At 73.4% G+C, this 106408-nt stretch carries 75 protein-coding genes and 2 pseudogenes; 29 read left to right on the top strand and 48 right to left on the bottom strand.

What is annotated here, in order from left to right; all coding sequences use genetic code 11:
* Positions 1–106: 106 nt before the first annotated feature.
* From SM793_RS13680 to SM793_RS13670, 3 genes are all read right to left on the bottom strand, one after another.
* The gene (locus SM793_RS13680) at positions 107–1321 is read right to left on the bottom strand and encodes an MFS transporter (RefSeq protein WP_320438428.1); all 1215 of its coding nucleotides are present in this window, start codon (positions 1319–1321) and stop codon (positions 107–109) included.
* Between the two features lie 150 nt (positions 1322–1471).
* On the bottom strand, positions 1472–2413 hold the full coding sequence (locus SM793_RS13675; RefSeq protein ID WP_320438427.1) for an EamA family transporter: 942 nt from the start codon (positions 2411–2413) through the stop codon (positions 1472–1474).
* An 82-nt stretch (positions 2414–2495) separates the two neighbouring features.
* Complete coding sequence (locus SM793_RS13670) at positions 2496–3137, bottom strand: disulfide bond formation protein DsbA (protein ID WP_320438426.1); 642 nt, start codon at positions 3135–3137, stop codon at positions 2496–2498.
* A 271-nt stretch (positions 3138–3408) separates the two neighbouring features.
* Between SM793_RS13670 and SM793_RS13665 the strand changes: the two genes are divergently transcribed.
* Positions 3409–4284, top strand: a complete 876-nt coding sequence (locus SM793_RS13665; protein ID WP_320438425.1) for a LysR family transcriptional regulator — start codon at positions 3409–3411, stop codon at positions 4282–4284.
* Positions 4285–4425: 141 nt separating this feature from the next.
* Here the strand turns inward: SM793_RS13665 and SM793_RS13660 are convergent, their stop codons facing one another.
* From SM793_RS13660 to SM793_RS13625, 8 genes are all read right to left on the bottom strand, one after another.
* Positions 4426–5142, bottom strand: a complete 717-nt coding sequence (locus tag SM793_RS13660) for a methyltransferase (protein WP_320438424.1) — start codon at positions 5140–5142, stop codon at positions 4426–4428.
* 64 nt (positions 5143–5206) lie between these two features.
* On the bottom strand, positions 5207–6169 hold the full coding sequence (locus tag SM793_RS13655) for a pseudouridine-5'-phosphate glycosidase (RefSeq protein WP_320438423.1): 963 nt from the start codon (positions 6167–6169) through the stop codon (positions 5207–5209).
* The gene (locus SM793_RS13650; protein WP_320438422.1) at positions 6169–10371 is read right to left on the bottom strand and encodes an amino acid adenylation domain-containing protein; all 4203 of its coding nucleotides are present in this window, start codon (positions 10369–10371) and stop codon (positions 6169–6171) included. The genes SM793_RS13655 and SM793_RS13650 overlap by 1 nt, the downstream gene beginning before the upstream one ends.
* 159 nt (positions 10372–10530) lie before the next feature.
* On the bottom strand, positions 10531–11208 hold the full coding sequence (locus SM793_RS13645) for an NAD(P)H-dependent oxidoreductase (protein ID WP_320438421.1): 678 nt from the start codon (positions 11206–11208) through the stop codon (positions 10531–10533).
* A 131-nt stretch (positions 11209–11339) separates the two neighbouring features.
* Positions 11340–12020 carry a uracil phosphoribosyltransferase gene (upp, locus tag SM793_RS13640; protein WP_320438420.1) on the bottom strand — a complete coding sequence of 227 codons (681 nt, stop codon included), beginning with the start codon at positions 12018–12020 and terminating at the stop codon, positions 11340–11342.
* Positions 12020–12721 (bottom strand): phosphoribosylanthranilate isomerase, encoded by a 702-nt coding sequence (locus SM793_RS13635; protein ID WP_320438419.1) that lies wholly within the window; start codon positions 12719–12721, stop codon positions 12020–12022. Before SM793_RS13635 ends, upp begins: the two co-directional genes overlap by 1 nt.
* 194 nt (positions 12722–12915) lie before the next feature.
* Complete coding sequence (locus SM793_RS13630; protein WP_320438418.1) at positions 12916–13608, bottom strand: type 1 glutamine amidotransferase domain-containing protein; 693 nt, start codon at positions 13606–13608, stop codon at positions 12916–12918.
* 95 nt (positions 13609–13703) lie between these two features.
* Positions 13704–14483, bottom strand: a complete 780-nt coding sequence (locus tag SM793_RS13625) for an alpha/beta hydrolase (RefSeq protein ID WP_320438417.1) — start codon at positions 14481–14483, stop codon at positions 13704–13706.
* Between the two features lie 590 nt (positions 14484–15073).
* On the opposite strand from SM793_RS13625, the gene SM793_RS13620 reads away from it, so the two are divergent.
* On the top strand, positions 15074–15940 hold the full coding sequence (locus SM793_RS13620) for a helix-turn-helix transcriptional regulator (protein ID WP_320438432.1): 867 nt from the start codon (positions 15074–15076) through the stop codon (positions 15938–15940).
* Here SM793_RS13620 and SM793_RS13615 read toward each other — a convergent pair.
* Complete coding sequence (locus tag SM793_RS13615) at positions 15885–16661, bottom strand: hypothetical protein (RefSeq protein WP_320438416.1); 777 nt, start codon at positions 16659–16661, stop codon at positions 15885–15887. The two genes, SM793_RS13620 and SM793_RS13615, sit on opposite strands and share 56 nt — an antisense overlap.
* Before the next feature lie 827 nt (positions 16662–17488).
* Positions 17489–18355, bottom strand: a complete 867-nt coding sequence (locus SM793_RS13610) for a helix-turn-helix transcriptional regulator (RefSeq protein ID WP_320438415.1) — start codon at positions 18353–18355, stop codon at positions 17489–17491.
* Positions 18356–18452: 97 nt separating this feature from the next.
* On the opposite strand from SM793_RS13610, the gene SM793_RS13605 reads away from it, so the two are divergent.
* Positions 18453–19244, top strand: coding sequence for an NAD(P)H-dependent oxidoreductase (locus tag SM793_RS13605; RefSeq protein ID WP_320438414.1), 792 nt, complete (start codon positions 18453–18455; stop codon positions 19242–19244).
* Between the two features lie 72 nt (positions 19245–19316).
* On the opposite strand, the gene SM793_RS13600 is transcribed toward SM793_RS13605, so the two are convergent.
* The gene (locus SM793_RS13600) at positions 19317–19748 is read right to left on the bottom strand and encodes a hypothetical protein (RefSeq protein ID WP_320438413.1); all 432 of its coding nucleotides are present in this window, start codon (positions 19746–19748) and stop codon (positions 19317–19319) included.
* A gap of 87 nt (positions 19749–19835) precedes the next feature.
* Entirely contained in the window at positions 19836–20864 is a 1029-nt protein-coding gene (locus SM793_RS13595) for a winged helix-turn-helix domain-containing protein (RefSeq protein ID WP_320438412.1), read from the bottom strand.
* 297 nt (positions 20865–21161) lie between these two features.
* Here SM793_RS13595 and SM793_RS13590 point away from each other — a divergent pair, with 297 nt between their 5' ends.
* The gene (locus SM793_RS13590) at positions 21162–21668 is read left to right on the top strand and encodes an RICIN domain-containing protein (RefSeq protein ID WP_320438411.1); all 507 of its coding nucleotides are present in this window, start codon (positions 21162–21164) and stop codon (positions 21666–21668) included.
* A 78-nt stretch (positions 21669–21746) separates the two neighbouring features.
* On the opposite strand, the gene SM793_RS13585 is transcribed toward SM793_RS13590, so the two are convergent.
* From SM793_RS13585 to SM793_RS13575, 3 genes are all read right to left on the bottom strand, one after another.
* Positions 21747–22496, bottom strand: a complete 750-nt coding sequence (locus tag SM793_RS13585) for a hypothetical protein (protein WP_320438410.1) — start codon at positions 22494–22496, stop codon at positions 21747–21749.
* A gap of 92 nt (positions 22497–22588) precedes the next feature.
* Positions 22589–23161, bottom strand: coding sequence for a PadR family transcriptional regulator (locus tag SM793_RS13580; RefSeq protein ID WP_320438409.1), 573 nt, complete (start codon positions 23159–23161; stop codon positions 22589–22591).
* A gap of 110 nt (positions 23162–23271) precedes the next feature.
* A complete protein-coding gene (locus SM793_RS13575) occupies positions 23272–25326 on the bottom strand; it encodes an NADPH-dependent 2,4-dienoyl-CoA reductase (protein WP_320438408.1) in 2055 nt (684 codons plus the stop codon).
* Between the two features lie 207 nt (positions 25327–25533).
* Here SM793_RS13575 and SM793_RS13570 point away from each other — a divergent pair, with 207 nt between their 5' ends.
* Positions 25534–26799, top strand: a complete 1266-nt coding sequence (locus tag SM793_RS13570; protein ID WP_320438407.1) for an FAD-dependent monooxygenase — start codon at positions 25534–25536, stop codon at positions 26797–26799.
* Positions 26800–26871: 72 nt separating this feature from the next.
* Here the strand turns inward: SM793_RS13570 and SM793_RS13565 are convergent, their stop codons facing one another.
* Positions 26872–27447: a TerD family protein gene (locus SM793_RS13565; protein WP_320438406.1), complete on the bottom strand. Its 576-nt coding sequence runs from the start codon at positions 27445–27447 to the stop codon at positions 26872–26874.
* A 54-nt stretch (positions 27448–27501) separates the two neighbouring features.
* Positions 27502–28449, bottom strand: coding sequence for a LysR family transcriptional regulator (locus SM793_RS13560; protein WP_320438405.1), 948 nt, complete (start codon positions 28447–28449; stop codon positions 27502–27504).
* A 71-nt stretch (positions 28450–28520) separates the two neighbouring features.
* On the opposite strand from SM793_RS13560, the gene SM793_RS13555 reads away from it, so the two are divergent.
* The gene (locus SM793_RS13555) at positions 28521–29261 is read left to right on the top strand and encodes an SDR family oxidoreductase (RefSeq protein ID WP_320438404.1); all 741 of its coding nucleotides are present in this window, start codon (positions 28521–28523) and stop codon (positions 29259–29261) included.
* Between the two features lie 563 nt (positions 29262–29824).
* Here the strand turns inward: SM793_RS13555 and SM793_RS13550 are convergent.
* Positions 29825–30253, bottom strand: coding sequence for a hypothetical protein (locus tag SM793_RS13550; protein WP_320438403.1), 429 nt, complete (start codon positions 30251–30253; stop codon positions 29825–29827).
* Positions 30254–30341: 88 nt separating this feature from the next.
* On the opposite strand from SM793_RS13550, the gene SM793_RS13545 reads away from it, so the two are divergent.
* A complete protein-coding gene (locus SM793_RS13545; RefSeq protein ID WP_320438402.1) occupies positions 30342–30635 on the top strand; it encodes a hypothetical protein in 294 nt (97 codons plus the stop codon).
* A gap of 10 nt (positions 30636–30645) precedes the next feature.
* On the opposite strand, the gene SM793_RS13540 is transcribed toward SM793_RS13545, so the two are convergent.
* Complete coding sequence (locus tag SM793_RS13540; RefSeq protein ID WP_320438401.1) at positions 30646–32220, bottom strand: glycerol-3-phosphate dehydrogenase/oxidase; 1575 nt, start codon at positions 32218–32220, stop codon at positions 30646–30648.
* Between the two features lie 63 nt (positions 32221–32283).
* Positions 32284–32904 (bottom strand): TetR/AcrR family transcriptional regulator, encoded by a 621-nt coding sequence (locus tag SM793_RS13535; RefSeq protein ID WP_320438400.1) that lies wholly within the window; start codon positions 32902–32904, stop codon positions 32284–32286.
* An 86-nt stretch (positions 32905–32990) separates the two neighbouring features.
* Between SM793_RS13535 and SM793_RS13530 the strand changes: the two genes are divergently transcribed.
* The 5 genes from SM793_RS13530 to SM793_RS13510 all read left to right on the top strand — a co-directional run bounded on the left by SM793_RS13530 (position 32991) and on the right by SM793_RS13510 (position 38648).
* The gene (locus tag SM793_RS13530; RefSeq protein ID WP_320438431.1) at positions 32991–34559 is read left to right on the top strand and encodes an FAD-binding oxidoreductase; all 1569 of its coding nucleotides are present in this window, start codon (positions 32991–32993) and stop codon (positions 34557–34559) included.
* Positions 34556–35485 (top strand): diacylglycerol kinase, encoded by a 930-nt coding sequence (locus SM793_RS13525; RefSeq protein ID WP_320438399.1) that lies wholly within the window; start codon positions 34556–34558, stop codon positions 35483–35485. The genes SM793_RS13530 and SM793_RS13525 overlap by 4 nt, the downstream gene beginning before the upstream one ends.
* Positions 35486–35574: 89 nt before the next feature.
* Complete coding sequence (locus SM793_RS13520) at positions 35575–36000, top strand: effector-associated constant component EACC1 (protein ID WP_320438398.1); 426 nt, start codon at positions 35575–35577, stop codon at positions 35998–36000.
* Between the two features lies 1 nt (position 36001).
* Complete coding sequence (locus tag SM793_RS13515; protein WP_320438397.1) at positions 36002–37318, top strand: caspase, EACC1-associated type; 1317 nt, start codon at positions 36002–36004, stop codon at positions 37316–37318.
* Entirely contained in the window at positions 37302–38648 is a 1347-nt protein-coding gene (locus tag SM793_RS13510; protein ID WP_320438396.1) for a Clp protease N-terminal domain-containing protein, read from the top strand. The genes SM793_RS13515 and SM793_RS13510 overlap by 17 nt, the downstream gene beginning before the upstream one ends.
* Positions 38649–38655: 7 nt before the next feature.
* Here SM793_RS13510 and SM793_RS13505 read toward each other — a convergent pair whose 3' ends face one another.
* Positions 38656–38985 carry a hypothetical protein gene (locus SM793_RS13505; RefSeq protein ID WP_320438395.1) on the bottom strand — a complete coding sequence of 110 codons (330 nt, stop codon included), beginning with the start codon at positions 38983–38985 and terminating at the stop codon, positions 38656–38658.
* Positions 38986–39221: 236 nt separating this feature from the next.
* On the opposite strand from SM793_RS13505, the gene SM793_RS13500 reads away from it, so the two are divergent.
* Positions 39222–40739: a competence protein CoiA family protein gene (locus tag SM793_RS13500; RefSeq protein ID WP_320438394.1), complete on the top strand. Its 1518-nt coding sequence runs from the start codon at positions 39222–39224 to the stop codon at positions 40737–40739.
* A 150-nt stretch (positions 40740–40889) separates the two neighbouring features.
* Here SM793_RS13500 and SM793_RS13495 read toward each other — a convergent pair whose 3' ends face one another.
* Positions 40890–42500: a hypothetical protein gene (locus SM793_RS13495; protein WP_320438393.1), complete on the bottom strand. Its 1611-nt coding sequence runs from the start codon at positions 42498–42500 to the stop codon at positions 40890–40892.
* A 419-nt stretch (positions 42501–42919) separates the two neighbouring features.
* Between SM793_RS13495 and SM793_RS13490 the strand changes: the two genes are divergently transcribed.
* On the top strand, positions 42920–43360 hold the full coding sequence (locus SM793_RS13490) for a hypothetical protein (RefSeq protein ID WP_320438392.1): 441 nt from the start codon (positions 42920–42922) through the stop codon (positions 43358–43360).
* On the opposite strand, the gene SM793_RS13485 is transcribed toward SM793_RS13490, so the two are convergent.
* The 8 genes from SM793_RS13485 to SM793_RS13450 form a co-directional block, all read right to left on the bottom strand.
* Complete coding sequence (locus tag SM793_RS13485; RefSeq protein ID WP_320438391.1) at positions 43339–44163, bottom strand: helix-turn-helix transcriptional regulator; 825 nt, start codon at positions 44161–44163, stop codon at positions 43339–43341. The genes SM793_RS13490 and SM793_RS13485 overlap by 22 nt on opposite strands.
* Positions 44164–44336: 173 nt before the next feature.
* On the bottom strand, positions 44337–45698 hold the full coding sequence (locus tag SM793_RS13480) for a DUF2252 domain-containing protein (protein WP_320438390.1): 1362 nt from the start codon (positions 45696–45698) through the stop codon (positions 44337–44339).
* 364 nt (positions 45699–46062) lie between these two features.
* Complete coding sequence (locus tag SM793_RS13475; RefSeq protein ID WP_320438389.1) at positions 46063–47691, bottom strand: multicopper oxidase family protein; 1629 nt, start codon at positions 47689–47691, stop codon at positions 46063–46065.
* Positions 47688–48326 carry a hypothetical protein gene (locus SM793_RS13470; protein WP_320438388.1) on the bottom strand — a complete coding sequence of 213 codons (639 nt, stop codon included), beginning with the start codon at positions 48324–48326 and terminating at the stop codon, positions 47688–47690. The genes SM793_RS13475 and SM793_RS13470 overlap by 4 nt, the downstream gene beginning before the upstream one ends.
* A 486-nt stretch (positions 48327–48812) precedes the next feature.
* A complete protein-coding gene (locus SM793_RS13465; protein WP_320438387.1) occupies positions 48813–51374 on the bottom strand; it encodes an FtsX-like permease family protein in 2562 nt (853 codons plus the stop codon).
* On the bottom strand, positions 51371–52231 hold the full coding sequence (locus tag SM793_RS13460) for an ABC transporter ATP-binding protein (protein WP_320438386.1): 861 nt from the start codon (positions 52229–52231) through the stop codon (positions 51371–51373). The genes SM793_RS13465 and SM793_RS13460 overlap by 4 nt, the downstream gene beginning before the upstream one ends.
* A 274-nt stretch (positions 52232–52505) precedes the next feature.
* Entirely contained in the window at positions 52506–53297 is a 792-nt protein-coding gene (locus SM793_RS13455; protein ID WP_320438385.1) for an aminotransferase class IV, read from the bottom strand.
* Positions 53298–53356: 59 nt separating this feature from the next.
* Positions 53357–54433, bottom strand: coding sequence for a GNAT family N-acetyltransferase (locus tag SM793_RS13450; protein ID WP_320438384.1), 1077 nt, complete (start codon positions 54431–54433; stop codon positions 53357–53359).
* A 463-nt stretch (positions 54434–54896) separates the two neighbouring features.
* On the opposite strand from SM793_RS13450, the gene SM793_RS13445 reads away from it, so the two are divergent.
* The 3 genes from SM793_RS13445 (at position 54897) to SM793_RS13435 (ending at position 58635) form a co-directional block, all read left to right on the top strand.
* Positions 54897–56168, top strand: a complete 1272-nt coding sequence (locus SM793_RS13445; RefSeq protein WP_320438383.1) for a glycosyltransferase 87 family protein — start codon at positions 54897–54899, stop codon at positions 56166–56168.
* Positions 56165–57394 (top strand): glycosyltransferase family 4 protein, encoded by a 1230-nt coding sequence (locus tag SM793_RS13440; RefSeq protein WP_320438382.1) that lies wholly within the window; start codon positions 56165–56167, stop codon positions 57392–57394. The genes SM793_RS13445 and SM793_RS13440 overlap by 4 nt, the downstream gene beginning before the upstream one ends.
* A 242-nt stretch (positions 57395–57636) precedes the next feature.
* Positions 57637–58635, top strand: a complete 999-nt coding sequence (locus tag SM793_RS13435) for a winged helix-turn-helix domain-containing protein (protein ID WP_320438381.1) — start codon at positions 57637–57639, stop codon at positions 58633–58635.
* Between the two features lie 41 nt (positions 58636–58676).
* Here the strand turns inward: SM793_RS13435 and SM793_RS13430 are convergent, their stop codons facing one another.
* The 3 genes from SM793_RS13430 to SM793_RS13420 are packed head-to-tail and all read right to left on the bottom strand — an operon-like array spanning position 58677 to position 61846.
* On the bottom strand, positions 58677–59342 hold the full coding sequence (locus SM793_RS13430; protein WP_320438380.1) for a response regulator transcription factor: 666 nt from the start codon (positions 59340–59342) through the stop codon (positions 58677–58679).
* Positions 59330–60841, bottom strand: coding sequence for a sensor histidine kinase (locus SM793_RS13425; RefSeq protein WP_320438379.1), 1512 nt, complete (start codon positions 60839–60841; stop codon positions 59330–59332). Before SM793_RS13425 ends, SM793_RS13430 begins: the two co-directional genes overlap by 13 nt.
* Positions 60842–60850: 9 nt before the next feature.
* Positions 60851–61846, bottom strand: a complete 996-nt coding sequence (locus SM793_RS13420; RefSeq protein ID WP_320438378.1) for a DMT family transporter — start codon at positions 61844–61846, stop codon at positions 60851–60853.
* A 120-nt stretch (positions 61847–61966) separates the two neighbouring features.
* Between SM793_RS13420 and SM793_RS13415 the strand changes: the two genes are divergently transcribed.
* Both SM793_RS13415 and SM793_RS13410 read left to right on the top strand, forming a co-directional pair.
* Positions 61967–62872, top strand: coding sequence for a LysR family transcriptional regulator (locus tag SM793_RS13415; RefSeq protein WP_320438377.1), 906 nt, complete (start codon positions 61967–61969; stop codon positions 62870–62872).
* Between the two features lie 106 nt (positions 62873–62978).
* A complete protein-coding gene (locus tag SM793_RS13410) occupies positions 62979–63380 on the top strand; it encodes an ML domain-containing protein (protein WP_320438376.1) in 402 nt (133 codons plus the stop codon).
* Between the two features lie 229 nt (positions 63381–63609).
* Here the strand turns inward: SM793_RS13410 and SM793_RS13405 are convergent, their stop codons facing one another.
* From SM793_RS13405 to SM793_RS13375, 7 genes and pseudogenes are all read right to left on the bottom strand, one after another.
* Positions 63610–66618: a hypothetical protein gene (locus SM793_RS13405; protein ID WP_320438375.1), complete on the bottom strand. Its 3009-nt coding sequence runs from the start codon at positions 66616–66618 to the stop codon at positions 63610–63612.
* Positions 66618–68537: an HSP90 family protein gene (locus SM793_RS13400; protein WP_320438374.1), complete on the bottom strand. Its 1920-nt coding sequence runs from the start codon at positions 68535–68537 to the stop codon at positions 66618–66620. The genes SM793_RS13405 and SM793_RS13400 overlap by 1 nt, the downstream gene beginning before the upstream one ends.
* Positions 68538–68689: 152 nt before the next feature.
* On the bottom strand, positions 68690–69706 hold the full coding sequence (locus SM793_RS13395; RefSeq protein ID WP_320438373.1) for a hypothetical protein: 1017 nt from the start codon (positions 69704–69706) through the stop codon (positions 68690–68692).
* Between the two features lie 222 nt (positions 69707–69928).
* Complete coding sequence (locus SM793_RS13390) at positions 69929–70810, bottom strand: geranyl diphosphate 2-C-methyltransferase (RefSeq protein ID WP_320438372.1); 882 nt, start codon at positions 70808–70810, stop codon at positions 69929–69931.
* 15 nt (positions 70811–70825) lie between these two features.
* A pseudogene (locus SM793_RS13385) lies at positions 70826–71983 on the bottom strand (family 2 encapsulin nanocompartment cargo protein terpene cyclase); the annotation flags it as partial.
* A 354-nt stretch (positions 71984–72337) separates the two neighbouring features.
* Positions 72338–73054 (bottom strand): flavodoxin family protein, encoded by a 717-nt coding sequence (locus SM793_RS13380; RefSeq protein WP_320438371.1) that lies wholly within the window; start codon positions 73052–73054, stop codon positions 72338–72340.
* 97 nt (positions 73055–73151) lie between these two features.
* Positions 73152–73904, bottom strand: coding sequence for a DUF5995 family protein (locus tag SM793_RS13375; RefSeq protein WP_320438370.1), 753 nt, complete (start codon positions 73902–73904; stop codon positions 73152–73154).
* 244 nt (positions 73905–74148) lie between these two features.
* On the opposite strand from SM793_RS13375, the gene SM793_RS13370 reads away from it, so the two are divergent.
* The 5 genes from SM793_RS13370 (at position 74149) to SM793_RS13350 (ending at position 86002) form a co-directional block, all read left to right on the top strand.
* Complete coding sequence (locus SM793_RS13370) at positions 74149–75345, top strand: serine/threonine-protein kinase (protein ID WP_320438369.1); 1197 nt, start codon at positions 74149–74151, stop codon at positions 75343–75345.
* A 316-nt stretch (positions 75346–75661) separates the two neighbouring features.
* On the top strand, positions 75662–78598 hold the full coding sequence (locus tag SM793_RS13365) for a DEAD/DEAH box helicase (RefSeq protein WP_320438430.1): 2937 nt from the start codon (positions 75662–75664) through the stop codon (positions 78596–78598).
* Entirely contained in the window at positions 78598–84051 is a 5454-nt protein-coding gene (locus SM793_RS13360) for a hypothetical protein (RefSeq protein ID WP_320438368.1), read from the top strand. Before SM793_RS13365 ends, SM793_RS13360 begins: the two co-directional genes overlap by 1 nt.
* Entirely contained in the window at positions 84048–85352 is a 1305-nt protein-coding gene (locus SM793_RS13355; protein WP_320438367.1) for an AAA family ATPase, read from the top strand. Before SM793_RS13360 ends, SM793_RS13355 begins: the two co-directional genes overlap by 4 nt.
* A gap of 53 nt (positions 85353–85405) precedes the next feature.
* Complete coding sequence (locus SM793_RS13350; RefSeq protein WP_320438366.1) at positions 85406–86002, top strand: hypothetical protein; 597 nt, start codon at positions 85406–85408, stop codon at positions 86000–86002.
* A gap of 60 nt (positions 86003–86062) precedes the next feature.
* Here the strand turns inward: SM793_RS13350 and SM793_RS13345 are convergent, their stop codons facing one another.
* On the bottom strand, positions 86063–86245 hold the full coding sequence (locus SM793_RS13345) for a DUF397 domain-containing protein (protein ID WP_320438365.1): 183 nt from the start codon (positions 86243–86245) through the stop codon (positions 86063–86065).
* A 27-nt stretch (positions 86246–86272) separates the two neighbouring features.
* Entirely contained in the window at positions 86273–86434 is a 162-nt protein-coding gene (locus tag SM793_RS13340; protein ID WP_320438364.1) for a Scr1 family TA system antitoxin-like transcriptional regulator, read from the bottom strand.
* Between the two features lie 312 nt (positions 86435–86746).
* On the opposite strand from SM793_RS13340, the gene SM793_RS13335 reads away from it, so the two are divergent.
* The 5 genes from SM793_RS13335 (at position 86747) to SM793_RS13315 (ending at position 100539) form a co-directional block, all read left to right on the top strand.
* Positions 86747–93484, top strand: coding sequence for a DEAD/DEAH box helicase (locus SM793_RS13335; protein ID WP_320438363.1), 6738 nt, complete (start codon positions 86747–86749; stop codon positions 93482–93484).
* Entirely contained in the window at positions 93481–95802 is a 2322-nt protein-coding gene (locus SM793_RS13330) for a UvrD-helicase domain-containing protein (RefSeq protein WP_320438362.1), read from the top strand. Before SM793_RS13335 ends, SM793_RS13330 begins: the two co-directional genes overlap by 4 nt.
* Positions 95803–95970: 168 nt before the next feature.
* On the top strand, positions 95971–97674 hold the full coding sequence (locus SM793_RS13325; RefSeq protein WP_320438361.1) for a hypothetical protein: 1704 nt from the start codon (positions 95971–95973) through the stop codon (positions 97672–97674).
* Positions 97675–97807: 133 nt separating this feature from the next.
* On the top strand, positions 97808–98470 hold the full coding sequence (locus tag SM793_RS13320; RefSeq protein WP_320438360.1) for a hypothetical protein: 663 nt from the start codon (positions 97808–97810) through the stop codon (positions 98468–98470).
* Entirely contained in the window at positions 98467–100539 is a 2073-nt protein-coding gene (locus SM793_RS13315; protein WP_320438359.1) for an Hsp70 family protein, read from the top strand. Before SM793_RS13320 ends, SM793_RS13315 begins: the two co-directional genes overlap by 4 nt.
* A 346-nt stretch (positions 100540–100885) precedes the next feature.
* On the opposite strand, the pseudogene SM793_RS13310 reads toward SM793_RS13315, so the two are convergent.
* The 3 genes and pseudogenes from SM793_RS13310 to SM793_RS13300 form a co-directional block, all read right to left on the bottom strand.
* Positions 100886–100999 (bottom strand): annotated as a pseudogene (locus SM793_RS13310) (flavodoxin family protein); the annotation flags it as partial.
* A gap of 42 nt (positions 101000–101041) precedes the next feature.
* A complete protein-coding gene (locus tag SM793_RS13305) occupies positions 101042–104101 on the bottom strand; it encodes an acyltransferase family protein (protein WP_413815949.1) in 3060 nt (1019 codons plus the stop codon).
* Positions 104102–104216: 115 nt separating this feature from the next.
* Positions 104217–105866: a cellulose synthase catalytic subunit gene (locus tag SM793_RS13300; RefSeq protein ID WP_320438429.1), complete on the bottom strand. Its 1650-nt coding sequence runs from the start codon at positions 105864–105866 to the stop codon at positions 104217–104219.
* Positions 105867–106408: the final 542 nt, after the last annotated feature.

Below are 106408 nucleotides of genomic sequence, written 5' to 3'. Positions count from 1 at the left end.
GCCCGGCGGTCGCGGGGGCCCCGCCCCCACCTCACCGGAGGGGTCGGTACGGACGTCGCGACGGGGGTGGCGCGGCGTCCGTACCGGGCTCCGGTGGTTCGAGGGGTCAGCTCGCCGCCGGGACCGCGCGGCGGCCGGTGGCGGCGCGCAGGAGTACGGCGAGGCCGACCAGGACGATGCCGAACCAGACGACGCTCTTGACGCCGGTGTGGTCGGCGAACAGGCCGCCGATCAGGGCGCCCAGGGCGATGCAGGTGTTGTAGGCCATGGTGTTGAGCGACATCGCGGCCTCGAAGGTCTCCGGCGCGGCGGCGAGCGTCATGTTGATCTGGCTGAGCTGGACGACGCCGAAGGCGAGGCCCCACAGCACCATGGCGACGATCACGCCGAAGTCGTTGGTGCCGATGGTCAGCAGCATCACCAGGGCGCCGATCAGCAGCAGGCCGCCCGCCACGAAGCTGCCGCGCAGGCTCTTGTTGACGCTCTGGCCGCCGATGAAGTTGCCGATCGCGCCGCCGACGCCGAAGACGATCAGGACGACGGTGATGAAGCCGACGCTCGCCTCGGTGCTCTTCTCCAGGTACGGGCGGACGAAGGTGTACGCCCCGAAGTGGCCGAGGACGAAGAACACCACCATGACCAGGACCACGCGCAGCGGCACGTTCTTGACCGGCAGTCCGAAGACCTCGCGGACGGAGACCGCGTTCGCCGACGGCAGCGAGGGGATGGTGACGGCGACGGCGAGCAGCACCAGCGCGCTGAGGCCGGCCCAGATCAGGAAGGTGGTGCGCCAGGAGCTGACGCTCTCCAGCAGGGTGCCGAGCGGGATGCCGACGACGGTGGCGATCGAGATGCCGGACATCACGACGGCGGCGGCCCGGTTGGCCTGCTTCTCCGGGACGATGCGCATCGCCATGCTGACGCCGATGGCCCAGAAGACGCCGCTGGCGAAGCCCATGAACATGCGGGTGACCAGGATCAGCGGGTAGTTGGGGGCGATCGAGGTGATCAGGTTGCCCACGGCCAGGACGCCTAGCAGGGTGGTCAGCAGCTTGCGCCGGTTGACCTGGCGGGTCCAGGCCACGATGAACGGCACGCCGAGGCCGGCCGCGACGCCCTGGGCCGTGACCATGAGACCGGCGGTGCCGACGGAGACGTCCAGGCTCTCGCTGAGCGGGGTGAGGAGGCCGATCGGCATCAGTTCGGTGGTGAGGAAGACGAAAAGGCTCGCGGTGATGGCGGCGACACCGAGCCAGCCGTCGGCCGCCGGACCGCTCTTCCGCAACGTCACCGCGGGTACTTCTTCTTCTTGCGTGGTCATGTCATATCTCCGGAAGTGGTCGGGCGGACGTGGTCGGGCGGACGTGGTCGGGCGGACGTGGTCGGGCGGACGTGGTCGGGCGCGGTGCCCGGCGCCGGGGCGGCGCCGGGACCGACGAGGTGGTGAGCGTGGTGCGGTGCGCCCGTGCCGCTATCCGCTGCGTTCCTCTTCGAGGGCGCGTGCGCCGGTGCCGGACGCGAGGGGCCCGGGAGGCGCGGCCCCGGGTTCCTTCCGGGGTGGACGGGACTGGCCGAGCACGACCGCCAGGAAGATCACGGCGATGCCGAGGAGCTGGAGCAGCGACAGCGTCTGGTCCTTGAAGAGGTAGCCCAGCAGCGTCGCCACGACCGGGCTGCCCAGTGCCAGGAAGGACACCGCCGTGGCCGGCAGCAGCCCGATCCCCCGGAACCAGACGATGTAACTCAGCACCGCGCCCAGGGAGATGAGGTAGGCGAAGCCGAGGACGTTGTCACCCGTCAGACCGTCCGGCATGTCCTCCAGCGACAGCCAGAACGGCAGCAGGACCAGGCCGCCGGCCGTCAGCTGCCACCCGGTGAAGGTCAGCAGGCTGACACCCTCGGGGCGGCCCCACCGCTTGGTGAGGGTGATGCCGGAGGCCATGCACAGGGCGCCGCCGACCGCGGCGAGGACGCCCACGGCGTCCAGCGACACCCTGCCCTTGAAGACGAGCAGGGCCACACCCCCGGCGCCCAGGGCGCAGGCCAGCGCGTGCACGCCTCTCACCCGTTCACCGAGGAACAGCGCCGCCAGGATCACCACGAACATCGGCTGGGCCGACATGATCACGGCGGCGATGCCGCCCGGCAGCCGGTAGGCCGCGACGAACAGCAGGAAGTTGAAGGCGCCGATGTTCAGCACCCCGAGCACCAGCGCGCGCAGCCACCAGGTGCCGACCGGCAGCTTCCGGCCCAGGGCCAGCAGGAACAGGCCGCCCGGCAGGGCCCGCATGGTGGTCGCCAGCAGCGGCCGGTCCGGGGGCAGCAGCTCGGTGGTGATCAGGTAGGTGCTGCCCCACACCGTCGGTGCCAGGCCGGTCAGGGCCACCGTGGACAGGTTCCGTCTGCTCGTCATGTCGATCTCGCCTCACATCCGGTGGGAAGCACCGTGGGATTACGTCCGGTCGGCCCGGCGGGGACGGCCCAGCGGGAACGGCTCAGTCGAAGATCGGGTCGCGGTCGCGGCCGCGCTTCAGCTCGAAGAAGCCGTCGGTGCTCGTCACCGCCAGCACGCCGTCCCAGAGCTTCCCGGCGGCCTCGCCGCGCGGGGCGGGGGTCAGCACCGGGCCGAAGAAGGCCAGCGGCTCGCCGTCCGGGCCGGGCACGTGGATCACGGGGGTGCCGACCTCGGAGCCGACCGGGTCCATGCCCTCGTGGTGCTGGATCCGCAGCTTCTCGTCCCAGGAGTCGTCGTCCGCCGCCGAGACCAGCTCGACCGGCAGCCCGGCCTCCTTGAGGGCGGCGGTGATCATGTCGTGGCCGAGCCCGGCCTTCTCGTGGTGGATCAGCCGGCCCATGGCGTTGTAGAGGGGGCGCAGCACCTCCGTGCCGTGCTGCTCCTGGGCGGCGATGCACACCCGCACGCAGGCCCAGCCGTCGATCATGCCCTGGCGGTACTTCTCCGGGACCTCGCGGCCCTCGTTGAGCACGGACAGGCTCATGATGTGGAACCGGGTCTCGACCGGCCGGACCTGCTCCACCTCCAGCATCCAGCGGGAGGTGATCCACGCCCAGGGGCAGCGGGGGTCGACCCAGATGTCGGCGGTGATCGTGTCGGGACTGGCCGGCGTGGCGCTCATGGCGGTCGCTCGTCCTTTCGGTCTGACGGGCGGCGGCACGGGCGCGCGCGGGCACGCCTCGGCGGGGTGCGCCCAGGTGCGGGTGAACGGGGAGAGGGCGACGGCGGCACGGCGTCCGGACAGGACGAACGGACCCCGGTCGGGGGCCCGCCCGGTGGAGTCGCCCCGGGGCGGCTCCGGCCGTGTGCGGTCGCCTCCAGTGTCGGGCCGCGCGCATCGATGAGTCCAACACATGCTTGTCACCCGATGCATCACGGATCACGATGGACGAATGGAGCTCCAGCAGATGCGCTACGTGATCGCGGTGGCCGAGACGAACAGCTTCACCCGCGCCGCCCAGCGCTGTCTGGTGGTGCAGTCCGCGCTCAGCCACCAGATCGCGCGACTGGAGAAGGAGCTCGGCGCGCGGCTGTTCGAACGCACCAGCCGCCGGGTGCGGCTGACCCCGGCCGGGGCGGCCTTCCTGCCCGCCGCCCGGCAGTGCCTGGACGCGGCGGAACGGGCGGCCACCGAGGTCGCCGCCGCCGTCGGGGAGGTGCGCGGACTCCTCAAGGTGGGGCTGATCCCCACCGTCGCGGCGGTGGACATCCCCGCCGTGCTCGGCGAGTTCCACCAGCGGCACCCGAAGGCCCGGATCAGCCTGAGCGTCGGGGCCAGCGACGAACTGGTCGAACAGGTCCGGCAGGGCGAGATCGAGGTGGCCTTCCTCGGCATCCCGGTCACCGCCCACCCCCGGGGGGTGATGGCCAGGGAGCTGGCCAGGGAGCGGCTGGTCGCCGTGGTCTCCCCGGACCACCCGCTGGCCGGTGAGAGCTCGGTGGACCTGCGGCGGCTGGCCTCGGAGGTGTTCGTCGACCTCCCGGCGAAGACCGCAGGGCGGGCCCAGTCCGATCTGGCGTTCGCCGCGGCCGGTCTCACCCGCGAGGTCGCCTTCGAGGTGACCAACGCCGACTACCTGGCCCGGCTGGTCGCCGCGGGCCTGGGGGTGGCGCTGCTGCCGCCCCGGTACGTCGCGGGCCTGACCGGCATGGTGACGATCGAGGTGACGGACGCGCCGTCCCGGGCCGAGTACGTGATCTGGGGGCGGGAGAGCCCGCGCCCGGCGGCGGCGGCCTTCCTGGAGCTGCTGGGGATCACCGAGGAGTGACGGCGGGGCGGTCGAGGCGTCGGGACCGGGGCCTCCCCCGAGGCGGGGAGGCCCCGGCGGGGCGGGGTCAGGACAGGCGGGTCAGGACAGCCGGGGTCAGGACAAGGCGGGTCAGGAGAGGCGGGGTCAGGACAGCCGGGGTCAGGACAGGCGGTGCACGGTGAAGTCGACCGCCACGTCCAGGACCGGCTGGGTGGTGGTGAAGACCTTCCTGTGGGTGAAGCCGCCGTCCGCCACCAGCTTCTCGAAGTACGCGACGTCGCCCATGGTGCTGAAGAACAGGACCATGCGCCCGTTCTCCGCCAGGTGGTCCCGGGCCTCGCGGAAGAAGCGGGTCAGCGCCCGGTAGCCGGCGTCGGTGCCCGCGACGTCCGCGTAGTCGGCGGCGGCGAACCACTGGAACGGCGGGTTGAAGACGATCAGGTCGAACCGGCCCTCGACCGCGGCGAAGACATCGCTCTCGCGCGCCTCCACCCGGTCGGCGACGTGGTTCAGCTCCGCGTTGACCCGCACGGCGGCCACGGCGTCCGGGTTGAGGTCAACCGCCAGGACGTCGGCGCCCTTCTTCGCGGCGATCAGGGCCAGCGAACCGCTGCCGGTGCCCATGTCGAGGACCCGGTCACCGGGCTTGACCTCGGCGAACACCGCGCCGCCCAGCATCGGGGAGACCGGGCAGGGGGTCATGACCGAGGCCGGTACCCGCAGGGTCAGGCCGAGGAAGGGAACGGTCTGCTCGCCCTCCTCGCCGCCCAGCTCGCCCAGGGCCCGGCGCAGTTCGGTGATCTCCTTCACCTGCGCCTCGGGGACCAGCGGGCGGTAGGACTCGGCCTCGGAGGTGGACTGCTGCTGAAGCGTCATGGTGTGGTGTCCGTCCATGTGTGTCGGGTCGGGTGGGGGGATGGAAAGGTGGGGGGACGCGGCGTCAGAGGTGTGCCCGGAGCCGGGCGTACGCGGCGGCCAGCCGGCCGCCGACCTCGGCGGTGCTGATCAGCACCGCCATGTTGGCCCGGGAGGAGCGGCCCTCGGTGGCCGCGTCCACCGCCCGCATCAGGTACTTGGTGATCGCCTGGCCCCGGATGCCGTCCCGGTCGGCGGCGGCCGTCGCCTCGACGATCGCGGCGTCCACCTCCTCGCTGTCGATCGCCTCCTCCGGCCGGACCGGCGTGGTGACCAGGAAGCCGCCCCGGTTGCCGAGCGCCCAGTGGTTCTCGACCGCCCGGGCGACCAGCTCGTCGTCGTCCAGCCGGAGCGGACTGCGGAAGCCGCTGGACGCGCAGTAGAAGGCCGGGAAGTCGTCCGAGCGGTAGGAGACCACCGGGACGCACTGGGTCTCCAGGTACTCCAGCGTCAGGCCGAGGTCCAGGATCTTCTTCGCCCCGGCGCACACCACCGCGACCTTGGACCGGGTGAACTGGATCAGGTCCGAGGAGACGTCCATGGTGGTGGCCGCGCCCCGGTGCACCCCGCCGATGCCGGCCGAGGAGAAGAACGGGATGCCCGCCAGCTCCGCCGCCACCAGGCAGGAGGCGACCGTCAGCGCGCCCGTCCGGCCCTGGGCCAGGACGACCGGCAGGTCCCGGCTGCTGACCTTGGGGATGCCCGGTGTGGAGGCGAACCGCTCGATGTCGGCGTCCGTCATGCCGACCACGATCCGGCCGCCCTCGACCGCGATCGTGGCAGGGACCGAGCCGCCCGCCCGGACGGCCTGCTCGACCTTGCGGGCGGTCGCCGCGTTGTCCGGGTAGGGCAGCCCGTGGGTGATGACGTTGGACTCCAGCGCCACCACCGGGCGGCCCTCGTGGAGCGCGTCCGCCACCTCCTCGGTCAGGACGAGCGGCACGGCCCGGTGGGCGAGGGCGGTGGTCGGCGTCACGGTGGCGCCCATCAGAGCGCGTCGGGGCGGTAGTCGGGCACCTTGCCGAGGATGTCCCGGCGGTTGACGATCTCCGGGATGTAGACCTGCTCGGTCCAGTTCTCCTCGGCGACCGACTCGACCGCGATCGACACCACGCCCTCGTCGCAGCCGAAGGCGTCGGTGACGGCCTTGGTCACCGCCGCCAGCAGCTCGGCCTGCCGGGTGTCGCTGAGTTCCATCGGGAAGTGCTTGATGTTGACGTGCGGCATCACGGTGTCCTTCCGGAGGTGCAGGCGGCGGTGGACGGCCGTCACCAGCTCGTCGACGTCCGGCGCCCGGAGCAGGGAGTAGTGGTCGGCCGTCAGCTCGACGACGGTCGGCGGGTCGGCGGAGTAGCCGCTGCTGCCGTCGAGGAACGAGTACTCGTCCCCCCGCGCCTTGAAGACGGTGATGGGGGCCGAGACCCGGCGCTCCCGCAGTTCGCGGAAGGTGTAGTTGAACTCGAAGGTCGTCCCCACGATCCGGACGATCCGGCGCACCAGGTCCGGGTCCAGGCCGGGGATGCCCTCGCCGACGAAGCGGGCGAAGCTCTCGTCGTCCCGGGCCACCTCGAGGCAGCGCTCCAGCAGCGGGCTGTCGATGGTGCCCGTGAAGACCGAGAGCAGGATCGCCACGAAGGCCCTACTGCTGTAGCTGGCGGTCCGGTCCTCGGGGCGGGTCCCGGTGGTGCGGACCTGGGGCGAGCCGGGGGCGATCAGGAACACGTGGTCGACCGGGTGGCCGGCCTGCTCCAGCTGGTACGCCGTCTCGAAGGCGACCCGGGCCCCGAAGGAGTAGCCCCACAGGGTGTACGGGCCCTCGGGCTGGACCTCCAGCAGCGCCCGGACGTCCTCGGCCGCCATCTCCCTGATCGTCGGGTACGGGACCTCGCCCGGGTTGACGCCGTGGGCCTGCACGCCGAGGAACGGCCTTTCGGTGCCCAGGCGTTCGGCCAGCAGCCGCAGGTTCATCGGGTAGCCGCCCAGGCCGGGCCAGCAGAAGACGGGGCGTGCGCCAGGTGAGCCGGTGCCGGTCGGCGCGGGTGAACCGGCGCCGGTCAGCGGCACCAGGCGCGAGGTGCGCTCCGCCGGGCCGCCGGAGAGCCGGCGGGCCAGGCCCTCGACGGTCGGCGAGGTGAACACCACCTCCAGCGGCAGCGCCGCCCCGAACGCCCGGTTGATCCGGTTGACCAGGGTGACGGCCAGCAGCGAGTTGCCGCCGCAGGCGAAGAAGTCGTCCTGCGCGGAGACGCTCTCCTGCTTCATCACCTCCTGCCACAGCACCGCCACCCGGCGCTCGGTCTCGTCCCTGGGCGCCACGAACGGCCGGTCGGCGGGGCCCGCGACGACCCGGTCCGAGACGGCCAGCGCCTTGAGGTCGATCTTGCCGTTGGCGGTGGTCGGCAGCGCGTCGAGCACCACCACCTTGTTGGGGATCATGTAGTCCGGCAGGTAGTCGACCAGGTCGTCGCGGATCAGCTCGGCCGGGCCGCGCATGTGGACCGCGTCCTCCCGCATGCCCTCGTGCCGCCGCTGCTCGCGGCTGACCCGGCCGCCGAGGAGGAAGTACGAGGCGCCGCCCGGCCGGCCGAGCTCGCGCAGGATGCCGTCGAACCGCCGGGCCGAGGGCAGGTCGTCGCCGCCGCGGGAGCTGTAGCCGGAGGACATGAAGCCGAGGTCGAGGCCGTTCAGCGACAGCCGCTGCGCCACCCGGCCCAGATCGAGGTAGCGCCGCCACCGCTGCGGGCTGCGGCTGATCACGGTGACCCCGAAGGACGCCCGGCCGTAGACGGCCTGGTTGATCGCGATCACCTGCTTGCGCAGCACGAGGTCGGGCGAGACCAGGCGCAGCCGGCCGTCCTCGTGGAGGTACTGCCCGGCCGGGAGGTCCACGCCCTTGCCGGGGTGGACCTGGACGAACAGGTCGAGGTCGCGGTCCTCGCGCGGTCCGCGCCAGGGCGTCCAGTCGAAGCTGCCGAGGTAGTGGTCCTGGTCGGCGACGCCCAGCCGGGACCGGACCTCCGGGGTGAAGGGGGCGGGCCCGAGGTCGAGGCCGTAGGCGGGGAGGACCTCCTCCAGGAGACCGACGATGTGGCCGGTCTCGATCTCCAGGACCTCGGTGATGTTCGTCCGGTAGACGGGCTCGATGGCGCCGCGGCGGCCGAGGAAGTGCATCCGGATCCGGGGGGTCGCGGCGGCGGCCGTGTCGTCGGGCGCTCGGCGCGGTCCGGGTAGCAGGCGCGGCGCGGTCGTCGCGGGCGTCGCGGGCGTCGCGGGTGAGACCAGGACGAGGCGGTGGTCGATCGGGTGGTGGTAGTGGATGCCCGGCCGGATGCCGGGGAAGCCGGTGATCTCCAGGTACACCTGGGTCGCGTAGAGCGAACCGGGCGAGGCGTAGGCGTACTTGGGGAGCAGCCGCTCCGGGCTCAGGTGCTGCCCCAGGTTGCGCAGGATCGCGCCGAGCGCCCCGGCGTCCAGCTCCGCGAGCGGCCGCGAACGCCCGGCGGAGGCCGGGCGGCGGGCCAGCAGCGCCAGCAGGTCGCGCTCCGAGACCGGCGCCTCGCCCTCGTAGAAGCGGTACGTCTTGCGGGCGAAGGCGAGGGCGCGCTGGGCCTCGGTGGCCGTCCGGCCGGGCAGGTCGACGGAGGGCAGACCGGCCAGCTCGGCCGCCGTCCGCACGCCCGGGTTGGACAGCTGCGCCTTGACCTGGAGCTTGCTCTCCTTGGACTGGTGGTGCGCGCCGTGGCTGCCCTGGTCCATCAGGGCGGCCTCCCTCGGGTCGAGTTCGACGCAGGCGATCAGGTTCTGGAAGCCCGTCCTCGGGTCGTCCTTGACCAGCACGGCCGCGTGCCGGACCCAGTCGTGGGTCTCGATGGCGAGCCGGATCTCGTCCAGCTCCACCCGGAAGCCGCGCAGCTTCACCTGGTTGTCGGCGCGGCCGGTGAACTGGACGGTGCCGTCGGCGTTCCAGTGGGCGAGGTCGCCGGTGCGGAAGAACCGCCCCCCGCCGTCCGGGTTCTCGGTGAAGCGCTGCTCGGTCAGGTCGGGCCGGTGCAGGTAGCCGCGCGCCACCTGGACGCCGCCGATGGACAGTTCGCCGATCTCGCCGACGCCCAGTTCGGCGCCGTCGGGGCCGAGGATCCGGTACTCGGTGCCGTCGACGGGGGTGCCGATGGAGACCGAGTTGGGGCCGTCGCCGACGGAGGACTTGGTCACCACGAAGGAGGAGGAGTTGATGGTGCACTCGGTCGGACCGTAGAGGTTGACCAACTCGCGTCCGGGCAGGGCCTCCAGGAAGCTCCGGGCCAGGGATCTGGAGAGCGCCTCGCCACCCGTGAAGACCTGCTCCAGCGTGCGGCAGGACTCCAACTCCTCGGTCTCCAGCAGGGCCTGGAGCAGCGTCGGGACGCACTGGAGGGTGGTGACGCGGTGCGCCTTGACCGCCGCGACCAGCCGCTCGGTGTCCCGGTGAATGCCGGCCCCGCCCACCACGACGGTGGCGCCGACCGCCGGGGCGAGGATCTCCCACTGGGCGGCGTCGAAGCTGATCGGCGTCTTCTGCAGCACGACCCGGGTCCGGTCGATGCCGTGCGCCGCGCGCAGCCAGGCCATCTGGTGGGCGATGCTGCGGTGCTCGATCATCACGCCCTTGGGCCGACCGGTGCTGCCCGAGGTGTAGATGACGTAGGCCAGCGCGCCGGGGTCGGGGTCGGGGTCGGGGCCGTCCGCACCGGGGGCGACCGCACCGGGGGCGACCGGCGCCGACGGGTGGTCGTCCTCGGCGCGGACGACCACGGTGCCGGCGGGCGCCAGTGCGGTCAGCCGTTCGACCAGCCGGTCCTGGGCGACGATCACCTTCACGCCGGAGTGCTCGATCATGAAGCGCAGGCGTTCCTCGGGGTACTCCGGGGCCAGCGGCAGATAGGCGCCGCCCGCGAGGAGGATCGCCCAGGCGCCGGTCAGCACCTCGGTGGAGGGCTCGACGAACAGCCCCACGCACTGGTCCGCGGTCACTCCGAGGCCCCGCAGGTGCCCGGCCAGTCCCCGGCTCCGGCGGACCAGTTCGGCGAAGGTCAGCCGCTCGTCGCCGCTGATCACCGCCGGGTCGTCGGGGCGCTCGGCGGCGGTGCGCAGGAGCAGTTCGGGCAGTAACGGGTGGTCGGCCGGGCCTCGGCCCGACGCATGGGCAGTCATCTGGGTCCCCCTGGGTGTGCGGGTGTCCTGGTGTCCGGCTTTCCTGTCGTCCTGGCGCTCCGGCGTCCCGGTGTCCTGGCGTGCTGGCGTGCTGGCTTCCTGGCGGGCTGGCGTGCTGGCGTGCTGGCGTGCTGGCGTCCCGAGGTGCGGGCCGGCGGATCAGCGGCCGGCGGCGGCCCGTCCCCGGCGCAGCGCGTCGGCGACGTCGAGCATGCGGCGGGTCTGGTACGCGAGGGCGGCGAGGTTGTCCTCGGTGACGTTCTCCGCCAGCCGGCCCGGAACGGCCTGCCGGCCGGAGACCGAACTGACGCCGTAGGGGTTGCCGTTGCTGGGGGCCGTCATGATCTCGTCGGTGACGCCGGGCGGCACGATGATCCCGCCCCAGTGGTAGAAGACGGCGTTGAGCGAGAGGATCGTCGCCTCCTGGCCGCCGTGCGGGGCGCCGGTGGAGGTGAACGAGGCCATCACCTTGCCCTGGAGGCCGCCGCGGGCGTTGAGCGGCCAGGCGAGCTCGATGAAGTGCTTGAGCGGGGCGGCGACCATCCCGAACCGGCCGGGGCCGCCGAGCAGGATCACGTCGGCCCAGGCGAGGTCGTCGACGGAGGCGGTGGGGACGGCCGCGATCGCCGCGGCGTTCTCCTGCCAGGCCTCGGTCCACTCGGTGAACTCCGGGGCCAGGGACGCTTCGACGTACTCGGGGACCCGGCGCAGCCGGGCCACGGCGCCGGCCTTGGTGGCGGCCTCCTCGGCGGCCAGGGCGAGCTTGTGGACGTTGCCGGTGCCCGAGTAGTAGACGATCGAGATCCTCGTCGGCGCGGAGGTGTCGGCGGTGGACACGGTGGTGCTCCTCAGGTCGGTGGCGGTGGCGGCAACAGCCGTTGCCGGCAACGGCTGTGCGGGGGCCGGAGCGGCGGGGCGCGGGGTTACGGATCCCGGACCCCGACCGCTCCGGCGGGTGGGGAGGGCCCTCAGGCGGGGACGTCGGTCCCGAAGTAGCGGTCGCCGAAGTCGCCGATGCCGGGCACCATGAACGCGTTCTCGTTCAGCCGCTCCTCGATCGAGGAGGTCACGATCCGCACCCCGGGGTGGCGGTCGTGCACGGCCCGGATCCCCTCCGGGGCGGAGAGCAGGTTCACGAACAGGATGTGCTCCTCCGGCACCCCGTGGTCGAGCAGCACCCCGATCGCGGCCAGCGCGGTGCCCCCGGTGGCGAGCATCGGGTCGAGTAGCAGCACATGGCCCCCGCCGATCCCGGCCGGCAGCGCCGCGTAGTACAGGCGCGGGAGCTTGGTGACCTTGTCCCGCTGGATCAGGATCTTGCCCAGCCTGGTCTCCGGTGCCATCACCCGCAGCTCGGACTCCATGCTGTCCCCGGCCCGGGCGACGGACACGCCGTAGACCGGGGTGGCCGGCGACAGGCCGTGGTAGACCTGCCCGACCGGAGTGCGGACGTCGCGCGGCTCGTACGGCAGCAGGTCCAGCGCGGCGTCCAGGAGGCCGCGGATGATCCGGTTGGCGGAGAGGACGAAGTCCTCCCGGCGGGCCCCGCGGTCGCGGACGACGGCGTGCAGGGCCCGCAGGCGGTTGGTCTGGGGCACCAGGTGGGTCACCCGGGTCACGCCCCGCAGCGGCTCGGTCCCGGTGGTCATCAGGAGGCGCTCCGGCCGTCCTCCGCGGCGACCCGGGCGAAGGCCGCGCGGGCCTCCTGGACGAAGGTGCGCACCTTCTGCCGGTCCTTGCGCCGGGTGGCCTTGTCCTCCAGGCCGGTGTGGGCGTCCACGGCGGCGGGGCGGACGGCCTCGATGGCGGCCGCGACGTTCTCCGGCGTGAGCCCGCCCGCCATCATCAGCGGCTTCGGGGAGATCCGGACCAGCTCGGCGCTGACCGACCAGTCGTGGGTCAGGCCGGTCGCGCCCTTGGCGCCGGTGGCCGGGTTGAAGCTGTCGGTGATGAACATGTCCACCCACTCGGCGGAGGTCTCGACGATGGCGCGCAGCTCGTCGATGTTGTCCGACTTCACCACCAGGCTCTTGAGGACGTAGAGGTCCGGGGCGAGGGTGCGCAGGCGGCTCAGCTCGGCCGGCGTCACGTCGCCGTGCAGCTGGATCGCGCTGACGCCGATCTCGGCGCAGAACGCGGCGATCTCGTCGGCCTCGGTGAGGTAGGTGATGATGACGCCCTTGTTGCCGGGCTGGATCGCCTTGACGATGGCGGCGGCGTCGGCCTCGGAGAGGTCCTCGTTCTTGGCCGGGAGGCGCAGGGCGAAGCCGAGCCAGTCGGCGCCCTCCTCGATGATCAGATCGGCCTCGGCCTGGTCGATGATGCCCGCGACCTGGATCAGTCCGTACATGTCTGCCTCCTCTGGCCTCGGCGGTCCTGGCCGGGGCCGGTCTGCGACGGTTTCGGCGGGGCCGTCCGGGGACGGCGGTGGTGGAGCGGGGCCGCGCTGCGGGGCGGGTGCGTTCCGGAGCGGTGCGTCCGGGGGCGGCGCGGCGGGTGGGTTGCCGGGGGTGCGTTGCGTTGCGGGGGCGCGGCGGGCCCGGGTCAGCGGGCTTCGGCGGCCTTCGCGAGTTCGGCGACGACGAGGCGCGCCACGGGGGCGGCGGAGGCGGGGTTCTGCCCCGTGACGACCCGGCCGTCGCTCTGGGTGTGGGCCTGGTAGACGGGCGCCTTGGTGTGCAGCGCGCCCGCCTCCTTCAGCCGGTCCTCCAGCAGGAACGGCATGACCTCGACCAGGCCCAGCGAGTCCTCCTCCTCGTTGCTGAAGGAGGCGACCCGCTTGCCGCTCACCAGGAGCGTGCCGTCCGGCAGCCGCAGGTCGACCAGCGCGGCCGGGCCGTGGCAGACGGCGGAGACGACGCCGCCCCGGCCGTGGATGTCCATGGCGATGCGGGCCAGGTCCGGGGAGTCGGGGAAGTCCCACATGGCGCCGTGGCCGCCGACGTAGAAGATCGCCGCGTACTCGGCGGGATCGACGTCGGCCGCCCGGCGGGTCGCCACGAGCTTGGCCTTGACGGTCTCGTCGGCCAGGAAGCCGACGATCTCGGGGTCGTCCTCCTCGCCCGGGAAGACGACGGCCGGCGGCTCGCCGCCGCGCACGGAGACGAAGTCGACCTCGTGGCCGGCGCCGACGAAGACGTTGTAGGGGTGGGCCGCCTCCGAGACGCTGTAGCCCGTCCGGTTGCCGGTGTCCCCCAAGGTGTCGTGACTGCTGACGGCGAGCAGGATCTTGGCCATGGTTCCTCCTGGAGTCGCTGCGGAGTGCTCCGCGGGTGGTCGGGCGGGTGGCCGGCCCCGGCCGGGGCCGGGGCCGGGTGCTGCCGGGAGGAGGGTCAGGCCCGGTGGATGAAGTCCTGGATCAGCCGCACGAGTTCGGCCGGACGCTCGAAGATCACCATGTGGCCGCTGTCGATCTCGGTGTAGCTGGAGTTCGGGATCGCGGCGGCCAGCTCGCGGGAGTGCTCGGCGGGCACGGCGGCGTCCGGGTACGGGGCCAGCACGAGGGTCTCGGCCTCGACCTTGCCGACGATGTCGCGGATGTCGACCTGGACCAGCAGCTCCAGCTGGCGGATCCGGCCGTCGGAGGGGCTCAGCTCCGAGCCGAGGTTCTCGACGTCGCTCAGGCTCGGCCGGGTACGGATGTAGCGCGGGCTGAAGGCCGTGGTGCTCAGGACGCGGCCGAAGGCCTTGGCGTCATGCTTCTGACTGAGCGTCAGGCCGATCAGGTTCTCGATGTAGAGGTCCGACTTCACCAGGCCGCCGATCGGCACCAGCCGGCGCACCAGCCCGGGGTGGAGCGCGGCGGTGGCGGCGACGACGGCCCCGCCGAGCGAGAAGCCCACCAGGTCCACCGGGCCGAGGCCGGCGTGCTCGATCACGGCGGCGACCTCGTCGGCGAGCTGCTCGACGGTCAGCGGTGTGCCGTCGTCCTCGGCGGTCTCACTGCCGGACAGCTCCGGCAGGATGACGGTGTTGCGGCGGGCGAAGTCCTCGACGAGGTGCCCGAAGGTGACCTGGCCCCCCTTGCCCACGCCGTGCACCAGGACCAGGGCCGGCCCCTCGCCGGTCACGGTGTAGTGGACGCGCGATTTCCCGACGGAGATCGTGGGCATGACGGATCGCCTCCTGTGACGATGTGGAAAGGAATACCCCGACAGACCCCATCGGGGAACCGGAAAATGGAGCGGGCACGCGTACGGAAATGCACACGGAGAATTCCGCCGGCCCCACCGGATTCGCGTGGTGCGAGCCGCCGGGTTCCGCGGGGTGCGGCTGCGCGGGATTTCGACAACACCGGCCGGCTTCGCCGCAGGGGCGGCCGGACGGATGGTGCGGGTCCGCACGACGGAGCGCGGGGCCCATTACGACGCGGACACGACAGGCTGAACGCGGGAAAGGAGCATCCCGAGCCCCCGCCCCTCGATCACTCGAAGTAGAATTTATCTACTTCGAGCGATCCGGTCAAGCGCGCAGATCACCTTCGGGTGATCCAGCACCCAACTCGGAGCATGAAAAGGTGTGCAGCAAACATAAGGAAATGCCAATAAAATACAGCAAAGCGGACATCCGGCAGGGTGGGAGTGGCGCCTTCGACCGCCACCCAGAACTCCGGCCGCGGTCACGAGCTCATGCCGATGCCCCGGATGTCGGGATCTTCCGCTGCTCGGGCACTATCATTCTTTCAGACCCCATCCAGTGGAGTATGCCCGTGCCCGACCGCTTGTTCGACGGCAATAAGCTGCGCAACCTCCGAGTCGTCAAAGGAATGTCGCAGGCCACACTGGCGGCTGGGCTTCATGTGAAAGTGAACGCCGTCTATCGCTGGGAGAACGGCCTGGCCGCTCCCCCGCCGGAGCGGTTGCCGACGATTGCCGCATTCCTGGACACCGACCTGGACGAGCTCTTTCCGCGCGGCGAATCACCGAATCTCGCCGATCTGCGGTGCGACGCCGGGATGACCCAGGCGGACACCGCCCGCCACACCAACACCGCCTCCCCCATGCCGGTACGGGCCGCCGAACAGGGCAGGCGGCCGCTCTCCGAGCAGGCGGTGACGGCGCTGGCCGCCGCCTACGGGGTGACCCGGGACGAACTGCTCGCGGCGCAGCGGCGCTCCTTCGGCCGGCCCGAGGAGCCGGCGGCGGCATCCTCGGCCGAGGGTGCCAGGACGGCACGGAAGCTGGAGTCGCTGCGCACCGAGGTGTACGGAGGGGTGGCGCCCTCGGACGCGCACCTCGCGGCCGAGGGGAACCGCAGGAGCGGCTCCACCGCGCTCACCGAGGAGCTGATCCGCTCGCTGCGGGCCGGTGAGGTCGCCGAGCCGCCGGAGGCCGCGCTCGACGCCCTGGCGCTCGCCCTCGACGTGCCGCCGGTCTACTTCCGGCAGGACGACCCGGAGGTGGACGCGCTGATCCTGTCCACCCGGGCCGTGCGCGACAGGTTCACCGTGATGGCCGCACGCGGCGCGGGCCAGGACCTGCCGAAGGAATCCTGGGACCAGCTCCGGGACTTCATCAGCGGGACGATGGCGGAGATCTTGGGCGAGGACGGGAAGGGGCGCCCGGCGTGAGGCGTTCGGCCGCCGGCCGCCGGGGCTCCCGGCCGGGGGGCTCCGCCCCGGCCCCGGACGGGGCGCGGCGGTCGGCCCCGGCGGCGGAGGCCGCGCGGCGGTCCGCCCCGGCGGCGGCGCGGCGGTCCGCCCCGGAGGAGGACGCTCGGCGGTCCGTCCCGGAAGAGGACGCGCGGCGGGCCGCCCCCGGCGCCGGCCCGGGCTCGCGCCGGCGACTGATCAACCGGGCCGCGTGATCGGCGCGCAGCTCGATGAAGGCGTCCCGTTTCAGGGACCTGGCCGTCGCCGGGATCCCTCCGACCGGCGCCATCCCGCGCGCCCGCAGGACGTCGGCCGGCCCGACCAGCCCGGCGCCGTCCCCGGCCCACAGGTGCACCAGCTGATGGACCTTCAACTCCACCTCGTGCGAGGCCGACCGGCCCTCGCGGTGGAGGATCAGGTCGACCGGGCGGGTGTCGTGCTTCACCAGGAGGCCGCAGGTGCCGCCGAGTCCGGTCAGCTGGGCCGCCGGGATCGGGCGCAGCACGATGTGCCGGCCGCTGGCCTCGGCGAGGTTCCCGACCAGCCGGTCGAGGTCGAAGGGGTCCGGGAGGGGCATGGAGGCGACGAGGCGCTCGCCGTCCTGCTCGGCCTGGAGGTGCAGCAGGCCGGCACCTCGGTGCCGGTAAATTCCCGAGAGAATTCCGGGTGCGTCGTGACCACGGCGAGGAGCCCCGCTCATTTCGGGGATCCCGTACCGCCGATCCCTCTTTCCAGAATTCGGCACCGGGTGTGCAAGTAGCCTACTCTGCGCATTCTACATTCCCCCTTCCGTGCACGGCTCATAAAGTCGTCGCAAAGGCGCGCGGAAACGTTCGGAATCGCTCATGAATTCGCTCGTGAATATGCGGAAGAGCGCGACGCGATGGTATACGTCTATCGGTCGCAGCAGTTCGCCGTCGAGTCCTCGGGCCCTGAAGTCCGCCCTTACGGGCAGATTGTCGGCCCGGAATCCCCCCGCTTCCAGCGACGGCCGGGTCCACGGTGTTCACAACGACCCGGCGCGCAGGGCACGATTCCGATGCCCCCCGTTCATGCCTGTCTGATACTGCTCCCTCCTGAGGGGCGCCGGCCGGCCCCCAGCCCGGTGTTACCGAGGTGCGAGCGTGCCGAGGCTACGATAAATCTCGGACAGCCACCATGGTGCATGGTTTGCGACATCTGGCCGAAACTCACCGGGCCCCCGGCGGTGGAATCCGGAACCGGTCCGGCGGCCCGCGACCGGGCCGGCGCCGGTCCCCCGGGGCCGGTCCCGGGCCGCCCGGCGGTCCCTCCGGCATCGTCCGACGTCATCAGAGGTCGCGCGGCACCCGGCGCCGCCGTCCGCGCCACCGGGCCCGGCCGTGCCACCCCGCGGCCCGGTTCCGGGCCAGGCCGGCGCGGCCCGGAACGGGGCCCGGATCAAGTCGTGATCGATCTGCCGGATTCACCGTAGCGGTGGCACGGAAAGCGGGGGATCCTCGGCACCCGGGACGGCGGATCCCCGGCACCGGGCGCGGCGGATCCTCCTCACCCCGCGTCCACCACCCCGCCCAGGCGGGCCAGGGCCGCGGCGGCGCCGGTGTCCGGCCCGGCCGAGAAGACGTGCACCACGAGGCCGGTCTCGCCCGGCCCGGCGGGGACGTGCAGGGCCTCGAAGTCCAGCTCGAGCGTCCCGGTGAGCGGGTGGTGCAGCCGCTTGTGGCCCGAGGTGCAGTTCATCACCTCGCCGGAGTCCCAGATCCGGCGGAACTCCGGGCTCACCGCCGACAGTTCGGCGATCAGAGCGGTCAGCTCCGCGTCGTCCGGCCAGGTGCCCGCCGAGGCGCGCAGCTGGCCGACCGCCTCGGTGGCGCGGTCCGACCACTCCGGGTGGACGGTGCGGGCGGCCGGGTCCAGGAACAGGAAGCGGGCCTGGTTGCGGTCCCGTCGGCCCGCCGACTCCCCCAGGCCGCCGATGAGTTCGCCGCCCAGCGGGTTCCAGGCGACCACGTCGAGACGGTGGTCGGTCACGAAGGCCGGCATCCCCGCGCCCAGGGCGTCCAGCACGCCGCGCAGCAGCGGGCTCACCCGGGGCGCCGGCGGCGGGAGCCGACGGGAGCCCGCCAGGGTGTCCAGGTGGCGGCGCTCGGCCGCGGACAGGCCCAGGATCCGGGCCAGCGCCTCCAGCACCTCGAACGACGGCTGGGTGGACCGCCCCTGCTCCAGCCGGACGTAGTAGTCGACACTGATCCCGGCCAACTGCGCCAGCTCCTCCCGGCGCAGCCCGCGCACCCGCCGCCGTCCACCGGCCGTCAGCCCGACCAGCTCGGGCGCGACCCGGGCCCGGCGGGCCCGCAGGAACTCCCCCAGAGCGGGGCGGGGAACGGCGGGACGAGCGGCGGCGGTGGTCTCCATACGCTCCAGTATGGTGGCCCTCGCGTTACCAGGATCCGGAGTCCGCCGGATCAGCAGGGCGCTGGCTGCCGCCGGCCGCCCCGGCGAGGGTGGGGCCATGAGCAACCACACCCCGCAGCAGCAGCGGCCCCGGCGCGTCCTGGTCGTCACCGCCCACCCCGAACCCCGCTCGCTCACCGCCGCGCTGGGCGACTTCGCGGTCGCCCGGCTGCGCGCCGCCGGGCACGAGGTGGAGGTCTCCGACCTGTACGCGATGAAGTGGCATGCCGCCCTCGACGCCGACGACTTCCCCGACCGCCCGGCGGACGCCCGTCTGGCGGTGCTCGGCGCCCAGGACGAGGCCACCCGCACGGGGCGGCTGTCGGCCGACATCGCCGCCGAGCAGGAGAAGCTGCGCCGGGCGGACGCGGTGGTGTTCCAGTTCCCGCTGTGGTGGTTCTCGGCACCGGCGATCCTCAAGGGCTGGATCGACCGGGTGCTCACCTTCGGCTTCGCGCACGGCCCGAACGTCCCCCCGCCGTACAGCGAGGGCGCGTTGGGCGGCAAGCGCGGTCTGCTCGCGGTGAGCGTCGGTGGCCGCGAGTCGGCGTTCACCGACCGGGGCGCGCACGGACCGCTGGCGGACCTGCTGTTCCCGCTGCAGCACGGGGTGTTCTGGTTCAGCGGCATCGCGGCCCTCGAACCGTTCGCCGTGTACCGGTCGGAGGGCCTGTCGGCCGAGGAGTTCGAGGCCGCCGCGGAAGCCTACGGACAGCGCCTGGACGCCCTGTTCACCGAGGCGCCGGTCCCGTTCCGCCGCCTGGACGGCGGCGACTACTCGCGCGACATGCGCCTGCGCGAGGGCCTGGAGCACCCGGGCACCACCGGCCTCGCCCTCCACCTGGGCTGAGCGCCGGGCACCGGCCCCTGGGGGCGCCGACCGCACAGGGGTCGGCCGGCGCCCCACGGGGGGCGGGCCGCGTCACAAGCTCGCGAGATGCAGAGCCTCGCGCAGCGAGGCGTAGCCGACGCAGGCCAGCAGCCAGACCCCGAGACCGGCCGTCCCGGCGGCCAGGACCCGGCCGACGCGGCCGCGCCGCTCCTTCGGCCGGCGCAACTGCCGCACGCCGAGGAGCACCGGCAGGACGGCGGCGGCGCCCAGGGCGTAGGCGAGCAACGGGTCGCGGCGGTGGGCGAGTTCGGCCAGCACGAAGGCACCGGCGAGGGAGGCGGTGGTCAGCAGCGTGAGCAGCGTGCCGAGCACCAGCTCGGCGATGAACTCCCCCAGCGCCGTCAGACAGCCGCGCACGGGCCCGTGCGCGGGGTCGGCCACCGGCGTCGGGTCCCCCGGCAGGTGGACCGGGGCGGGCCCGGGCCCGTCGCGGTCCGGTATGTCGTGACCCTCGTCGGCCATGCTCGCCACCGTCCCCTCCCGCCGGGCGGACCGCCGCCGCCCGTGTCGACGCGGACCGACAGGCTATCGGCGGCGGGACCGGACCCGTCAGGTCTTCCCGGGGGCGGCCGGCGGCGGGACCGGCCGGTCGTCGAGGAGGGCTCGGCCGAGCGGGGTGAGGGTGTGGCGGACGCCGGGGCCGGAGCGTTCGGTGGTCAGCAGGCCGGCGCAGCGCAGGACGGTGGCGTGGTGGCTCGCGGTGGCGGCCGAGGTGCCGGTGCGGCGCGCGAGTTCAGCCGTGCCCGCCGGGTCGGCGACCGCCCGGAGGGTGCGGGCGCGGGTGGCGCCGAGCAGTGCGACGAGTGCGCCGTCGGGCTCCGCCGACGCGGAGCCGGTCCAGATCGTCCGGTAGGTGGCCAGGTCGCGGGCCAGCGGGTAGTGCAGCACGACCGGGTACTCGGGGCCCCGGTTGTCCGTCAGGGCGAGCGGCTCGGGCCAGAAGAAGGTGGGCACCAGGAGGATCCCGGTACCCCGCAGGTTCAGGTCGGCGTCGACCGGGCAGGGCAGCGACAGCACCGGTGACTCCCAGCGGACGTCCGGGTGCAGCGAGCCGAGCAGGCCGTCCAGTCCGGTGTCGGCGGCGGCCAGTGCCCGCCCGGTGCGCTCGGTGTGGGTGGCGGCCAGCAGCTGCGGCCAGTAGGGCGCCACCGCGAAGGCGTGGTACTCGCGGAGCCTGCGCTGCACCAGGCCGCGCCACTCGGGGTCGCCCCGGTGCAGCTCGCGGACCCAGCGGGGCGCCGTCGGGCGCAGGTACTCCAGGGCGCACAGGTCCGCCGCCCACAACTGCGGGGGCAGCGACCAGGTCTGTTCGAGGCTGTCCGCCAGGCTGCCGGTGCCCGCGTGCAGGAACGCCTCCGGCGCCTCCGTCGCACCCGCCGAGGTCGCCAGCTCGAACAGCACGCGCAGTTCGGGCCGCAGGCGTCCGCGGGTCCTGCTGCGCCAGCCCTCCAGTGCCACGCCGCCGACGCCGCGGGTCTGCACCAGCGACAGGCTCAGTACCGTCTCCGCGAGCGGGTCGGGTGCCCGCGCGATCCGTACCCGGGTCAGATCGTCGTGGGTGAAGTGGATGCGCAGCAATCCGGTCCTTCCGTCGGCTTCCCCGGCGGGGCGCGGCGGTGGCGGTGGCGGCCGGGCCCCGTCCGCCGAACGGGCGGCCGGCCCCGCCGCGTCCTGGTGTCCACCGTATGCGCACCCGCCCGGCCGGACGGGGGCGTTGCCCGGCTCTGACCCGTTCGTGGCACGTCACGGACATTCGCGCGCCCGGATTCGACGGAGCCCGAAGGGGCTTGGGCCGGCCGCTTCCGGACGCCGAGACTGGCGGCCGGGGCGCCCCGGCCGGGGTGTCCGGACCACCAGACCGGGAGTGCACCGATCATGCGATCCAGCCGCCAGTCCCTCGTCCGCTCCGTCGTCGTCGCCGGGTCGGTGCTCGCCGCCGCCACCGTGCTGGCCGCACCCGCGCAGGCGGCGCCGGTGCTGCACGGCTACGCCAACGTCGTCCAGGGCAAGTGCCTGGACATCCGCGCCGGCTCCACCGCCGAGGGCGCGCTGCTGCAGGAGTTCAGCTGCAAGAACGACTCCAACCAGCGCTTCTGGTCGGACACCGGCGCCGACGGGGCGACCGAGCTGCGGGTGCAGAAGTCCGGCCTGTGTCTCGAACCGACCACGCTCAACTCCTACAGCAGCGTGATCCAGCGGGCCTGCTCCGGTGCCCGGACGCAGCGCTGGGAGCTCATCCCGCACGGCCCGAACGCGGTCGTGTTCAAGAACCTGGCGTCCGGCCTGTGCCTCCAGGACTACTACTCGGCGGACGGCAGCCGGCGCGACGTCAACATGTGGCCGTGCCAGGAGAGCGCCTACCAGCAGTGGGTGGTGCGCTGAGCCCGGCGCGGCAGGGCGGGGCGGTCCCGGTTCTCCGGGGCCGCCCCGCGATCGGAGGACGGTGCGGGGCGCGCGGGGTCAGACGGCGGCGCCCGGGGCCGCGGTGGCGCCCGCCTGGACGCCCAGGGTGCGTTCGGCCTTGGCGACGGCCGCGCGGTAGTAGAGCGAGGCGAGCTGCGATCCGTCGGCGTCGCGCTGGAAGTACCCGTAGGCGAGGGCGACCTCGCCTAGGCGCTCGATGCCGAGGTAGCCGTTGAGCCGGACGCCGGCGAGGGTGCCGTCGAGGCGGACGGCCGGGGCCCCGGCGCGGTCGCCGAGGGCGATCGGGGTCACCGAGAAGGTCACGGCCGCACCGGTGTTGTCGGTGAAGGTGATGCTGTGGCAGTCGGCGAACGCGGAGCCGACGGTGGCGAAGTCGGCGTCCAGCCGGGCCGCCTCCTCGGCGGTGAGGGACTCGGTGATCATCGGGTTGCCGTCCGGGCCGTCGAACTGCGCCTCCTGGTGCGGGCCTTGGGCGGAGGCGCCGGACGGGTTCCGGTTCAGCAGCGCGCGCAGGGCGTCGCAGCCGGCCACCGGGGAGGCGCCGGACTCCGGCGAGGGGTTCGGGTCCGCCGGGATCTCGGTGAAGTCGGGGCCGAGTTCGGCGGCGGTCAGCAGGGCGGCCCGGAGCTGCCCGTCGGTCGGCAGCCGAGGCGCCGCCGCGGTTCCGGCGGTGACGGCGGACGTGGGCGCGGGTGGTGCTCCCGCCGCGAGCTGGGCGGTGCCGAGGGTGAGCACGGTGGCGACGGCCGCCGCGGTGAACGCGCGGAGATGCCTCGGGAGGGACATACGGGCCCCCGATCGATGAGGTCGGGCAGGGACAGGGGTCCAGTGTCCCACCGGCCCCCGGGGCGCGCCCGCCCGGAGCACGCAAGCGCAGGTCAGGAGGGGTTTCCCGACTCCACGGCAGAGGGCGGTCCGGGTGCCGGCGGCAGGCTCTCGACGGTCTCCGCGAGCCAGCGCACCCAGAAGGACTCCAGCCCGACACCGGCCCGCAGCACGGCGTACTGGAGCGGCTCGGCCCCGTCCTCCTTGCCGGTCGGGAAGTCGCGCCGCCCGATCGCCTCGTAGTGGGCCAACTGGGCCCGGTGCAGTTCGAGGTGGCGGCGCAGCTCGGTGTCGAGCCCGGCCGTGCCGACCACGGCGGCGGCGCGCAGCCGCAGCAGCAGCGGGTCGCGGATCGGGCGGGGGTCGTCCGCGGCGGCCGTCCACCGCGCCAGTTCGGCGCGGCCGGCGGGCAGCACCTCGTACTCCTTCTTCTGCCCGCGCACCGGACCGGCCTGCGGGAGCGCCCGGATCAGCCCGGTGGTCTCCAGCCGGCCCAGCTCGCGGTAGATCTGCTGGTGGGTGGCGGACCAGAAGAAGCCGATCGACCTGTCGAACCGCCGGGTCAGCTCCAGCCCCGAGGAAGGCTGCTCCAGCAGGGCGGTGAGGATGGCGTGCGGCAGCGACATGGCACCGATCCTAGGCGCCGCCCCGCACGGCCGGGGCGGCTCGTGCGGGGCGGCGGCCGGGGCGCGTCTCCGAGCCGGCGGCCGGGGCGCAACCGGGGCGGCGGCCGGGGTCAGAGAGCGGCGGCGAGCTCGGTGCCCTGCTTGACGGCGCGCTTGGCGTCGAGTTCGGCGGCCTCGTCGGCGCCGCCGATCAGGTGCGGGGTGACACCCAGGGCGCGCAGGGCGGCGTCGAGGTCGCGGCGCGGCTCCTGACCGGTGCACAGCACCACGGTGTCGACCGGCAGCAGCTGCGGCTCGCCGTCGACGGTGAAGTGCAGGCCGGCGTCGTCGATCCGGTCGTAGCCCGCGCCGGCGACCATGGTGACGCCGCGGTGCTTGAGCTCGGTGCGGTGGATCCAGCCGGTGGTCTTCCCGAGCCCGGCGCCGACCTTGGTGGTGCGGCGCTGGAACAGGTGGACCCGGCGCGGCGGCTCGGGCCGCTCGGGGCGGGCGAGGCCGCCGCGCTCGCGGTAGTCCCCGTCGATGCCCCAGTGCCGGCGGTGCACGGCCGGGTCGAGGCTCGGCGCGTCGCCCGCGTCGGTGAGGAACTCGGCGACGTCGAAGCCGATGCCGCCCGCGCCGAGGACCGCGACCCGCTCACCGACGGCCGCGCCGTCGCGCAGCACGTCGAGGTAGCCGAGCACGCTGGGGTGGTCGACGCCCGGCAGGTCGGCGGGGTCGGGGACGCGCGGGCTGACGCCGGTGGCGAGCACGACCTCGTCGAAGCCCTCGGCGGCGAGCGCGGGCGCGTCGACCCAGCCGCCGAGCCGCAGCTCCACCCCGAGGTCCTCCAGCCGGTGGCGGTAGTAGCGCAGGGTCTCCGCGAACTCCTCCTTGCCCGGGATCCGGCGGGCGATGTCGAGCTGCCCGCCGATGACGGCGGCGGCGTCGAACAGGGTGACCCGGTGGCCGCGCTCGGCCGCGGTGACGGCGCAGGCGAGGCCGGCCGGTCCGGCGCCGACGACGCCGACCCGCTTGGCCCGCCGGGTCGGGGCGAGCACCAGCTCGGTCTCGTGGCAGGCACGCGGGTTGACCAGGCAGGAGGTGATCTTCCCGCTGAAGGTGTGGTCCAGGCACGCCTGGTTGCAGCCGATGCAGGTGTTGACGGCCTCGGGGCGGCCCGCGGCGGCCTTGGCGACGAAGTCCGGGTCGGCGAGCAGCGGGCGGGCGAGCGAGACCAGGTCGGCGCAGCCGTCGGCGAGCAGCCGCTCGGCCAGCTCGGGGGTGTTGATCCGGTTGGTGGCGACCAGCGGCACGGACACCGAGCCCATGACCCGCTCGGTCACCCAGGCCCAGGCGCCGCGCGGCACCGAGGTGGCGATGGTGGGGATGCGCGCCTCGTGCCAGCCGATGCCGGTGTTGATGATGGTGGCACCGGCCGCCTCGACGGCCTTGGCGAGCCGGACCACCTCGTCCAGGGTGGAGCCGCCGGGGACGAGGTCGAGCATGGAGAGCCGGAAGACCAGGATGAAGTCCGGTCCGACCCGCTCCCGGACCCGGCGGACGATCTCGACCGGGAAGCGCATCCGGTTCTCGTAGCTGCCGCCCCACTCGTCCTCGCGGTGGTTGGTGGCGGCGGCGACGAACTCGTTGACCAGGTAGCCCTCGGAGCCCATGATCTCGACGCCGTCGTAGCCGGCCCGGCGGGCGAGTCCGGCGCAGCGGGCGAAGTCCTCGATGGTGGCCTCGACCTCGTCGGCGGTGAGGGCGCGGGGCGGGAACGGGCTGATCGGGGCCTGCACGGCGCTGGGGGCGACCAGGCCGGGGTGGTAGGCGTAGCGGCCGAAGTGCAGGATCTGGAGGGCGATCCGGCCGCCGGCGGCGTGCACGGCGTCGGTGACGACGCGATGCTGGTCCGCCTCCTCCTCGGTGGTGAGCTTGGCGCCGCCGTCCCAGGGGCGCCCGGCCTCGTTGGGGGCTATGCCGCCGGTGACGATGAGGCCGACGCCGCCGCGGGCGCGTTCGGCGTAGAAGGCGGCCATCCGCTCGAAGCCGTTCTCGGCCTCCTCCAGGCCGACGTGCATGGAGCCCATGATCACGCGGTTGGGAAGGGTGGTGAAGCCGAGGTCGAGCGGACGCAGCAGGTGCGGGTAGGGCGGCGGCGGGGTGCTGGCGGTCGTCGTCATCGCGGCTTCTCCTGGCGGGGCGGGCGGGGGCGCGGGGGGTGGCCGGCCACCACACGGTAGGCGAGCCCGAGCGCCCTATGCAACCAGTTGCATAGGTGATCCAGGGAACACCTCGGGCACTTCGCTGACGGGCCGTCAGTCCACGGCGTATGGTCGACGGGACGACGGACGGGGCCGCGGGCGGCCCGACGAGGAGGGGGAGCGGTCGTGCGGGGTGGATCGGTCGCCGTGGTCGGCGGCAGCATCGCGGGTTGTGCGTTCGCGCGGGCGGCGGCCCGGGGCGGAGCCGAGCGGGTCACCGTGCTGGAGCGCAGCCCGGGACACCTGGAGGACCGCGGCGTGGGCCTGTGCGTCCTACTGGACCGCTACCGGGAACTGGTCCTGGCCGGCCACCTGGACGACGGCATCCGCCACCATCCGCTCACCACCCGGCACTGGGTGACCAAGGACCCCGCGGGCACCCCGCGCGGGCGGGTGCTGTGGGTGCAGCCGATGACCATGCACTCCTTCCACTGGGGCGTGCTGTGGCAGGGGCTGCGCGAACGCACCCCCGGGCGGGTGGAGTTCCGCCCGGCGACGGCCGTCACGGCGGTCGGCGGCACCGACCTCGCCGGGCCGGCCTGGGTCGAGACGGCGGCCGGCGGACGCGAGCCGTACGACCTGGTGGTGGGCGCCGACGGCCACCGGTCGGTGGTACGCGCCGCCGTCTGCCCGGAGGCCCGGGCCGAGTACGCCGGGTACGTCGCCTGGCGCGGCAGCTTCGACGCCCGGCTGCTCGACCGGCTCCCGGGCGGCGCGGCCCACTGGCCCGAGGCGGAGGTGATCACCGTCTGCTACCCCGGCGGACAGGTCGTGCTCTACCGGATCCCGGGACCGACCCCCGGTACCACCCTGGTGAACTGGGTCTTCTACGCGCCCGCGCCCGACTGGCTGCGGACCGCCGGCGGCACCGACCCGCTCGGCTTCGCGGTCGGCTCGCTGGACGCCGCCCGCCGCGGCGAACTGGCCGCGCTCGGCGAGCGCGTCCTGCCGCCGTACTGGGCCGGGGTGGTCGACCTGACGCCCGTGGAGCGGATCCTGCTCCAGCCGATCCACGACCTGGAGACCCCGCGGCGCACCGCCGGGCGCCTGCTGCTCGCCGGGGACGCCGCGACGCTCGTCCGCCCGCACACCACCAGCGGCGCGGCGAAGGCGCTGCAGGACGCCTGCGCCTTCGAGGACGCCTGGCGGGCGGCGGAGGGCTGGGCCGATCTGCTGCCCGGCTACGACCGCGAGCGGGGCGCGGCGGGGCGGGCGCTGGTGGAGTTGAGCCGCCGGCTCGGTCGGGCGCAGGTCACCGGGGCGCCGGACTGGTCGACCGTGGACGGGCCGGCGATGGTCGCGTGGTGGCGCGACCAGCTGGGCGCCTCGGGCGGGTTCGGCGGGCTGGCACTGGAGCGGACGCCGAACCCGGCGGCGGCGGAGGGCCGTTGACGGGGCGGGCCGCCGGGTGTCGACCCCCCGGCGGCCCGCCCGGGCACCTCACGCGCTCGGGATGCCCACGTGTCAGACGTTGACGCCGTAGTCGGTCGCGATGCCGCGCAGGCCGGAGGCGTAACCCTGGCCGATCGCGCGGAACTTCCACTCGGCGCCGTTGCGGTACAGCTCGCCGAAGACCATCGCCGTCTCGGTGGAGGCGTCCTCGGTGAGGTCGTACCGGGCCAGCTCCTGGCCGTTGGCCTGGTTGACGATCCGGATGAAGGCGTTGCGCACCTGGCCGAAGCTCTGGAACCGGGCGTCGGCGTCGTAGATCGACACCGGGAAGACCACCTTGGCCACGTCGGCCGGGACACCGGCCAGGTCGACCCTGATCTGCTCGTCGTCGCCGTCGCCGCCACCGGTCAGGTTGTCGCCGCTGTGCTCGACCGAACCGTCCGGGCTGCGCAGGTTGTTGAAGAAGACGAAGTGCTGGTCCGAGACCACCTTGCCGAGCGCGTTGCAGAGCAGCGCGCTCGCGTCCAGGTCGTAGTCGGTGCCGGTGGTGGTGCGGACGTCCCAGCCGAGTCCGACGATGACGGCCGTCAGGCCCGGCGCCTCCTTGGTCAGCGAGACGTTGCCGCCCTTGGCCAGCGAAACTCCCACGATTGCCCTCCTCGGTTGCTCTCCCTGGCAAACGAATCTACAGCACTGTAGAGATCACGAGAATCCGTCGGTCGGCACATCCGCCGATCCGGCCGGACCACGGGCGGCCCCGCCGGGCAGCAGCCGGACCCGACGGGCCAGCAGCTCGACGAACGCCGTCGTCAGCGCGTCCGGCCTGGTCCTGGTGTACGCCACCAGCGGGCGCCGCACCGGCGGTTCGGGCCGGCGCACCAGCCCGTCGAAGCCGGGCGGCACGATGTTCGCGGGCACCAGCGCCGGGCCCAGCCCGGCTGCCGCGAGCAGCGGCGCCGCCGCCGTCTGCTCGGTGCGCACCGCCACCCCGGGGCGGAAACCGGCCCGCGCGCAGGCCGCGTCCAGCACGTCCGCCAGGCCGTTGCCGGGGGCGTAGTGCACCCAGTCGCGCCCGGCCAGCGCCGTCAGCGGCACCGGGGCGTCGTCCGGCCCCTCCGGCCCCTCCGGCTCGTCGGCCGGGAGCACCAGGACGAACTCCTCCACCCCCAGCTCCCGGATCGGCCCCTCCCAGCCCGTCGGCAACGGCCCCACCGCCACATCGGCCTGACCCGCCGTCATCGCCGCCCGGAGGTCCTCGGTGTGCGCGAACTCCCGCAGCCGGATCCGCACCCCCGGGTGCGCCGCCCGCCAGGCCCGCAGCACCGGCGGCAGCAGACCCAGGCTGACCGAGTACACCGTCGCCAACTCCAGCTCCCCGCCGGCCAGTCCGGCCGCACTCAGGGCCGCCGCCCGCAGCCGCTCGGCGTCCGCCAGCGCCGCCCGCGCGTGCGGCAGCACCGCCCGCCCCATCGGCGTCGGCCGCACCGCCCGCGGCAGCCGCTCCAGCAGTGGCCCGCCGACGGCCTTCTCCAGCGCCCGCACCTGGTGCGAGAGCGCCGGCTGGGTGACGTGCAGCAGCTCGGCGGCACGGGTGAAGGACCCGGTGTCGACGACGGTCACCAGGTACTCGAACTGTCGGAGCGTGGTCATGCAGCCAGTCTATGGATACCGTCGAAAACAAGCATTGGACGCATCCTCCCTGGTCGGAACAGCCTTGTCCCATGACCGACAGCACTCTCCCACTCGCCTCCCGCCGCGTCGTCGTGATCGGCGCGGGCTCCCGCACCGGCCGCGCCCTCGCCCACGCCGCCTCCGCCGCCGGAGCCGAACTCGTCCTCGCCGGCCCCGACCCGCGCAAGCTGGAGTGGACGGCCGGCGAACTTCCCGGCCCCGCCCGCACCGTCCCCGTCGACCTCGCCGACGAGGCGTCCGTCGCCGCCCTCGCGACCGCCACCGGCCGCTTCGACCACCTGGTCTCCACCGCCGCCATGCCCGCCAACGGCCCACTCGCCGAACTCGAACTCGCCGACATCCACCGGGCGTTCGCCGCCAAGGTCTACGGCCCGCTGCTGCTCGCCAAGCACCTCGCCCCGCAGGCCGCCACCGACACCCCCGACGGCGCCTCCTTCACCTTCTTCTCCGGGGTCGCCGCCTGGCGCCCGGCCCCCGCCCGCACCGTGATGGCCACCACCAACGGCGCGCTCGCCTTCCTCGTCCAGGCCCTCGCGGTCGAGATCGCCCCGGTCCGGGTCAACGCCGTCTCCCCCGGCATCGTCGACACCGGCGCCTGGGACGGCCTCGGCCCCGACAAGGCCGCCTTCCTCCGCTCCGTCGCCGAACGCAACCCGGCCCGCCGCACCGGCACCGTCGACGACCTGGTCCGCACCGTCCACTTCGCCATGACCAGCCCCTTCGTCACCGGCACCGTCCTGCACGTCGACGGCGGCGGCCGCCTGGCCTGAGCCCTCGGACGCGTCAACCAGCGCGTCTGTGACTCCGGCGGCCAGGTCCCCCGCCACCCGCGACCCCGCCCGTCCACCGGGACAGCCCAGGACCCTGGCGCGCGCGGTCTGCTTCGCTACGAACAGCTCGTTCGTCACCACCCCCGTCCTCCACAAGCACCGCGGCGGGCGCCTCGCGGGGCGGCTCCCCCGCCAGCGTCCCGATACGACGGAAGGCCGCCCAGACATTGTCTGGGCGGCCTTCCTGGCCCGACCACCCCTTCGGGTCCTTTCTCTCTTTCCTCCCGATCGGGGTGATCTCCGCAGCCTCCGCAGCGGCGGCGGCGGCATAGTTCGCCGTATCAGCGGTGAACGCTGGAGCTCGGCGTCCACCCAGGAGTGGGAATAGGATTCCATGCAATGTCGGAGCCGCTCCGACTCGGAGGCAAGCCAGATCCCATCGGCATCCGCGCAGGAGACCAGCCAGCCGTCATCGTCGAACAGGACCAACGGGTACGCCAATTCTTCAACCGGCGCGCCGTCGTGTGCCATCCACCAACGCTTCCCGTTCTGCTTCGTCGACGTCAGACCGCTCCCGCCACTTCAAGGGCGAAGATCTTCAGTTGGCCACTGGGGTCGCGATGTCCGCGCGCAAGGAATTCCTCCACGACATCCTGCGCACGGTCGACGAACAGCAGCGATACCCGGAATGGAATATCATCGCGCCCGGCGGATACGAACGACATGCGCAACTGCCCCGCCTGGTCGTCGTACCACGCATAGACGACGCCAGGCCTTCCCGTGCCGTCGGACGCGGCATCCTGCAACCAAGCTTCCACAGTGTCCGCCAGTGCGGCAGCCAGCTCAGCCGAGTCGGCATCCTCGGCATCGTCAACCAGGTCGGGAAGATACTCGATGTTCTCCAGTGCCTCCTCATCAAGGTTTCCGGTGCCACCCCAGACACCGACCTCGGCCGCTTCCTTAAGGATTTCCACCAGCTCCGAACAGCTCAATTCGGAAATCCCTCCAGGAATGTCCTGCCCCTGCGACGTACACTGACGATGGCCGGGGGGCGTCCAGGGGGTATTCCGGGAGGTCCTCATGCGCCAGCGGCACAGCTTCCACCTCGACCGGGGCGGGCACTCCGTCACGGTGAACGTGCGGTCCGGGTGGATCACCGAGACCGAGGTGCTGGTGGACGGCAGGGAGGTGGCCTTCCACCGGGTCCACGGGCACGGGGTGTACCCGCTCACGCTCGCCGCGCAGTTGGCCGAGGAGCCGCCGTGGCCGCTGGCCGTCCGGCTGGAGCGGACGGGCGCGCCGGAGCGGCCGCTCAGCTGCACGCTGGAGTTCGGGGCGGACGTGGCGCCGATGGCGGAGCGGACGGGGCGCTAGGGGTTCGCGATCAGGCCGAAACCTTCGCCGTGATGCCCTCGACGGCCGACCGGGCCCGGTCGGCGTCCGCCGTGACGAGGCCGATCCGGGTGCGCCGGTGCAGTACGTCCTCGACGTCCAGCGCGCCCTCGTGGGTGAGCGCGTACGCGATCTCGGCGCGGCTGACGTCGATCCCGTCGGCGACCGGGGCCCCGTACCCGGCGCCGAGGAGTTCCTCGCCGACCGCCAGCACCTCGGTGGCCGCCCCGCCGTGCCGGGCGAGCAGCGAGGCCGCCACCTCTCCCTCCGGCACCGGGCGGCTGTCCCGGTGGCCGGGTGCGCCGACCAGCGGCAGCCGGGTGGTCCAGCAGGCGCGGGCGGACAGCTCGCGCAGCCGGACGGCGGTGTCCACGGCGTCCTCGGCCATCCGACGGTAGGTGGTGAGCTTGCCGCCGACCACGGTGATCACGCCGTTCGGCGACTCCAGGACGGCGTGCCGGCGGGAGATGTCGGCGGTCGCGCCGTCGCCGGTGTCGATCAGCGGACGCAGCCCCGCGTGGGCGCCACGGACATCGGCCCTGGTCAGCGCCGTCTCCAGGGCGCCGTTCACGGTGTCGAGCAGGAAGTCGACCTCGGCCTCGGAGGGCTGCGGCTCGTCCGGGATCGGGCCGGGCGCGTCCTCGTCGGTGAGGCCGATCGCCACCCGGCCGAGCTGCTGCGGCAGCGCGAAGACGAACCGGCTGGTGGAGCCGGGCACCGGGACGGTCAGCGCGGCGAGCGGCCGGCCGAGCGCGGCCGCGTCCACCACCAGGTGGGTGCCCCGGCTGGGCCGCAGCCGGATCGAGGGGTCCACCTCGCCCGCCCACACGCCGGTGGCGTTGACGACGGCGCGGGCGTCCAGGGTGAACGACGCCCCGGTGAGGGTGTCGACGAGCCGGGCGCCCGCCCCGGTGACGGCGTCGGCCCGCACCCGGGTGAGCACGGTCGCCCCGTACTGCGCCGCGGTGCGGGCCAGGGCCACCACCAGCCGGGCGTCGTCGACGAGTTGGCCGTCGTGGGCGACCAGCGCGCCGGACAGGCCCGCGCCGCGCAGACCCGGCACCAGGGCCCGGGCGCGGTCGGCGCCCACCCGGCGGACCCGCGGCAGCAGACCGCCCGGCGTGCCGGCGCTCAGTCGCAGCGCGTCCCCCGCGTGGAAGCCGGCCCGGACCAGCGCGGCCTGGCCGGGGCGGAACAACCCGTCGAGCAGCGGCACGAGTTGGGGCAGCGGCCGGACCAGGTGCGGCGCGGTGCGGGTCATCAGCACGCCGCGCTCGACGGCGCTCTCCCTGGCCACCCCGATCCGGCCGGAGGCGAGGTAGCGCAGACCGCCGTGGACGAGCTTGGAGCTCCACCGGCTGGTCCCGAAGGCGAGGTCGCGGGACTCGACCAGCACCACGCACAGTCCGCGCGCGGCCGCGTCCAGGGCGACGCCCGCGCCGGTGACGCCGCCGCCGATCACCAGCAGGTCGACCGACGGGCGGCCGGCGAGCGCGTCGAGCTCCAACTCCCGGCGGCGGGCGGTGAGTCGGGCGGTCCCGGCGAAGGGCCCGGCGGTGGTGGTCATCTGCGCCTCCGAGGCGGTCGGTCTACGGGCGGTGCGCGGGCGGGCGGGGGCGGGCGGGCGGGCCTACGGCGCGAGGTACCCGTCGAGGGCGCGGGCGAGCTCCCGCCGCCAGGCCTCCTCGGGCAGCACCGGGGCCACCATGCGGTGCGACTGCACCGTGGACTGGGCGATCAGCAGCACCATCGCGGCCAGTTCGAGCGGCTCCCCGGCCCGGATCGAACCGTGCCGCTGCCCCTGCTCGATCCCCGACCGCAGCGCGTCCAGCAGTCCGCGCTGGCTGGCGCCCAGGCGGTCGACCACGTACTCGAACAGCGTGTCGGAGTCGCCCGAGCGCAGCAGCGCGCCCAGCACCGGGTGGTCGCGCAGCCGGACGGCCACCTCGACCACGCCGTCGACGAACGCGGCCCGGTCGGTGCCCGTGAGCCGGACGGCGTCCCGGGTGGCCGCGATCTCCCGGGTGAGCAGTGCGCCGATCACGGCGCGGACGTCGGGCCAGCGCCGGTAGACGGTCGGCCGGCTCACCCCGGCGCGGCGCGCGATCTCGGCCAACTGGGCGCGCCCGACGCCCAGTTGGACGATCAGTTCGGCGGCGGCGTCGAGGATCGCGTCATCGGTGCCGCGCTCGGCGCCACGGTCGCTGACAGGCCCGGCGCCCTGCTCGTAAGGCTCGTTACTACTTGACATGATGTGTAAAACTGTAACGCATGACCCCCGAGAAGCAAGCGGCACCGGCGACCCCCACCGGTACGGCCACCCTGCCGCTCCCCCCGATGAAGTGGGACGCCTGGGGCGACCCGGCCCTCGCCAAGGAGCTGTCCGCCGACATCAAGGGCCTGCTCGCCGCCGCCCTCGGCGTCACCGGCGACGCCGCCCCCGGGCCCGACGCCTCGGAGGTCGTCCTGCGGCCGTCCGCCCTCACCCCCGACGACCTCGCGGCCCTCGCCGCCGTCGTCGGCGCGGCCCACCTCAGCACCGCCGACGCCGACCGCCTCCCCCGGGCCGGCGGCAAGTCCACCCCCGACCTGCTGCGCCGCCGCTCGCGCGACCCGCAGAACGCGCCGGACGCCGTCGTGCTGCCCGGCAGCGAGGACGAGATCACCGCGCTGCTCGCCGTCTGCACCGAGCGCCGGATCGCCGTCGTGCCGTTCGGCGGCGGCACCAGCGTCGTCGGCGGACTGGACCCGGAACGCGGGCCGTTCGCCGCCGTCGTCTCGCTCGACCTGCGCCGGCTCGACCAGCTCCTCGACCTCGACGAGACCTCCGGCGAGGCCCTCCTCGGCGCCGGCCTCACCGGCCCGGCCGCCGAAGCCCTGCTCGCCGAGCACGGATTCGAGCTCGGCCACTACCCGCAGAGCTTCCGCTTCGCCACCATCGGCGGCTTCGCGGCCACCCGCTCCTCCGGCCAGAACTCGGCCGGCCACGGACGGTTCGACGACATGGTGCGCGGCCTGCGGGTGGTCACCCCGACCGGCCTGCTCGACCTCGGCCGCGCCCCGGCCTCCGCCGCCGGCCCCGACCTGCGCGAGCTGTTCCTCGGCTCCGAGGGCGCACTCGGCGTGATCACCGCCGTCCGGGTGCGCGTCCACCCCGTGCCCGCCGTCAAGGCCTACGAAGCCTGGTCGTTCCCCGACTTCACCACCGGCGCCACCGCGCTGCGCGCCGTCGAGCAGCAGGGCACCGGCCCGACCGTCGTCCGGCTCTCCGACGAGGCCGAGACGATGATCAACCTGGCCATGACCGAGAAGATCGGCGGCGAGGCCGCCGTCAGCGGCTGCCTCGCGGTCACCGTCTTCGAGGGCACCGCCGAGCAGGTCGCCGCCCGCCACCAGCTCACCCGCGCCGCCCTGCTCGCCGCCGGCGGCACCTCGCTCGGCGAGGCCCCCGCCCGGGCCTGGGAGCACGGCCGGTTCAACGCCCCGTACCTGCGCGACTCGCTGCTCGACGCGGGCGCGCTGTGCGAGACCCTGGAGACCGCCGCCGGCTGGCGCGACCTGCACGCCCTGCGCTTCGCCGTCACCACCGCGCTGACCGAGGCCCTGCCCGGCTCGCTCGTGCTGTGCCACATCTCGCACGTCTACCCGACCGGCGCCTCGCTCTACTTCACCGTGGTCGCCGCCCTCGGCGAGGAGCCGCTGGAGCAGTGGGGCGCCGCCAAGCGGGCCGCCTGCGACGCCATCGTCCAATCCGGCGGCACCATCACCCACCACCACGCCGTCGGCACCGACCACCGCCCCTGGATGGCCGACGAGATCGGCGACCTCGGGGTGCGCATCCTGCGCGCCGTCAAGGCCGAGATCGACCCCGCCGGCATCCTCAACCCGGGCAAGCTGATCCCGTGAGCGACCGGAGAACCATCGCCCGCGTCGTTCTCCTCACCAACCCCGCGGCCGCCGCCGGCCACGCCGAACCGGCGGCCCACCGCGCCGCCGCCCGCCTGCGCGCCCACGGCATCACCGTGGACCCGCGGGCGGGCGGCTCCGCCGCCGAGTCGCTCGCGCTCGCCCGGGAGGCGGTCGCCTCGCCGTCCTGCGACGCCCTGGTCGTCGTCGGCGGGGACGGCATGATCAACCTCGCCCTCCAGGCCGTGGCCGGCACCGCCACCCCGCTCGGCGTGATACCCGCCGGCACCGGCAACGACCACGCCCGCGCCCACGCCCTGCCCCGGGGCACCCCCGAGGCCGCCGCCGACACCGTCGCCGCCGGCCGCACCCGCACCGTCGACCTCGGCCGGGTCACCGCCGCCGACGGCACCACCCGCTGGTTCGGCTCCGTCCTCGCCAGCGGCTTCGACTCCCTGGTCAGCGACCGGACCAACCGCCTGCGCTGGCCGCGCGGCCGGATGCGCTACAACCTCGCGATCGCCGTGGAGTTCGCCAACCTCCGCCCGCTGCCGTTCCGGATCACCCTCGCCGACGGCACCCGGATCGACCGCGACCTCACCCTCGCCGCCGTCGGCAACACCAGCAGCTACGGCGGCGGGATGCTCATCTGCCCCGACGCCGACCCCGCCGACGGCCTGCTCGACGTCACCCTCGTCGACGCCATGCCCCGGCGGCGGATCGCCCGCTTCTTCCCCACCCTGCTCAAGGGCACCCACATCGCCCGGCCCGAGGTCACCACCCACCGCACCACCTCGCTGCGGCTCGACTCCCCCGGCATCACCGCCTACGCGGACGGCGAGTTCATGGCACCGCTGCCGGTCGAGGTCACCGTCGTGCCGGGGGCGCTGCGGCTGCTCGTTCCGGATCACGGTTCCGAGCAATGATCCGGACCTCCCGCGGCGCTCCCCCGGATCAGTAGACTGACCGCTCTCGACTCCGTCCAGAACCAGCCTTGTGGGGGGCACCTGTGGACGTGCACATTTCCGTGACCGGTGGGGAGACCGGTTCGGGGACCGGTTCCGGTCCGGGGACCGCCGCGGAGGCCGAGTCGCTCACCGACTGGCTCCGGGGGGAACCGGGCCTGACCAGGACCACCCTGACCGGGCGTGCGCCCGCGCCCGGGGAGATGGGCTCGGTGCTGGACACCGTGACCGTCGCCCTCGGCGCCGGCGGCGGGCTCTCGGTACTCGCCTCCTCCCTGCGCACCTGGTTCGCCCAGCCCCGGCGCGGCGACGTCCGGCTGAAGATCCGTCGGGCCGACGGCGGGACGCTGGAACTCGACGCCAAGCGGGTGCGCGCCGGGGACCTGGAGGCGATCCTGCGCACCGCGCTGGAGAGCCAGGAACCGGGGAGCCAGGAACCGGAGGGCCCGGCCCCGTCCGGTCCCGAGCAGGGCTGAGGTGCGCCTCCCGGACCCCCTGCGGTCCCGGATCGTGCTGGTCGGCGCGAGCACGTACACGGACCCGGACCTGCCGGACCTCCCGGCGGTCCGGCGTACCGTGGCCGACCTGGCGGCCCTGTTCACCGACCCGGACCACGGGGTCGTCCCGGAGGAGCACTGCACCGTCCTGCTCGACGACGCCGACCTGTCCCGGGTCGGTCGGCGGCTGCGCGAGGCCGCTCGGGCCGCCGAGGACCTGCTGCTGGTCTACTTCACCGGCCACGGACTGGTCGGCGGCCGCCGGCACGACCTCTACCTCGCGCTGCCCGACAGCGAGTACGGGGACCCGGACTTCACCTCGCTCGAGTACGACAAACTGCGCGGCACCGTGCTCAACAGCCGCGCCACCACCAAGATCATCGTGCTGGACTGCTGCTTCTCCGGCCGCGCCGTCACCGGCACCATGGCCGGCGGCCCCGGCACCATCAACCAACTGGAGGTCGCCGGCACCTACGTGCTGACCTCCGCCCAGCGCGACCAGGTCGCCCTCTCCCCGCCGGGCGAGGACCACACCGCCTTCTCCGGACGGCTCATCCGACTGCTGCGCGAGGGCGTCGCCGGCGGCCCGGAGTACCTCACCATCGACGACCTGTACCAGCGCCTCGCGGCCCTGATGCTCGCCGAGGGCCTGCCCGTCCCCCTCAGCCGCGCCACCGAGAACGCCAGCCTGATCGCCCTCGGCCACAACCGGATCTACGCCGACCACATCGCCCCCGCCCTGCGCGAGCGGCAGGTGGCCGCCGAACAGCAGGCCCTGGAAGGCGACTGGGCCGGCGCCGCCGCCTCCCTCCAAGGGGTACTGGAGGAGCAGACCCGCCTCCTCGGCGCCGAGCACGAGGACACCCTGCGCTGCCGCCGCGCCCACGCCCACTGCGTCGGCGGCGCCGGCGACCCGGCCGAAGCCGCCCGCCTGCTGCGGCCCCTCCCCGCCGCCCACGCCCGCCTGCTCGGCAAGGACCACGAGGAGACCCTGCACACCCGCCAGTTCCTCGCCGTCAACCTCGGCGAGGCCTGCCACCGGGCGGAGGCCATCGCCGTCCTCCGCGTCCTCCTCGCCGACCGCAGCCGCCTCCTCGGCAGCGAGCACGAGGACACCCTGCGGACCCGGCACATGCTGGCCCGCAACCTGGCGCTGACGGGCGCCGAGGAGGAGGCGACGGCGCTGCTGCGGCAACTCGTCGCGGAACGCGACCGGGTGCTGGGCACGCAGCACCCGCACACGGTGCGGGCCCGGAAGGAGCTGGCGGTGCTGGAGAGAGGTGGACGTAGTGGGTAAGCAGTTCACCGAGGAGGCGCGAAAGGCTCTCGACCTGGCTGATCGGGAAACGTTCCTGCTCGGCTTTCCCGAGGTCCACACCTCACACCTGCTTCTGGGTCTCATGAGGGAGAACGAGGGTGTCGCCGCTCAGGTCTTGAGGCAGCTCGGCTGCTCGCTCGTCACCCTCCGTCGGCAGCACGGTGTCTACACCGGACCGGACCGCCCGACCGACTCCAACGACCTGCCGTACACCGACGCGTCCAAGCGGGTCGTCGAGTACGCCTGGGACGCGGCCAAGGGCATGGGTCGCGACCGCATCGACACCGAGCACATCCTCCTGGGCCTCGTCGGCGACAGGGCCGAAGCCGCCGCCCTTCTCCTCGCGGGCTACAACGCCGATCACGACGTCCTGGTCCGGATGATCCGAGCCACCCTTGCCGGGCAGCCCCTGGCGAGGGCCGATCCGGTGCCGACATCCACCGACATCCTCGCGAGGGTGACCCGGAACCTCACCCGGGAAGCGGCCGACCGGTCGGCGGTGCTCGGGCGGCAACCCGAGCTCGACCGCGTCCTCCAGGTGCTCAGCCGGCGGGCGCGCAACGTCGCACTGCTGGTGGGCGATCCCGGGGTGGGTAAGACGAGCATCGCGGCCGGGCTGGCGCGGGCCGTCGTCCGCCGGGAAGTTCCTTCGCGATTCCTCGGCCGGAGCGTCCTCCGCCTCGACGTCACCGCGCTGTTCACCGACCCCCGGCACCACGGGCGCTTCACCGAGGTGATGGCCGAGCTGGTGCAGGACATCCTCCGGTCGAACAGCCTCATCCTCTTCCTCGACAACGCCCTCTCCGTCGTGCGGACCCGCGAGGGGCAGGCCGAGGCGCTGGCCTTCTTCCGACCGGTGTTCGACGTGCCCGGCGTCTCGATCGTCGCAGCCGCCGGGTCCGTCGACCACCGGCGGTGGGAGCGGGACTCGGGCCCGGATAGGAGGATCCAGCCGGTGCCGGTCGCCGAGCCGGCGTCGGAGGACGTCCTGGAGATCCTGCGCGGCGCCCGGCAGCGGCTGGTCGACCACCACGAGGTCGTGATCACCGACGAGGCCCTCGCCGAGGCCGCCCGGCTCGCGCACGGCTACCTCCCCGGCCACGCCCTGCCGGGTGCCGCGATCGACCTGCTGGACGAGGCGAGCGCACAGGTCTGCTCCGGCCCGGTGCCCTCCGGCACGAGGCCGAGCGTCACCGAGGAGGTGGTGACCCGGACGGCCGGCGCGGCCGCCGCCCTCCCGGTGGCTCCCCGCCCGCCGGTGCTCTCCCCTCCCGTCCCGCACGATCCGACCGTCTGGTCCATGAGCTGATCCGGCACTACGCCAACTCCAGCGCCTCCCAGGCGAACTCCTCGCCCCACCCCGGCTCGCGGCGGGCCCAGGCGGCCATGGCGGCGATCACCGGCCCGGGGTCGTCGAGCTTCACCTGGAAGTGCCGGTCGGCGCCGCCGTCCCGGTACTCGAAGGAGTACTCGCCCCCGCGCTCGTGCCACACCTGCACGTAGACGTCGGGCTCGTCGGGTATCCGCTCGACCACCACAAAGCGGTCCCGCCTGCCCCCGATCCGCCGCACCAGCCCGGCCAACGCCTCGGCGTCCGGCCGGGCGCAGTTCCGGTCGTCTTCCGTCCGCACCGTGATCTCCAGCATGAACCGGATCCTGGCACGGGCCACTGACAACTCCGCCCTCCACAAGCCCCCCGGCCTCCGGGACCGACCGCGGCGCGAGTGGGAAGTCGACGTATCCGACTTCCCGCACGCGCCGGGCATGGTCTCGCTTGAGCAACACATGTCGTCGGGCCAGGACGCCTCCGCCATCCTCGCGCTACGGTCCATGACCACCAACGTCAGCCCGACCGCCCGCCGTTGAAGGACACCACTGCGCAATGTCCGACGAGTTGTTCGATCACCGGAAGGTTCAGACCGCCGTCATCGGCGACAAGCACTCAGACGATCCCGTGCTCCTGCCCTTCGAACCGGAACCCCTGGATGCCTTCAGGAAGCGCCACCAGGGCGCCACCTTCTGGTGCGGCACACTGCTGGGAGGGTGCGGCAAAGAACTCACCACCAAACGGTACGTCTCCCGGGTCTGCCACTTCGCCCACCATCCGCCGGTCCATTGCAACCGGACCGCGACCGGGGAGAACAGCGCCGACCACCTCTTCATCAAGAGGGCTGTCGACAACTGGCTCCGCTCCCAGCGCATCCGTGCTGTCGCCGATTTCGAGGGGGCCGTTCCCAACGGTCTGATCGGGTTGAACTTCACCGCGATCGCCCTCCGCGCTGTGGTGAGCATCCAGTTCGGGCGGCAGAGCGTCAGTTCCTGGCAGGCTCGACATGCCGACCTGACCCGTCGTGGCACGCGACAGGTGAGCTGGCTCTTCGGCCCGGAGACGATGCTCACTCGACAGTTCATCGATCTGCACGGCCACGCGCTCCGAGTGGCCTGTCACACGGTCGACCACACCAGGCAGGTCAGGATCGGTGTGGAGAGTTCCGAGCACCGGATCACATGGCACGGATTCGACGAATTCGCCATGACGGAGTCGGGAATCCACCTCCACGGCAGGGCGGGCCACAAGAGTGAGGAGGGGAGAACACCGCAGGTGGGCGCCGCCGCACCGGTCGTGTCACAACCGGCATCCGTCCCGGTCGTCCCCCCTTCTCTCACAACGCCGGTAACAGCGACGGTGGTCCGGATCATCTCCCAGCCACGTCCGGTGGGGCCGAATCCAGGGGCGCACGGCCACCATTCCGCATTCGAGGCCCGGTTGGACCAGCAGAACGGCCCCGCCGTTCGGGTCTGCTTGAAGGTGCCGGGTCCATTACCGCTCGTCGAGGTCGGAGTGCGGTACGAGGTCCGGAATCCGCAGGAGCCCTACAAGGGTGACTCCCGAAAGACAGCCTGGCTCCCGTGGGTGGTGGAAGGCTCCGCCCTGGCCCGTGTGCGACCGTCGAAGGCGAAGAAGCCGGACCGGCGAACGAAAGAGCACCGACTCGTCGCCGCCCGGAACGCGCTGGCCGGATTCCCCACCGCTCTTCCGAACACTCTCCGGCCCTCCCTGAGCACCGCACAGAATGCCGGCGACACCGCTCAACTGTCGCTTCTCTGCAGCCTTGCACTCGAGAAGTGCCGCGTCGCCCGACCGGACGTCCGGTGGGACACCCGGCATGCGATAGCAGACGCCCTCGCGTGGCTGTTGCTTCATGACCGGAGCCAGGAACAGAACGTGCTGCGGGGGCTCGTCTCCGACCTCAGACGGTCGACGGCCGGGAACGACCGCGAGGAACTGCTGGACTTCCTCACCGTGGCCGAGGTGCTCTCCCGAACGATCGCCTCGGGTTCCAAGGCGATCGACCGCGAATCCCTCGAAGCCGCACAGCGCAAGCTGACCAGCCTGTGAAAGGTCGGAGGCTCGGCGATCCCGTTTCGGAGGTGCCACTGCTGATCCTGCTCCGCCCCGGCTGCCCCGGGGGAAACCCGGGGCAGCTGCTCGGCGTCGCGGTGGCTCGGTGGGCACCCCGGCGGTTGCCGGAGTGCCGGGCCGAGGGGGTCAGCTCTTCGGGGTGGGAGTGGGCAGGGTGCCGGCGAGGAGGGGCCATTCGCGGTGGAAGGCGGGGAGGGGGAGCCTGCCCTCGATCAGCGGGGTGCCGAAGATCTTGAGGTGGGCGAGCAGTGCGCCGTTGAGGTCGATGCCGCCGACGAGGGCCCAGCTGCCCTGGACCCGGGGCGTGCCGCCGGGGACGTCCACGGCGAGGGAGCCGTCGGCCTTGGCCTGGAGGTAGGGGGCGACGGTGGCCTCGACGCCGACCGCGTCGTAGAGGCCGACGCTGACCTCGGTGCCGAGAGTGGCGCGGACGGAGGCCTTGCCGTCGAGGCGGACGTGGACCGGGGAGACCTCGGTGTCGGGGGCGTCGGCGGCGGAGGTCCAGCCCCGGCCGCCGCCGGTCCAGTCGGCGCGGACGGCCCAGGTGCCGGTGGCCTCCTGCTCGGCCTCGACGTGGACCTGGCCGTCGGCGCCGACCTCCAGGTAGCAGGTGAGGGCGAGGTTGACGACGACCGGCAGCCCGGCGACGGTCAGCACCGGGCTGGCCTGGAGCTTGGCGAAGGGGACGCGGACCGGCGCGGCGGTGGCGCGGGCGAAGTCGCCGGTGACCTTCCAGTGGGCGCGGGCGCCGAGGTCGAAGCCGATGGAGGCGGTGCGCGGGGTGCCGACGCCGGCGCCGTGGTAGGCGAAGCGGACGGACGGGTGGAGGGCGAGTGCGCCGGTGGCCTCGGCGGTGGCGCCGCCCGGCAGCGGGATCGGGGCCTTGGCGTCGACCTCCAGGGTGCCGGAGGCCTCCGCCCTGGTGGTGCCGTCCTCCCGGCCGACGGTGGCCGTGACGTCCTTGACCAGCGGGGTGACCTTGATCGCCTTGGGGTCGACGGGGACGGTGCCGTCGACCTCGGCGGCGCCGAGCAGTTCGGGCAGGGTGGCCGGGCGGGTGGCGAGGCCGAGGGTGTTGCCGGCGCCGGGGTGGACGGCGGTGACGGCGAGGAGCGCGCCCTGCGGGGCGGCGTCGGTGGGCGGGCTGGCGATCAGGCGCCCGGGCTGGACGGCCTGGGTGAGGGCCGGGACGGCGGAGGGTGAAGGCGTGACGGCAGCGGAGGCGGGGACCGAGGGCGCGGCGGGCGCGGCGGGCGCGGACAGGACGGCGGTACCGGCGGCCGGGTCGTAGGCGGTGAGCCGGAGGTCGGTGGCCGCCGCCGGGGTGGCGGCGGAGCCGTCGGCGGACGGGGTGCCGACGGCCACGGTCTGGGCGCCGGGCCGCGCGGCCGCGACCGGCAGGGGCAGTGGGGCGGGGCCCGACGGCGGCGCGACGGCGGCCGCCGTCGGGGCCGAGGAGGGCGGGGGCACGGCGGCGGAGGACCCGCCGGGGGCCGGGGTGGCCGCCTTTCCGGCGGGCCGGGCGGCGGCGGCCGAGGCGTGCGCGGTCGGGGCGGCCCCGGACGCGGGGGCCGCCGGGTTCGCCGTGCCGGTGGCGGCGACGGGGACGGCGGACTGCACGTCGACGGCGGCCGGCGCGGCCCGGCCGTCGCCGGAGGCGGGCCCGCAGGCGGCGACGCCGAGCAGGAGCAGGGAGGCGAGGGCAGGCCGGACGGCCGGGACGAGAGGACTCTTCACCGGGGCTCTTTCAGCGGCGTGTTCCACACGGGCGGCGGCGCACGGACCGTACGCGCCCGCCCGGGAACGAGGGTGGGTGGTGGCAAAGGGGGGAGCGCGGCCCGCACGGCCACGCGGATCGTCATGTTACTGACGAGAAATCAGCTTGTCGAAGACATGCCCGGATGGCGGTCGGAGCCCCGAGTGCACCTCAGGCGCCTTGCCACCAAGGGTGGTTGGCATACGTCCGGCGTCCGGCCACCCCCGTTCGGCGGGGTCCGGGCGGCTCGCAATCCACCACTCGGCGGGGCCCCTCCCCCGCCGGTGGACGGGCCCGGGGGCGGGCCGCCGGCATTCCCCGCCGGGAATTGTCGGGCCTCCCTCCGTCTCCCAGGATGGGTGGCGCGAAGGACGACTACGAGGGGAACGAGGAAGTCACGATGAGCACGAGGACCAGCACCGGCACCGGCACCGCGCAGCGGATCGCCGACCGCTATGTCGCACTCTGGAACGAGCCCGATCCGGAGCGGCGGCGCCGGGCGATCGAGGAGCTGTGGGCGGCGGACGGCGTCCACCTGCTCCAGCCGCCCGAGGACATCCGTGAGCGCGCGGCCGAACTCGGCTTCGCGGAGACGGTGTTGGAGGCGCGCGGCCACGACGCCCTGGAGCGGCGGGTGGCCCGCGCGCACGAGGAGTTCGTGGCCGGCGGCGACTACGTGTTCCGCGAGCAGGGCGAGGCGGTCCGGGTCGGGGACGCCGTCAAGCTCACCTGGGTGATGGTGCGCCCGGGCGAGGCCGAGGTGCTCGGCGGCGGGGTGGAGGTGCTGGTGCTGGACAAGGACGACCGGATCGCGACCGACTACCAGTTCCCCGGACTCTGATCCCCCAGGTTCCGATCTCCCGGGCGCCGATCCCCCGGGCTCAAATCCCCTGACCCCCGCTCCGCATAGGCGCGCAGGGCGGCGGCCGTCGGCTCGTCGACCGGCAGGAAGGCCTCCAGCCGCAGTTCGGCGAGCGTGACGTCGACGGCGGTGGCGAAGGTGGTCACCGTCGTCATCAGGTGCAACTCGCCGAAGGGGCTGCGCAGATGCAGCGGGACGGCGAAGCCCAGGTGGTCCCGGGCGGCCGGTGCGGCGTCCAACGGCGGCACGTAGCCCGCCAGTTCATCGTGCAGCTCGGTCAGGTGGGCGGTCGCCGCCAGCACATGCCGGGACCACGCCGGGAAGTTGACGATCCTCGGGGCGAGCCCGGCCGGGTGCAGGGCGAGCCGGTAGGCGTTCGCGCCCGGGCCGAGCAGCTCCGGCGCGGCCCCGTCGGTCAGCAGTCCGAGCGCGGCGTTGGCCGCGACGATGCCGCCCCGGCCGTCCACCACCACGGCGGGATAGGGGAGATGACCCTCCAGGATGTGGCCGAGCGCGGACCGGACGGGTGCCAGCTCGGGCCCGTCGAGCGGGCACTCCGCGTACACGGGGGCGTAACCAGCCGCCAGCAGCAGCTCGTTGCGCTCACGCAGTGACAGGTCGAGCGACTCGGCGAGCCGCACGACCATGCCGCGCCCGGGCGCCGAGCGGCCCGACTCCATGAAGCTGAGGTGGCGCTGGGTGGTGCCGGCCCGGCCGGCGAGTTCGAGTTGGCTGAGGCGGCGGCCGGTACGGCGCTCGCGGAGCGTACGGGGAAAGTCCACGACAGCCAGTTGTAGCCGGAGCGGGGCCGGAGGGCCATTCCCCGGAGGGAATGCGCGGCGAACCCTCGGGGCGGCGCCGGTCCGGCCGGCACCGCCCAGGGGGCCCGTCCCGGGGCGCCCCGTCGCTCAGAAGCCCCGACGCCCGGCGGCCCCGCCCCCAGAGGCTCCGCCGCTCAGAGGCCCCGGTGCGCCGTCACCGTGCCGTCGCCGATCGCCGCCAGCAGCTCGGCGTGGTCGGCGGCGGTCCGGTCGGCGTACCGGACCGAGAAGTCGGCGACGGCCTCGGCGAAGACGTCCGAGCGGCCCAGGTAGCCGGCGACGGCGAACCGGTCGCCGGAGCGGGCGTGCGCGCGGGCGAGGGTGCGCCCGCAGAGGTCGGCGTACTGGCGCAGGTCGGCGGGCGTCATCCGGGCGATGTCCGCCGAGCCCTTCATGTCGCGCAGCTGGCGCCCGTAGAAGTGCCGGCCGGCCGGGCCGGTGGTCCAGCCGAGGAAGATGTCGCTGGCCGCCTGCATGAGGTGCTGGCCGGTGACGACCCGGCGACCGCCGTGGACCACCGGGGCCTCGGCGGACGGACGGGAGACGGGCAGGTGCTCCTCCAGCACGGACCGCCCGGCCTCCTTGATCTGCAGGAACAGCGGGTCGCTCTCGTCCCGCCCGAACAGCAGCAGGATGAAGCAGCGGGTGCCGACGCTGCCGACGCCGACCACCTTGCGGGCGACGTCCACCAGTTGGAACCGGTCGAGCAGGACGCGGCGGTCCTCGGACAGGGTGGCCCGGTAGTCGCCGTAGATCTTGCCGACCTGCCGCAGTTCGTCCTCCGGCAGCCGCTCGATCAGCGGCGGGTCGTCGACGATCCGGCGCCGCCCGTCCTCGCCCTTCTCGGTGAGCTTGCCGAAGGCCTGGAGGCTGGTGCGGCGGCGCGCCTTGTCCAGGTTCGCCTCGACGCGCTTGCGGCGCCCGCCCCTGCCGACCAGCGGCAGGATGTCCTCGGCGTCGATCCGGGCGTACCAGACGTCGAGTTCGCCCAGCTCGGCCAGGCGGCGGACGGCACCGGCGTAGCCCTGCGCGGCGGTGAGCGCGGCCCGGCGGACGTGTTCCTCGCTGTGGCCGTTGTCCCGGGCCGCGACGGCGACGCTGGCGGCGAGGCGCTTGACGTCCCACTCGAACGGGCCGGGGTAGGTCTCGTCGAAGTCGTTGACGTCGAAGAGCAGCGCGCGCTCCGGCGAGGCGTACACGCCGAAGTTCAACAGGTGGGCATCGCCGCACAGTTGGACGGTGATACCGGTGTCGGGGACGGCCGCCAGATCGGCGGCCATGACGGCGGCGGAGCCGCGCAGGAAGGCGAACGGCGATTCGGCCATCCGCCCGTAGCGGATCGGGCCGAGGTCGGCGAGCCGGTCCTCGGCCTGCCGGGCCAGGACGGCCAGCGGGTCGGGCCGGTCGGCGGCGGGGATCCAGGGGCCGTGGGCGGAACGCGGTACGCGCTCGCGGGCGGCCCGGCCGCGCCGCCGGCGTTCGGTCGGACTGGTCATGCGCGGCTCCTCGGTGCGTCCGTCCTGCGGGTCCGTCGCCCTGCGGGTCCGCCGCCCTACAGGCCCGTCGTACAGGCCCGTCGTGCGGGTCCGTCGTACGGGTCCGTCCTGCTGCGGGGACGGCGGCGCCGGGTGGGACGGTGGCCGGGGCGGGGTCCGGGTGGTCCGGGCGCTCCCGCGGTCCTCCCCGAGACGCTAGATCACGCCCGGCGCCACGGCATGTCGGGACCGGACGGCCCGCGCCCGGGGCGGGGCGGCTCGGCCGGGGCGGGACGGGCCTCCGGTCGGCCAGCCCGGTCGCCCCCGTTCCCCCGTCACCCGCCCCCGTCACCCGTCCGCGCTCCGCCGAACGGGCCGGCGCCGGTCACTCGACCACGAAGTCCGCCATCATCGCCATGTCCTCGTGCTCCAGGTTGTGGCAGTGCAGCATGTACGTCCCCGCGAAGTCGGTGAACCGCACCAGCACCTCCACCGCCTCGGCCGGCCGCAGGTCCACGGTGTCCTTCCAGCCCGCGTCGTACGGCCCCGGGGCCTTGCCGTTGCGGGAGAGCACCTGGAAGGCGTTCAGGTGCACGTGGACGGGGTGGTGGACGTCCGAGAAGAACCGCCAGATCTCGGTGGAGCCGAGCGCCGTCCGGGCGAGCGCGCGGCCCGGCTCGTAGGGCTGGTTGTTGATCGTCCAGCCCGCGTCGCGGCTGCGCCGGAAGCCGAAGGTCCGGGTGGTGACGGCCGCGGCCGGATCGAGCCGCTCCAGGGTGCAGAGCCGTTCGGGGACCGTCGAGTCGTCGCGCACCGGCCGCGAGGAGACGTCGAAGAGCATGACCTCCTCCGTCCGCCCGCTGCCGAACCGGTTCATCAGCCGGACCTGGGTGCCGGCCGGGTAGCGGGAGAAGTCGACCACCAGGTCGAAGCGCTCGGCGGGCGCGATCTCGACCGCGTCGTGCGTGATCGGCTGCTCCAGCAGGCCGCCGTCGCCGCCGATCTGGACCAGGGCGCCGCCGCCGGACGGCTGAGGGTCGAGTTCGAGCCGGTAGAGGCGCGTGTTGGAGGCGTTGAGCACCCGCAGCCGGTAGCGGGCCCGGTCCACCTCGGCGCGCGGCCAGGGGGTGCCGTTGACCAGGACGACGTCGCCGAGGACGCCGTTCATGTAGTCCTCGGTGACGCCGGGGACGGCGAGTGTCGCGTCGGCGGCGGGGTAGGCGAAGGAGCCGTCGGCGGCGAAGGAGCGGTCGGCGAGCATCAGCGGCAGTTCGCGCTCGCCGCGCGGCAGCGGCAGGGCGTCCTCCTCCTCGTCACGGACCAGGTGGAAGCCGGCCAGGCCGCGCCAGACGCCGGGGCCGGTGAAGCCCATCCGGTGGTCGTGGTACCAGAGGGTGGCGGCGCGCTGGCGGCACGGGTAGGCGTAGGTGCGCTCGCCGGTGACGGTCCGGGAGAGGTCGGCGCCCGCCGCGCCCGGCATGCCCGGCATTCCGGCCATGCCCGCCATTCCGGCCGTCGCGTGGCCCGCGTGCTCGGGGTGGGCGGCCCAGGTGGAACGGTCGGCGGACGAGCCGACCGGGAGCAGCAGGTCCACCGGGTAGCCGTCGCTCTCCGCCGGGGTGTGGCCGCCGTGGAGGTGGACCACCGTGGGCACCGCCAGCTCGTTGCGGTGCCGCACCACCATCTCCCGGCCGGAGCGGGCCACCAGGGTCGGACCGGGGAAGGTCCCGCCGTACGTCCAGGCTTCGGTGCGCAGGCCGGGCAGGATCTCCAGCCGGGCGGCCCGCTGGGTGATCTCGTAGTGGTCCGCGGTGGCGTCGGAGCGGACGGGGGCGAGGACCGCCGGGACGGGCAGCGGCAGCTGGAACGCCGCCGGCAGCGGGACCTCACTGCTCAGCAGCCGGCCCGGCCGGGCCTCGGCCAGCAGCCGGGCGGCCGTCGGGCCCGCGAAGGCCCCGACGGCGCCCGCGCCGAGCACGGCCGCGCCGGCGCCGAGGAACCGGCGGCGGTTCACGGGGACACCTCCACCGCGTCGGCCCCCGCGCCGGTGGGCCGGGGCAGCCGGCCGGAGCCGCTGTCACCGGTCCCGGTGCCGGTGCCGGACTCGGTGCCGAATTCGGCGAGCGGTTCGACGAGCCGCTCGGCGTCCGGCGGCGAAGGCGGCAAAGGCGAAGGCGCCGGGACCGGGACCGGCCGCCAGGCGCCGACCAGGCCGAACAGCAGCCCGCTGACCAGCAGCACGCCGAGGGTGACGTGCACACCGACCGCCCGCTCGTAGCCGGTCCCCATCTGCGCCCCGGACGCGGCCAGCAGCAGCGCGGTGGCACCGAGCGGCCACCACGGCCCGCGCCCGCCGCCCGCTCCCCCGCCCCGGCGGACCAGCGCGGCCACCGGCAGCTGGGCGATCAGCAGACCGCCCAGGGCCATCGCGGCCAGCTCGTGCGCCCGCAGCGCCTCGTAGTGGCCGTTCAGGAAGCTGCCGGCCAGCACCGTCTGGGCCAGCCCCAGCGCGGCCGACGCGGTCGCGGTGGCCCGCAGCAGCAGCCGCGGCAGGCGGGCCCCCGGGGGGACGGCCGGGGAAGGGGCCGACGGACTCGCCGCGGGGAGCGACTGCGGGCGGGACGTGCGGGCCACGGGGGGACTGCTCAACGGTCGGCCTTCTCTCTGCCGGACACCGCGGCGGAGCGGACAGGCCGGGATGACAGGCATGCCGGACCCGCTCGGCGCGCGGGTGGTTGGGGTTGGTGTGACGTGGCACTACGGGCGCGCGCCACCTGGACGGACGCGGCCGTGAGCGTAACTGATCACACATCACTATCGGCGCGGCTCAAGGGCTTTACGGCCGACGACCACTCTCGCGCGGCTGTTCAGCGTGGCTTTGTCACCCGAACGGCCGGTGCGACGCCCCCGCGCCGGCCACCGTCGCGAGACCCCGCCAAGGCACGCGCGCCTGCGCGTGCCCCCGCGCGCGCAGAGCCGTGCGCGCGGGCACGCCCGCGCGAAGGGCCCCGGTCCGCCGGCGACACCTCCGTCGCCCTCGGTGGACCGGGGCCCGGACCCGAAGGCCGCCCCTCCTCGCGCCGCTACTGCTTGTCGCGCGCCCCTCCTCGCCGCGCCCCTCCTCGCCCTGCGCCGCTACTGCTTGCCGCCGCTCATCGCGATCGGGCGGGAGCGCAGCAGCGCCCTGGCCGGCAGAGCCGTCGCGGCCAGGCAGAGCGCCACCGCCCCGGCGGCCAGCGGCAGCGCCGTCCCCGGCGGCACGTACGGCGTGGCGCCGGTGAGGCCCCGGGTGATCGGTACCAGGGTGACCCAGGCAATCACCGCGCCGACCCCCAGACCGGTCGCGGCCACCAGCAGCGCCTCCCAGCGCATCATGCGGCGCACCTGCCCCCGGGTGGTCCCGGCCAGCCGGAGCAGCGCCACCTCGCGCCGCCGGTCCAGCACCGTCATCACCAGGGTGTTCGCGGCCGTGACCGCGGCGAACCCGCCGAGCACCCCGGCCATCACCGTGTTCGCCCAGGCACCCATCTCCTGGTCCTTGTCCGCCTGCGCCCCGAAGCCCGCCCGGTCGGTGACGGTCATTCCCGGGACGCCGAGCCCCGCCAGCCCCCGGGCGACCGCCGCCCGGTCCGCGCCGGGCGCGTCCGCGACCAGCACCTGCTGGTCGTACGCCGCGGTGACGTGCTCCGCGACCGCCGCCCTCGGCAGCAGCACCTGGCCGAAGCCCAGCCCGCGCCCGTAGGTGGCGACCACCAGCGGCCGGGCCTCCGTCCCGTCGCCGAGCCAGAGCCGCACCCGCTCGCCGACCCCTGCGCCCAGCGTGGAGGCCAGGGTGGCGTCCAGCGCGACGGTGTCCGGGGACCGGCCCAGGTCGGCGAGCGAACCGGTGCGGACATCGAGGTCGAGCACCCGGGGCAGCCGGGACGGGTCGCCGGTGATGCCCAGCGCGGTGGCCGAGTCCAGATCGTGGCCCTGGCGGTACACGACACCGGTGCGCAGCACGCCGACGGCCGCCTCCACACCGGGCAGCCCGGCCGCACTCCCGACCACCCCGGGGGTCCCGGCGGCCCCGGCAGCACCCGGCACGGCGGCCGGCAGGCCGGGGCCGGTGGAGCCGAGCACGTGGTCGGCGGTGAGACCGGCCCGGACCTGCTCGGCGCTCTCGTGCCGGACGGTGCTCTGCATGAACAGCAGGGTGCCGCAGAAGGCGGTGACCATGGCGATCGGCGTGATCGCCGAGGCCAGCCGGCGGGCGTTGGCGCGGGTGTTGTCGGCCGCCAGCGAGCCGGGCGCGCCGCCGGCCCGCAGCGGCACCCCGAGCAGTCCGGCCGCGACCCGGGCCACCCAGGGACCGAGCAGGGCGACCGCCGTCAGGAAGCACATCACCACGCCCAGCGCGGTGTTGGCGGCGTCGGAGCCGTTCAGCCCGGCGGCGACCCCGGCGAGCACGACGCCGCCGGCGGTGAAGAGCAGGCCCAGGCCGGTGCGGATCCAGCCCGGCCGGGACGGTTCGACGGCCGCCGCGCCCAGGGCCTGGCTCGCCCGCATCCGGGCCGGGCGGCGGGCCGCGAAGAAGCCGGCCGCGAGGGCCGCGAGCGTGCACAGCACCACCGCCGCGACCATCGGCAGCGGCCCGACGGACAGTTCGACCGCCTCCGGGACGGCCCCGCGCTCCACCAACCCGCCGAACCACCACCGGGCCAGGCCCAGGCCGGGAAGGATGCCGCTCACGGCGGCGAGCGGCGCGACCAGCATCGCCTCGGTGGCGATGGTGCGGCGGATCTGCCGGGGCGTGGCGCCGACGGCGCGCAGCAGCGCGAACTCGCGGGCGCGCTGGCCGGTGGCCAGGGCCACGGTGGAGACCACCACGAACACGGCGGTCATGGTGGCGACGCCGCCGAAGGAGCCGCCGATCCCGGCCAGCGCCTCGCGGGCCCCGGTGAGCGCCGGCTGCTCGACGGTGCCCCGGTCCCGGCCGGTCCGCACCTCGGCGGCGCCGCCCACGGCCGTCCCGACCTGGGCGGCGAGCGCCTTGGCGGTCACCCCCTCGCGCGGCTGGACGGCGATCGCGTCCACCCGGCCGGGGTGGCCCGAGAGCCGGTCGGCCCGCTGGTCGGCGAACCAGGCCGTGGGCCCGGCCGGCTGCGGGGCGGCGAGGCCGGAGATCCGGTAACTCCCGCTGCCGCCCGGCGCGGTGAGCGCCACGGTGCCACCGGGGGCCAGCCGTGCGGCGCGCGCGGTGTCGGCGTCCAGCACGACCTCGTCGGCGCCGGGGGCGCGGCCCTCGACCAGGCGGTCCTGCGGGCCGGCGATGCCGAGCGCGGCGAAGCCCCGGCCGGTGAGCGGGCCGGGCCCGCCCTGCAGCGGGAACGCGCTGTCCGGGCGGGCGGCCGCCACCCCCGGCTGCGCGGCGATCCGGGCAGTCAGCGCCGCGTCCACCCGGGCCCGGTCGGGGAGGGGCTGCTCCTCGGTGTCGGTGTCCTCGCCGTTCCGGAAGGTGATGCCGACGGTCGGGTCGGCGGCCACCACGACGGGGGCGTCCGCGTACCGGCCGGCCGGCACCGAGGCGGTGATCCCGGTCTGCAGCAGGGTGCCGCAGGCCGTGATCACGGCGGCGGCGAAGAACAGCGCGACGAAGGTCCCGACGAAGGAGGCGGGACGGAAGCGCACCGAGGCGCGGGCGAGTCCGTTGCTCATGCCGCGGCCTCCAGCGGGCGGGCGGTCAGCGACACCATCCGGTCGGCGACGGTCTTCGGGTCCGGGCGGTACAGCTCGTCGGCGAGGGCGCCGTCGGCCAGGAACACCACCCGGTCGGCGAACGAGGCCGCCACCGGGTCGTGGGTGACCATGACGACGGTGGCGCCCATCGTGTCCACCGCGTCCCGCAGCAGGCCGAGCACCTCGTGCGCGGTACGGGTGTCCAGCGCGCCGGTCGGCTCGTCCGCGAACAGCACGTCCGGAGCGGTGATCAGCGCCCGGGCGATCGCCACCCGCTGCTGCTGGCCGCCGGACAGCTGCCCCGGCCGCCGCCCGGCGTGCTCCCCGAGGCCGACCCGGGCGAGCAGCTCCCGGGCCCGGGAGCGGTCCTGCCGCTCACCGGCGAGACGCAGCGGGAGCAGCACGTTCTGCAGCACCGTCAGCGAGGGCAGCAGGTTGAAGGACTGGAAGACGAAGCCGATCCGGCCTCGGCGCAGCTTGGTCAGCCGGTCCTCGCTCAGCCGGGTGATCTCCTCGCCGCCCAGGTGGACCTCGCCGGCGGTCGGGCGGTCCAGTCCGGCCGCGCACTGCAGGAAGGTGCTCTTGCCGGAGCCGGACGGTCCCATCACGGCGGTGAAGGTGCCCCGGCCGAGCGCCAGATCGATGCCGCGCAGCGCGTGCACGGCCTCGGCGCCGCGGCCGTAGCTGCGCCGGACACCGCGCAGCTCGATCGCGGTGTGCCCGGCGTACGCGGTGTGCGCGGTGTGCCCGGCGTACGCGGTGTGCGCGGCGTTCCCGGGGGACGCGGCGGGGTGGCCGGTCGGCTCGGGCCGGGGGCGGGAACGGCGGGGTGACATGGTGGGCCTTCCTTCGTGGATCGTCGCCGGTGGTCGACGTGTTCCAGGCTAGGAAGGCGGGGTGCGGCGGACCATGGAGTCCGCTGGCGGACGTGGGGTGGGGTTATCCCCCGGAGTGTCCACCGGGTACCCGCTCGGGGCGTCCGCCGGGTGTCCGCCCGGGTGGCCGGGTCGCCGCCCCGGGGTGGAGCCGCGCCCGGGCCACCGGCGCGGCCGGGGGCCGTTCGGCGCCGGCCTTCGTGCGGCGGCGAGCCCGGGACGTCCCGACGGCAGGTCAGATCTCCTCGCCCGGCACGCTCTCGTAGGCGGCGCGCAACTCCGCGACGACGGGGTGGGCGGGGTCGAAGGAGGTGCCGTCGATCGCCGCGATCGGGCGGACACCGACGCCCGCGTTGACGGCGACGGCGGCGACGAAGCGGTCCAGGCCGACCGGGGCGAGCGCCTCGCGCCGCTGCGGCCCCGGGTGGGCGCGCGCGAGCAGCGCGGCGGTGACACCGGGCAGTGCGGCGTCGGTGTCCGGCCAGACCAGCGCGCGGCCGTCGTGCAGGGCGAGGTTCCAGGTGGCGCCCTCGGCGAGGTGTCCGGCGCCGTCCAGCAGCAGGGCGTCGTCGTAGCCGTCGAGTTGCGCGGTCCGGCGCTGATGGAGCAGGCCGAACAGGCCCACGTGCTTCACCTCCGGCAGCTCGCGCCGGTACGCGGTGGTGCGGACCCGCAGCGGGCCGGGCGCGGCGGCGGGCGCGGGGCGGGTGGTGACCAGCAGGTGGGGCACGGCTGGGGCGGCCGGGCGCTCCAGTCCGAGCGCCGGGTCGAACACGGTCACCCGGACGATCACCGGCGCGCCGTCCGCCGGGAGCACCCGGCGGATCCGGGCCCGGACCTCCGCGCGGTCCAGCTCGGCACCGAAGACCGTACGGCAGTCGCGGACCAGGCGGTCCAGGTGGAGCGCGAGGCCGCGGGCGCGGCCGGACTCGGCGCGCAGGGTGGTGAAGTGGCCGTAGTTGAGCAGGCCCAGGGCCGCCAGCCGGGCGGGGTCGGCGGGGCCGCCGTCGATCTCGATCTCTGCCATGGCGTCGAGTCTCCCAGGGCCGGGGCTCCGGGGCGGGGGCTTGGCGGCGGGCGGCGGGCCTACGGTGCTACCGCGCCGGGGCGGGCGGCCGGGGCGGCGGCGGGCAGCTCGACCCCCGGCAGCTCAACTCCCGGCAGGGCCGTGGCGGGCGGGGCGGCCGTCCGGTCGGCGGCGCTGTGCCGCCGCTCCAACTGCTCGATCCGGTGGGCCAGCCCCTCCGGCTCCCCGCCGTCGGACCAGCGCCAGGACTCCGCCCACCACTGCGGGCCGCGGACCAGCGGACGGCCGGCGAGCGCCAGGTGCAGCGCGAGCGTCGAGCGGGCGTAGTCGTGCACCCAGCCGTCCGCCTGCCGGTACGCGGCGGTCTCGTCCAACCGCAGCCAGCGGCCCTCGCGGCCGGCGGCGAGCAGCGGCGTCCAGACCTCCCCGGCGGGGGCGCCCGACGGTCGGTCGGCGACCAGCAGCACCAGTCGGCCGTGCTCCTCCCGGACCTGGTAGGGCGGGAGTTGGGGCATCCGGGTGAGACCGATGGCGTGCTTCCAGGACCGCACCCAGAGGCCCCGGCGCAGGTAGTAGCGGACCGCCTGGGGCCAGGCCCAGTCCGCCTCCAGCCGGTAGCCGGGCAGGCCCTCGGCGGTGGCGGCGCGGTAGACCCGGTCGAGGGCCGCGGCGGCCAGGCCCCGGCCGCGCGCGTCGGGGCGCAGATGGAGCGAGGAGACGGCCAACTGGCCCGCACCCCTGGTCCAGTTGTCGACCGCGACGGTCCCGACCGGCCCGGCGCCACGGCCGGGCCGGGCGCCACCGTCCTGCCGGGCGTCGTCCCGCGTGCCGGAGGGACCGCCCGGACCGCCCGGACCGCCCGGACCGCCGCCGCCCAGCAGCCAGTAGCGGCGCCGGTAGAGCTCGCCGCCCGGCCATTCGCGGCCGGACTCGCCGAGCCGGGCGCGCAGCCGGGCCTCCTCGGCCGGACCGATCGCCGCCGGATCGACCAGCTCGCCCAACTCCCCCTCGGCGCAGGCCGCGAGGTCCCAGAGCGCGAACTCGCGCCCCTCCTCGTCGGCCACCGCCCGCAGGGAGGGGGCCGCGGCCAATCGTTCCTGCACCCGCTCGACCGCCATGTCCCAGGACTTCACCACACCGCCCACGATAGCGAGCGATCGGCACTGTGTGTAATTCGGTGGACACCGAACGTCAGGTCGGATACGAATGCTCTTGTTCGGAAAGTCCGCTGTCGAGGAGGAGTTCAGCGCCATGCCCGTCGTCCGCACCGCCCGCACCGGCCCCGGAGCCCGGGGGCCGCCCGGCGCGCCCGCCCGGTGGTAGGGGAAACCCGACCAAAGGACTCGACCTGACCGCCATGACCTCGCTGACCTGCGCCGCTGCAATGAAGTGGTGCTGATTCACCGCGTCCGTACCCCGCGTCCGCCCGTTCCCGGCCCCGCCGTTCGCCTTGCCGCTCGCCCCGCCCGTCACTCCCTCCGTCACCCCGACACCGGCACCGGTTCCCGCCCCGGTCCTCGCACCGCTGCCGGCGACCGTCGGGTCCACCGCGTCCCCCGTCCTCCCGGCGGGCGGCGGGCGCTTTGGAGCGGCGGGTGGGTGCTCGCCGCCGGGTGGGCGGGGGCGTTCCCGCTCGTCTCGGGGCTGGGTCCGCACCGGAGTTGGGGGCTGTGCGCGGCGGCGGGGTACCTGGCGGCGGCGGTCGCCGTGCTGGTGCTGCCCCGACGGTGGGCGCGCGCGGGCTCGGTGGCGGTCGCGCTCCTCGGCGCGGTTCTCGTGCCGCTGCTCGTCCTGGTGGTGGGCGGGCAGGGGCAGAGCGAGGTCGCCGTCATCGAGCGGTCGGGCGAGTTGCTGCTCCGGCACGGGACGCCGTACCTGGCCGAGCCGCGCACGGTCGCGGAGTACACGCCCTACCTCCCCGGGATGGCACTGTTCGGACTGCCCCGCGCCCTGTTCGGTGCGGACGGCTGGCCGGCCAGGGTGGCCGGGGACGCCCGGCTCTGGTGCGCAGCCGCGTTCCTCGGCTGCCTGGCCGCCGCCGTCCTGCCGACCCGGCGCCGCGCCGGGCGGCCCGGCCCCACGGCGGCGCGCAGGGCGACGGTCACCGCGGCGCGCACGGGCGCACTCCCCGCCGCGCTCCCGACGGCGGCGCTGGTCGCCTCGCCGGTGGTCGCGCTGCCGCTGTGCGTCAGCGGGGTCGACCTGCCGCTGACCGGCCTCTGCGTGCTCGCCCTGGCCCTGGCCGGCCGGGCCCGGCCGGTCACCGCCGGGTGGGTGCTCGCCCTGGCCTGCGCGCTCAAGTGGACGGCCTGGCCGGCGGTCGCGGTGGTCGTCGCCCTGCTCGCGGCCACCTCCGGACGGCGCGCCGCGCTGCGGGCCGCCGTCACCGCCGCCGCCGGCACGGCCGCCCTGGTGCTGCCCTGCGCGCTGCGTTCCCCGGGGCCGCTGCTGCGGCAGGTGTTCGCCTTCCCCACCGGGCGCGGCGACCTGCCCACCCCGGCGAGCAGCCCGCTGCCCGGGCGGCTGCTCGCCGACCTCGGCCCGGCCGGCTGGTACGCGGCGCTCGCGCTGCTGCTCCTCGCCGGGGCCGCCGTCGCCCGGTCCCTGGTGCGCCGCCCGCCGCGGGACACCCGCGCCGCCGCCGACCGGCTCGCCCTCGGCCTCGCCCTGGCGTTCCTGCTCGCCCCCGCGGGCCGGTTCGGCTACCTCGCGCTGCCCGCCCTCCTGGTGCTCCTCCCCCGGCTGTCCCGACTCCCCGGCTTCCCTCTCCTCCCTCACCTTCCCCGCCGCTCCCGGCTCTCCCGGCTCCCGTTCCTCTCCCGTCCGCACACACCCCGTCCGCACGCACCCCAGGTGGTTCCCGCCCCATGACCGGCACCCTCATCGTCACCAATGACTTCCCGCCCCGTCAGGGCGGCATCGAGACCTTCGTCCACGCCATGGCCACCCGGCTGCCCGCCGGGGAGGTCGTCGTCTACACCTCCGCCGAACCGGGTGGCGACCGGCACGACGCCGCGCTGCCGTTCCCGGTGGTCCGCGACCGGTCCCGGATGCTGCTGCCCACTCCCCGGGTGACCCGGCGGGCCGCCGAGCTCGCCCGGGCGTACGGGTGTGACCGGGTCTGGTTCGGCGCCGCCGCCCCGCTCGCCGCGATGACCCCGGAGCTGCGGCGGCAGGCGCCCGGCATACGGCGGACCGTCGCCACCACCCACGGGCACGAGATCTGGTGGGCCCGGACCCCCGTCGCCCGGCGCCTGCTGCGGCGGATCGGCGACAGCGTCGACGTCGTCACCTACCTCGGCGCCCACACCCGCGAGCGGATCGCCCCGGCGCTCGGCCCGGCGGCCCGGCTGGAGCGGCTGGTCCCGGGCGTCGACACCGAGCTGTTCCGCCCCGGGACGCGCGAGGAGGCCGCCGACCCGCGCGCGCCCGTGATCCTCTGCGTGGCGCGGCTCGTCCCGCGCAAGGGGCAGGACACCCTCGTCCGGGCGCTCCCACTGATCCGGCGGAGCGTGCCGGGGGCGGTCCTGGTCCTGGTCGGCCGGGGCCCCGCCGAACGCCGGCTGCGCGAACTCGCCCGGCGGCACACCGCGCCCGGCGCGGTCGTCTTCGCCGGCGGCCACGAACACGCGCAGACGCCCGCCGACTACGCCTCGGCCGATGTGTTCGCGATGCCGTGCCGCACCCGCCGGGGCGGGCTGGAGGCCGAGGGCCTGGGCATCGTCTTCCTGGAGGCGGCCGCCGCCGGACTACCGGTGGTCGTCGGCCGCTCGGGCGGCGCGCCGGACGCCGTCCTCGACGGCGTCAACGGCGCCGTGGTGGACGGCCGGGACCCGGCCGCCGTCGCGGCGGCGATCATCGGCATCCTCCGCGCCCCCGCCGCCGAACGCGACCGGATGGGCGCCGCCGGACGCCGGTGGGTCCGCAGCCACTGGTCCTGGAACACCACCGCCGACCGCCTGGCCACCCTCCTCACCCCACCACCGCAAGGCCGACCCGCCCCGCTCCACGCGCTCGGCCCCCTCGCCGCGCGACCGGCCGACACGCGACCGACCGACACGCGACCGGCCGACCCGGGACCGACCGAAATGCAGTAACGCCTTGTCAGGTCGGACACGACTCGCCGGGCGGCACCGGGCGTTCGGTCCCACGAACGCCCGGTCGAGGATCGTGCTCGGGCCCCCACTCCCCTCGTGGTGGGGGCCCGAACGGGCCTCTGCCGCGCCGACGTGAGAGAGCATGCCAACGGGAGCGGCCGGACGGCCATGCATTAGCCTCTGGGCCTAATAGTCAACAACGCGGCAGGTCAGGACGGCTGCGGGAAGCCGGAGGAAGGTTCGTGATCGCACTGAGGTTCGGGGTCGCGGACCTCGCGAGGACCAGGTTCGTCATATCCCCGCTCGACCATCTGCTGGCCGGTTCGGCCCGGTTGGGCGTGCACCAGGGCAACGGATCGCGCAGCGAACGCTGGTGGCGGGACGCCCGCCGCCACGTGCCCCACCGGGCCGTGCGCTTCCTCGAAGTGGTCAACGCGAGCCCGATCGGCATCCCCGACTTCATGGTGGCGGACCTCGACGCCGTCCGCCGGCAGCTGACCGACGAGCTCGACGCGCTCCTCTCCGTCCCGCAGCAGACCGTGGAGGAGGGGGTTGCGATCTTCGGCGACCGCCTGGGACTCCCGGCCGCCCTCGCCCGGTTGCGCGACGACGGCAGCCGGGGCCTGCGCGAGGTCAGCGACGGCGCCTGGGCGCTGTTCCAGGCCTGCCTCGCCCCGGACTGGCCCGACATCCGCCGCGCCCTGGAGGCCGACATCGCCGTCCGGGCCCGCACCGCCGCCCGCTCCGGGATCGGCGAAATGCTCGGCTCGCTCCACCCGAAGGCCGTCTGGCGGGACGAAGGGGTGCTGGAGTGCACCCTCGGCGAGTTGGAGGGTTCCTTCGAACTCGGCGGCCGGGGCCTGGAACTGCGACCCAACTACTTCGTCCAGCGGAGTATCAGCCTGCTGGCCGAGCCGGACCGCCAGAGCCTGCTGCTGCACCCGATCGCCGCCCCGGCCGCCGAGCCCGCGGCCCGAACACCGGCCGCCGACGGCCTGGCCGCCGTACTCGGCCCCGCCCGGGCCCGCGTCCTGCGCGCCGTCGCCGGCAGCGCCTGCTCCACCACCGAACTCGCCCAGCGGCTCGGCGTCACCCCGCCCTCCGCCTCCGCCCATGCCGCCGCCCTGCGCACGGCCGGCCTGATCGCCACCCGCCGCGAGGGCAGGCAGGTCCGCCACACCCTCACCGACGTCGGCCACGACCTCCTCCTCGACAACCCGCCGCCGCTGCCGCCGAGCTGAGCACCGGCCGGTGACCGCGCCGGCGAGTGGACGGGGCCGCGCTACCCGCCGTGGAGGTCGGCGAGGTGGGCCAGGACGGCGAGGACGCGGCGGTTGCCCTCGACCGGGTCGAGGTCGAGCTTCATGAAGATGTTGCCGCAGTGCTTGACCACGGAAGCCTCGGTGATGTTCAGCCGGGCGCCGACGGTCTGGTTGTTGAGGCCCTCCGCCATCAGCCCCAGCACCTCGCGCTCGCGCGGGGTGAGCCGGGCGATGGGGCGGTCCGCGGACTGCTGCCGGAGCAGCACCCGCACCACGTCCGGGTCGATCACGGTCTCGCCCGCCGCCACCCGGCGCAGCGCGTCCAGGAACTCCGACACCTCGCCGACCCGGTCCTTGAGCAGGTAGCCGAGTCCGGCCCGCTGCGCGCCCGCCGCCCCGAGCAGCCGGGTCGCGTAGGGGGTGGCCACGTACTGGGAGAGGACCAGGACGGGCAGGTCGGCGTGGCGGGAGCGGAGGTCGAGCGCCGCGCGCAGTCCCTCGTCCCGGAAGCCGGGCGGCATCCGGACGTCGGTGACGACGATGTCCGGCCGGTCGGCGTCCACGGCGGCGGCGAGGGCGTCCGCGTCGCCGACGGCGGCGGTCACCCGGTGGCCGCCGCGGGTGAGCAGTTCGACCAGGCCGGCCCGGAGCAGCACGGCGTCCTCGGCGATGACTATCCGGAGCACGGCACCTCCAGCCGGAGCGTGGTCGGCCCGCCGGTCGGACTCGTCACCATCAGTCGTCCTCTCAGGATCGCCACCCGGTCGGCCAGTCCCTGGAGCCCGGCCCCGGCGGCCGGGTCGGCCCCGCCGCAGCCGTCGTCGGTCACCCGGAGCACCAGCCGGCCGGCCGCGACCCGCCCGTGGACGGTGACGGCGGTGGCACCGCTGTGCTTGGCGGCGTTGGTGAGGGCCTCGGTGACGGTGAAGTAGGCGGTGGTCTCCACGGGGCCCGGCAGCCGGCCCGGCAGGTCGAGGTCCACCTCGACGGGGACCGGGTGGCGCAGCGCCACCTCGGCGACGGCGGCGGCCAGTCCGTGGTCGGTGAGCACCTGCGGGTGGATGCCCCGGACCAGGCCGCGCAGTTGCTCCAGCGCCTGCCGGGCCTCGCCCCGGGCCCGGTCGACCAGTGCGAGCGCCCCGGGCGGGACGTCCCCGGCCTCGGCGGTCTCGTCGGCATCAGCATCACCGGCATCGGCATGGGCATCGGCACGGACGCCCGCCGCCGCGCGCTCGCGCAGCTCGTGCGCGGCCAGGCCGAGCGTCATGGTGAGGGCGACCAGCTGCTGCTGGGCGCCGTCGTGCAGGTCACGTTCGATGCGGCGGCGCTCGGCCTCGAAGGCGTCGGCCAACCGGGCCCGGGACCGGGTCAGTTCGAGGACCTGCCCGCCGGGATCCTCCTCCCGGGGCCCGAGCAGCAGCCGGGCCAGCCGGACGTGCGCGGTGGTGAGCAGCGCCCCGGCGTGGCCGCCGAGGTAGAGCCCGGCCAGGCCGACGGCGGTGAACGGGAGGGCGTGCAGCGGTCCGGGCACGGCGTGGCCGGGGAGCAGCATCACGGTCTCGGGGGCGAGCACCTGGACCACCACCGGGCTGACGACGAGCGTCGCGGAGAACAGCAGCAGGGCGGTCAGACCGAGGCCGGCGGCGGTGAGCGGCGGGGCGACGAGCAGGGTGTGGGCGAGTTCGCGCCAGGTCGCGCGCTCGCGCAGCCGGGTGCGCAGCCGGGCCGGGCGCCCGGCGCCGGGGAGCGCCCGGTGCGGGTCGGGCACCGGCGCCGGTTCGACGAGCCGGAGCCGGCGGCGCTCCAGGGCACCGACCGGCAGTCCGGAGAGGGCGACGGCGAGGAGCAGCGGAAGGCCGACACCGACCACCGAGAGCCCGAGGCCGAGCGCGGTCAGGGCCAGCAGCAGCACCGCCGTCACCAGCCCCAGGACGGCGCCGGCGGCCAGGTAGGCCCAGCAGCGCAGGGAGTCGCGGGTGAACGGGAAGCGCAGCGGACGGGCGCGCAGGGCCGCCAGTACGGCCACCTCGGACGACCGGTCGGCGGAAGAGGCGGAGGAGGCGGAGGCGGAGGCGGCCTGAGCGGCCTGGACGGCCTCGGCGGAGGAGAGGAACGAGGAAGAGGCGCCGACCGCTCCGGTCGCGCCCGCCCCGGTGTCCTCGGCCGTCGCCCGCCCCGTGCCCATCACCCCACCCTAACCGACCGGCTGACGCGCCTTTCGGCCCCGACGGACGGCCGCCCGTCGCCCGCCCCCGGCGGTCGGCGGCCGGGTGAGCGCGACGGCGGCGATCACCGCGAGGCCGCCGGCCAGGGTGTTCCAGCCGACCGGTTCGGCGAGGAGCAGCGCACCGAGCGCCGTCGACCAGAGCGGGGTCGCGTAGGTGACGGCGGCGGCCACGGCCGTCCCCGCGGTGCGGACCAGGCCGAGGTTGAGGACGTAGGCGACGCCGGTGCCGAGCGCGCCGAGCACCAGCAGGGCGGACGCGGCCCCGACCCCGGGCCAGTGCGGGCCGCCGGCGGCCAGCGGGGCGGCCACGGCGAGTTGGGCGCCGCCGCAGGTGATCTGGACGGTGGACAGGGCGGTCGCCGAGTGCGGACGGGTCGCGAGGTGGCGGCGCAGATAGGCGAAGCCGGCGCCGTAGCAGCAGGTCGCGGCCAGGCAGGCCAGTCCGCCGGCCACCACGCCCGCGCCGGCCCCGGGCGCCCCCGCCTCCCCGGCCGGTCCCCCGGCGGAGGTGCCGCCGAAGCCGTGCCACACGCCCAGCACGGTGAGCACTCCGACGAAGCCGAGGGCGAGTCCGGCGAGCCGGCGCGGGCCGGGCCGGGGCTCCCCGGGCAGCACGGCGAGTGCGAAGAGCAGGGTGAACAGCGGGGTGGCCGCGTTCAGCACCCCGGCCAGCACCGAGCTGACCCGGGTCTCCCCGTAGGAGAAGAGGACGAACGGCACCGAGTTCAGCAGGACCGCGGCGACGGCGCTGTGGCCCCAGACGGCGGGGTCGCGCGGGACGGCCTCGCGGCGGACGGCGAGGATCACCCACAGCGCGCCCGCGCCGAGCAGGCAGCGCCAGGCCGCCACCCAGACCGGGGGCACCCCCGCCTCCACCGCCACCTTGATCAGGGCGAAGCTCGCGCCCCAGATCGCCGACAGTGCCACGAACCCCGGCCACCAGCGCACTCGCACTCCGACCACCCGCCTCTCCCCGACCGCGGTCCGACCCGGGCCGTCCACTCGTACTCGATGGACAGAGGGTCGCGGTTCGGCGGATCATGAGTCCAACAAGTGATGGTGCCGCACGGATGAGGAAGTCTCATGGTCCAGGAGGTGAACCTCGCCCAGCTCAGGGCGCTGGTCGCGGTGGCGGACGCGGGCGGCTTCGGGTCGGCGGCGGCCGAGCTCGGCGTGAGCCAGTCGGCGGTCTCGCACGCCGTGGCCGCGCTGGAACGCGTGCTGGGCGCGCCCGTGCTGCACCGGGGCGCACCCGCCCGGCCGACCCCGCTGGGCGAGCGGATCCTGCCGCACGCCCGGACGGCGGTCGCCTCCGCCTCGGCGGTCCGGTCGATCGCCGAGCACCACAGCGGCGGGCTGACCGGCACCGTCCGGCTGGCCGCGCCGACCACCGTCTGCCAGGGGCTGCTACCGGACCTGCTGTGCGACTGGCGGGCCGAGCACCCCCGGCTGGCGGTCCGGGTCTTCGAGGGCGAGGACGACGAGCTGGCCGTCTGGCTGGAGGCCGGCACCGTGGACGCGGCGGTCCTGGTGGACGCCGACCGGGTGCCGCCGGGGGCGGTCCCGCTCGGCGCCGACTCGATGCACGCGCTGCTCCGCCGCGACCACCCGCTCGCGGGCGAGGCGAGCGTCGACGTGGCGGACCTGGAGGACGACGACTTCCTGCTCTCGGAGGGCGGTTGCGAACGGCACATCCGGGACGCCTACCGCCGGGCCGGTGTCCGCTTCGCGCCCCGGCACCGGATCCGTGACCTCAACACGCTGATCGGCATGGTGCACGCGGGGGTGGGCGTCTCGGTGATGCCGGCGCTGGCGCAGCCGATGCTGCCGCCGGACTGCGTCCTGGTGCCGATCCGGCCGGCCGCGCACCGCACCCTGACCCTCACCGGCCCCGCCGGGCGGCCGTGGTCCCCGGCGGTGACGGGCCTGCTGGCGGCGGTGCGCCCCGGGCGCGCCGGCCTCAAACGCCGAGCGGCGGAGAACGCCTGATCGAGTGAAGCAGTCGGCATTGCGCCGGTGCCTCGCCGAATCGGTCGGCATGGTGGGCGGTACACCTGCCACCGGTACGCGGTGGCCCCATTCCAAGGATGTGCACATGGCCGGCTGGAGCTACGAAGACCGGGGACTCCCGACCGATGTCTTCCTGATCGACAGCATCATGGTGACCCCGGACCCGCCGAGGCCGGGGCTGGACGTGGCGATCAAGGTCGGCGGGCAGCTCCGTGAGGTTCCCGACACCGATACCTATGTCGACATCACCGTGAAGCTCGGGCTGATCAAGATCCTGCAGAAGCGGCAGTCGCTGTCGGAGTTCCTCGCGGAGTGGGGCGCCTCGATGCCCACCAAGACCGGCCCCTTCGCCCTGGAACTCTCCCGCAGTCTGCCGAGGGAGATTCCGCCCGCCAAGTTCAAGATCCGAGTCGATGGCTACACCGGGACGGAGGAGGACGCCTTCTGCCTGGAGTTCACGGCCGACTTCACCAAGCCGTCTTCGTGAAGCGGGCGCTCCACCCGGAAGGCGGCCCGTCAGGGGTCGAGGCGGTACCTCCGTCGAGCCCCCCGGCGGCCCGTCCGTCAACTCCGTGAGACGAGCAGGCCCCATCGGCACCTGATAGGCGGGTGGGACGGGCCGCACCGGCCCGCCCCACCCGCCCGTCAGACCCGCCGCCCGTCAGTCCCTCCGGCCGCCGGCCCTTCCGCCGTCAGCCAGCCGGTCCGCGAGCCGGTCAGTCCGCGAGCCGCTCGCGCAGATCCGCCAGGATCTCCGCGGCCTCCTCCAGCCCGTACCCGCGGCAGCGCTCGACGGCTGCGGCGAGCCGCTTCCGGGCCGCCGTCCGCCGTCCGAGGTCGGTGCCCTCGATCAGCGCGGCCAGCCGGACGGCCTCGGCCCGCGGGGTCTCGGCCCGCTCGCCGCCCGCCTCGTAGGCGGTGATCGCGAGGTCCGCCTCGGTCAGCGCCTCCTCGTAGCGGTCCGCCACCGCGTAGGCGCGGGCCCGCTCGTAGTGGACGGAGGCCCGCAGGTACCAGGCGTCGGCCTCGGGCTCCGCCCGCTCGGCCCGCTCGCGCACGGCGTCCGCCTCCGCCAACCGGGCCAGTGCCTGCTCCAGACCGTCCGCCCCCTCCTGCTGGACGACGAGCCGGGCGAACTGCCGCAGCATCGCGGAGACCGGACCGGTCTGCGGCCACTGCTCCTGCGCGGCCAGCGCCCGGGACCTCGCGGCGTGCGCGGCCTCCCAGCGGTCGGCGAGGGCGAGCGCGACGGCCGCCTCCGCGGCGACCATGGTGCGCAGGTGCAGGTCCTCGGTCCAGCCCTCCAGGACGGTGGCCAGCCGCAGGTACTCCTCGGCGGAGTCCCGGTACTCGTCCAGTGTGTACAGGCCGCGCGCGAGGTCCAGCCTGGCCTGGGCGAACAGCCGGTCGGCCGGTCCGGCGGCGTCCGCCTCGGCCAGCACCGACTCCAGGACGGCCACCGCGTCGGCGGGCCGGTCGGCGTTGCCCAGCAGGTCGGCGAGCTGGAGCCTGGTCCTGGCCGCGTCCCCGGCGGCGGCCGGGCCCTTGCGGTCGAAGCGTCCTGCGGCCTCGGAGAGCGCCCGGATCGCGGCACCGGTGTCCCCCAGGTGGGCGCTGGCGTGCCCGACCATCAGGTAGGTGGCGGCGAACGGATAGGACTCGTCGGCCCAGCGGGTGGCCGCGGCCAGGGCCCGGTGGAGCACCTTCACCGCCTCCGCCTGCTCGCCGTTCTGCAGCAGCGCCTGCCCCAGCAGGCCGTACGCGCGGGGCGTGTGCCAGGGCTGCCCGGCCTGCTCCAACTCGGCTATGAGGGTGCGCAGTTCCTCGGCCGCCTCGGCGATCCGGCCCTGCCGGGCGGCGACGTCGGCGGCGTACTGGCGGGCCACTGTCAGCCGCCGCACGGAACCCCGGGCGGCGGCGGCCTCGCGGTAGGCGGTGACGGTGCGGGCGAAGCGCCCGGCCTGCTCGGCGGGCGGCTCCTCGGGCGGCTCGGGCAGTGCCAGGACGAGTTCGTGGTGCGCGGCGTAGGCGCGGCACTGGAGGACGACCAGGTAGTCGTCGTCGGTGAGGAGGGGGCCGCCGGGCGCGGCGGCCAGCTCGTCGGCCCGAACCAGTGCGGCGTCCAGGGCCGCCCAGTCGACGGCCCGCGCGGTCCCCGCCGGGTCGCCGTCCCCGGCGCGGTCCCCGCCGTCCCCGGCGTCCGAACCACCCCCGGACCCGTCCCCGACGAGGACGGCGACCAGGGCCCGGGTCCGGACCTCCAGGGCCCGCCCGGCCAGCCCCTCCCGCTCGAAGAGGTCACCGGCACGCCCCAGTTCGGCCGCGCCCTCCTCCCAGTCCTCCCGGTCGAGCGCCGCGTGCGCCCGCCGCTCGGCGAGATCGGCGCGCAGCTGCCCGACCGTACCCACCCGGTCCGCGTCGGCCGCACCCGCGACCACGGCCTCGCCCTCGGCGGTGAACCGCTCGCCGATCCGCCGCCAGAGCCGGTCCGCGTCGGGGTGCCCGAGCAGTTGCAGCTCGCGGGCGCGGAGCAGCAGCGCGGCGAAGTCCTCCGGCTCCGGCTCCACCTCCCGGACCGGCACCGCCGGCACGACCGGGGCGGCGGCCAGTTCCGGCGCGGCCGAGGCCCGCACGCCGAGCGCCAGCGGCTCGGCGAGCAGCGGCCGGCGGGCGAGCCGGTCGCGGCGGCGGGAGCCCACCGCCCCGGTGCCGTTGCGGGCGTCGAAGCGCGCGGCCAGGGCGTCGGCCTCGGTGCGCAGATGGGCGAGCAGGGTGTCGACGGTCCAGCTCGCGCCGGGCGGGCCGCTGACGGTCAGCGCGCCGTGGCCGGCCCGGGCCAGGCCGGCGATCAGCACCTCGACGCCGGTGAGGAAGTCCAGCCGCCCGCTCGGATCGCCGGTGACGCCGAACAGGTCGCGGTTCTCGGCGAGGATCTCCAGCCCGCGCGGCTCGTTGCCGGACAGCGCGCAGAACTCGATGTGCTGGCCGACCGAGCGGGCCAGCCCGCTCTTCCCCCGCGCGAAGCGGTAGCCGACCAGGTGGCTGGAGCGGGCCTCGTCCAGCCGGCCCTGGCGCAGCAGCGGAAGCAGCGCCTGGGCGTGGCTGACGTAGGGCTCCTCGGCGCAGGTGCTCTCGCCGCTGAGCACCGGCCGCCAGGCTTCCAGCGCGGCCGCGTCGTCGCCCTGGCGCACCAGGTGGGAGGCCGCGGCGCGGACCTCGCAGGCGTGGCAGTCGCTCAGCTCGGTGCGCGGCCGGGCGGCCCACAGCTCGTAGGCGTCCTGGACGTCCTCGCCGAGGTGGGCGGCGAGGTGGAAGCGCTGGGCGTAGTAGGGCTGGAGGCCGTGGCCGGCGGCGCGGTAGCGGTCGCGCATCTCCCCGTGCCAGCGGCGGACCGAGGCGAGCGGCACGTCGGGGGTGCCGAGCAGCGAGGTGGCGACCCACTTGAAGCGCCAGAACACCTGCTGCGCCGCCCACTCGCCGAAGCTGTCCCGATCGGCGTCCCAGAGCCTGAGGACACGGGCGAAGACGACCGGGGCCTTGCTCCGCTCGCCGTCGTACTCGTAGGCCTCCATGAGTTCGAGGAGGGCCATGGCGCGCACCCCGGTGTCGTCGAACTGGTCGGCGGCGTCGACGAGTTCCTCGGCGGTGACGGTCCGCTGCCGGCCGTAGGGGCGGGCGTCGTTCTCGCGCAGCGCGGCCATCACCGCGTCGATGGTGTCCAGCATCACGCCTCCTTCTGCGGGTCCTGCGGGCCCTGCGGGTCCGGCCGGCCCTGCGCGCCCCCGCCGGAGCCGCCGGACCGGCCGGCGGCCTCGTGGCCGAGCATCGCGTGGTCCAGCAGGCTGATGAACGACCGGTTGAGCAGGGCGCTCTCGCTGGAGGTGAGCGGCCGGCGGGTGAGCAGCACGGCCTGCCCGTAGAGCGTCTCGACGGCGGTGACGGCGAGTTCGCGGTCCACGATCGAGGCGGCCCGGCGCACCAGCGGGTTCAGGTGGTTGAGGACCAGCTGCGCCCGGGGCACCTCGGCGCGCAGGGAGCCGAGGATGTCGGCCCACAACCCGTCGGCCTCCTCGGCGAGTTGGGCACGGCCGCGCTCGTGCCTGGCCTCCCGGTTGTCGAGCAGCAGGGCGGGCGCGCTGGTCGGGTGGAAGCTGCGCAGGGCGACGTCGCAGTCGAACCGGCCGACCACCTCGCGGGCCACGGCGAGGAAGGCCGAGGCGGCGAGTTCGGCGGCCGGGTCGACGGTGTCCAGGTGCGCGGTGACCGTGCTGGGATCGAGGTCGGCGACGGAGGTGCCGGGCCGGATCTCGGGCAGCCGGTGGACGAGGTCGCGGTCGTAGGTGTAGCCGCCGTTGACGACGCCGAGCCCCGCGGCGCCGGCGATCGGGGCGACCTGGCGGAACTCCTCGACGGTGCGGGTGACCAGGACGACCGGGTGGGTGCGGGCGAACTCGTCCAGGGTGACATTGCCGTCGGTGGTCTCGAACGGCAGCCAGGGCAGCAGCATCCGCAGCAACTCGTCGTCGTAGCGCGCGAGTTCCTTGACAGCCAGGTGGTGCACCGAGATGAACCGGTGCAGCAGCGCCGGATCGCTGGCGGACAGGCCGGTGAGCCAGTCGCGGATCCGGGTGCCGAGCGCGTCGCGGACGGCGCCGAGCATCTCGTCGGCGTACAGGCCCTCGCGGGAGGCGGTGGGCCGCAGGCCGTCGGTGTCGACCACGCAGCGGACGAAGAACGCCCAGTCGGGCAGGAGTTCGTCGGCGTGGTCGGAGAGCAGCATGCCCTTGAGGTGGACCCGGTGGCCGGCCCGGCGGGACGGCGGGACGGCGTCGGGCAGCACGTAGGCGACACCGCGCAGGCCGACCAGCGGCAGGTCCAGCTCGATGGTGTCGAGCGGGGTGAAGTCGAAGGTCGAGCGGCAGTACGCGGCCAGCGCCTCGCGGCGGGCCAGCGGGGAGCCGTGCCGCTCGGCCCACGGCGGGGTGTGGTTGACCCGGGTGGTCCCGCCCCGGCCGTCGACCACGGTGACCTCGTGGCGCAGCAGGCTGCCGAAGTCGCGGGCGAGGGAGATCACCCGGTCGGTGCGGGTCCACTCGGCGGCGTCGGCGCGCGGGGCGAGGTGGACGGTGGTGCCCGGCTCGGGCTTGGCCTCGGCCGGCAGGGTCCGGATGGTGTAGCGGCCGTCCGAGCCGCCGCGCCACTCGATGACGGGGGCGTCGGGGGTGGCGGCGGAGCGGGTGACGACGGTGATCTCGTCGGCGACGACGAAGCAGGCCAGCAGGCCGATGCCGAACTGGCCGATGAAGTCGCCCCGGGCGCGGGCGAGTCCGTCACCGTCGAGGCGGCCGTCGGCGTCGCGCTTGGAGCTGCGGCCGATGGTGGCGAGGAAGGTGTGGACGTCCTGCTCGGTCAGGCCGATGCCGGTGTCCGTGACGGTCAGCCCGTGGTCGGTGCGGACGGTGATCGCGGCGGGCGCCGACGGGTCGAGGGCCTGCCGCGCGGAGATGGCGTCGACCGCGTTCTGCAGGAGTTCGCGCAGGTAGACGCGGGGGCTGGAGTAGAGGTGGTGGGAGAGCAGGTCGACCAGGCCGCGCAGGTCGACCTGGAAGGTGTGCGCGCTCGTCGGGTTCTCGGATGGGGACACCGGTGGCTCTTTCGATCGCAAGGGCGGTTCGGGCAGTGGGAGGGGTGGCGGGGCGCCGCCGTCGGCAGTGCGGTCGTGCCGCCCGTGGGACCGGGGCGGCACGACGGCTCCCGGTCGCGACCGGGGTCGCGGGGCCGGGGCGCCGGGGACCCCTAGGGTGCGCAGCGGTCGCGGTGGGTGCGGAAGTTCTCGGCCTCGTCGCCGCCCAGGTAGTACCAGGGCCAGTCGGTGACGACGTCGTCGAGGGTGGCGAACACCGCGTGGGCGAGCTCGCGCTCGTCGGCGAGCGAGAGGACCATCGCGAAGGCGTTGTGGGTGGCCCGCCAGTCGCGCCGGCGGCGGTAGGCGGGGTGCAGCACGGAGCGCAGCGCCGCCTCGCGCAGCTCGGAGCGGACGGCCGGGCCGGTCAGGTAGGCGTGGTCCTCGCCGCCGGGCAGGTCGAGCCAGTGCTCCAGGTGCGCGAGGGCGACGATCTCGCCGAGCGGGCTGCCCTCGGGGGCGTCGAGCATCGTCCGGCGGGCGAAGGAGTGCATCTCCTCGTGCGAGCCGCCCCACTTGGCGCAGAGCTGCTGCAGCCGCTGCTGGTGGGAGGCGAGGTGCTCGGGGTCGCGGCGCAGCGCGGCGTCGAAGCGTGCGGTGGCGACGCTCGGGCCGAGCGAGGCGCCGCGGGCGCCGATCTGCAGGAAGAACCACGGGGCGAGCCAGGACGGTTCACGCTCGGCCACCTCCAGCAGCTGTTCCTCGGCGGTGCCGAGCCGCTCGCGGAAGAGCCGCCACTGCTCCTCGGTGACCTGCTGGGCGCGCTGTCCGGTGCGGGCCTCCCAGGCCCAGGCGATCCGGCGGGCACCGGAGAACAGCAGCAGCAGGGTGTCCTCGGGGTGCTCGGCGACGGTGCCGGCCAGCCACCGTTCGGTGCCCTCGACGGAGGAGAGCCGGTGGAGCAGCCAGGTCAGCTCGGCGGCGTCCTCGATCTCGGTGAGAACGGAGCCGAGCGCGTTCCAGTCGCCGGCCTCGGCGAGGGCGCGCAGCCGGCGCAGTTCCTCGTCGCCGTGCGAGAGGTCGAGCACCGGGGTGAGGCCGCGCGGTGCCTTCCGCCCGAGGCCGCGGCTCCGACGGCCGGCCGGACCCGCCGGGGCGTCATCGGCGGATCGGCGTCGGAAAAAGGACATGGTGCGGCCCCCTGAGACCTCGTCGACCGGGACGGTCAGCGGTTTCGTTCGTATGGCCTCGCAGTGGCCACTCGGATGCACTGCATATCACGCGCCTCCGACGTCCCGTCGACCAGCCCTGCTCCCGGACGCCCCCGGGCACCCGCGGACGCCCGCGGACGCACGGGACCCGGCCCGCCGCCGTGCGGCCGGGCCGGGTCCTCGCCGTGCGGCGACGCGGGATCAGACCCGGTCGGCGGCGATCAGCAGGTACTGGAAGGAGCCGTCCTTGTAGGAGTTGATGAACGCCTCCTCGATGCCGGTCACCAGCGACGGCACGGTGGCGCGCAGCTCCCAGTACGGGAGGGTGGCCGCGGTGAGGTCGATGACCGCGTTCGGCACCAGGCGGTTGTCGGCCATCGCCTTGAAGTACTCGCGGCGGGAGTGGATGTTGCACTCGAAGTGGGCGTTGATCTGGGAGACCCACTTCGAGGGCTGGCCGTAGGTCGGGTTCCAGCAGCCGGTGATGGTGACGTAGCGGCCGCCGACGGACAGGATCCGGGAGTGCTCGCCGAGCAGGTCCTCGAGGTCGACGTACATGCTGGACTCGTTGTTCCAGGACGCCCGGACGCTGCCGCTGTCGAACGGCATGTCCAGCATGTTGCGGACCTGGGCGCGCACCGAGCCGTCGATGCCGAGCTCCTTGGCCCGCCGGTTGCCGAACTCGGCCTGCTTGGCGGACAGGGTGACGCCCTCGACCTTGCAGCCGAAGCGCTGGTGGGCCATCACCATCGAGCCGCCGCGGCCGCAGCCCGCGTCGACCAGGGTGTGCTCGGGGCGGATGTCACCGAGGTTGTCCAGCAGCACGTCGGTCTGCGCGGACTCCAGCCGGTGCAGCTCGGCGACGAGCTTCTTCTCGCGCTCGCTGTCGTCCGGCGCGCCCAGCGCGGCCTGGTCGACCGCGCCGATTCCGTAGTGGTGGTGGTAGAGGCCGTCGACATCGCCGAGGCGCAGGTTCACCGGCCGGGCCTCGTGGTCCCAGTAGCGGGCGATGTCGCCCTGGTACGGGGTGGCCGGCCCGGGGACGGCGGTGCGGTTCACGGGGGTGGTGTCGATGACGGACACGGTTCAGCTCCTTGGTTACCAGAAGTCGGGCAGGCTGTAACGGAAGGTGTTGGTCTGATGCCAGTTGTGGTTGCCGTCGACCCACGCGGCGACGCCGCGCAGGAAGCGCACCACCACCGGGACGGGGCAGGTGGCGGCGAGTGCGGCCGCCTCCGCCTCGAAGGCGTGCATGAGTTCGTTGTGCACCTCGACGGCCTTGAGGTAGCCGTCGCGGTCGCTGACGCCTTCGCGCTCGGAGATCACCACCGGCAGGTTCAGGTGGGTGCCCGGGCTCGACAGCTCCTTGGTGTACGAGTACAGGTCGTTCACGATGGTGGTGGCGTTCGAGGCGAGCGCGATGACCCGCTGCATGGCGGGGCGGGCGTGCAGGTCGCCGGGCAGCTCGTAGCCGCCGACGGTGTCCGTGATGGTCGGGCAGGGGCGGAAGTTGTTGAACTGACGCATCGCCAGGTACTCCCACACCTCCGGCACGTGGTCCTCCTGGGCCCAGGCGCCCTCGGCGAGGTAGCCGAGGTGCAGCCGTGCCATGTCGTGCCGGAACCGGTCCGACTGGGCGGCCGTGGCGCTCCGGTCGAAGTGGTCCATCGCCGAGCGGTAGGCGCGCCGGGGCGCGTCCGCCGCCAGGGACTGCGCCCAGGCGCCCTGGTACTCGGCGGTGGTGTGCACGGGGTCGAGCGCGGTGTGGGCGAGCAGCAACCGGCTGCCGAGGCCGACCGGCGAACCGCCGTGGTCCTCGCAGTAGTAGTCGTCGACGGCGTTCTCGGCGACCATCAGCCGGGTGGCGATCATGACGTGGTCGACGCTGGGCGCGTCGGGATGGCAGCCGACCATGTAGCGGCTGACCGAGAAGCCGTCGAACTCCTCGGCGTAGTCGGGCGGGTAGAGCTGCACCTCCTCCTCGGCCCACAGTTTGATCCGCCGGCTCACCTCCGCGACCCGCTCCGCGTCCGGCTCGCCCACCGGGTGGAAGTACAGCCCCGGGATCGGGTCCCCGCTCGCCGGCTTGCCCCGCGCCGCACCGTCCGGGTCGGCCACCGCGTCCACCCGAGAGGGTGCCTGACGTGACGTCAGACTCAGTCCCGAGGTGCCGATTCCGCTCGGGCCGCGGAGGATCTGCTCCAGCGCCGTCCCGCTCATGACCGCACCGCCGCCCTGCGGCCGGGGCGCGGGTGGTGCGACGTCTGCGGTGTCTCGCCGCTCGTGGCCACGGGCATGGGAGAACCTTCCTCTGTGAAGGGGGACACGTCATGACGGGCCGTCGCCTCGTCCCGAAGAAGGGGATCTCCACATGCGGCGGGGCCCCGTCTCGCTTGCTGCCCAACCGTAGGCGGGGCGGAACGATCTGAGCCGCTTCGCATGATCCTGTGCACTCGAAAGGGTGAACGTTCACGTGTGTTGCGTTTGAAGCGGCGCATCCGATGATCGGTTCGGGCCGGCGCCCACGACAGAGCGGCCCCGCCGGGTGGCGGGGCCGCTGCCGAACGGTGGTGCGTGGCCGGAGGACCGCCTCGGCGGTGGCGGACCGCCTCAGCGGTGCTCGGGGTTGTCGAAGTCGAAGCGGCAGCCCGCGTCCCACTCGGAACGCTGGTTGCCGTGGGCCGGGATCCCGCCCGCGTCCTTGATCATCCGCGCGAGGTGCAGCAGGTTCCAGGTCATGAAGGTGGCGTTGCGGTTGGTGAAGTCGTTGTCCGGTCCGCCCGAACCCTCGTCCAGGTACGACGGCCCCGGCCCGGCCTCGCCCACCCACCCCGCGTCGGCCTGCGGCGGGATCACGTACCCCAGGTGCTGGAGGCTGTACAGCACGTTCATCGCGCAGTGCTTCGCGCCGTCCTCGTTCCCGGTGATCAGACAGCCGCCGACCCGGCCGTAGTACGCGTACTGGCCGTGCTCGTTCAGGATCGACGAGCAGGCGTACAACCGCTCGATCACCTGCTTCATCACCGAGGAGTTGTCGCCGAGCCAGACCGGCCCGGCCAGCACCAGGATGTCGGCGGCCATCACCCGGCTGTACAGCACCGGCCAGTCGTCGGTCTCCCAGCCGTGCTCGGTCATGTCCGGCCAGACCCCGGTGGCGAGGTCGTGGTCGACCGCCCGGACCACGTCCACCCGCACGCCCTGGCGCTCCAGGATCCCGGTGCTGACGTCGATCAGCCCCTGGGTGTGGCTGCGCTCGGGCGAGCGCTTGAGCGTGCAGTTGACCACCATGGCGGACAGATCGTTGTACCGGGCGGGCGAGGAGGACATCGGCGGCCTTTCCAGGTCCTTCGACGGATCGGGTCACCCACCACTCCACCCCGGGCCCGCGCCGCCCGCCCGCCGGGATCCGCCGACCGGCCCCGCCTCACTCCTCCCCGACGGGACCCGGAGCCGACTCGGGCACCGGCTCCGGCGCCGCCACCGGGATCGGGGTGACCAGCATCCGCCCGGCCAGCGCGGTGCCCGCCGTGACGGCGGCGAGGGTGGCGTCGAACAGCGGCCGGATGTTGCGCTGCTGCCAGAGCGACAGGGTGGCGGCCCAGGCGGCCTCCCTGGCCCGGGCGGTCGAGAACGCCCCCACCAGGTGGCGCAGCGGCTCGGCCGCCCCGGCGGCGGCCCCGGCGATCCGCTGCTCGAACCCGGCCCGCTCCTCCGCCTCGGCCCGCACCAGCAGCTCGCCGACCAGGACGTAGTCCTCGTGCACCGGCGGGGTGTCGGGCGTGGTGCGGCGCTCGATGCAGGTCTCGACGACGGCGAGCGGCAGGTCGTGGCAGAGGTGGGCGTTGGTCCCGGCGAAGGCGAACTGCACCGGCCACACCCTCCGGTCGCCCCGCGCGTCGACCAGCGGCTGCCAGGCGTCGCCCACCGCCCGGCCCGCCTCGGCGGCGTCCACCACGTCGAAGTACTGGTTGGCGAGCAGCACCCCGAGCCGCTCGACGAACGCCGGATCCCCGACCTCACCGGCCGCGATCCGCCGCTCCACCAGCGCCGCCACCCGCAGGTGCATCCGGTTGAAGCAGGCGATCCCGTCCCCGGGGTCCAGCCTCGCCCCGATCGCCCGCATCCGCCCGACGACCTCGTCGACGCTCTGCGCGGGCCTGGCGTGTACCTGAGCCATGGGGGCGGTCCTTCCGTCGCGGTTCTCCGGCTGTCACCTATACACACCGTCACCGCCCCCGGATCCACCGCACCGGTGGACGCCCCACCACCGTCACCCGATCCGACGAGTCGGCCGGCCCGGCCCGGGGCCGCCGCGCGGCCCTGCCGAGGAGAGGTCGCTGCGATTCCAGGAACGGGCGAGGCCCAAGCAGGCTGATCCAGTAACCCGCCACTGTCCTCGATCGCCTGCGACCACACCCTCCATGGGCGGCAGCCAGGTCGTCCCCACTAGTCTGACCGACGGCATACACAGCGGTGAACAGACCGCGGCACTGACGGAGGAGAGCGTGGTCATGCCGGGAGTGCCCGAGCGGATCGGCCGGTACACGGTGGCATCCACCCTGGGTTCCGGTGGAATGGGCGAGGTCTTCCTCGCCTTCTCCCCCGCCGGGGATCCGGTCGCAGTGAAGCTGATCCGCTCCGACAGGCTGGACCCGGTAACCCGAGAACGCTTCGAACGGGAGGCACGGGCCGCCCGGAAGGTGGTCGGCACCGGGCGGGTGACGCGCTTCCTCGACGCCGACCCGTACGCGGACCGCCCTTGGATGGCCATGGACTACGTGCCTGGCCGCACCCTGCTGGAGGAGATCGACACCCGCGGTCCACTGCCCGCGGTGCAGGTCGCGAGCCTCGGGGCGCTGCTCGCGGAAGGTCTCGCCGCAGTGCACGCCGCCGACCTCCTCCACCGGGACATGAAGCCGCAGAACGTCATCATGGGTGACTACGGTCCGGTGATCATCGACTTCGGGCTGGCCGCATTCACCGATGCGACGCACGAGTCCCTCTCCCACAGCGGCATGATCGTGGGCACGGTGCGGTGCATGCCGCCCGAGCAGGCCGCAGGCCACCCGCACGTCACGGCGGCGGCCGACGTGTACGCCCTCGGCACCGTCCTGCTCTACGCGGTGGCCGGCCACTACCCGTACGACGGCACCCGATGGGAATCGATCGTCGCGCAGGTGGCCAACCCTGACCAGGATCCGGACCTGAGCGGCGTGCCGGAGACACTGCTCCCGCTCGTCTCGTCCATGTTCGCGCACGAGCCCGAGAACCGGCCGACCATCGAGCAGGTCGCGGACGCGTGTGGTGCGGTGATGTCCGCGTTCGGCATCTCCCCGGCCTCGGCGCGGCAGGCGCTGATCGCGCGCACGGGCAGCGGTTCCGCAGGAGCGGACCGGCTCACCATCGAGGTCGAGGACCGCCTCCCTTCGATCCCCGCGCCGACCTCCGACACGATCGAAGGCCCGGCGGAGCCCACCGCGGTGGCCGACCTGCCCGCGACCCCGGTGACCGAGCCGGGCCCGGTCGGACCTGTCACTCCGGTCCGTCTCCGCGTGCCGGCCTCGCACCTGGTCGCCGAGGAGCTGCGCAAGGCCTACGCGTCGAAGCCTGCGCTCTAGGACGTCCCGGACGATCGTTCAAACGGTGCCGGTCCGGGGCCGGGCCTGGTTGGATGGCACGGTGGCACCGGCCGCGCCCGCGTGTGAGCGGCGCAGTGGTGCCCGGGAAATGGCGAGTGCAAGTGAGTGGGAGTGCGGCGTGGCGGTCGACGCGGAGTCCGGCGGTATGACGGCAACCGAATCGGCGGGGCCCGGGTGGACGGCCTGGGAGCCGGAACCGAAGCCTGCACCCACCTCTGGTGACCGTGCCGCCGGGCCGGGGTTCGCTCCCGGCTCGCAGGTCCTCGTCCGCGACGAACAGTGGCTGGTCCGCAAGGTGACCTTGACCGCCCACGACCGCTGGATGGTGGAGGTCACCGGTGTCTCGTCGTTCGTCCGGGGCACCGAGGCCGTCTTCTACAGCCGCCTGGACGACATCCAGGTCCTCGACCCCCGCGAGACGACCCTGGTGGCGGACGACTCCCCCAACCACCGCCGCGCCCGGCTGTACCTGGAGGCGGTGGTCCGCAAGTCCTTCCTGCCGCAGACCGAGCACGGCCTCGGCCTGGCGGACAACTTCCTCATGGACGCGCAGACCCACCAGCTGCGCCCCGCCGAGCTGGCCCTGTCGATGGCCAACCCGCAGCCGCGCCTGCTGATCGCGGACGTGGTCGGCCTCGGCAAGACGCTGGAGATCGGCCTGGTCCTGGCGGAGCTGATCCGCCGGGGCCGGGGCGAGCGGATCCTGGTGGTCACGCCGCAGCACGTGCTGGAGCAGTTCCAGCGGGAGCTGTGGACGCGTTTCGCGATCCCGCTTGTGCGGCTGGACTCGACCGGCATCCAGCGGATCCAGCAGGAGATCCCCTCGGGCCGTAATCCCTTCGCCTACTTCAAGCGCGTGATCGTCTCCGTCGACACCCTGAAGCGCGACGGACAGTACGCCCACCACCTGGACAGGACCGAGTGGGACGCGGTGGTGATCGACGAATCCCACCGCCTGGTCAACCGGGGGACGGACACCAACGCCCTGGCTCAGCTGCTCGCTCGGCAGACCGACGCCCTGCTCCTGGCCTCGGCGACCCCGCACAACGGCGACGCCCGCTCCTTCGCCGAGCTGATCAAGCTGCTGGACCCGGCGGCGATCGTCGACCCCGACCGCTACGAGGTCGCCGATCTGGAGCACCTCTACATCCGCCGGACCAAGGCCACGCCCGAGGTCCGCGACTCGCTCAAGGGCGCCTGGGCGGACCGGGGGCCGTCGGTACCGGTGCACGCCGCCGCGAGCGAAGCGGAGCTGGCCGTCTTCGAGGAGCTGGCCACGCGCTGGATCCCCCGCGAGGGCGCCGACGATTCGGCGGCCTTCAGCCAGCTCGACGCCTACAACCTGCTCAAGTCGTTCCTCTCCTCGCACCGTGCCCTTCTTCAGACCATCGGCACCCGCATGAAGACCCTGGGTGCGGCCGGCGGCGCTGCGGCGGAGCCCGGACAGGAGGCTCCGAAGGGAGGTCGCCGCAAGCGCACCGCCGAGGAGACCGCGAGCGAGCTCGCCGCGCTGACCGAGTTGGAGCGGCTGGCCCGCCAGGTGAGCGACGACGATTCGGCGAAGCTACGGGCACTGGTCGCCGAACTGCGCGAACTGGGTGTCGGCCCCGGCTCCGACGTCCGGGTGGTCGTCTTCTCCGAGCGCATTCCGACCCTGAAGTGGCTGGCCGAGGCGGTGCCGGCGGCGCTGGGCTTCACCAAGGGCCCGAGCCCGGACGACCGGAAGCCCTGGCTCGCCTACGGCCACGGCCGCAGCGGCACGCACGCGGTGCAGGTGATGCACGGCGAGGCGACCAGCGACCAGGAGCAGATGAAGATCATCGAGGCCTTCGGCCTGCGGGACGACCCCGTTCGGCTGCTCTTCACCGGCGATGTCGCGTCCGAGGGCGTCAACCTGCACCAGCAGTGCCATCTGCTGATCCACTACGACCTGCCCTGGTCGCTGATCCGGATCGAGCAGCGCAACGGCCGCATCGACCGCTACGGGCAGAAGCGCCCCCCGCAGTTCCGCGCGCTGGTGCTGACCAGCGACCTGCCCTGGCGCACCGACCCGGCCACCGGCGAGCCCCGGACCCTGGACGACCGGCTGGTCGGCGAGAAGCTGCTGCGGCGCGAGGAGGAGGCCCACAAGATCGACGGTTCGGCCGAGGCCGCCACCGGCCTCTACCGGGCCCAGGAGGAGGAGAACCGCCTCACCAAGGACCTCATCGCCGGGCGCACGGTCGAGCAGTCGATCAAGGCCTCCCGCCAGGCCGGCGGCGGCATGCTCGCCGGACTGCTGGCCCAGGTCGGTGCGGCACCGGCCCGCCACGAGGTGCCGCGCGCGCAGACCCTGCGGCTCTTCCCCGACACCGCCTCCTACTTCGAGGCGGCGCTGCGCCAGGTGTGCCGGACCAACCCGGAGGACGAGCTGTCGCTGCGCCGGGACCCGGACGGCACCATCGCGTTCGAGCCGCCGCGCGACCTCTCCTACCGGTTCCGGGCGCTGCCGAAGTCCTACCTGGACGAGCAGCGGATCCTCCCCCGCCGCGACGAGCCCGGCCGACTGCGGGTGACCTTCTCGAAGGACCTGGCCGGACGCCGCCTGGAGGTCGCCCGCGACTCCTCCGAGTCGCTGTGGCCGAACGTCTCGTACCTCACGGACATCCACCCGGTGATGGACTGGCTCACCGACAAGGTGCTGGTCGAGATCGGCCGCCATGAGGCGCCGGTGCTCGCCGCCGCCGTCCCCGCGCCGGTCTTCCTCGTCCAGGGCATCTACTCCAACGCGCTGGGCCGCCCGACCGTCGTCGAGTGGATGGCCGTCTCCGGGCTTCCCGACGCCCCGGTCGTGGAGCCGCTGGACAACGCCTTCCTCACCCGGGCCGGGGTCGCGCCGACCATGCCGGGCCGGGCCGCGCCGCGCGACCTGCCCGGTCTCCAGCAGCTGGTACCGGCCGCGATCGACGCCGCGACCGGGTACCTGGAATCCCGTGAGGACGCCTACCGGCAGCAGGTCGACGCCACCCTCGCCCCCTACCGCAAGCGCCTGACCCACTGGAAACAGGAAGCGCTGTTCACCGGTGGCACCGCCGGCAAGCAGCAGGCCGCACTGACCGCGAGCCGCCGCTTCGACCTGGTCAAGTCGCTGGAGACGGCCGGCGCGCCGATGCTGCGCCTGCTCGCCGTCCTGGAGCCCACGGACAACGGCACCGCACCGGCCGGGCCCTCGCACCTGGAGACCTCGCACTGATGAGTACCGTCCACGACTCCTTCGGCAACCGCGGCGAGTACTTCGCCGCGCACTACTTCGCCGAGCAGCTCCCGGCCGACCTCAAGAAGCACCTGTTCGACGCCTGGACGCTGCGCGAGGGCGACGAGCACGACCGGCGGACCACCGCCCGCGAGCGGGTCCGGACCCTGCGCGCGAGCTACTTCAGCGACGAGCTTCGCCCGTACTTCGCCGAGGCCGAGCGCGCCGACGCCGAGGACGCGTACGCACGCCGCACCTACGGCAACATCGAGTGGACGAAACGGGTCTCCGAGTGGCACCAGGAGGTACTGCGCGCCCTCGGGTACGACGACAGCGGCCCCACCGAGCTGACCGTCCACCGGGCGGGCAAGGACCACGCCGTCCAGGTGGCCTACCACGGGCACGGCGTCGTCGCCCTGGACTGCGGGTGGGCGGCGGAGAACGACGCCGCGCTCGACGCGGGCGGCCCCGGCCGACTGCTGGCCCCCCTGCGGGTGAGCGCCGCCGAGAGCTGCACGGACGGTGCCGCGCTTGCCTCCTGGCTCTTCGCCGGCAAGATCGGCGGGCCCGAGGGCAGCCCGCCGCGGTTCGTGCTGCTGCTGATCGGCGGCGTGCTGGTCCTGGCCGACCGCAACAGCTGGGGCGAGGGCCGGTACCTGGCCGTCAACCTGGATGCGGCGCTGGAGCGCAACGACCGCAAGCAGGGTGGCGAACTCGCCATGCTGGCGGCCCTGTTCGGGCAGGAGATGCTTCGCCCCGGCGACAACGGTGCCGAGCCGCTGCTCGACACCCTGCTCAAAGCCTCCTCCACCAGCGCGGTCGGCGTCAGCGGCGAACTGCGCAGCGGGCTCCAGCACTCGGTGGAGATCATCGCCCAGGAGGTGCTCGACCGGATCACCGCCGCCGGGCTGACCCCGGCGGATCTGGAGGACGGCCGCACGCCGTTCGCCAAGCGCCTCACCCGCGAGACCCTGCGCTACCTGTACCGGATCCTCTTCCTGCTCTACGCCGAGGCCCGGCCGGAGCTCGGCATCCTGCCCGCCGACGACGGCAGCTACGAGGCCGGCTACTCGATGGCCCGCCTGCGCGAACTCGTCGCCCGGGACGAGGAGTTGGTCGAGCCGGCCGCCCGGAACGGGTACCACCTGTACGCGTCCCTGGACGTGCTGTTCAACAAGGTCAACCACGGCCACCGCCGCTACGGCAGCGAGCCCGACGACGACCTCCCCGACGACGACGAGGACACCAGGAAGGCCAAGGCCGCCCGCCGCAGCGAGGACCGCGGCCTGCGCTTCGAGCCCCTGCACAGCACCCTGTTCGAGCCCGGGTCGGTCACCCTGGTCGGCCGCGGCACCCAGGACCCGCGTGCCGACGACGACTGCCCGGCCTGGCTGGACCTGCGGCTGCGCAACGCGGCATTGCACGAGGTGCTGCGGCTGCTGACCATGAAGAACGCCAAGCGCGGCGAGCGCGGCGGCTTCATCTCGTACCGCAACCTGGGCATCAACCAGCTCGGCGCGGTCTACGAAGGCCTGATGTCGTACACCGGCTTCATCGCCGACAAGGAGCTGCGCGAGGTCGCCAAGGGGGGCGACCCCAAGGACGGCTCCTGGATGATCCCGGCCGACCGCCAGGGCGAGTACTCGGACGACGTCTTCGTCGAGTACGACGAGCGCGACGCCCGGAAGGGCCTGCGCGGACGGAAGTCGTACCCGGCGGGCTCGTTCGTCTACCGGTTGGCCGGGAGGGAGCGGCAGACCTCCGCCTCCTACTACACGCCCGAGTCACTGACGAAGGTGACGGTCGAGCTGACGCTCAAGCACCGGCTCGACCAGGAGAAGGACGAGAACGGGGAGACGATCCGGACCAGGGCGTCCGAACTGCTCAAGTACCGGATCTGCGAACCGGCTCTCGGTTCCGGCGCCTTCCTGAACGAGGCGATCAACCAGGTGGCGAAGGAGTACCTGCGCCGCCGCCAGGACGAGTTGGGCATCACGATCCCCACCAGCCGGGCGCTGGAGGAGGAGCAGCGGGCCAAGGCCTACATCGCCCTGCACAACGCGTACGGGGTGGACCTGAATGCCACCGGCGTCGAGCTCGCCGAGGTCTCGCTCTGGCTCAACACCATGCACCCCGGCATGCAGGCCCCCTGGTTCGGCCTGCACCTGCGACGCGGCAACTCCCTGATCGGCGGGCGGCGGGCGGTGTTCACCGGGGAGGACGTCGGGGCGAAGGAGAAGCTCTGGTTGAAGGCCAAGGGCGCGCTCGCCCCGACGCCGCTGCCGTTCCTGGGGGAGGACGGCAAGACGCGACAGGAGCTGCCGGAGGGGGCGGTGCACCAGTTCCTGCTGCCGGCACCCGGGTGGGCGGCAGTCGCGGGCGAGAAGGAGGCGCGGGCGCTGGCGCCGGAGCTGGAGAGGCAGCTCGGGGCGTGGAAGAAGGGGATCCTCAAGCCGCCGACGGTGAAGGCAGCGCGGGGGCAGAAGCACTCACAGCTGGCCCGGCTCCAGGCGGTGGCCCGGCGCGCCGAGTTCCTGTGGGAGGTGGTCGTCCGGCGGATGGAGGAGTCCGAGAAGGAGATCTCCCGCCGGATAGACGTATGGGGCGCGGAGGCCATGGACGGGGAGGACCCGGAGGAGTATGACTTCCTGCGTCGACCCAAGGGGGCAGTAGCGAAGGAGAAGGTCTACCGGGACCTCTTCGAGAATCCCGGATCTCCCTACTGGCGACTCAAGACCATGATGGACGCTTGGTGCGCCCTGTGGTTCTGGCCTGTTGAGCAGGCTGGCCTGCTGGACGGCAGTGCGGCGGTGTACGAGGCGCGGGACGACGAGCTCGCGAGGGCGGCGCTGGCAGGGCTGCCGCAGGTGGGCAGCATCGAGCCGCTGGCAGACCCGAAGCCCGAGCCGGGGCTGCTGCTCGCGGAGCAGGCATCCCTGTTCAGTGTTGGCGGCGAGCAGGAGTCGCTACTCGCCGCGCTCAGCGAGGCCGCGCCCGTGGTGGCAGCGCGCAAGGCCGCGCCCACCGGGACGCGGCGACGCATGCCGACTCCCGTGCGGCGGCCGGTCATCGCGCTGGCGGACTTCGCGGACTGGCTGGACTTCGCCGAGGCGCTGCTGGGCACGTACGACCAGCCCGAGGGCACTCTGGTCGCCGACCTCGGGTCACTCGACACCATCGAGGGATACGAGCAGGGGCTGCCGGGCTTCATGGGCATGGACTCGGTGTCCAAGCTCGACGAGCGGTTCCCTTGGCTGGCTGTCGCCCAGGAGATCGCCGAGCGCCATGGGTTCCTGCACTGGGAGTTGGACTTCGGCGCGGTCTTCGCCCGGCACGGGGGCTTCGACCTCCAGGTGGGCAACCCGCCGTGGGTGCGGCCTCGTTGGGACGAGCCAGCGGTGCTGGCGGAGCACGAGCCGTGGTTCATGCTCACGGAGAAGGCGTCCACGACGGAGAAGCAACGCCGCAAGGGCGAGTTGCTGCAATCAGTGACGGTTCAGCGTTACGTGCTGGACGAATTGACGTCCACAAGCGCGCAGGTCGATATGTTCGCGTCGGAGCAGGTTTATCCGCTGCTGACGGGCACACAGCCGGACTTGTACCGGGCATTCATGAGCCAGGTATGGGCGCACGGCACGCCTACAGGAACGGCAGGATTGGTACACCCTGACACCCATTTCTCCGGCGATAAGGAGAGAGGGCTGCGGGAACTGGCCTACCAGCGACTGCGGGTACACGGGGACTTCGTTAATGCGGGCCAACGATTCTTCCCTGAGCCCGTCGGGCACACCACACACTTCGGCGTACACGTCTATGGCTCCCCCCAGGCGATCGGCTTCGACCACCTCTCCTGGCTCGTGTCGACCGATGCCCTGCTCCACTCAGCGACGCATGACGGGTCCGGCGACGCACCCGGAGTCCGCTACCACAATGGGGATTTCGACGAGCGGCCACATCTCTCCCGAGTGGTTCGCGTTGATCGCGATCAGCTCGCTGTCTGGCAGCGACTACTGAGCGAGGAGGGTCTGCCTGTAGAACAAGCACCGTTGCTATTCCCAGTCAGCACAGCAGAGGCCGCAGCGATCGAGGCCCTGGCGAATTACCCACTACGTCTAGGCTCTCTCCAGCCACAGATCTCACCCGGCTACCACGAGACGGGCGCAAAGTCCGCAGGACTGATCGATTACAACCGTCCCGAAGGTCCGGAAGGGGGGGCCCAGCAGCCGAATCGCTGGCGCCAGGTAATCCTCAAGGGTACTCAACTGAGCGTCGCCACCCCCGTTTTCAAGCGCCACGACGCCAACAGCAATGACCCCTTCGGGGCCGACCTCGTTAACCTTGCAGACGACTTCGTTCCCGACACCGCCTATGTGCGAGTACGAGGGAATATCCCACAGTATCTGGCAGCACAGGACCGCTGGATTGACTATCGAGCCCTTGACCGTCTACGCGCTGACTCCAACTCCGTTGCTTCGGCGCGCACCTCTGTATCTCGCCGGATGGGGATCGCCAAGGACAAGGTCACGTCGGAGGCGGTCGACGCTGTCCTCGTTGCCCGATCCCGCCGCCGGTACGTGGTCTTTCATCGGCTCGCGTGGCGCGAGATGATCGCGCCCAACACCGAACGAAGCCTCTACCCAGCTCTGATCCCACCTGGCACAGCTCATATTCATGCCGTACGCAGTGCCTCTCTCCCTACCCTCCAGGAAACTATCCTCCTAGCGGGCTTCTGGTCCGCTCTTCCCCTCGACTACCTTCTCCGCATCACGGGAACTGGTCACCTGGATGTCAGCGCCGCACGCAGCCTCCCCGCTCCCGCGCCCAATCACCCCCTGGCATCCGCCCTCCTCCTCCGCACGCTGCGCCTGAACTGCCTCACCCGTGCCTATGCCGACCTCTGGTCCGAGCTGTACGACCACACCTGGCCTGCCTACGAACCGTGGGCTTGCGACTGGCCCGGCCTCCAACCGCTGCACGAGGTCACCCCTGAATGGCGCTCGGACACCCCCTTGCGCCCCGAACGAGCTCGCCGGTCAGCATTGGTGGAGATCGACGCACTTGTCGCGGTCTGGCTCGGTATGGACGCGGACGCGCTAGTTGCCGCATACCGAGGCCGGTTCCCCGTCCTCCAGAAGTACGAGGCCGTCACCTGGTTCGACGCCGAGGGGTGGAAGCTCGCCGGCAATGCACGCACCGCAGGGCAGCGCCAGTCCAAGGAAAGCTTCGCCCAGCTCACCGCTCACCTGGCCGACCCAGACACCGCTCCAGTCCCCACCGGCTACACCGCGCCCTTCTACAAGGCCGACCGGGAGCGCGAGATGCGCGAAGCGCACGCCGTGTTCCAGGCCCGCCTGGACGCGGAGGTCGCGCGCGGCAAGTGGGATCCGGTGCGCCAGGAGGTTCCAGGTGCCTCGGCCTCGGCTGCTGACGACGACAGTAGGGTCGGGCCATGACAGACCGCCGGCTTCTTCGACTCGACGTGGAGAACTTCCGCAGCCTTCAACGGATCTCCCTGCCCCTCGGCGGCCTGACCGTCCTGGTCGGGCCGAACGGTGTGGGCAAGTCGAACGTCCTCCAGGTGTTCCGCTTCCTCTCGGACATCATCAACTCCGACCTCGACCCGGCCCTCTCCTCACGGGGCGGGTTCGACGAGGTGGCGTTCTGGGGCGGGGACCGGCCACCGACGATGATGCGCATCGGGTTGCAGGCCCGGTGGACGTCCCATGCATCGGCGGCGGCTCCCGACGAGTACCAGCTGACCATCAACCGGCGCGGCAACAAGCGCGCTGTCGAGGGCTACAGCATCTCCCGCAGCGAGTCGTTCACGTTCAAGCGCAACAAGGGCAGAGGCCGACGAATCACCGTTTCAGGTGAGGAAGCGGTGGTGACCGACACGATCGGGCATGAGTCGTCCGACAATGTCGAGGATTCGGGAGAGCGAAGCCTCGGAATCCGAAAGCTCAGCAGCGGTCTGTCCACTCTTCCGCGCCTTGCTCCGACCGAGGGCGGGCAGGAAGTGGCGACCGTCGCAGAGGTGTTGTCGTCCTTCCGGGTGTTCGACGTGAACGTGTCCGCTGCTCGCAGTCCACAGCGGGTTCCTGCCGGCCCGATCCCGACCCGACCGCTCCGGAGCAACGCCGGTCGCACGCGACAGATGCTCATCACGGGTGTGCCGCACAGTCGTCCGGTGCAGCTGGGACACAACGCCGGCAACCTCGCGATCTTCCTGAGCAATCTCGCGCAGGACGAGACAGCTTGGGACAGGCTGGTCGAGGATGCTCGGATCGCGCTCCCGAACCTGGAGGACATCAACTTCGCCACCATCGGTGGCGCCGGGGAGTTCGTCGAGGTTCAGCTTTCCGAACGAGGTCTGCGCCGCCCGACGCCACTCGCCGATGCGTCCTTCGGCACTGTGCGCCTGCTCAGCCTGCTCGCCATGCTCTACGACCCGGCGCCGCCGGCGCTGACCTGCGTGGAGGAGCTGGACCACGGCCTGCACCCGCAGGCGCTCGAACTTCTGGTGGAGCGACTGCGGGAGGCGAGCGAGCGCAGCCAGTTCATCGTGACGACGCACTCCCCCGCCCTGGTGGACCGGCTCGAACCGGAGGAGTTCGTGGTCTGCGAGCGCGACCGGAACGGCGCCTCGCTCATCCCGTCGCTGAGCACCGACGAGGTACGCGAGATCAGGGCGGCGAGCGAGGGACTTCCCCTCGGCGAGCTGTGGTTCACCGGCGCCCTGGGCGGCGGCCTGTGAGCAAGCCGTCCAGAGGGGCGAAGGGCGGCGGCAGCGCGGCGAGGATCATCGTCGTGGCGGGCGAGAGCTCGAACGACCGGGAGGCGCTCACCCACCTCGTCAGGGCCCAGCTGAGCACCTTCACCGGCAAGGTCGCCTCCATCAACGACCCCGTTGCCCTGAAGGACGCCACGGGCACAAACCTCTCCTCCCGGGTCACCAGACTGGTCCAGAAGGCCAAGGCGGTGGCGGCCAAGGAGAAGGCCGACCTGCACGGTCTCGCGATGCACCTCGACCTCGACGAAGTGTCGCGCGACCGCTACGACGCCGTCCGCGCCAAGCTCCGGGACGAGTTCGCCGCTCGCTGCCCCGCCCCGCTCGCCCTTGCGCTGGCGACGTGGGAGACCGAGGGCTGGCTGCTGCTGTTTCCCGACGCTTTTCCCGAGGTCCACGCGGCCTGGAAGGTGCCGCAGCAGCTCCGGAACCGGGACACGGCGCAGATACGCGATCCGAAGGAGGAGTTGCAGCGTCGGCTCGGTGCGCCGCGCTACCGGGAGAGCGACAGCCAGACGGTCGTCCAGGCCGCCGTCCGACTCGGCCACGCACCGGCGAAGCCCACCGGCAGCAACCACTCGTACCGCGATTTCCTCGACGACCTGAGCGCTTGGTAGGACAGCTGTGCGGGCCGTGATCGTCCACGGCCCGCACGGGCGATTTCGTGCCAACGGCACTCAGGCGAGCGGGAACTCCCCTGCCCTGAGGGCAGTGACGAACTCCGCCCGCGCGTCACCGGCGAACTGGAGCACAGGCCCTTCGGGGTCCTTGGAGTCGCGGACCGGTATGACACCGGACAGGCCGTCTGCCCCCTCTACGCACTCGTTGTCGGGCCCGCTGTAGGTGCTCTTACGCCACACCGCAGCGGGCGGCGCCAGGCGTCGAGGTCATGTACCGAGCTCCTTGATCGAGTTGATCGGCTCCAGCGATTCCACCGGAGACAGTGCCTTCGTCCGTACGTCGTCCCAGAGGTCCGAGCAGGTCGCGATCTCCGGCGGCCGTTCCAGCCACATCGAACCCCATGGGTTGTCGAGCAGCACGACGTCCATCGCGCTGGCTGGACACGGCTTGACCCCGACCGCCACCACCTACGACCACGCCCACCGGTAGGCACCCGCCACCCACAGTGAAGAGCAGTCGCCCCAGCGACCGGGCCATCCCGACCGGCAAGTACCACCGGCTCCGATTCCGCTACGACCCCTGACCCACCCGCCTCCGCAGTAGGCTCGGGGCCCGGCAGGTGGCCCTTTCGGCGCCCCCGGGCCCCGGCCGTGACGACTGTCCGTGTCCGACCGTAAACTCACTCCGCGATCACCACCCGAACACCCGGCGGGGAAGAACACGAGGGGGACCGTCACACCGTGAGGCCGACGCTGGAGGCGCGGGCGCTCAAGGAGAGCCTGCTGCAGTACCTCTCGACCACGTACGCGCTGACGGACGAGGGTGCGCGGCTCGCGCTGCACAGCTTCCTCGGCGACGAGACCACCGGCATGTTCCGGGGCCCGTTCCTGCGGATCCGCACCCCCTTCCTCCAGGCCGATCCGGGCTGGCGCGCGTCGCTCGACTGGGCTCCGGGCGACGGCTGGACGCCGTACGCGCACCAGGCCCGGGCCTTCGCCCGGCTCAGCTCGGCGAACGGTCACGTACCGCAGCCGACGATGGTGACCACCGGCACCGGCTCCGGGAAGACGGAGTCCTTCCTGATCCCCGTCCTCGGCCACTGCCGCCGGGAGAAGGCCGCCGGCCGCCGCGGGGTGAAGGCCGTCCTGCTCTACCCGATGAACGCCCTGGCCACCGACCAGGCGCTGCGCATCAACGACTACCTCCGCGACAACGACGACGACCTCGCCGGCGTCACCGCGGGCCTGTACATCGGCGATGTCTCCAAGACCCGGTACGAGCGCGTCGAAACCAACCGGGCGGCCATGCAGGGCTCCCCGCCCGACATCCTGATCACCAATTACAAGATGCTCGACCTGCTGCTCCAGCGCAGCGACGACGCCCCGCTCTGGAAGGGCGCGGACCTGCGCTACGTCGTGGTCGACGAGTTCCACACCTTCGACGGTGCGCAGGGCACCGACGTGGCGATGCTGCTGCGCCGGCTGGCGTCCGCGCTCGGGGTGTCCGAGCCGGACCGCCCGCTCGGCCCGATCTGCCCCGTGGCCACCTCGGCGACCCTCTCCTCCGATGCAGGACCGGACAGCGCGGAGGCCATGCTGCACGTGGCGGGCGAGGTCTTCGGCACACCGTTCACGGCGGACGCGGTCGTCGGCGAGCAGCGGCTCACGCCCGAGGAGTTCATCCCGTCCGACTCCTTCGATCCGCTACCGGTGCCGACCCCGGAGAAGCTCGCGGCGATGGCCGACCCGACGCAGAGCGAAGAAGCGGCGGACGCCCTCGCGGAGGCGTTCACCGGGGAGCGCGGCCTCGACCCGTTCGAACTCGGCGCGAAGCTGAAGAAGCACATCATCACCCAGGCCGTGATGCTGGCACTGGACGGCGAGCTGAAGTCCGTGGACGAGGTCCTGGCCGTGCTGTGGCGAGCGGGGGCCTACTCGTGGGGCCAGGCGATCACCCAACGGCCCGAGCAGGCCGCGGAGGCGCTCGCCCGGTTCGTCGCCCTGCTGTCCACCGCCCGCGCGCCGGAGTCGCGCACCGGGACGCCGCGGCCGCTGGTCCAGATCGAGGTGCACCAGTGGGCGCGGTCGGTGTCCCGGGTGCTGCGCGGCGTACTGCCGTGGCCCCGGGCCGAGTTCCAGTGGGACACCGGTGACGCCCGGCAGGAAGGTGGGCCGGAGGCGGTGCGCAGCGCCCCGGTGACGACCGCGACAGGCGGGGCGGCGGCCAGCCTCTTCCTCCCGGCCGTCTACTGCCGTGACTGCGGACGCTCGGGCTGGGCGGTGTTCACGCCGGAGAGCGACGACCTGGAGGTGGAGGTCACCCCGTCGAAGATCCGCCGGGCCTCCACCAGCCAGGACCGCATCCGGGTCCGGAACCTGATCGCCGCCACCGACGAGGAGGCCCGGCGGGCCTCGGCCACGGCGCCGGTGCCGGCGTCCGCGAGGGACTCCCGGGGCGGCCAGCTGCACGGTGCGGGCGGCGACCTGATGGTGCTGGACGGCACCCGGCGCCGGCTGCGCCTGCCGGACCCGGCCGGCGACTTCGATCCGACGACGGGCGAACCGAGGGTCGGCACGCCCGACTCGGCCTTCGTCCTGGTCAACCGGGGCGCCACCGCGAACACGGCGGCCAAGGAGGACTGGTGCCCGGCCTGCGGCGAGCGCAATGCCGTCCGCTACCTCGGCACCGGCCAGGCGGCGCTCGCGGCGGCCTCCATCACGCGCCTGTTCACCGGTGGTGAGCTCGACGAGAAAGCGGACGAGCGCAAGACCCTGATGTTCAACGACTCGGTGCAGGACGCGGCGCACCGGGCCGGCTTCGTCGCCAACCGCTCGTACACCTTCTCGCTGCGGGCCCTGCTGGTGGCGCACCTGTCGCAGGAGCGGCCGACCTCGCTCAACGACCTGATCGCCGAGGTGATCGCAGGCACCACCGACGCCGACACGCTGGTCGCCGTCGTGCCACCGGACCTGCACGACCTGCGCGGTGTCGCCCGGCTGCTGTCCGGAAAGTCCAAGGGCGACCGGGCGACCTGGCAGCTGATCGGCGAGCGGCTGGCGTTCCAGACCCTGATGGAGTTCGGCCTGCGGGCCCGGCAGGGCCGCACCCTGGAGCTCACCCGCACGGCGGCCGCGCACGTGCGCCTTACCGACCCGGCGGCCGTGGTCGCTCTGGTCCGCGAGGCCCACGCGTCGAGCGTGCCCGCCGACACGCTGGAGCCGGTCGACGACGCCCGCTACCTGGCGTTCCTGCGTGTCTTCCTGGAGCGGCTGCGCTGGCGCGGCGCGATCAAGCACCGCTGGCTGGAGCAGTACCTGTCCGAGACCGGCACCAGCCGCTACTTCGTCTGGGGGCGTCGCCCGCAGGGCATGCCGGCCTTCCCCAAGGGCGTCGCGGCGCCGGTGTTCCTGCTGTCCGGCCCGAAGGAGCGCAGCGAGTTCGACGTGGTGTCCGGCCGGCTGGCCTGGCACGAGCGCTGGGCCGGGCGCACCCTCGGCGTGCCGCGCGAGCAGTCTCCCGCCTTCTGGGGAGCACTGCTGCCCGCACTGCACGACACCGGCCTGCTCTCCGTGCGCACCGCGAAGGACGGCTCCACCCGGATCCACGGTCTCCAACCCGGGGCGATCGACGCCCTGCTGCTGTCCGACGAGGACGTGGAGACGGCGTACGTGCGCTGCCGGGTCTGCTTCTGGGAACAGACGGTGCACCCGTCCCTGCTGGCGCAGTGGCACGACGCCCCGTGCCCGTCCTACCGCTGCTCCGCCGGGCGGCTGGTGGCCGGCACGCACGCGCGGGAGGCGGACGTGCACGCCCGGGACAGGCAGTTCCGGGACGACTACTACCGCCGCCTCTACCACAGCGCGGGTCCGTACCAGGTGGTGACGGCCGAGCACACCGGCATGCTGAAGCGCGAGCAGCGCGAGACCGTCGAGGCGGCGTTCCGCCGGAAGCGGAGTGAGGGGCGGGCCTTCAACGACCCCAATGTGCTGTCCTGCACCCCCACGCTGGAGCTCGGTATCGACATCGGCGACCTGTCCACCGTGGTGCTCGCCTCGCTGCCGCGCACGTCGGCGAGCTACGCACAGCGGGTCGGCCGAGCCGGCCGCCGGACCGGCAACGCCTTCCTGCTGACCATCCCCGAGCGGCGCAAGAGGGACCTCTACTACCTGGACCGGCCCAAGGACCTGATCGCCGGGCCGATCACGCCGCCGGGCTGCCACCTCTCGGCCGTGGAGATCCTCCGCCGCCAGTACCTGGCCCATCTGCTGGACCTCGCCGCCCGGGGCCGGCTCACCGGCGCCGAGGGGCGGGTGCTGCCCGGTCTGCCCCGGAAGGCCAAGGACCTCTTCGGGCCGACCGGCTACCTGGCCGATCTGGTCGAGGCGGCCCTCGCCAGGGGTGAGGCGGCCGTGGCCGCCTTCCTGTCGCTCTTCCCCACCGGCGTCAGTGACCAGGCCGCCGCCGACCTGCGGGAGTACGCCACCGGCGGCCTGCGCGGTGCGATCGAGCAGGCCGACCGCGCCTGGGCGGCCCGCGAGGACACCCTGCGCTCCCGGATCCGCCACATCAACGAGGCCATCGGCGAGTTGCACGAGGCGGATCCGGAGGAGGCCCGCCAGAAGGCCGAACTGGAGGCGGAGCGCCGCGGTGTCGGCCGGCAGCTCGGCAAGCTGCTGGAGGAGACGCCCGGGCAGGGCGCCCTGGTCGAGCTCGGGCTGCTGCCCAACTACGCGCTGGTCGACGCGTCCACGGTGCTGGAGGCGACGCTCTACTGGCCGGAGGAGACGAAGCCCGGCGAACGCCCCGCCTACGACTCCGAGCTGCGCCCCTACGAGCGGCCGCAGCGCCTCGCCCTGGCCGAACTGGCCCCGGGCAACACCTTCTACGTCAACCGGTACCGGCACGAGATCACCGGCCTCGACATCGGCACGGCCTCGCAGCCGGGCTGGCAGACCTGGCGGGTCTGCGCCCAGTGCGGCTACGTACGGACCGAGAACGCCGAGAACGACCGGTCCGCCTGCCTGCGCTGCGGCAGCGGCACGATAGCGGACGACGGCTCGTGCCTGTTCAAGGTCGTCCAGCCCCGGCTGGTCGCCGCGCGGGACAAGCGCGACGACGCCCGGATCCGCGACGACCGGGACGAACGCGACCCGCGCTTCTACGAGATCGTGCATGCGGTCGACATCCCGGAGGAGTCGCTGGAGCGCGGGTCCTGGCGGCACGCGACCGAGACCTTCGGCGTGGACTTCTCCCGCACCGCCGTGATCCGCACGATCAATGTGGGACCGGCCCGCTACGACATCCCGGCGGCCGACGAGTTCGCCGGGCACACCGTGCGGCTCAACCCGTTCCACGTCTGCACCGGTTGCGGCGCCGCGACCGCCGACGGCCGACCGGTCTTCGACCACGACACGGACGAGGTGAGCGCCTCGGCCGCCCGCAACCCCCAGCTCAAGCACCACCGGCCGTGGTGCCCGTTGCGGCGTGGGAAGGCTGCGGGCGCCGACCAGTTGCCCGTTCTGCTGGCGCACGAGCTGCGGACGGAGGCGCTGCGCGTCCTGCTGCCGGCCGCGACCGTCCTGGTCGAGGAGAAGATCCACTCCTTCCGGGCCGCACTGCGGCTCGGCGTGGACGAGCAGTTCGGGGGCGACCCCCAGCACCTGGAGCACACCCTCGCCTCGATGCCGGACACCGGCACCGGCGAGCGGCGGTGGTTCCTGGTGCTGTTCGACGCCCTTCCCGGCGGCACGGGTTACCTGCACCGGCTCACCGACCCCGAGGTGTTCCGGGCGACGCTCCTCAAGGCCCGGGCGGCCCTGCTGGACTGCGCCTGCAAGGACGAGGAACACCGCCGGGCGTGCCACCGCTGCCTGTACCGCTACACCGCCGAGCGGTACCAGTCCAAGGTCTCCCGCGCGGAGGCCCTGGCCCTGCTGGAGTCGCTGCTCTTCGACCGGGAGGGCGGCGACGTGTGGAGGACCACCGAGGTCGCCTCCACCGGCCTGATCGGCTTGGACAAGCAGGTCGAATCCGACCTGGAGGCCCGCTTCCTCGCTGCATTGCGGACGTGGAGCGAGCAGAGCAAGGACGCCGTTCTGGAGGAGGACGGCCGCGCCAGCGGCCACCTGAAGATCAGCGGCATTGAGGAGCGGCTGCATTGGCGGCTCACCGCCCAGCAGCGGACGGCCGGCTCCCGCACGGACTTCACCTTCACCCGGGTCGGCGGCCCCTCCGAGAGCATCAAGGTGTACCTGGACGGACGCCGCTACCACGCGAGCCAGGAGCACAACCGGCTCGCCGACGACGCCGCCGCACGCACCGGGCTGCGCGCCGACGGGTCCGTGGTCTTCCAGCTGACCTGGGACGATCTCGACCTCTTCGAGGGACGCCCCACCCGGAGCGCCCCGGTCTGGCCGCCCTACGACTGGGCCGCCCAGGAGGCCGCCAAGGGCGTCTACGAGGAGCTGGGCGGCAGCCGGCCACAGCTGGCGGGTGCCGTGTTCGCCAACCCGATCGCGACGCTGCTCGGCTACCTCCGCGACCCCTCGCCCCGGTTGTGGGCCCGCCGGGCCAACGCCCTGGTCAGCGGGCTGACCGCACACCCGGGCACTGCGCTGGCCGGGTCCGCCGACCGGCGGGGAGCGCTCCGGGACACCCTGCGGACGGCGCTCGGCCTGCCGGCGTCGGCACCGGAACCCGGCGACGACGGACCGGTCGAAGCGGTGCACGTCCTGCGCAGCACCGACGGCAACGGCCTGCCGCTCGTCCTCGCGGTGCGCGACGCCGACCAGCAGGCACCCGCCTGGACGGTGCTGGCCTGCCTGGACGACGATACGGCGGTCCTGGACACCGACGACCACAAGCAGCGCTGGCGGGCCTGGCTGTACTGGTCCAACCTGCTCCAGTTCCTGCCCCGAGCAGGCGGCGACGGAGTCCAGTTGACGACCGGCCAGGCCGCGACCTTCGGCGTCGACGCACTCGCGGTGTGCGGCGGCGCGGGTCAATTGCAGTCGTCGAGCACTGCGGCGGCTCCGACCATGCCGCCGTCCCCGTCCCCGTTCGAGGAGCAAATCATCGTGCTGCTCCGCGACAGGGCCTGGGACAGCAACTTCCTCCCGGAGATCGACCCGGACGAGGAACCCGCCCTGCTCGACCTGGCGACCCGGATCGCCGACCGCGGCAAGCAGGCCCCGACGGAATTCGGTCACGAACTGGGCGACAGCAGGTGGCCTGCGGACTTCGTCTGGACGGACGACACCGTCAAGATCGCCGTTTTGCCCGTCCCGCCGACCGCACCCGAGGGTTCCGGCGGCGTGGCCGACGACGAGACGGAGCGCCGGATCGCCGCGTACCGGTCCGACGGCTGGACGGCCCGCACCGCGGCCGACTGGCTCGACCACCTGGAAACCCTGATCTCCCTCCTCCCCGACGCGCCCTCGACCGGTGTACCGCACGACCTGGAAGGCTCCTCCCGATGACAGCCCGGCTCAGCCTGTACCAGAAGGCCGAACAGGAGCTCTACAAGCTCGATCACCAGGTGAAGGCGAAGTTCTACGACTTCAGTCACCTTTTCCGGAAGAACCCCTGGCATACGTCGCTGCGGCTCAAGCCGCTCAAGGGCGACGGTCGGATCTTCTCCGCCCGCCTCGACCCCTCGTACCGCGTGCTGCTCACCCGCACGGGCATCGGCGCCGGCGGCGAGGAGAGCTGGCTGGCCATCGCCGTCCGCCACCGCCGCGACGTCTACGAGCAGTTGTCCGTCGCGGTCAACCGAATCACCGGCGAGATCGAGTTCGTCGACCTCTCGGTGGTCGGCGAGAGCGCCCTGCGACGCGCCGGGATCGAACTGACCCCGGCCGAGCCCGAGGCCGAGCCCGACGAGACCCCGGCCGATCCGGCGCCCGCGCCCGCCACCGTCGACCCGGTGGCGGAGCGGTCCGCGCCACTGCTCGCCGCCTACAGCGCCGACCTGCTCCGCGAGTTGGGTGTCACCGAGGCCCTGGTCGAGCTGGCCCTGGTCGTCACCACCAGCGACGAACTCGACCAATTGGTCCAGGGCGCCCCGCTGCTGACCAAGGACGTACTCTACGGGCTGGCCGCCGGGATCCCGCTGGACGACGTCCGGCGGGAGATCACCGCCCCGGTCGAACTGGAGGAACGACCGAACCCCGAGGACTTCGACGCGGCGCTGGCCCGGACCACCGTCACCGTCGTCACCACGGACGAAGCGCTGCGCGCCGCGATCGAGGAGGGTGACTTCCGAGCCTGGAAGGTCTTCCTCCACCCCACCCAGGCCCGGCTGGTCAACCGTGCCTACAGCGGTCCGGCGAGGGTCTCCGGCGGGCCCGGAACCGGCAAGACCGTCGTCGCCCTGCATCGGGTCGCGCACCTCGCCCAGCAGTTGCCGCCCGGCGAGAACAAACCGATCCTGCTCACCACCTTCACCAAGAACCTCACCACCGACCTGCGGGCCCGGCTCGCCTCCCTGCTGAAGCCCGAGCAACTGAGCCGGGTCGAGGTCGCCCACATCGACCAGCTCACCGCGCGGGTCCTCGCCGAGAACAGCCTCGCCGGCCGCTCGCGCAACCGCGTGGAGAACCCGGTCGCGCTCAGGGAGCTGCGGGACCTCCTGCTGGAACTCGACGAACGCGCCTGGGAGCCGGAGTTCCTGCTGGAGGAATGGGAGCAGGTCGTCCTCGGCCAGGCGGTACCGACCCGGACCGCCTACCTCCAGGCCCGTCGGGCCGGCCGCGGCAGGCCGCTGAACCGCTCCGAACGGACCGCCGTCTGGAAGCTGCTGGATCAGTACACCGCGCGCCTCGACAAGCTGAACCTGGAGACCTGGAGCCAGGCCGCCGAACGTGCGGCCCGGTTCGAGATCGACCGCGCCGCGAAGATCTGCGCCCGCGCCGACTACAAGGAGCAGATCGGCGCCCAGGACCTGATCCACCGCGACGCGGAGTCGGGCATGCGGCTCCTCCGCCACCGCTACCGGCACATCGTCGTCGACGAGGCACAGGACCTGGGCCCCGCGCACTGGAAGATGCTCCGCGCAATGGTCGCCGCCGGTCCCGACGACCTCTTCATCGCCGGCGACACCCATCAGCGCATCTACGACAACCAGGTCTCGCTCGGCGCCGTCGGAATCAACATCCGCGGCCGCTCCAGCCGACTCACCCTCAGCTACCGCACCACCAAGGAGATCCTCAACAAGGCGATCACGGTCGTCACCGGCCGGGAGGTGGAGTTCGACGACCTCGACGACGGTAAGGACAACCTCGTCGGCTTCCGCTCCGTCCTCAGCGGCCCGGACCCCGTCCTGGCCGGGTACCCCACCTGGGCAGAGGAACTCGCCGGCCTGGCCGAGACCATCCGGACCTGGCGGACCGAGCTCACCACCGACGAGACCGGACGGACCACACGCGACGCCCGCGGCCTGATCGCCGTCTGCGTCACGGACCGCAACAAGGTCAACGAGGTCATGTACTTCCTGACCACCACCGCCGGCATCACCTGCGCCGAACTCACCAAGGACGGCGCCCGCGGCGACGGCGAGGTCCACGTCGGCACCATGCACCGGTTCAAGGGGCTCGAATACCAGCGGCTCGCGATCGCCGCGGCCGGCGAGGGCATCCTCCCCCGTGCCTTCATCGAGCAGTACCGGAAGACCGACCACGCCCGCTATCAGCGCGAACTCCGGAAGGCCCGGTCGCTGCTCTTCGTCGCGACCACGCGGGCCCGCGACTCGCTGAGCATCTCCTGGCACGGCACGCCCAGCCGGTTCCTGCCGCGCTGATCGGACCGGCAACGTACCCGGGAGGCATCCGAAGGGACACAGCGAAGGCCGGCCGGCTGTACGGCTCCCGGCATCCCTCCCGGTCACCGTCGCCGTGCGAGATCTCAATCGGATGACCAATCAGCAGGACGACCGATTCGGTTGCGCCGATCTGCGTAACCTGATCGAGTGTTCACTTCTGCCGATCCGGTGATCGCCGAGCAGGAAGCCAACGCCGCCGAGACGAGGCGGCTCGCGGCCCAGGAAGAACGCCGTCGGAAGAAGGATCCAGAGGCCAGAACGAACGGCTTTGCTCTGCGCCGATGGCGACTGGTCGGAGTCAACGGCGCAGAGTCCGTCGCGGCCGTTCTCGTCGTACTCAAAGATCTCGCAGCAGCGAACGAGCGAAGCGCACGGCCGGACTCCGACCAGGACCGAGCGTTGTCCGCCGCGCTGGCCGGCGAGCCCGACGAGAACCTGATGGCAGCAGTGGCACGTGCGCTCCGAAGCTGCTCGGCAGAGGAGGTTCTACGCCACTTGCGGACGCTGCGCGAGGCCCGAATAGAGTGGCTCACTCCGGAGGCTTCCGGACGCCTCAACATCCTCGTCTCAACCGCGCCCGAGCGGCGGTTGGTCCATACGCCGCACGTCGTCGATGCGGGCGCTTCCTACGAACTCTTCGTCTCTCTCACGACACGTCGACCGACCCGGTACGTCCGCAAACATCTCGCCCCCCAGCTCGCCACGCTTCCGCTGCCTCTCGTGGACACACTGATCGACATCAGGGCGCTCGACGCGTCCGATCGGCCCTGGGTCGATCGGACGGCCGAGGAGAGCACCTACCTCCGGGCCAGGACCGGCCCGGACCTGCTGACCACCGCGGAGGCCACGGCACTGGCCTGGCCCTCCTTCGACAGACGCCACGCCTTCATCAGTGGCTGGGTGATCCCGAGCGCTGCGGCGGACAGCCATGAGCCGGACCTCTACGAGTACTTGGTAGGTCTGACGGAGGGCGAGACCCGCCATCTGAGCGAGATCGAACTGATACTGCCGGAGCCTCAGCGGGTGGCGCTCCGCGATCTCCGGTCGTACTGCAGTCTCGGGTCCTGGCCGCCACACCTACTGGCCGACCGGGGCCTCTGGTTGCTCATGGAGGCACTCTGGCAGCCCCCGGAGTCCATTGACCCCAGGCTCAGCGCGTTCCACGCCTGGGCGGCGCTGCGGCGCGCCCGCCACCTGTTCCACACCGGTGATCACCAGAGCGCCGCAGCACAGACCACCCGCCTCCTGAAGGTCGACAAGGCCGGACCGGAGTACCGGGCAGAGGCGCTCAACCTCGACGCCTACCGAGCGTTCTGCACCAACAAGCTGGAGGAGGCGGAGTCGGCACTGGGTGAGGCCCTGCGGCTTCTGCCGCCCGTCGGCGCAGCAGGCCCGTCCGACGGCCGCACGCGGTTGGAATCGAACCTGACCGTTGTGGAGCGCCGAAAGAGCACCACGAGGAACAATCGCACACGCTCGACCAACCCCTTCCTGGAGCTCGGACTGCCCCACGGAACCCTCAGCTGGGAGGACTTGTACCGCGAGCTGACAAAAGAGGCCGTTCACGACACCCAGGAGCGTGCCCGGCTCAACGACATACGGGCGCGGATCGAGTCCGTACTGCGTTCGGGGGCGACGGAGGCCGGAGTATTCGTGATTCCGCACGACGAATCCCCCTACCTGGATCCTGACGAACGGTCCAGCCTGCTGGTACCGCCACTCCCACGTCTCGAACGGCGCACCCCCCAGCTCACCGCCCACGACATGGACTCCATTCGCGCCCGCGCTGCCGTCGAGCTGCTGGACGAATTCCTGTCCGCGCCGCCTCGCGTGAACCGTAGACGCGACTGAGGCCGACCGTCCCTTCCTATTGAACAGTCGATAGAGCACCTCATCACCCACACCACGTTCAGGGATACAGCTCATGCCACTGTCACCGCACAGACGGTCCCGGGGCCGGGCCCGGTCCAAGAAGCCCCCGAAGTTGATCCGGTCCCAGAAGACCTGCCTCCAGTGCGGACAGAAACGAGTTCCTCCGTCGATTCCGACCGCCAAGGCCGACGGCTCAAAGCGCAGCCGGCAAGCGCCCGGACCGACCAAAGCCGGTATCACCCCCGCCGACAAGATCCCAGCGCATTCGTCGACATCGGCTTGGATCCGCGAAACCGAACCTCTGGAGCCCGGCACGGTGGTTCGACGACTGATCGCGGCGATACCGGTCGCGCTGGCCGGGGCGAGCGAGGAACTTCGCGACGCAGGCACCACCAGTACGATCACCTCCGCCGTCCGGTCCGCCGTCCTCTCCGAGTTCCGAACCCGAGCCCAACTCACCGGGCGCATCTGTGAGATCGACGCGAGACTGTGGGCCGAGACCGGGCTCTCCCCGACCGGACGCCGGACGATCGACGATCACCTTCTGCAGCTCGGACTGCGACGGGTCACCGACCCTGCCGAGGCCCCTGATCTCTTCGTCGTGACCGAGGGCCACGGAGAGGTGCTCGAACTTGTCCGACCTGCCTACCGTGACGAGATCACTGGCCAAACCGTTCTCGGGGGCCAGCTTCGGCGCCGAGAGGCCGCGGCATCGCAGCATGGCGGTGCGCATTCTGAAGAGGCAGCCCGGAACGCACGAGGTGAGGCACAGTGACCACCACCGGCATCGACTTCGGCACCACCAACTCCGTGGTCGCCCAGTGGAACGGCGAGTTCGCCGAGGTTCTGGAACTGGGTGCGTACGGCCTGGACGCCGACTGGCGTCGACCGGGCTTCGACCTGCTGTTCCCCTCAGTGGTCGGCACAAGCTCATTGCGCGACGGCACCCTCTTCGGATGGGAAGCGAAGCTTCGCTCCGAGGAGGCCGTCGAGGCCAGCAAGCGGCTTTTGCGGTCCGAGGAATTCGTGACCGTGGGCGGTCGCCGCTTCGCCGCCACGACAACGGCCGCAGGAATCTTTCGGAAGATGGCCGAGCTCGCCGAGCGTGAGGCTGCCACCACGATCGACAGTGCGGTCGTCACCGTGCCGGCCAATGCCACTGGCGCAGCCCGGTTCCGCACCAGAGAGGCAGCGAGGTTCGCGGGGATCAAGGTCAAGATGCTGCTGAACGAACCCACTTCAGCGGCGATCTCATACGTCCACGGGCTTCCGGCCTCGGTGGCCGACGGCCAGTTCCTGGTCTTCGACTGGGGAGGCGGCACGATGGACGCCACGATCCTGGTGCACGACAGCAGGCTGCGATTCCTCGACGAAAAGGCCTCCCGGGGCGTGAACAAGCTGGGCGGCATCGAGCTGGACGCTCGACTGCGGCGGCTGGTCCTGGAACGCACACCTCCGCAGCCCCGCTGGACACCCTCCCAGGAGCGGCAGTTCGCACTGGATATCGAGCGCTCCAAGATCCTGCTTTCGCAACAGCCGTCCGTCCTCGTGCCCACACCGGACGGCAGCCTTGTGGAGATCACCCAAGCCGAATTCGAGAACGAGATTCAGGACCTCATCACACGTGCGCTCGATCCCGTCGAAGAGTGCCTGGACGACCTCCGAATGGATCCGGACGAGATCACCGCGGTTTTGATGATCGGTGGTAGCAGCCAGATCCCGGCCGTACGTGACGCTGTCGCCGATGCCCTGGACTGCGAGCTCGTGGATCCTGCAAAGTGCAACCCCCTTACAGCCGTGGCACGCGGTGCGGCAATCACCGCTGCCACACTGAACGGTGAACTCGACGGCGTGGTACAGGTGGTGAACTCCCACGCGCTGGGAACGAGGATCACCGACGACTCCGGTCGCCGAAGCTTCGGCACGGTGATCCCCCGTCGGAGCCCCTTGCCCCGGAAGCTGGAGAGGTCGTACACCCCGCACGACGCACGGGCGACGAGTCTGAAGGTCGAGGTCTGGGAGGGCGACCCGGACCGGCCGCTCGACGACACCGAGAACTTCAAACTGGACACCTTGACGTTGAAGTATCCCGCCGACCACGACCAAAGCAACAGGTCGTTCCGACTCCAGTACACGTACGACGCCGACGGGCTGCTCCAGGTGAAGGCGTGGTTGGAAGGCGTGGCCGAGCCGATCCTCGACCAGACGGTCGACAGCTTCGGCGGCGCCGGAGTACCCCCGGAGGTGGCACGAGAACTGGATGTGCTCCTTGCCGCGAAGGCTCGCGGACGCAACCACCTGCCCGAGCCCACTCACCTGCCTCTGATTCCGCAGCCCAGTACTCCCAGGCCTGCAGCAGCGGCCGGGACCCCCAGGCCGACCGCACCTCGACCGAAAGCCGGGACAACAGCACCGCTGATCGTCGACGGTTCCAATCTGGCCTGGGTATCGGCGCCCAGCCGCCAGGCCGGCGGGCTCCCCAGCATGGCTCGGCTGCAACACGGGATCGCCGAACTGAGGCGACGCTACCCCGGCCGGGCGATCCACGTGGTGGTGGACGCGACACTCCGCCATGACGTCACACCCGAGGAGCGGGCGGCAGTGGACCGGGCAATCGATTCCGGCACGGTGGTCCAGCCTCCGGCCGGCACCGAAGGCCGAGGGGACGCCCTGGTGCTGGACATCGCAAGTCAGGTCGACGGGATCGTCGTGTCGAACGACAACTTCGCACCGTTTCAGGACAGACATCCCTGGCTTCGACTCCAAGGTCGGGTCCTGGGAGCGACCCTGTCCCAAGGAGTATGGGTGTTCAGTCCGCGCACTCCGCCCTCGCGCCGCAGGTGACCCAGGAGGGCCCGGGACCAGCAATCCCGGAGCAGTGGGGCACCCTGATCGCCGGCATCGACGACTCCTCCGCCGATCGGGCGTCCCGGATCGACATTCGGGCAGACGGGGGAATCGCTGTTCGCGGGTGAGGTCCAGCTGGGATCGCCACAGGAGCTGAAGGTGGAGGTGAGAGGCCGACTGCGGCTTTCCATCTCGTACACGGATCCCGCGAACGGTTGCACCATGGGCACCCTTGTCCTGGGCACGCCCACGCTGGTGCCCTGAGCGGAGCCGAAGCACGCCCGCCGACGCTGCTCCCAGGAAGATCCGCCGCGTGGCGGCCGGCACCCTCCGGAGTACGCCCTCAGCCGTGCTCGGGGTCCTCGAAGTCGAAGCGGCAGCCCGCGTCCCACTCGGAGCGCCGGTTGCCGTGGGCCGGGATCCCGCCCGCGCCCTTGATCATCCGCGCGAGGTGGAGTCCACGGACGGCCCCCGCGCTCCCGTGTCCGTCAGTGGGGCGCTACTGCTTCGAGGCCACCGACACGTAGTCCACCCGCATCGGGTGCCCCGGTTCGGTGGCCGGGGTGACGGAGCCGCCGAAGGCGGCCGGGAGGTTGCCGCCGACGGCGACGTTGAGGATGAGGAACAGGCCGTGGTCGACGGCCTTGTCCCAGGTCGCGCGGTCCATCTGCGCGGCCGTGACCCGGTGGTGCTCCCGGCCGTCGAGGTACCAGCGGACCTCCTCGGCGCCCGGCTTCAGGTCGACCTCGACCGCGTAGCGGTGGAAGCCGCTGCGGCACTCGGCGGCGCAGGGCCGGTCGCCGGAGCCGAGACCGCGCGGCTCCTGGCACGGCCCGCCGTCCAGCACGCCGCAGTGCATCGTGCCGAAGACCGCGTCCCGGCCGTTGACCTGCTCCATGATGTCCAGCTCACCGATGGCCGGCCAGCCGGTGTACCCGTTGCGCAGCTCACCGCCCAGGGTCCAGAAGGCGGGCCAGTAGCCGGCGGCGGCCGGACCGGTCACCTCGGGCAGCGCGATCCCGGCCTCGATCCGCAGCACACCGCCGGGCGGCGGGGCGAGGTCGGCGCGGCGGGACTCGATCCGGCCGGAGGACCAGCGGCCGTCCGCGCCCCGGGTGGGCACGATCTCCAGCGCGCCCCGGCCGTCGAGCCGGACGTTGTCGGTCGAGTCGGTCATGGTCTCGACCTCGCCGGTCCCCCACTGCGCGGCCGGGCAGCCCGGGTAGCAGGTGCCGAGGTCGTACTGCCAGTTCGCGGCGGACGGGCGGCTGCCGGCCGGGCCGTCGAAGTCGTCGCGCAGCAGCGAGGTCCAGCCGGACGCGTCGGGCGCCGGGGCGGCGGCACCACCGGCGGCACCGGCGCGCGGCGGCAGGGCGCCCGCGTCCGTCAGCACCCGCTCCAGGCGCGGTGTCAGGACGACGGCGGCGACGTTGGTCAGGTGCGTGTCGTCGCGGTAGAGCAGGATGCGTTCCAGCACCGCCGGGCAACTCCGGCCGCTGCCGGGGCAGATGACGTCGTTGACCGACACCGAGCGGACGCCCGGCACCCGGCCGGCCGCGATCTCGTCCGCGAGCGGGTCCGCCCAGAGCGCCTTGTCGCGCGGGAACTCGCAGGCCGCCGGGTCGTCGGTGTGGCCCGAGACGCAGGCCGGCACGTCCGTCCCGGGAATCGGGGTGTCGCGCAAGTAGACGATCGGCACGCCGAGTTCGCGCAGCGGGGTGAGCGTCTTCGCCCAGCCCTGGAGCACCGACTCGCGGTCGTCGCTGTACCGGTTGAGGGTGGAGACCACGATCAGCCGGGGCTTGGGCCCGGCGGCAAGCCGGGTCAGCGCGTTCGCCCGCCAGGTGTCGCACTCGCGATAGGTGCGGCCCAACTGCGGGTTCACCACCGAGAGTTCCGGCAGCGGGCAGCCCTGCTTGACCAACTCCTCCAGTTCCCAGCGCCGTTCGGCCGCGAGGGCGAGCAGCGAGGAGAACCACTGGCCGGCGTGCGAGTCGCCGAGCAGCACGATCCGGTCCGGGCTGCCGACCACGCCGAAGCGGCAGTCGGGGCTGGTGGTGGCCGCCGGGTCGACCTCGCACTCACCGTCCGGCGGGAAGTCCTTGCGCGCCTGGACGGCGTCCGGCACCACCGCCGGACCGCTCTTGGCCGGGGCCGAGGTGCGCACCAGCAGCGAGGTGCCGTCCGAGGAACCGGGCGGCAGCCCCTGGAGGTCGACCGGCGCCGCCGGGCCGAGCAGCCGGAGCGTCCCGGTGCCGACGACCAGCGCCAGCACCACCGGGATGACCACCGAGGCGAGCCCCAGCGACAGCCCCCGGCGCGGGAGTTCGGAGACGGTGCGGCTGTGCCGCAGCGGCTGCTCGACCCACCGCATCACGGCCGCGGCGGGGAGGGCGGCGGCCGCGGTCAGCGCCACCTTCACCGGCCAGTCCAGCGGGCCGAACTTCGCGCCGACGAGGACCAGCACCGGCCAGTGCCACAGGTAGAGGTTGTAGGAGAGCCGGCCGATCGCGCGCGGGGCGCGCAGTCCGAGGACGCGGTCGACGCCGAAGCCGGGCGCCGCCTCCCCCTCCCGCCCCGGCGTGCCGGCCAGGACGACGGCCGCCGTGCCCAGGGTCGGCACCAGCGCGGCCCAGCCCGGGTACGGGGTGCTGCTGTCGTACGCCAGCACGCACCACACCACGGCCGCCGCACCGCCCCAGCCCACCGCCGCCCGCAGCGGGCGCGGCCCGCGCAGCAGGTGCCAGGGCAGCAGGGCCAGCAGCGCGCCGACGCCGAACTGCCAGACCCTGGAAGGCGTTCCGAGGTAGGCGAGCGAGACGGAGTCGTGCGTCCAGCGCAGCGAGAGCGCGAAGGAGCCGACGGTCAGCACGGCGGCGAGCGCCGCCGCGACCGGCCGCACCGCCCGCCCGCGCCCGTCCGCCCGACCGCGCCGCAGGACCCGCAGCACCAGGTAGGCGGTGAGGGCCAGCAGCGGGCCCCACGCCAGGTAGAACTGCTCCTCCACGGCCAGCGACCAGAAGTGCAGCAGCGGGCTCTCGTCCCGCCCGGCGGCCAGGTAGTCCGTCTGCTGGGCGACGAAGCGCCAGTTGCCGACCGAGAACGCCGCCGCGAGCACGTCGTACTCCAGGTCGGCCCGGCGCAACGGCACCGTCAGCCAGGCGCCGAACAGGGCCACCGCGCCGAGCACGATCGCGGCCGAGGGCAGCAGTCGGCGGGCCCGGCGGGAGAAGAACTCGCCGAGCCGGATCCGGCCGGTGGTGGTGGCCTCGCGCACCAGCAGGCCGGTGATCAGGTAGCCGGAGACGACGAGGAAGACGTCGACCCCGACGAAGCCGCCGGCCAGTCCGGGGACGGCGGCGTGGAAGGCGAGGACGGCGAGCACGGCGAGCGCGCGCAGACCCTCGATGTCGGGACGGAACCCCGCCGGTGGGCGCGCCCGGCCCGGGGCATCGGAACCCCGGGAGAGGGCGCGGCCGAACCGGCCGCCGCGACCGGCGTGACCGGCGGCGGTCCGCGGACCGGGGATGGTGAAGGCGTCCGGCGCGAGCTCGGCCACGACGGCCGGCGGTTCAGGTGCGGCCGGCGGTTCAGGTGCGGCCGGCGGTTCAGGTGCGGCCGGCGGTTCGGAGGAAGGCGACTTGGGAGGTGACGACATGGGCGGTGGCGACCTTTCAACCCAGCCAGGGCAGCATCGGGCGGACCCAGCCGGACGCGAGCAGAGCGGTGAGCACGAGCGTTGCGGTGGCGGCCAGCCCCTCCGGCCAGCGGCGGGGCAGCATGCCGGACCGGGGCGCCTTCGGCCCGGCTGTGACGGCGTCGCGGCGGTCGGTGCCGCGCACCTCGCCGACGAGGTCGCGGATCAGCGGCAGACCGATCTGCGCCTGCACCGCGAGGTAGAGCCCGAGACCCCAGTTGGGGGCCCATCCGTACTGCGCGACGGCCAGGCCGAGGCCGACCGCGGCGGCCCCGATCGAGCCGCAGAGCCATACCAGCGAGACCAGCACGACCTTGCGCGCCATCCCGCCGGACCGGGACTTGCTCCGCGCGGCGGGCGTGGTGGCCCCCGCCGCGTCCGCCCCGGCCTGACCGGCGGCGCCGGTCGGCACCCAGGCCGCGCTGCGCCCGCGCAGGGTGTGCCAGAAGGCGACCCCGGCGGCGACGCCCATCAGCACGTTGGAGCGGATCACCTCGATCCGCCAGCGGGTGCGGCTGACCCGGGGCATCAGCACGTGCCAGAGCCAGAGCGGCGCCAGCATCGGCAGTACGTGCCAGGGCCGGATCTGGTCCGGGTACCAGAACATCATCACCAGCGGCGGCAGTGGCGCGACGAAGATGTTCACGGCGGCGGCGAGGTAGCCGACGATGCCCTCGTAGAAGCAGAGCCGCATCCGCCAGGGCGCGCCGATCCGCTTGAGTTCGGGCGAGCCGAGCAGGTGCAGGTTGCCCATCGCCCAGCGGTACTGCTGGTTGACGTACGAGGCGAGGTTGTCGGGCGAGGTGCCCTTGGCGACCAGCACCGGGACGTACAGCGTCCGGTACCCCTTGGCGTACAGGCCGAGGCCGGTGAAGAGGTCCTCGCTGTGGTCGAGCCGGGCGAAACCGCCGGCCCGGTCGATCGCGACCCGCCGGTAGACGGCGTTGCTGCCGCAGCAGATGGCGGCGTCACTGGCGTCCCTGGAGGGCTGGATCCAACGGAAGAACCACTCCTGCGCGGCACCGGCGGCGCGCTCGATCCAGCTCATCGACTCGTCGGTGTCGAAGCACTGCGGGCTCTGGACGATGCCGATCCGCGCGTCCGCGAAGTACGGGACGAGATGGCGCAGGAAGTCGGCCCGGGGCGCGAAGTCCGCGTCCAGGATGGCGATCAGCTCGCCGCTGCTGAGCGTGAGCGCGTGGTTGAGGTTGCCGGCCTTCTTGAGGTGCCCCCGGTCGGGCCGCACCACGTACCGGTACCCGTGCGCGGCCGCCAGGTCGGCGACCTCCGCCCGGTCGCCGTCGTCGAGCACCCAGACGGTCAGCGCACCGGGCCAGTCGACCTCGGCCACCGCCCGGTAGGCGTTCTCCAGGATGTCCAGCGGCTCACCGCAGGTCGGCAGATAGAGGTCGACGGTCGGCAGTTCCTCCGGCGCCCACGCGTGCACCAGCACCTCGTGGGACTGCCGGGTGAGCCGCCGCTGCCGCAGGCTGTTGACCGAGGACAGCGCCAGCGCGACGACATTGAGCCCCAGCACGGCGAGGAACACCCACAGCGCGGGCGTCCGCAGCGCGAACGTGAACATCGTCCCGGCGGTGAACACGAACGCCGCCGAACTGGCGACCAGCACCCACCGCCGCTGCGGCCCGAAGTACCAGTAGAGCTCCTGGTCGTCCGGCGGCTGCGGCAGATGCGCCGGAGGAGAGGAGGAAGAGGATGAAGTAGACGAAATGGACGTAACTTGTCGGACAGTCATATGGCCCCCACAGCCGTGTTTCTGACAGCTCCAACGGCCACAGTACCGCATTGGTATAGACCATTGGTTCACGGTCCGGGGGCCGGACGTCATCTCCGGGCCACCTCACCCCCTTCCGTGAAGCAGCAGGTCACGGGGGCGTTAACACTCCTCCAACAAGCGCTCCACCCGACCCTCAGGACACCCGGGAACGCCAGCGGGGGGGGGGGGCCGGCGCGCCGGGGGCGGCCCCGGCTGGGGTGGGGGGGGGCGACGGGGGGGGGGGCCGGGGGGCCGGGGCGCCCGGGGAGCCGCCCCCCGCGCCCGCGGCGGGGGGGGGGGGCGCCCGGGGCCGGGCGTGCGATGTGGGGGGGGCGCTGGGGTCGATTGGGTCCCGACGGTCGGCGTGGCGCCGGGTGGTGCCCCTGCCGACG

Source organism: Kitasatospora purpeofusca, from assembly GCF_034043715.1.
Taxonomy (GTDB): Bacteria; Actinomycetota; Actinomycetes; order Streptomycetales; family Streptomycetaceae; genus Kitasatospora; species Kitasatospora purpeofusca_A.
This window is presented reverse-complemented; position numbering and strand designations above follow the sequence as displayed.

Bases quoted from the DNA above. Each gene is read 5' to 3' on its own strand.
- SM793_RS13380 (WP_320438371.1), bottom strand. From the start codon at position 73,054: ATGTCCTCCTCGCCCGCCCGGTACAACGATCTGTCCGCCATGGTGGTC.
- SM793_RS13405 (WP_320438375.1), bottom strand. From the start codon at position 66,618: ATGCTGGACACCATCGACGCGGTGATGGCCGCGCTGCGCGAGAACGAC.
- SM793_RS13370 (WP_320438369.1), top strand. From the start codon at position 74,149: ATGGGCGGCAGCCAGGTCGTCCCCACTAGTCTGACCGACGGCATACAC.
- SM793_RS13665 (WP_320438425.1), top strand. From the start codon at position 3,409: ATGGAGCTCCAGCAGATGCGCTACGTGATCGCGGTGGCCGAGACGAAC.
- SM793_RS13560 (WP_320438405.1), bottom strand. From the start codon at position 28,449: ATGACCACGCTCCGACAGTTCGAGTACCTGGTGACCGTCGTCGACACC.
- SM793_RS13600 (WP_320438413.1), bottom strand. From the start codon at position 19,748: ATGGCCGACGAGGGTCACGACATACCGGACCGCGACGGGCCCGGGCCC.
- SM793_RS13375 (WP_320438370.1), bottom strand. From the start codon at position 73,904: ATGGCTCAGGTACACGCCAGGCCCGCGCAGAGCGTCGACGAGGTCGTC.
- SM793_RS13415 (WP_320438377.1), top strand. From the start codon at position 61,967: ATGGTCCAGGAGGTGAACCTCGCCCAGCTCAGGGCGCTGGTCGCGGTG.
- SM793_RS13330 (WP_320438362.1), top strand. From the start codon at position 93,481: ATGACAGCCCGGCTCAGCCTGTACCAGAAGGCCGAACAGGAGCTCTAC.
- SM793_RS13460 (WP_320438386.1), bottom strand. From the start codon at position 52,231: ATGTCACCCCGCCGTTCCCGCCCCCGGCCCGAGCCGACCGGCCACCCC.
- SM793_RS13620 (WP_320438432.1), top strand. From the start codon at position 15,074: ATGCCCGTGCCCGACCGCTTGTTCGACGGCAATAAGCTGCGCAACCTC.
- SM793_RS13340 (WP_320438364.1), bottom strand. From the start codon at position 86,434: ATGGACGTCGTGCTGCTCGACAACCCATGGGGTTCGATGTGGCTGGAA.
- SM793_RS13630 (WP_320438418.1), bottom strand. From the start codon at position 13,608: ATGGCCAAGATCCTGCTCGCCGTCAGCAGTCACGACACCTTGGGGGAC.
- SM793_RS13490 (WP_320438392.1), top strand. From the start codon at position 42,920: ATGAGCACGAGGACCAGCACCGGCACCGGCACCGCGCAGCGGATCGCC.
- SM793_RS13500 (WP_320438394.1), top strand. From the start codon at position 39,222: ATGTCCGACGAGTTGTTCGATCACCGGAAGGTTCAGACCGCCGTCATC.
- SM793_RS13465 (WP_320438387.1), bottom strand. From the start codon at position 51,374: ATGAGCAACGGACTCGCCCGCGCCTCGGTGCGCTTCCGTCCCGCCTCC.
- SM793_RS13505 (WP_320438395.1), bottom strand. From the start codon at position 38,985: ATGCTGGAGATCACGGTGCGGACGGAAGACGACCGGAACTGCGCCCGG.
- SM793_RS13480 (WP_320438390.1), bottom strand. From the start codon at position 45,698: ATGACCAGTCCGACCGAACGCCGGCGGCGCGGCCGGGCCGCCCGCGAG.
- SM793_RS13625 (WP_320438417.1), bottom strand. From the start codon at position 14,483: ATGCCCACGATCTCCGTCGGGAAATCGCGCGTCCACTACACCGTGACC.
- SM793_RS13575 (WP_320438408.1), bottom strand. From the start codon at position 25,326: ATGACGACGACCGCCAGCACCCCGCCGCCGCCCTACCCGCACCTGCTG.
- SM793_RS13680 (WP_320438428.1), bottom strand. From the start codon at position 1,321: ATGACCACGCAAGAAGAAGAAGTACCCGCGGTGACGTTGCGGAAGAGC.
- SM793_RS13425 (WP_320438379.1), bottom strand. From the start codon at position 60,841: ATGGGCACGGGGCGGGCGACGGCCGAGGACACCGGGGCGGGCGCGACC.
- SM793_RS13605 (WP_320438414.1), top strand. From the start codon at position 18,453: ATGAGCAACCACACCCCGCAGCAGCAGCGGCCCCGGCGCGTCCTGGTC.
- SM793_RS13535 (WP_320438400.1), bottom strand. From the start codon at position 32,904: ATGTCAAGTAGTAACGAGCCTTACGAGCAGGGCGCCGGGCCTGTCAGC.
- SM793_RS13555 (WP_320438404.1), top strand. From the start codon at position 28,521: ATGACCGACAGCACTCTCCCACTCGCCTCCCGCCGCGTCGTCGTGATC.
- SM793_RS13440 (WP_320438382.1), top strand. From the start codon at position 56,165: ATGACCGGCACCCTCATCGTCACCAATGACTTCCCGCCCCGTCAGGGC.
- SM793_RS13355 (WP_320438367.1), top strand. From the start codon at position 84,048: ATGACAGACCGCCGGCTTCTTCGACTCGACGTGGAGAACTTCCGCAGC.
- upp (WP_320438420.1), bottom strand. From the start codon at position 12,020: ATGACCACCGGGACCGAGCCGCTGCGGGGCGTGACCCGGGTGACCCAC.
- SM793_RS13545 (WP_320438402.1), top strand. From the start codon at position 30,342: ATGCGCCAGCGGCACAGCTTCCACCTCGACCGGGGCGGGCACTCCGTC.
- SM793_RS13615 (WP_320438416.1), bottom strand. From the start codon at position 16,661: ATGAGCGGGGCTCCTCGCCGTGGTCACGACGCACCCGGAATTCTCTCG.
- SM793_RS13670 (WP_320438426.1), bottom strand. From the start codon at position 3,137: ATGAGCGCCACGCCGGCCAGTCCCGACACGATCACCGCCGACATCTGG.
- SM793_RS13395 (WP_320438373.1), bottom strand. From the start codon at position 69,706: ATGTCCTTTTTCCGACGCCGATCCGCCGATGACGCCCCGGCGGGTCCG.
- SM793_RS13410 (WP_320438376.1), top strand. From the start codon at position 62,979: ATGGCCGGCTGGAGCTACGAAGACCGGGGACTCCCGACCGATGTCTTC.
- SM793_RS13540 (WP_320438401.1), bottom strand. From the start codon at position 32,220: ATGACCACCACCGCCGGGCCCTTCGCCGGGACCGCCCGACTCACCGCC.
- SM793_RS13635 (WP_320438419.1), bottom strand. From the start codon at position 12,721: ATGTACGGACTGATCCAGGTCGCGGGCATCATCGACCAGGCCGAGGCC.
- SM793_RS13655 (WP_320438423.1), bottom strand. From the start codon at position 6,169: ATGGGCGCCACCGTGACGCCGACCACCGCCCTCGCCCACCGGGCCGTG.
- SM793_RS13675 (WP_320438427.1), bottom strand. From the start codon at position 2,413: ATGACGAGCAGACGGAACCTGTCCACGGTGGCCCTGACCGGCCTGGCA.
- SM793_RS13455 (WP_320438385.1), bottom strand. From the start codon at position 53,297: ATGGCAGAGATCGAGATCGACGGCGGCCCCGCCGACCCCGCCCGGCTG.
- SM793_RS13530 (WP_320438431.1), top strand. From the start codon at position 32,991: ATGAAGTGGGACGCCTGGGGCGACCCGGCCCTCGCCAAGGAGCTGTCC.
- SM793_RS13610 (WP_320438415.1), bottom strand. From the start codon at position 18,355: ATGGAGACCACCGCCGCCGCTCGTCCCGCCGTTCCCCGCCCCGCTCTG.
- SM793_RS13585 (WP_320438410.1), bottom strand. From the start codon at position 22,496: ATGTCCCTCCCGAGGCATCTCCGCGCGTTCACCGCGGCGGCCGTCGCC.
- SM793_RS13650 (WP_320438422.1), bottom strand. From the start codon at position 10,371: ATGACTGCCCATGCGTCGGGCCGAGGCCCGGCCGACCACCCGTTACTG.
- SM793_RS13660 (WP_320438424.1), bottom strand. From the start codon at position 5,142: ATGACGCTTCAGCAGCAGTCCACCTCCGAGGCCGAGTCCTACCGCCCG.
- SM793_RS13590 (WP_320438411.1), top strand. From the start codon at position 21,162: ATGCGATCCAGCCGCCAGTCCCTCGTCCGCTCCGTCGTCGTCGCCGGG.
- SM793_RS13580 (WP_320438409.1), bottom strand. From the start codon at position 23,161: ATGTCGCTGCCGCACGCCATCCTCACCGCCCTGCTGGAGCAGCCTTCC.
- SM793_RS13360 (WP_320438368.1), top strand. From the start codon at position 78,598: ATGAGTACCGTCCACGACTCCTTCGGCAACCGCGGCGAGTACTTCGCC.